Raw genomic sequence first — 111969 nt, 5'->3', positions numbered from 1 at the left:
AGCCGGGCCGTGCCGACGCCGAAGCACAGCTCGCCGGTCTCCGACAGGCCGATCATGCGTTCCCGCCAGCCGTCTGCGGTCCGGACATACTGATGGATCGGCAGGGCATCGAAGAATTCATTGGCGACGAGGATCAGCGGTCCGTCGGGAACATCGGCGAAGCGATCAAGGAACGCGGGCGCGAGCGGCGCCTTTTCCAGCGTCTTTGCCTGTATCTTGCGGAGCGTCGGGCTGGTTTCCACGAGAGACAGGCTGGCCGCCTCGACGAACTCCGGGCGGAGCGACGCCATGCGCAGGAGATCCGCCATCAGGGTGCCCCGCCCGGGACCAAGTTCGACAAGCTGGAAGCTGTCGGGTGCGCCCAGGTCCTTGAACGCCTGCAGACAGAAGGCGCCGATCAGCTCGCCGAACATCTGGCTGACCTCGGGGGCCGTGGTGAAATCGCCTTTTTTCCCGAACGGGTCCCGGGTGATGTAATAGCCGGCATCCGGGTCGGCGAGGCAGGCTGCCATGTAGTCGGCGACCGTGACCGGTCCGTGGGCGCGGATCCCGGCCGTCAGCTTGTCCTTCAGGGCTGCCCCGCTCATGCGGAGCCCTTGTGCCGGCGGGCGGCCCAGATCATGGCGATCAGGCCGGCGAGCATCATCGGCACCGACAGCAGGATGCCCATGGTCACGAAGCCGCTGAGATAGCCGATCTGGGCGTCGGGAACCCGGTAAAGCTCACCGAAGGAACGAACCAGACCGTAGCCGAAGGCGAAGGCGCCGGCGATGAAGCCGGGCCTCTGCAGCATCTTGAACCGGTGGCTCAGGAGGCGCATGACCAGAAAGAGGGCGATGCCTTCCAGGGCGGCCTCGTAGAGCTGGCTCGGATGGCGTGGCTCCGGGCCGCCGGTCGGAAACACCATCGCCCAGGGCACATCGGTCACCCGGCCCCAGAGTTCCCCGTTGATGAAATTGGCGATCCGCCCGAAGAAGAGGCCGATGGGAGCCGCGCAGCCGGCAAGATCGAACAGCGTCCAGATCGACAGGCCTCTTTTCCAGGCAAACAGGATCATGGCGATCACGGTGCCGGTAAAACCGCCGTGAAACGACATGCCGCCGGTCCACACGGCGAAGATCTCCGCCGGATGGGAGAGATAATAGGCGGGATTGTAGACGAGCACATAACCGATCCGGCCACCGAGGATGATGCCGATGGTGCCCCAGAGCACGAAGTCGTCCATGTCGAGCGGGGTGGGCCGCTTGAGGCCGTTCCACAGATTGTCGTTCAGCACCAGGCGGCGCATGTAGCGCCAGGCGAGCAGGATGCCGACGATATAGGCAAGCGCATACCAGCGGAGGGCAAAGGGGCCCACCTGGATCAGCACCGGGTCGATGGCGGGAAAGGGGATGACGAAAAGCGGCATCGGCGCAGCGACTCCTGCTGGCAGGGAAGGGGTGCCGGTCCCGGAGCCGGTCCGGCGCGGCCAGACGCTGGCCCATTCGGCCCCGCCGCGTCAAGAGCACGGCGCGTAACCGGCCGTCTTTTGCTGTTGGCGGCAATACGCCGTCTTGAAGTTGCCGTCAAAGCCTCATAGGTGTGTACTGACATTTTGACGGGACTGACAGGAGTTCGCCATGACCCAGGGCCCAAACCGCATGTTCGATGAATTTGCAAAGCTCATGACCGATGCCGCGGGCGTCGCCCAGGGCGCCCGGCGCGAGGTGGAAACCGCCTTCAGGGCGCAGGCCGAACGTTTCCTGTCCGACATGGACTTCGTTTCGCGCGAAGAACACGAAGCGGTCAAGGAAATGGCCGTGAGGGCGCTGGACCGGGTTGAGGAACTGGAAGCGCGCCTCGAGGCGCTTGAGAAAAAACCGGCGGCCAAACCCAAAACGGCAACAAAATCGTCTGCCAAGACGGCTCAGGACTAAACGCCTGAATTCGCTTTGATGTTTCAGCAGGGGCCGCGGTGGATAACCCGCGGCCCTTCCTGTTCAAACAAAATCGTCCACATTTTTCGGGCCATAAAAGCGCCACGTTATGTATCGCTTTATTCCTGACTGCTTATATACTGAATCTTAACAGGGATTCGTGGGGCATGATCGAACCGCCCAAACGGTCAGGATGCTCCGAACGCTTGGGACATACCCGGCGGCACCGGCCTGATACGTCATCCGGCCCCGTTGCCCCGGCTCGAAAGGGGAGTAGGCTCATGAGCCTCATCGAATTTGACTTCGAGCGACCTGACAATCCCGTCGACACCATCGAAACCGTCGCAGCGCTGAACGACTGGTCGTTCGAAAGATCGGCCGAGGACGAGATCACCATTTCCGTCGCCGGCAGCTGGTGCGACTACCACGTTTCCTTTTCCTGGATGGAAGAGGTGGAAGCCCTGCATCTGGCCTGCGCCTTCGACCTGAAGGTGTCCGATGCCCGCAAGACGGAAGTCGTCCGTCTGCTGGCGCTGGTCAACGAGCAGCTCTGGATGGGGCATTTCGACCTGTGGAACCAGGAAGGCGTCGTCATGTTCAGGCAGTCCCTTCTGCTGGCCGGCGGGTCGGAGGCAACCTCCACCCAGATCGAGGCCATGCTCGCCAATGCGCTTGAAAACTGCGAGCGCTACTACCAGGCCTTCCAGTTCGTCGTCTGGGCCGGCAGGCCCGCAAGCGAAGCCATTGCAACGGCCATGTTCGAGACCGTGGGAGAAGCATGATTTTTTCAAAAGACCGTCCGTTCCTTCTTGTCGGTGCAGGAAAGATGGGCGGGGCGATGTTATCCGGCTGGATGGCGGAGGGGCTGGATCCCTCCGCCATTGTCGTTTCCGATCCGAAACCCGGCGCCGAGATACGGGACATTCTGAACACCCACGGCATTCGCCATGTCACCGAGGTTCCCGCCGACCTGGCACCGTCGATTGTTCTCATTGCGGTCAAGCCGCAGATGATGGACGTGGTTCTGCCGGCGATCGCGCCGGCGATCCGCCCTGACACGCTGATCCTGTCGGTTGCGGCCGGCACGCCGATTTCCAGGTTCCAGACCGCCTTCGGCCCGGTTCCGGTCGCTCGCGCCATGCCGAATACCCCGGCAATGGTGGCGCGCGGCATCACTGCGGTTTTCCCGAACGAGGGCGTGACGGAGGCCCAGAAGGACACCGTCGGCACGCTGCTATCCGCCGTCGGAAAGGTCGTGTGGCTGGACAACGAGGACCAGATCGACATGGTCACCGGCGTCAGCGGGTCAGGACCGGCCTATGTCTTCTGGCTGGCGGAATGTCTGGCGGAGGCCGGCAAGGCGGCCGGACTGCCCGAAGCCCTCGCCAGGGAACTGGCCGAGGCGACCGTGTCCGGCGCGGGCGAGCTGATGCATCAGTCGCCGGAGACGCCGACCGTCCTTCGCCAGAACGTTACGTCTCCCAACGGCACGACGGCGGCGGCGCTTGAGGTCCTGATGGCCGAAGACGGCCTGAAGCCTCTGATGACGAAGGCGGTGGCGGCGGCGGTCAAGCGGGCGCGCGAACTCGCAGGCTGAATTTTCCTTAAGCTTGGGAAAGTGCTCTTTCAGGTCGAAGACTTTACTCCTATCTTTCAGTGAGCAAGGGAGTTTGAGTATGGCGACCGCGAAGACCCGGCAGAAGATCCTGAAAACCTTCCTCGATCTGCTGTCGCAGCATCCTTACGACGACGTCAGCCTGCCGCTGCTGGCGAAGACGGCCGACGTCAAGTTGTCCGCACTTCGCGAGTGCTATTCCTCCAAACGGGCACTCCTTGAAGCCTTCGCGGAGATGATCGATGCCGCGGTGCTCGATGACCGCGACGAGGAGATGGACGACCAGCCGGCCCATGACCGCCTGTTCGATGTCCTGATGACCCGGCTCGATCACCTGGCGCCCTACAAGGACGCGGTGCGCACCCTTGCCGAGGCCGTGCGCCGCGACCCGGCGCTGGCCCTGGAATTCAATTCGATTGCCGTGCGGTCCCAGCGCTGGATGCTGATTGCCGCCGGGATCGACCTGACCGGCATCAAGGGCCGGATCGTCACGCAGGGGCTGGCAATGGCGTTCGGGCGGGTGGTGGAAACCTGGCTCGACGAAACTGACGAAGGCTTGCCGAAAACCATGGCAAGGCTCGACGAGGAGCTCAACCGGGGCGAGGCCTGGATGAAGCGGCTCGACAGCGCCGAGAAATTCGCACGTCCGTTCTGGGAAGCAGGCAAACGGGCGCGGTCTCGTCGCAGCGGCGGTGAGGGAGCGGAAGAGGCTGCCGCCGAGAGTGCTGAGTCCTAAAAGCCACAACGGCTCATAAACGGCCGCGGATGTCTTGTCTCGGAGCAGTCGTTCGGGACATGGTCGCCGGGTTTGAACGTCCTGTCAGCGAGTGAAGCCCGTGAGCGATACGATTTCCTTTGACGATTTCCTGAAGGTGGACATCCGGGTCGGCAAGGTGATTGCCGCGGAAGAATTTCCCGAGGCCCGCAAACCGGCCTACAAGATGCAGATCGATTTTGGTCCGGACATCGGCATCAAGAAGACCTCCGCCCAGATCACGAAACACTATACGCCGGAAACCCTGGTCGGACGGCGCGTCATGGCTGTGGTCAACTTCCCGCCGCGCCAGATCGGGCCGGTGATGTCGGAAGTCCTGACGCTCGGGGTGCCGGACGAGGACGGCGAGGTGGTGCTGCTCAGGCCCGATCTGGACGTGCCCATCGGCGGCCGGCTCTACTGATCTGATCAGCCCGGTATCCGCAGCCGCGCCCGAAGACCGCCGAGCGGGCTGTCCTCCAGGTAGAGGTCGCCGCCGTGGCTGCGGGCGACGTCGCGGGCAATCGCAAGGCCCAGGCCGCTGCCCGGCTGATCCTGGTTGCGCGCCTCGTCCAGCCGGTGAAAGGCCCTGAATGCCAGGTCACGGTCCTCTTCGGCGATCCCCGGCCCGTCGTCGTCCACCGTGATCGTCAGCCAGCCCTTGTCGTATGAGCCCCTCAGTTCCGCCCGCGTGCCGTATTTCGTGGCGTTGGTCACAAGGTTAGACAGGCAGCGCTTCATGGCGAGGCGCCGGAGCTGCAATTCCGACGGTCCCTCAAAGGATGCGGTCACGTTGGCTCCGGAGATTTCGGCCTCTTCCTCCAGTTCTTCCAGCATCAGGGCCATGTCGGTCAGTTGAACCGATTCATCGCCGTCGCCGCGGGCAAAGGCGAGATAGTCCTCCAGCATGCCGCTCATTTCGTTCAGGTCCTTACGCATGCCGTCGCTTTCCGGCGTGTCGCCGAGCAGGGCCAACTGCAGGCGCATCCGGGTCAGGATCGTTCTCAGATCGTGGCTGACGCCTGCGAGCATCGTCGTGCGCTGTTCGATCTGGCGCTCGATCCGGCGGCGCATTTCCAGGAAGGCTTGGGCCGCCTGGCGGACCTCGCGCGCGCCGCTGGCGCGGAACTTGCCGATCGGCCGGCCCTTGCCGAAGCTTTCCGCGGCATTGGCCAGGCGCACGATCGGGCGAATCTGGTTGCGCAGGAACAGCATGGCGATGGTGATCAGGACCAGCGATGTGGAGACCATCCAGACCACGAAGAAATGGGAATTGGTGGCATAGGTCTGGCTGCGTCTTGAAAAGACGCGCAGGACCGCGTTGTCCAGCTGAATGCGGATCTCCACGAAACTGGAGCGTCCGACCGTGTCGATCCAGAACGGCTTGCCGACCTTCTGGCTGATCGCCCGGCTCAGACCGCGGTCGACAATGTCGAAAAACGGTTTCGGTGCGGGAGGCGGAAGCGGCTCGGGCGGCAGGAGGGTGATGGACAGGCCGAGGGCATTGGTTGCCATGGCTTCGATCTTGGCGTGTTCGGGATCCTGCGGATAGTTCTCCAGCACGTAGACGATGGAAGCGATTTCCCGCGCCACAGCCTCGGACAGGCGTTCGGAGACAAGCTCGTAATGCCGCTCCATGAAGACGTAAAGCAGCACGGCCTGCAGCAGCACGATCGGCGTGATGATGATCAGGAGGGCTCGTGAATAAAGCCCCTTGGGCATGGCCCGATAGGCGGCACGGGCCATGCGCCGGTAACCGCGCAGCAGATAGCGGAACGGGGGCGGAAGCTCGATGCCTGCCAGAAACTGGTTCAGATTGGCCATGCGCGGCTCGCCCTACGTGATCTAGTCGCAGGCCAGACGATAGCCGATGCCGCGCACCGTCTGCAGATAAATCGGATTGCCGGGATCCTTTTCGATCTTGCGCCGGAGACGGTTGATCTGAACGTCGACGGTCCGTTCGCCAAGGCCGCTGTCGTCGCCGACGATCTTGTGGCGGGGGACGGTTGCGCCCGGCTGTTCGGCAAATATCCCCAGGATCTGCTTTTCCCGGTCGGTCAGGCGCACCGTCTCGTCGCCGTTCTTCAATTCGCCGCGCCTGGTGTTGAAGATAAACGGGCCGAAGTGAATTTCCCGCGTGGTTTCAGCCGGCTTCGGTCCGCCCCGGCGCAGGATCGCGGACATGCGCAGCATGAGTTCGCGCGGCTCGAAGGGTTTGGCCAGATAATCGTCCGCGCCGACTTCAAGCCCGGCGATGCGGTCGGACGCATCGGATCGTGCCGTCAGCATCAGGATCGGCACGCTGGAGTTTTCCCTGAGCCATGCGGCGAGTTCCAGTCCCGTCTCGCCGGGCATCATCACATCGAGAATGATCAGGTCGAACACAAGACCGGACAGGCAATGGCGCGCTTCGGCAGCATTGGCGGCGGCGGTGACCCTGTAGCCGGCGTCGACGAGGATGCGGCTCAAGAGCTCGCGAATGCGGTTGTCGTCATCGACCAGAAGAATGTGATGCGCATTGTCGTTCGGCGGGAACGGGGTGGTCACGAAGGTCTCCTGTGTACCGTGGCCTGAAGCTGCTCCAGGGCTGCCTTAAGGTTGACTGGGCAGGCGCACGAGCTTCGCCACATCGGGCCGGGCATCCGGGTCGATCATCTGAAACAGAAACTGCCGCACAGCGTCGGCGGCGCCATCTGGCAGGTCCATTGTGGCACGCTCAAGGCGTTTGGTCTGCAAGCGGGACAGGCGCACCGCGAGGTCATGGCCTTTCCCGGTGGTGAACAGAAGCCGCTGGCGCCGGTCGAGAGGGCCCGGGCGCTGCTCGATGAAATCCTGATCGACCAGTTGTTTGAGGACGCGGCCGAGGCTCTGCTTGGTGATGCGCAGTATATTGAGAAGGTCGGTGACCTTGATGCCGGGATTGCGGTCGACGAAGTGGAGGACCCGGTGGTGGGCACGTCCGAAATCAAATTGCGCGAGCACGTCGTCCGGGTCGGAGGTGAAGTCGCGATAGGCAAAAAACAGCAGTTCAATCAGATCGTAAGGCAGCTCGTCCGGCTCTTGCGCCGGACCGCCAAAGCGGGCCTTCTCATCCGGAGATGGGATCCGGTCCGACTGGTTTTTGAAATTTACGTCAGTCATATTGACTTATTTCTGGTCGATTGTTACTTAAGATGCGCCCTGAACGAAATGATCGAACGATTTGATGCGTTTTTTCGGCATTTCCGTATTAAAACGAATCCGTTCGACGATTTCTTCACGGCAGGATACCGGGAGTTTCGGCGGCGTGCAAAGCACGGTTGAGCGGTCTGCGCAAGTCCGGGCTTAACGGTTCGTTGCATGACGTATACGGTTTAAAGATTGAACGCGCCCAGTGAGAGGCGGTCGGGAGCAAGAAAATGGCAGGTGTGCCTTTTGATCAGCGCGAAGGCGAAATCTGGTATGACGGCACGTTCGTGCCCTGGAGCGATGCGAAGCTGCATGTGCTCAGCCACGGTCTGCACTATGCCAGCGCTGTCTTCGAAGGTGAACGCGCTTATGGCGGCCGGATCTTCAAGTCTGCGGAGCATACCGAACGCCTGCACGCCTCGGCCAATGTTCTCGGCTTCGAGATCCCCTGGACGAAGGAACAGATCACCGCTGCCAAGGAAGAAGTCCTGGCGCGGATGAACCTTGTCGACGCCTATATCCGGCCGATCGCGTGGCGGGGCAGCGAGATGATGGGCGTGTCGGCGCAGCACAACACCATCCACCTGGCGATTGCCGCCTGGGAATGGCCGAGCTATTTCGCGCCGGAAGAGCGGCTGAAGGGCATTCGCCTCGATCTGGCGACCTACCGCCGGCCGGATCCGGCGACGGCGCCTTACAAGTCCAAGGCGGCCGGCCTCTACATGATCTGCACGCTGTCCAAGCACGAGGCGGAGCGCAAGGGCTATGCCGATGCGATGATGCTCGACTGGCGCGGCCAGGTCGCAGAGGCGACCGGTGCCAATGTCTTCTTCGTCAAGGACGGCAAGATTCACACGCCGAAGCCGGACTGCTTCCTGGACGGCATCACCCGCCGCACGGTGATCGGCCTTGCAAAGGCTCGTGGCATCGAAGTTGTCGAACGGGTCATCATGCCGGAAGAAATGGCCGGTTTCGAGCAGTGCTTCCTGACCGGTACGGCCGCCGAAGTGACGCCGGTTTCGGAGATCGGCCCCTATAATTTCGAGGTCGGCGAGATCACGAAGGCCCTGATGACCGATTACGATGCCGAAGTCCGCCCGGACACGCCGGCCCTGAAATCCGCTGTCGGCTGATCGGACAAGTCCGAGTTCCTATCGGAAAAGGCGGGCTTTGCCTGCCTTTTTTCATTCCGGCTTCGGCTACCGGTCGGATGCGGGACCCTGATGATGGGCATGAAACATCCGGCCCTTTTCGGCATAGACGATGCAGGCGAGCGCGCACAGGCCGTAGACCGCAAAGGCGAAGCCGAGAGGCTGGGTCGTGCCGTTGAACAGCTGGCCCATGATGTAGCCGAGAATGGCCCCGCCGAGCGTGGTGACGAAACCGATGACCGAGGATGCGGTCCCGGCGATGTCGCCGAGCGGTTCCATGGCCATGGTGTTGAAGTTCGCGCCGATGAAGCCGAAGCAGGCCATGAGTGCGCCGGAAATCAGGGTGAAGGCCCAGAAATTTTCGATGCCGGCAGTTGCCAGAGCGAACAGCAGCACGCCGAGCGCCATGAACACCAGGGTTGCCGCATGGGACAGGCGCCGCATGCCGATGGCTTCCACCAGACGCGAGTTCATGTAGGAGGAGATCGACATGGCAATCGCGATTGCGGAGAAGACGATCGGAAACCAGACGCCCAGATCGAAGATCTCGACGAAGATTTGCTGCGACATGGTGATGAAGGCGAACAGCCCGCCGAACACGAAGGCGAGGGCGAGCGTGTAGCCGATGCTCTCTCTCGTGCGCAATGTGGTCCAGTAGGCCTTGGCGATCGCGGTCACGTTCAGCACCTGGCGGTATTCGCGCGGCAGGGTCTCGCGCAGCCGGATCGAGCACCACACCAGCATGACGACACCGGCGAACAGCAGCATGGTGAAGATCCAGCGCCATCCGGAAACGAGCAGGATCGCCTGACCGATGGTCGGCGCGACGATCGGAACGGCCATGAAGATCATCATGACCAGAGACATGACCTTGCCCATCTGGCGTCCCGTGTAGCAGTCGCGAACGACGGAGACGGCGATCACGCGGGTTGCGGCGCAGCCGACCCCCTGAAGGACGCGTGCCAGAAGCAACTGGTCGAGGGTTTGCGACATCAGCGAGACCACGCTTGCCGCCGCATACAGCGCGAGACCGCCGAGCAGGACCGTTCGCCGGCCGAAGGCGTCGGTAATCGGGCCGTAAAAGATCTGGGCACCGCCAAAGCCGACCAGATAGGCGACAAGAACCTGTTGCCGGTCGTTTTCGTGGACGATGTTCAATGCGTCGCCGATTTCCGGCAGGGCGGGCAGCATTACGTCCATGGCGAGCGCGTTCAACGCCATGAGCGCGGCGATCATGATCACGAATTCAATAAATGGCATTCCCGGCTGGGCGCGGGTACCCGTTTGGGAGGAAGGTTTTTGCATATTTATCCAACTGTCTCATAGCCGGGAGGCCTGAGGAAGGCGGTTCACAGCAGGCAGAGTGGAACCGCCTCATCCCTGCCGGTAATCAACGGGCAATTTGCGGTAGGGTCAAGCGTTTTCGCACCGTAAAGTAAGCAACAGGCCTCTTCCCGGCACAGTAGAATTAACGAGGGATTACGACCACCGCTCCGCTGCGGCATCGTCAATTTCCGTGGCTTTTACCCAGGTGTCTGCAGTCCCCGACGCCAAGTGTTCTTTTTTCCAGAAAGGCGCCCTGGTCTTCAGAAAATCCATGAGAAAATCAGCCGCTTCGAAAGCCGCGCGCCGGTGGGACGATGCTGCAATGACGAGAACGATATTGTCACCGGCCGGGATCTTGCCGAAGCGATGGATAACCGTCAGCCCGGTCAGCGGCCAACGGCCGCAGGCCTGGGTGGCGATCCTCCCGATTTCGGTTTCAGCCATTCCCGGATAGTGCTCAAGCTCCAGCGCCGCAAGCTTGCCGCCGTCGTCACGGCAAAGCCCGATGAAGGAAACCAGCGCGCCGACATCCTTCCGTCCGGCGGTCAGCCGGTCCGCCTCGGCGGCGGGATCGAAGTCCTCCGCCTGAACCCGGATCAACGGTTTGCAGGACATCGCCTATCCTCCTGTCATGGGCGGGAAAAAGGCGACTTCGCGCGCAGCCCCCAGTTCGGCGTCCGCCTCGACATGCATCTGATCCAGGGCGACGCGGATGGCGTCTTCCTCCTCGAAGGCCGCGGCGTGATTGTCGTCGACGGTCTTCAGGTAGGCAATCAGATCGGCAACGGTGGTGATGTTGCCGGGGAGGTCCAGAGTTTCCTCTTCAATCCCCACTTTCTCACGCACCCATGCGAAGTAGCGAATTTGCACGTTGTCCCGTCCCTTCTGCTCGTTCCGACCGGACGTATCCGGGCGCAGGCCTATTCGTCAATGAGATGACCGATGCCGGCGCGGAAGTAGTCATAGCCGGTATATATGGTCAAAATCGCCGCGAGCCAGAGCGCCGTGAGCCCTGCCAGGGTGGTGCCGGGCAGGATGCTTTCGCCGGCCGGGCCCGCCAGGAGCAGGGCGATCGCGAAGAGCTGCACAGCCGTTTTCCACTTGGCAAGCCGGGTGACGGGCACGCTGACCTGCAGTTCGGCCAGAAATTCCCTGAGGCCCGAAACAAGGATTTCACGGCACAGGATGATGATGGCGGCAATGAGAGACCAGTCGTCGATGGTTCCGTCGGCCGCCAGCATGAGAAGCGAGACGGACACGAGCAATTTGTCGGCGATCGGATCGAGCATCCGGCCGAGAGCTGATTGCTGCTGCCAGGCGCGGGCCAGGTAGCCGTCGAAGAAATCGGTTATGGCCGCCAGGATGAACAATGCAAGCGCAATCCAGCGTAGCGTGTGGCCTTCAAAATAAAGACATGCCGCAAGGGCCGGTACCGCCGCGATGCGCCCGTAGGTCAGGATATTCGGCAGGCTCAGGGCAACGTTCTTTTTCATGAGGCTTTAATTGGATCATCTGACGTTGAAAGCCGGTCAACCCGGCACGGCGGGCCCGGCTTTTGGCGGACACAAGCATGCCAGTGAAAGCCTGTCAACGACGGGCCGCCCCCGTTTCTTTCACATTTGCCGCCTGCCGCGTCGATCAACATATCGGGGTGCCGATCTAATCGAAGATCCTGTCGCCCTGCTGGTCGATCATGAGCTTAGCCTTGCGCACGGTCTGGCTGACCGCTTCCTCCTCGCCCGGCAACATGTCGGCGCGGATGAAGATATGGACCTTGCGCTGGCCGTCGATCTCCTTCTCGATCCGTCCGGAGATCTGCCATTGACCGTTCGTGAACTGCGGTTCGCTGATGATCTCGAAATCGTTATAGAAAACCGGCGGATGGTCGTTTGAGTGCGATTGCTCGCCACCGCCGCCAAACAGTTTGCTGAAGAACTTTCCGATCATGTCTATTTCCCCGGGATCAGGTGCGGAAGCGCAAGACCTGCTTTCGTCGTGCCGGTTTACCGTTTATCCGGCCTGTCCTTCAAGCGGCAAACCTGTTTCTAGTTAGGGTCAGGACCCATTAATCAGGTTGAAATGGCGCCGGAAACGGCAAAGAGCTGCAAGGAGAGACGCGAAAAGCGGGCTCCCTGCCCGGTTGAGCGGTTCGACGCAGCAGATCGAAGCCGTTTACGCGTCCCTTCGGGATATGGCCGATTTGCCCGGCTACAGCGTTGCAAGTTCTGGAAAACCGGACGGTTTCCTGCGAACTTGCGCCTCGTATCCGAACAAATCGGCTTATACCATTCCAATCTGATTAACGGGTCATGACCCTAATTTGCGGGTTTGTCCTTCCTGCCGCCGGGCAGGACGATATCCGCCATAAGCGGCAGATGGTCCGAGCCGATATCGGGCCCGAGCCGGACCTGGGCAAACCGCAATCCGGGCGTGACCGCGACATGATCGACGACAGCGCCCAGGACCCAGTGCAGGCGATAGTCGAAGAAAAACCGTGTCGTTTGCGGGTACCCTCCGGAGAAGGCGGTGTGGAGGTTCAGCCCGCCGAACAGGTTTGAAAAGTACGCGGACCAGGGCGACAGGTTCCAGTCGCCGATGACAATGGTCTCCGTATCCGATTGCGACTGCAGGTCCTTCAGGACCGCTTCCAGCCGTTCTAGATAGGTCTGCCTGCGGATCCATTGAACCTCGCTCCGGGGGCTTGACGGGTGCACGGCGACCAGATTGACCGGCCTGCCCTCGACGTCGAGCTTCAGGACAAGGATCTCGCGGATGTCCTGTCTTGGCTGGCCGGGCTTTTCTTCGACGATGATGGATTTGCTCTCCAGGATCGGGAACCTGGAATAAACGCTGATATCGCCGAGCGGGCCGACAAAAAGATGTTCCGGAAAGGGCGGTTCTCCGACTGCGCCGATCGGCCGGCCAAGGTTTTTCCAGTGACGTTTCTGCAGCCACCAGCTTGTTTCCTCGAAGACCATCACATCGGCTTCGCTCTTCGTCAGGAAGTCGGTGAGGGTCCGGGTTTCCAGAAACAGGGATTCCAGATTGGTGGCAACGATCCGCAGGCTCGTTTCGCCCGGGCGGGCCGCCGCGACAGGCCGGGTATGCTCGACGGTCCGCCATACTGTCGCGCCGGCCAGTACGGCGAAAAGGAGGGCATAGAGCCTCAGAAAGCTCTTGTAGAGCACCGGCCGGCGGTGGGGCACTGTCAGGCCCAGGAGCCCGCCGAGGAGGCCTGCCAGTCCTGCTGCCAGAAACTGGCGCAGGAAAAAGCTCATGTTGTCCGCCGCCCAGGACCCGGGGGCCGCAAACGCGGCAAGCCCGAGCAGACAGACGAGGACGCCTCCGGTAAGGCCCAACCAGCCGATCAGGGAACGCAGCCGCCGGAAACGGGTGTGGTGCATGGACGGCTTCGCTTGTCCTGTTGATGACTGATTGTCAGGAGGGCGGCCGGCCTCGATGAGGCCGTTTTTTTTTATTGTTTCGGTGCGTATTTCCCAAGCGCCTTGAGGAGCGGCTGGATATAGGGTTCGTACTTCCGCCATTGTCCGATCGAAGACGAATAGATCGGCTGACGGACTTGCTGGCTACTGAGAGTGAGGACCTGCCGGTCGCCCGACTGGAAGTCGAGACAGACCGGATCCCAAGGCAATTCGACATAGTCGAGCAACGCGCGGGTCTCGGCCTCCTGATCCGCAATCATGGCTTCGTAGGACAGCTGATGGATATTTATGGGAAGGACTTCCTTCCAGTGTTCCATCAAATCGGCGTAGAGCCCGTAGTAGGCGCCAAGGCTCTCCTGATCGAAATTATAGCTGTGGAAGGGGCTGAGCGGCGACTTGTAGATCGAGCAGCAATTGTCCGCCGGTTCGCGGTGGACGTGGACGACTTTCGCGTTCGGGAATACCAGCGCGATCATCCAGAGCATTTCGAAATTGTGCGGCATCTTGTCGACGATGCGCAGGGCTCGCTTGTCGTACTTGTCCAGTTCGGCAAGATATTTCCGGGCGACGCGTTTTGCGTGCTTTTCGTCAAGAGAAATGGCGGCCTCGAAGAACATGGGGCTGATGCCCTGTCCTTGTTGCATCTGCTTTTGCAGCTCCGTGAAGAAGTGCTGCTCGCCGACCCCGGTGGCTTGCGGATGCCTGCCGATGATCTGCTCGACCAGAGTGGTACCGGAGCGGGGCATGCCGACCACGAAAACCGGCCGGTCCGTCTCAAGGCCGAAGCCTTTTCTGTGTGCGAAAAATTCCTTGCTGAACAGCCCCTTCATGGCGTCCAGCTGCCATTTCCTGGGAGCGAGATTGAAATCGCGGTACATGCCGTCCCGGTGCTTGGCGTAATTCGCAAACGCCTGTTCCAGATCCGAGTTCTTCTCGCAGATGTTTCCGGCCGCCAGGCTCAGGTTTGCGAGCGTGTCGGGCGCGACCAGTGTATCCGGATCGTCGATGATCTTGAGAATGTTCTGAAGCACTTCCGGCTTCTTCCGGAATTCGGCGGTTTCCGCAGCGCCCATGAGCACCAGGGGATTGTTCGGCTCCAGTTCATAAGCCTTCGCCAGATGCTTTTTGGCCTCTTCGAAATTGCCGAGCGAAACCTCAAGACGGTACAGGCTTATGTGTCCGAACGGCGAATTCGGTGCGATGTCGACCGCCCGGATGTAAGACTGACGCGCCATTTCCGGCTTTTGCAGGTAATAGTAGGAGTTGCCCAGATATATGTGGGCCAGTTCCGAGCTGTTCTCCAGAGCGACGGCATGCCTTGCCGATTTCAGGGCCCCTTCGTAGTCGTTCAGGTTGTTCTGGACTTCCGCCAGTTTGCAGAAGACTTCCGACCTTTTGGTCGCCACTTTCGAAGCGGCCAGAAGATGGGTCAATGCGGGGCGCAATTCACCGAAGTGGTCATAGACGATACCGAGAGAAAAATTGATTCTCGCATCCTGCGGGAAGGCGGTGTGCAATCCCTGCAACAGGGGAGCCGCTTCCTTGTAACGTTCCTCCGTCACAAGACGAAGTGCTTGATCATACTGGGTATCGTTCATAATCGGTGACTGCTTCTTTGAAGACTGAAACTTGGATCTAGGGCCTTATATCGCCGCTGCCGTTCAAAAGTAAGGCTGTCTCTTGAATTGGCCGCGAAGGGCGCCGTTGTTCGTTTCCATCGGCTTTACTCATGAAAATGATCATAAACAAGCTTTGCGGTCGCCTCCGAGATGCCGGGAACGGCGATCAGGTCGTCCAGGCCGGCCTTTGAAACCGCTTTCGCCGTGCCGAAATGGCGCAGCAACGCGCGTTTCCTCGTCGGACCGATGCCGGCGATGTCGTCCAGCGGATTGCGGGCGATGTCCTTCTTGCGCCGGGCCCGGTGCGAGCCGATGGCGAAGCGGTGGGCCTCGTCGCGCAGGCGCTGGACGAAATAGAGCACCGGATCGCGTTCGGGCAGCATGAAGGACTGTCTGCCGGGGATGAAGAATTTTTCCCGGCCGGCATCCCGGTCCGGTCCCTTGGCGATGCCGACCAGAGGCACATCGGTGATCCCGAGGCTTTCCAGCGTTTCCCGTGCGGCGGTCAACTGGCCCTGGCCGCCGTCGATCAGCACCAGGTCGGGCCAGGCGGGTATTTCCATCGCAGGTGCATCCGGCAAGCCGCCGTCCTCGTCCTCCCGTGCGGTATCCGTATCCGGTTCGATCCCGGCTGCGGGGGACGTGCGTTCGTGTTCCTTCAAAAGCCGGGAGAACCGGCGTGTCAGGACTTCGCGCATCATGCCGTAGTCATCGCCGGGGACCAGGTCTTCCGACTTGATGTTGAACTTGCGGTAGTGGGCTTTTGCAAAGCCTTCCGGGCCTGCGACGATCATGCCGCCGACCGCATTCGTGCCCATGATGTGCGAGTTGTCGTAGACCTCGATCCGCCGCGGCGGGAAGGCCAGGTCGAAGGCTTCGGCCACGCCCTTCAGGAGGCGTGCCTGGCTGGAGGTTTCCGCAAGGCGCCGTCCCAGCGCTTCGCGGGCGTTGGTCAGCGCGTGGTCGACCAGATCCCTCTTTTCGCCGCGCTTTGGAACCGTCACCTCGACCTTCCGGTTCATGCGTTCGCTCAAGGCTTCGGCGAGAAGGTCGCGTTCGGCAAGATCGTGGGAAAGCAGGATCTGCCTGGGAGCCGGTTTGTCGTCGTAGAACTGGGCAAGGAAGCTTTCCAGGACCGCTGACTCGTCCAGCGACTTGTCGGCCTTGGGGAAATAGGCCCGGTTGCCCCAGTTCTGGCCGGTCCTGAAGAAGAATACCTGCACGCAGGTCTGTCCGCCTTCCTGATGGACGGCAAAGACGTCCGCCTCCTCCACATTCTGGGGGTTGATGCCCTGGTGGGACTGCACGTGGGACAGGGCCGCCAGCCGGTCCCGATAGATAGCCGCCCGCTCGAAATCCAGCGCTTCGGACGCGGTTTCCATCTGCTCGGCAAGTTCCTGTTTCACCAGCTGGCTGCGGCCGGAGAGGAAGGCCTTGGCTTCGGCGACAAGGCCGGCATAGTCCTCCGGCGCGATCTCGCCGGTGCACGGGCCGGCGCAGCGCTTGATCTGGTAAAGCAGGCAGGGACGCGAGCGGTTTTCGTAGTAGCTGTCGGAACAGTTGCGGATCAGGAAAGCCTTTTGCAGGGCGTTGATCGTGCGGTCCACCGCGCCGGCGGAGGCGAAGGGGCCGAAATAGTCGCCCTTGCGCTTGCGTGCGCCGCGATGCTTGATGATTGCCGGCGCCTCGTGGTCGCCGGTGATCAGGATATACGGAAACGACTTGTCGTCCCGCAAAAGCACGTTGAACCGCGGACGCAGCCGTTTGATCAGGTTGGCTTCCAGAAGCAGCGCTTCGGCTTCGGTCCGCGTGACCACGAATTCCATCGCCGCTGTCGCCATGATCATGCGCATGATCCGGTTCGACTGGCCCTGCAGGCGGGTGTAGCTGGTGACCCGCTTTTTCAGGCTGCGCGCCTTGCCGACGTAAAGCACGTCGCCATGCTCGTCGATCATCCGGTAGACGCCCGGCCCCATGGGCAGGCGTTTGACGATGCCGGAGATCACCTCGACGCCCTTGCGCGGTGTCTGCGGCTTCCCGCTGTCATCTGCCGTCGTGTTCGCCTCCGGTTCGGCCGGAGGCTGAGTGTTATCCTGCATGGCGTTTATGTAAGACGATTGCCCGGTTCGGAAAAGCCATTAGCGATATTCTGCAGACATATCTTGGCAGCACTATTCGCCGACACCGATCACATCGGCGGTTTCCCAGGCCAGATGCTGGCCGCCGTCGATTGCGATCATCTGGCCGGTGACCGGTTCGCAGTCCCATAAGAAACGAACCGTTCGGCCGAAATCGTCCGGCGAGGGCCCCTTGCCGAGCGGCACGGAATTCCACTGCCTGTCGAATTCTTCCCGTGTCTGGCGTGCATTCCTAAAGCTCGGACCGGGGCCGATGGCATTGACCCTGATCCTCGGCGCCAGCGCCTGGGCAAGCGTTCGGGTCGCGGCCCACAGCGCCGACTTCGACAAGGTGTAGGAAAAGGCCTGGGGTGTGAGTTTCCAGACCCGCTGATCGATCACATTGACGATCAGGCCCTTGCGGTGTTCCGGCAATTGCCCGGCAAAGCCCTCCGCCAGGAACACCGGCGCCCGCGTATGGATGTGGAAATGCGCGTCATAGCGCGCCGGATCGAGATCGCCGACGGCATCGTCTTCGAAAATGGAGGCGTTGTTGATCAGGACCGACGGCGGTCCGAACGGGGTCGCGGCCCTGGCCGTGAAATTCCGCAATTCGGCGATATCGGTCAGGTCTGCGGCCAAAATCTCGGCCCTGCCGCCGCGGGAGCGTATGTCCCTTGCCAGTTCCTCGGCTTTTTCGGGCCGGGTATGGGCATGAAGAACGAGGCTCCAGCCATGTCCGGCAAGGTCTTCGGCCAGGACCTTGCCGATACGGCTCGAGCCGCCGGTAATGACTGCAATCGGGGCATCTTCCATGCTGAAAACCCTGCCTGTCATTTCTCAAAAAGGGAAGGCGCTCAGGTCACGACACCGAAAGTGTAGACCACGAAAATGTAGGCGATATAGGCAAGCGTCAGCGCAAGGCCCGCCAGCCTGTTGAGATTGACCCGGTAAATGGCAAGGCCCAGCAGGAGGACGGCGCAGGCCAGCATGACCCAGATATCGAGCCGCATGATTTCGGCCGGCACATCGAGCGGAACCGCGACGGTGGTGATGCCGATGATGGCGAGAAGGTTGAAGATATTGGAGCCGATGACATTGCCGATGGCAACGGCGCCGTGCTGGCGGATGGCGGCCATCACCGTGGTTGCCAGCTCGGGAAGCGAGGTCCCGAGCGCAATGACGGTCAGAGCGATCACGGCATCGCTCACGCCCCAGGCCTGGGCGATTGCGGTCGCGCCGTTGATGGTGAAATGAGCGCCGAGGGGCAGGCCGATGAGGCCCAGAACGATATAGACCCCGGCAAGGCCTACGGATTCGGGAACCCCTTCGACGTCTTCCAGTTCGTCTTCGGCTTCGTCTGCCTCCTCTTCAGCTTCCGCGTCTTTGGTTGCGGGGCTGCCGGAAGCGGCGTCCTTGAGTGTTTTCCGGTGGCGAAAGGTGGAGAGGGCGGAGTCCCCGAGGAACAGGGCCAGCAGAACGAGAAGAATCGCGCCGCTCAGGATGGTGAGCGGCGAAAAGAAACACAGAATGACGAAAACGGCCGAAACCGCGACCATGAAGATCGCATTCCGGACAGCGCCTTCCTCGCCGCAGGGGGTCGCCGCGATCAAGGCCGGCATGCCGAGCACAAGCAGCACATTGGCAATATTGGAGCCGACCACGTTCCCGAGAGCGATGCCGTCGGCTCCTTCGAGAGCTGCCTTGAGCGAGATGACCAGTTCCGGCGCCGACGTGCCGAAGGCGACAATGGTCAGGCCGATGATCAGGTTTGGAATCCCGAGACGCTGGGCAACCCCGACGGAGCCTCTGACGAGAACGTCACCTGCGATGATCAACGCAACAAGACCACCAGCAAGGCTCACATAGTCAAAAAGCATTTAGGGTTCCGGTCGGGAGCAGGGTTAACGGGGCGGGGCACGTATTCATGAATTACCAAATTCCGGCGCATCATGCAGATGCGCTTCGGATACGCAATAGATTGGTTCGCTGCAAGCGAAGACAAGATTTGAGGACTGCGGATCTTTTCAAGCGGTCAGGATCAGAATCCTGGTTTTAACGCTTTGTTCACCAAACAGAATCCCGTCGCGCTTTCGTCACGAAATTTCCCTGAATTCTTTTTTCTGCCGCCACAAACGAACGCCATACCGGTAGACGGGTGAGGTTGGGGACAGTCCAGTGGACCTGTCCGAACTTCGTTTGGGGCACGTACAGTTGGAGTATTGACACATGAAAGGTTTTGCATCCCTGGCGGCCGCCTTTGCGGTTCTCACCGCTTTTTCGGCGCAGACCTTTGCCGCAGATCTGCCTCAGCCGGCAGATCCTGCTCCGTCCTACCCGGTCAGTCCTGACACGATTGCCGGATTTGACTGGACCGGTCCTTATGCCGGCGCGCAGCTCGGCTGGGGCTGGGGGAATTTCACGACGCGGTCCACGCCGACCGGCAAGTTCGACAACAACGCAAGCGGAGTTCTGGGCGGCTTTTACGGCGGCTATAACTTCATGTTCACGCCGAACATTGTGGCCGGCCTGGAAGGTACGTTCGATTTCACCAATCTGAATGACAGCTCGACCGTTGGCGGCGTCAACGTCAAGACGGGATCCGATTGGAATTCCACCCTCCGCGGACGTCTCGGCTATGCCTTCGACACCTTCCTGCTCTACGGAACCGGCGGTCTCGCGCTTGCCGATCTGGATGTCAACGCAAACGGGGCCAAGGACAGCAAGACAGCTTTCGGCTGGACCCTTGGCGCGGGCGTGGAAACCGCACTGTCGAAAAACGTCACCATGCGTCTCGACTATGCGTATGAAAACTTCGGCAAGGAAAGCTTCAATCTGGGCGGTACGACCTACAAGACCGACCTGGACAACAATGTGGTTCGGGCCGGTGTAGCCTATAAATTCTGACCAGGATCATCTGGAAGGAATAACGGCTGACCCAATTCAGACCCCCGGGGCAATCGCTCCGGGGGTCTGTTTCATTCTGCCATACCCTATCGCAGCGGTTCGGGAATCTCGGCAACCGGCTGTGCCGGTAGCCTGGTCTTGGCAAAGATCGGGACAGCCTGTTCGACGCCGTCGATCCACCCGGTGAGCCTGGGACAGGACGCACGCCAGTCCCCGTTGAAGCGCAGGTCCAGATAGCCGAGGGCGCAGGCGATGGCGATGGTGCCGACATCGAGATCTGCCGGAGCGCCGACGGGGGCGGGAGGCGTATCCTCAAGCACTTTCAGAGCGCGTTCGACCTTCTGTGCCTGGTAGGCCTGCCAGTCCGGAAACCGGTATTCGGCAGGGCGGAAGCGCTTTTCATAAACCTGCAGGATGCCCGCATCCATCATGCCATCCGCCATCGCCTGATTGCGGAGCGCGGCAAATCGGGCCTCGCCTTCCGGAAAGATCCTGTTTCCACCCGCAAGATGGTCGAGATATTCGATGATCACCCGGCTGTCGTACAAGGTGGCGCCGTCATCGAGGATCAGCGCCGGAATCTTGCCGAGCGGATTTTGCCTGCGCAGGCTGTCTTCCGGGTTGGTCGTGCTGGTGTTTTCAACCTTGATATCGTCAAGCAGCCCGAGAACGGAGGCTGCGATTTTAACTTTTCGACCGAAAGGGGATGCCGGCGAGGAAAGAAGGACAAGCATTCAGGGCTCCTGTGAAAGATCTGTCAAATGTGCATGGCCTTCTCGCCCAAACAAGTCCTTTTCCGACTATTATTTTCCCTGGCTCTTGTCGGAAATCGGAGGAATTCCGCGATTTCCGGAATTTCGTGAAAATTGAAGATATTTCCACTATGGGTTGTTAAAAGGGGCTTTGTATTTTCGACCGGGTCAGAGGCAGCGCAGGCAGGAAGAGTGTTTTCTACGCAGGCGAACAGGAGGCTGTTTTCACGCGGGGTTGCGGAAACCCTGCTGATGGCCCTTTTCTTCCATGGTTATGGAGCGCCGATTTTCGACGGCTTGCGCCCGGAGTTCCTCGACAAACCTCTTTCCGAATACCGCCTGGCGGTGCAGACCGTCAGCAGCGGTCATGAGATCGGCCTGGAACAGCCGCTGCTCGATGCGCTCGGTCCGATCAAGCAGATTGTGCGGGATGCGTTTTCGCCGGCCTGATCCTAGTAACGCCTCAATGGCGGATCCACAGTCAGCCGGTTGGACCTGCAGCCCGACCGGTCGACGGCCCGGCAGGGCCGGAAACTCAGATCCTTGTTCAGGCAGATTTGAACTTCCTTGAGGCGGCCGCCGGTGCAGGTGACGGCCATGGCGGCATCATGCAGGCCCGGGTTCGCCAGACGAAATGCCTTCTCCACCGCATCGGGGGCGATTTTTCCCGGCCGGTTGATGGTGTTGAACGCCGCGGGAATTCTGATCTTTTCAAACGCCTGACGGGTCAGGTCGAAATAGTCTTCGGGACTTAAGCCGGAGCAGGTTCCATGCTTGCGCCACTGATGTCTTGCCAGACCGCGGCTCGGCATGATGTCCAGAATGCCGGTAAGGGTCCGGCGGCTCGGTTCCCCGGCCCTGCTGCGGCAGAAATCCGGCCAGCCGCGTTCGAACTGCGGCCAGAGCCCGTGAACGACGAAGCGGTGGGGCCTGGACGCATTGCATTGCAGGGGATCCGCATTGCGCCCGGCCGACCGGCAATAGGTCGGCGACCAGGAAAGGCTCAGAACGTAATAGTCGAAATCGCCCGGCGTTCCCCCGGCCCGGGACGGCAAGGTGCTGCCAAGCGTCAGCAGAAAGGCCAGGGCAAATGCCCGCAGGAACCGGGCGGGGAAAGGCGCCATGGATCAGCGTGGGCGGGTCGTGCTGCAATACGCGCCGTAGACACGCCATTTGTCGAGAGGCCCAAGACAGGCTTCGACATTCCAACTGACCCCGACGAAGCCGGCGTTTTCCTCAACCATGTAATGGACAGCGCGCAGGCTGCCGTCGCTCAGGCTTGCCGTTCCACGGCAATAGCGGCGGGCGAGCGGGCTGACACCGTTCGCCTGGTAACGCATCTCCCGGATCTTGGTAATGCCTGTGATCGTCCGGCCGCCGGCATAGTCCACTTGTGCCCGCGCCAAAGTGCCCGCGACCGCGCTCTGCACCGAAGCGGCGCTGCACTCCGGCAGTCTCGGATCCTTGTGGAAGGAGAAATAGGCACGATTCTCGGCAGAGGCTCCGCTTGCATAACATGCGGCGGCCATTGCAAGGGCGAGACTAAATTTCCGGAGCAAAAACACAGCAAACCTCCAGGGGGGCAAATCACAAGGACTGACGATGGTGGACACGGCCCGCGAGGTCAAGCCGTTCGGGCCAATCTCCGGTCATAGCCTAGACCCTATTCCTCAATCAGCTGTTCCACCTGCCAGCCCGAGCCGGGCCCCTGATGCAGGACATGGCTCAGCCAGGGCAGGATGTCGCTCATTTCACCGGCAAGCGTAAAGGGTGGATTGATGATGGTCATGCCGGAGCCCAGCATGACCGTATCCGGACCGCTTTTGCCGACATTCAGCTCCAGCGTCAGAACATCGCGGATACCGGTTTCGGCCAGAGCATCGTGGAACCGTTTCAGGCCCTTGCGGTCTTTCAGCGGATACCAGACAGCGAAGATCCCGGTCTGCCATTTCTTCCAGGCCTTGCAGACGGCCCGGGCCATGCGGTCGAATTCGTCGGTGACTTCGAAAGCCGGATCGATGATGGCCAGGCCTCGCTTTTCCTTCGGCGGCAGAAAGCTTCCAAGCGCAAGCCAGCCGTCGAGGTGGATCGTCTTGACCTGATGATCGCCTGCAAACAGTGCGGCCAGGGCCTTGAAATCTTCCGGATGGAGTTCCGTCAGGGTCAGCCGGTCCACCGGCCGCATCAGCGCGCGGGCAAGCGCGGGCGATCCGGGGTAGGTCACAAGCGCTGCATCCGGGTTTTGCGCGGCGATCACGTCGAGCCAGGGCGCAAGCAGGTCCCGGACACGGTCCGGAATATCGGCCGCCAGAACCTTGCCGATCCCCTGCTGCCATTCGCCGGTCTTCCTGGTCTCTTCGGAGGTCAGGTCGTAGCGGCCGATGCCGGCGTGGGTGTCGAGGATCCGGAACGGCTTGTCCTTGCGCTGCAGGTAAACGATGAGCCGGGTCAGGACGATGTGCTTCAGCACGTCGCCGATATTGCCGGCGTGATAGGCATGGCGGTAGTTCATAATTGCCGCTCGATCGCAGACATATGTCTAGCCATTGGTCCGCTCCAGATAGACGACGGCCTTGTCGCCATGGTCCCGGCGGCCGATCTCCCGAAAGCCGAGCCTGCCATGGAATTTCATCGAGCCCGGATTGGGCGGCCGCTCGTTCACCTCGCACAGGAAGGTGCGGTCACCGTCCTGCTCGAAGTCGAACAGGGCCCTATAGAGGGCTTCACCGATCCCCTTGCCGCGGGCGTTCTCATCGACGCAGATCCGGTCCGTGTAGGCAAAGCGCTTCCGGTTGCGGGAGACCCAGGCATAGTTCGGGCTGTCGTAGTCCTGCCCTTCGGCCAGGCACAGAAGGAAACCGGCGGGCCGGCCATCCACTTCCGCAACGAGACAGACAAGGGCGCTTGCAATCAAAGCGGCAAATTTGGTTTCCGTCAGTTCGCTCACGGCGGGAACGGCGGCATTGTTCATCGGCAAAAGCGTCGCAAGATCGCTTTCCCGGTAGGGTCTGATGGCTACTGGGCCGGAATTCGTCATGGAAAGGGGCTCGAATTTGTCGGGGGCAAAAAAACAGACGACGGCCCGAAAAGGCCGCCGTCCCTGTCGCGTTTCCGGCACCGGTTCTCCGGCGCGGAAGTTCTATTCGTTCATGTCGTCCGCGCTGTCGTCTTCGCCAGCCGGAGCGTCGCCTTCGGCAAGCTCCTGGAGATTGACAGCTTTCGGTCCCTTGCCGCGCCGGTCCGGTTCGGTTTCAAAGGAAATCCGCTGACCGCTGTCCAGCGTGGTCATGCCCGACCGTTCGACCGCGGAGATATGGACGAAGACATCCGCATCACCCTCATCCGGAGTGATGAAGCCGAAGCCCTTGTCGGTCTTGAAGAACTTCACGGTTCCCGACTGACGGGGCCCGCGTTCCACGGGTCCTTCGTCGGGACGGGGGCGCCGCTGGCGGAAACCTTCGCCGCCGCCGCCGCCACCGCCGTAGCCGCCGCCTTCGCGGCCACCACCACCGTAACCGCCGCGTCCGCCGCCGCCGTAGCCGCCGCCTTCACGGCCGCCGCCACCATAGCCGCCGCCTTCGCGACCGCCGCCGTAGCCGCCACCTTCACGGCCGCCGCCATAGCCGCCACCGCGTCCACCGCCGTAGCCGCCGTCTCGACCGCCGCCGCCGCCCCGGCCGCCGCCGTAGCCGCCGCCGTCTCTGTCTCCGCCGTAACCGCTTTCACGTCCGCCGCGTCCGCCGCCATAACCGCCATCGTCGCGACCGCCATAGCCGCCGCCACCATAACCGCCGCCGTAGTCACCACCGCCGCCAAAATCGCTGCCGAAGTCCTGCGGACCGCCGAATTCGCGCTTGCCGCCGCGCCTTCCACGCGAGCGACGGTCCGAATCGCCATCGTGCATTACTGAATCACCCTAGTCTTGTGCCCACCCGCTCGAGGCACCTAATCCATTGAATTTGCTCGCAAAAAATTTGCGAGCTGCTCCATGAAGCGCACAAAAGATGATGCCCTTCAACATAAGAGGATTGGGCTGAAACAAGGAAGCCGCATCCCGATCCATTCCGCTGCGATTTCATCATAATGGTGTGTCGGCAAAAATCGCAAGCGAATCCTTGGGGGAACGCTATTGACTTGACGTAGGGGCAGGCCAGGTGGTGGGCCATTCGGACAGCGGAGTTTCTTTGCCGTCACACGTTTGCCGGGACGCTTCTTCGATCATGACGAAGCCGGATCCGGTCCATTCCCACCGGTTCCAGGTGCCGCATTCACCAAGCCCGGATCCCTTGAACAACCCTTCCAGATAGAGGCGCGCCGGGTTCCATTTGGCGTTGTAGATGAGGTCGGTGGTCACCGGCCCTTTCTCCGCCATGCGGGCGAGATGGAGCTGGCTTGCCATGCCTTCCGCCTTGGCCTGGATGGCAATATAGGGCGTGTTGTAGGCGCTGGGCACGCCGCAGGGCAGGATATAGAGGGCGGAACTTTCGCCCAGTGGAACGGAAACCGCGTCCAGGCTGGCGAAGATCGTCGGATCGATGTCCGAACAGGACCGGCTTGCATCCCAGACGGACCGGACTGCGGGCGGAAGCTGGTCCGGATTGCTGATCGCATCCGCGTGAGGCGCGTCCTTGTTTTCTCCCGGTCCAGGCGACGAGATCGAGGACGCCGTTCCGATCCGGTTCTGGCGGGCGTCGATCCAGGCAAGGGCATGGGAAAGACCGCCGAGTTCGACCGTCACCTCGGTTTTTTCCGGCGCCACCGGCAGTTCGATGGCCAGTTTCGACGCCTTGCCGATCTTTTCAAGCAGGCTCCGGGTGGCCTGGCCGGTGGGATACCAGAAGCCTTCGCCGCCGATCGGGCGGAAACCTTCGGGCGAAACCACCGACGCCTGGATGTCGCGCAATTCGGCGACCGACAGGGTATCTTCCAGCTTGCCGTCGACGACGAACCGGATCTCGCCATCACCGGCCAGCGGTGTATTCGTGGTAATCCGCAGGAGCGGATCCGCATTGGCGGGCCAGTCGCGAATGACGCGGACATCGACCCAGGTCGACTGGCCGCGTACGAACGTGGATGTGAAGCAGAGCCCGGTGTTGCCGCAGCCGACGGACCAGGTGTCCCAGGTCGGCGGGGTGCGGTCGCTGCCGGCATGCGCGCTCACGGCCTCCAGCAGAAGGCCTGCGGCTATTACAAAAATCCTGAACAACGTGCGCGTCATGGGCCCGGATATCTGCTTTCAGGTTTCGCCTGTTCAAATTCGGCTTCTTCTTGTACGAAAAGCGGAACCGAAGGTGAAGCACGAAAGACAAGAAACATGTGCGCGCAAGGTCTTATCGAAATCAAGACCAGGGCGAACCTTCAGCCTCACGATCCAAAATCATGACACAGGAAACGGAGACACCCTTGCCGGACAACGAACAGCCGCCCATCCAGATCATGGTGATCCCGGTGACCGCCTTTCAGCAGAACTGCGCGCTGGTCTGGGATTCGAAAACGAAAGCAGGCGCCGTGATCGATCCGGGCGGCGATGTGCCGACGATCCTGAAGGCCATTGAGGAACAAGGGGTTAAGGTCGAAAAGATCGTTCTCACCCATGGCCATATCGATCATGTCGGCGGCGCGGCCGACCTGGCGGCCGAACTTGGCGTGCCGGTGGAAGGACCGCATGAGGCCGACCGGATGCTGATCGAACGGGTTGCCGACCAGGCCCGGCAATTCGGGGTGTCGGAGGCCAAGCCGGTGGAACCGGACCGGTGGCTTGTCGACGGCGATACCATGGATATGGCGGGGCGGACGTTCCAGGTTCTGCATTGTCCGGGCCATGCCCCGGGCCATGTGGTCTTTTTCGAGCCGGAACTCAGGTTCGCCTTTTCCGGGGACGTGCTGTTCGCCGGTTCCATCGGGCGGACGGACCTGCCGGGCGCCGATCACGCCACGCTGATTGCTTCCATCAAGGAGAAGCTTCTGCCGCTCGGCGACGATATTTCGTTCCTGCCCGGCCACGGTCCGGCATCGACCTTCGGTCATGAAAGGGAAACCAATCCGTTCCTGCGCTGAGTCCGAATGGCCCGCGCCAGTGACGGCGGGAAGGGAACCGCCGGTGCTTCAGAGCAGGGCGCGCAGCTCTTCTTCCTTGTCGTTGACCAGCCAGCCGTAATAGTTCTCGCGCGGCCAGGCCGCGCCGCTTCTGCGGAAGGCGGCCGCCCGTGACCACGGATCGCCGAGGTTATAGAGGGTGGCCGTCAATCCCGGGTTCTTCGAAATGTCCACCTTGCCGACCGACTTGTAGGCCTCGATCGCGTCCTGGATGACCGCCGCCATGTAATGCAGGGAGATGTCCGGGTCCATCGTGGCCCTGTAGACCTCCTTGGCATCGGATGCGCTGAGCGCCCGGTAGCGGCTCTGGCGGGCAACCCGGTCGGTCATCTTCAGGACCGTCAGCGGGCTGAGCTGGCCGAGGCCGAAGCTTTGCCCGGCAAACAGCGGCTGGAAGAAGGTCTCGTTGAAATTCGTGCCGGGATAGCGGGTGCCGTCGACCCTCCGGTTCCGGAACTGGCCGTTCCAGATGCGTTCGTAACAGGACCACAGACGGTCGCTGTCGGTTGCGGTCTTGCCTTTCCGGCAGCGGTCGAACTGGGGCCTCTGGACGAAATCCACCACGTTTTCGTCGTTGTATTCGAAGCTGATATCGATGCCGGCATAGGCGAGCGCCTTGATGTAGTAGGACTGGGCGCTGTCGAGTGTGTCGTAGTTGTAGGTGTGTTCGCCGACAATGGCGCCGATCATGTGGATCGGGTCGATGCCATAGACCTTCGCGACGCGCTTGATGGAGGAAATCAGCCGGCGGTCGCGCTTGAGGACATCGAGCACCTTTTCGAATTTCGCGTCATAGGTGGATTTGGAGGCCTTGGTACGGCGCGCCGAGGCGAAGGGAATACTGGGCTGGTTCCGGTACCGGTTTCCCTCGGGAACGACACGCACCTGTGCCGCGGCAGCCGGCGTATGCGCGGCAAGGTAACCGGTTCCGGCCAACGGCAAGGCAACGGCCATCGCGGCTGCGGTATGAACAAGACGCTTGTATATATTTCTTCCGAACATTGCCGGTGCTCCAGGACCTGGCTCAAAATATTTAAACGCGGCCTGCCGGTATCGCGGGACTTCATGCCTTGCCGGCGTTGGACGGGTTAAGCCGGGGGATGGCCTATCACCGAATCCTCCGAATCCCGTAAACGCAGGCGACAAGAAATCATCCCGCAACGTTACTTGCAAGCTGGCACATTGGCTTCATTGACCGGTTTTTGCGCTAGCATTGATGCGAGTAGGTGAAAACGAGTGTGTCCGTCGTATACCGGCCCGTTGGACGGCAGTGATCGTAAACTTCCCGGGTTCCGCGGACGGTCACCTGAAGCTGGTCGGAGCGGACGGGGCCCTCAACCGCATATTCCAGCGGCGTGCCGGGGCAGTATTTGGAAAACACCCGGGCCGTCCCGCGGTACCAGTTGCCCTGCTTGACGCCGTTGAACAGCAAGGTGCCGCGTTGGACACCGCCTGCCCGCAGCTGCGGCCTCGGAACTTCATAGCTGAGCCAGCGCTGGTTGCCCTGTGCCTGAAGGCGCATCAGGGATCCGTTATGGGTCCAGCAGCTGTCGGCGCTGGCCGCGGTCGAAAAGACGGTCGCCGCCGCAAGGGCGAGTGCCGCTGCTTTCCATCGGCCGCCGGCCGTCTTGCCGCCCTGTGATCCTGAGTGTCTGTATTTCCGCATGGAACGAAACCCCCTTCGTTTGTCTTTCAAGACCTTACAAGGTTCGGCGAAAGCGTCTGTGACGTATAGCACGGTTTGGCCGCAATTCTTCCATGCGGGCCCGCGCGGACGGCTCGCTCACGGATCCTGGCGCTTCCTGCCGAGAACAGGGCCCATGCGCAGGCGGACGGCGCGCGGCACCTTCATGTGGTCGAAAAATTCCTTGTGCCGGGTCAGCCCGCAGAGTTCGCGCTGGATCGTGACGTTCCAGAGCGCTTCGCCGGCTTCGGCCAGCAGCCGGTCCCGCATTTCCATGGCGACGTCGTCGGCGTCCGGATCGGGTTCTGGCAGGCGCGCAAGGGCTTCTTCCAGTTTCCGGTTCAACCGGGCGAGGGTGCCGGCCTTCTCGTTGAAGATTTCCTGCTCCAGGGCCGCCGAGAGCGGATCCTGCAGGTCCTTCGAATAGGCTTTGGGTGGTCGAACAGTCATGAAATCCGGCGCCGTCTATGGAGCGAGAGTCGCCCGTTCCCGCCCGGAATGCAACTCCTCATGAAAAAGCCCGGAGCTTGCGCTCCGGGCCCTGTTGCTTCGATCGGGCGACGTGACCGCGTCAGTCGCGCAGCTTGACCACGACGTCGTCGTCGCCGTCCTTTTTCTTGCCGCCGCCTTCGCCGTCTTCGGTGAGGCCGAGTTCCTCGGCCGGACCCCGGCCTTCCATGGCCATCTGGTAATTGGCGATGACGGACTTGAGCTGGGCGATCTGGTCGTTCGCGGTATCGACCTGGATCTTGTACTTCTGGAGCTTCTTGTTCTCTTCCACCAGATCTTCCAGATTTTCGGCGTATTTCTGGTTCTGCTTGCGCTCGTGGTTGAGATCGGTCAGGGCCGAATTGTAACGCAGGTTGACCTCACGCAGCTTCGCGCTGGTCGAGATCAGCTCGTTGCGGTCCTTCTCGTGGTTCTTCTGCGCGCTGTCCAGCAGGAGCTCGATTTCCTGCATGCGCTTCATCAGGGAACGGTTGCGCTCCTTGATGGAGGAGTTTTCGCGGGTCGTTTCCTGCAGCGACTGGGCGCCGATGCGGCGCTGGGACGAAAGGTTCTAGATCTCCGCGTTCAGCGCATAGACCTCGTTGTCGTGCTTGCGCTGTTCTTCCTCCAGCCGGGACTTGGAATAGGCCAGTTCCTGGCGGGCGACATCCATGTGCGACTTCAGGTCGATGTTGTCGTTGCGCAGATCGATGATCTCGCGCTTGGCGGCTTCAAGCTCGTTGGTGGCGCGGCTGTTCTTCTTGACTTCCTCTTCCAGGAGCGTCGCGCTTTCGGAGAGGTTCTGCTGCAGTTCCTTTTCGCGCCGGGCGATGGCATCGAGTTCGGACTTCAGGCTTTCGGCATGGTCCTCGAGGGAGTCGTATTTCGCCTTGAGGTCGTTCAGTTCGCCGGTGAGTTCGGCGATCTGGGAATTGGCTTCTACGAGCTGGGCGCTCTGATGGCGGTATTCCTCGTTCACGCGTTTGTTGTTGTCGCGGATGGTGACGATGTCGTTGCGGGCGGTTTCCAGGGCGGTGCGGGTTTCGGTGGAGCGCTTGCGCAGCGAATGCACCTCGGCCTGGGCCTCTTCCAGCTGGGTGGACAGCGACTTGACCTGATGCTGAACGTCCAGCAGGTCGGTCGACAGCTTGGCGTTTTCCGATTTCAGCCGGACTTCCGTCTCGACGTGCTGACGGGAGGCTTCGACGAATTCGGACAGCAGGTGAATGCTGTTCTGGGATTCCATCGCCAGGGCGTTCATCTGCTCGAAGGTCTTGCTCAGGCCGCCGATGCGCGTCTTCAGGCCGTCGAGCGTGTGCATTTTTTCCTGCATCCGCAGCGCAAAGGGGGAAATCTGCGCAACGTTCGATGCTGTGTCTTCCGCTTCCATGTGCGTTGCACCGGCGGTACCGGCGTCCTCTGGCCGTTGCCGCGCGTCTTCGCCAGACCGCGAGCTCTTGGAAAAAATGCCCATAACCGACTCCTGTCTTACGCGAACGGCCGACGGCCGACGCGACTCTGCATTCCATTAACTCATTTTTAACCGATCTTGCCGGTCGCTTTCAACGATCAGCCAGAATTAGCCTTAAAACGGGGTATGGGGAAGGCTTTCGGCCAAATTTTATAGTCCTGTTGCATCAGAGTCTCTGCCGAAATCCCTGTTGTGGATTCGCGCTTGAGATCCTGTGCGAAACCGCTGTAGATGCGCCTCCGGAATGACCGGCAGACAGACTGATTCGCTTCCTGGATGACGCAGGTGGACCTCGCGGCGTTGCAGTGCGATAATGATTGACCGGTCAAGACAGATTTTTTTGACGGACGTTTCCAGATGAGCGACACGAACCTGAAACCGCGGACCAAGCCGCGGATCAAGGCCGAGCGGCCGAAGCTTTACCGCGTTGTGCTCCTGAACGACGACTTCACGCCACGGGAATTCGTCGTAATGGTCCTCAAGGGCGAATTCCGGCTGGATTCCTCCCAGGCCGAGATCGTCATGCTGACGGCACACCAGAAGGGCGCCTGCGTGGTTTCCGTCTATCCGAAGGACGTTGCCGAGACCAAGGCAGACCGCGCCGTCGCCGCCGCCCAGAAACACGGCTACCCCCTCCAGTTCACCGTGGAACCGGAGGAGTGAGAAACGTCCCGCGAAGCGGGCAAAAAGCCAACGATTTGGCTTTTTGAGTTTCGAACGCGCGGAGCCATAGCGAAGCGCAAGGGCCGCAAACGATTTGGCTTTTTGAGTTTCGAACGCCCGAAGCCCTAGCGGAGGGCAAGGGGGGGCGCAGCAAATGAAACGCCAACGATTTGGCGTTTCAAGCGACGAACGCCCGGAGCCCTAGCGGAGGGCAAGGGCGGCAGAAGCAAGACGAATTTCAAAATGTTATCCCGATGAAGACCGTGGCTCGCCGGTCCCGGATCTTCGCTGCGCTGCGTCCGGGATGACGAAATCGGGGTTTATTATCAGCCTCAAGCCAACGATCCGACGCCCGTCTCCCACCCCTCAAACGAACTGAAAATCGTCTGCGTGCAGGCTTGCGAGGGCGACGCCGTCGAGGGTGACGGTGGCGGCCGAGCTGACGGTGATGACCGTGTCGGAGCCGGAGGTGGAGGCGGCGGCCAGGACGCCGGCGTAGTCGTGGAAGACGGCCTGGGAGAAGGCGATCGTGTCTTCGGTGGCCGCGCCCGCGGTGAAATCCGTGATGTGGTCGAAGCCGAAATTCTTGCCCTGGAAATAGAACGTATCGTCGCCGGTGCTGCCGGTCAGGGTGTCGTTGCCGTCGGAGCTTGAGGACAAGAGCAGGAAGTTGTCGCCTTCATGGGAGTCGGCGGCAAACGTGTCTGTCGTGCCGTCGCCGTTGTAATCGCCGACAAGGACGTGTTCCGCGGGCAGGATCCAGTCCGGATCGATGTAGTTCTTGATCTGGACGAACGAGTTGCCGATGCAGGTGAAATACTTGACCTGGTTGGAGTCCTGCCAGGTCAGGATCAGGTCGTCGCGGCCGTCGCTGTTGTAGTCGCCGACCAGGACGCGGTCGGGATTGTTGTTGAGCGCGCTTGGAACATTGTAGCTGGACGAATAGTCGAAGCCGCCACCGGCCGTGCCGAAGAACATGCGCTTGTCGCCGTTTTGCGACCAGGTGAAGATCAGGTCGTCGCGGCCGTCGCCGTTGAAATCGCCGACCAGGACCTTGTCGGGGCTGCTGTTGATGGCCGACGGGTCGATCTGGGCTCCGACATAGTTGAAGCCGCCGGCCGCGGTGCCGAGGAACAGGCGGTTCTCGCCGTAACGGGCCCAGGAGAAGAACATGTCGTCACGGCCGTCGCCGTTGAAGTCGCCGACAAGCGTCTGGTCCGGGAAGCTGTTGATGGCCGACGGTGTCATCGGAAAACTGACGTAGTCGAAGCCGCCGCTGGCATTGCCGAGGAACAGCCGGTTCTCGCCGTAATGCTCCCAGGTGAAGATCAGGTCGCTGCGGCCATCGCCGTTGAAGTCGCCGACCAGGGTGTGATCCGGGTATCCGTTGATCGATGTCGGCGTAATCTGGAAGCCCATGTAATCGAAGCCGCCGCCGGCATTGCCGAGGAACAGGCGGTTCTCGCCGTAATGTTCCCAGGTGAAGATCAGGTCGTCGCGTCCGTCGCCGTTGAAGTCGCCGACCAGGGTGTGATCCGGGTAGCCGTTGATGGCGTGGGTCGCGAGCGGGCTGCCGCCGTCGGTGAAGCTGCCGTCGGCGTTGCCTAGAAACATGCGGTTTTCGCCGTAATGCTCCCAGGTGAAGATCAGGTCGCTGCGGCCGTCACCGTTGAAGTCGCCGACCAGGGCGTGGTCGTGGTGGCCGTTGATGGCATAGCGATTGACGTTCTCCACCGCGGCGAAAGCATAGGTGTAGCTGCCATTGAGGGCGTCGTTGCCGCTGCCGCCGTTGAGGGTGTCGCCACCGCTTCCGCCGTAGAGCGTATCGTTGCCCGCGTCGCCGGTCAGGCTGTCGTTGCCGCCGTTGCCGGTCAGCACGTTGTTTGCGGTGTTGCCGATCAGGCTGTCGTTGCCGGACCCGCCAATGGCGTTTTCGATCACCGTGCCGCGGGCGATCGTCACGTTGCCGTACAGGCCGGCCGCGTTGGAATAATGTTCGGGGCGCAGGTCCAGCGTCTGGTCGAAGGCAAAGCCGGAGTAATTCAGCGTATCCGTGCCGCCGTTGTCGATGATGGTGTAGGAGACCGGATAAAGCGACGTGAACTGGTCGTAGTAGCCGCCGGCGTTGGAGCCGATGCCGTAGACGGTGTCGCCGGTGCGCAGGGTCGATGCGGCGCCGTAGAGGGTCTGCATCGCGAGAATGTCGGCGACCATCGGCGTGATCACGAAAGCGGTGCTGGCGTTGATGTAGGTGTTCTCGCCCTGCGAGAAATACGACATCACCGTCGCTTGCCAGGAGTCGTTCGCATAGAGATTGTCGACGCCGTAGGTGGCCGAGCCGTTGTAGTTGCCGGCATGGCCAAGGCCGAGCGCATGGCCGATCTCGTGGATGTAGGTCTGGAACGAATAGGTGTTCAGGCCCGTGCCGTAGGCGCCCAGCCAGGCGGTCGAGACGTTGACGATGGACTGGGATATCGTGTTGCCGGAGCCGTAGGACTGGCTGAAGGCGCCGCTGTAATCGTCATAGAAGTAGATACTTGCCGAACTGGACGTCGTTGCGCTGAAATTCAGTCCGGTGACGAAGGACCACGCCTGCAGCCCCGTCTTGGCAAGGTTCTGTCCGGCGGCGGTCAGCCCGGTGATGTTATAGCTCAGTGTCGCCCCTGTGGAGACGCCGAAGGAGCGCCAGCTGCCGCCGTTTGCATTCCAGTAGCCGTTGACCAGCTGGTCGGCGATCTGGTTGTTTGAGTAGACGGTTGCAATTGATGGGTCCGCGGAATCCGTACCTGGTTATATGGGCCTGATTAATCTGGGCCTGAATAATTTGCCTTCGACTCTTGTTAAGAATCTTAAAGAAAGTGCTAATTCGTTGTCCAGTGGCAATTGTGCGGAATGTCTCCCAAAACGTGTGGCATGCAGGGAAATTGGAGCGTGCTTCGGCATCGGCCGGGCGGCAGGATTGCCGGGTTTCGAGGGCCGGTCATTCGTGAACGGCGCAGGGGCCGGGCGCTGCGTATTCCCGCTCAGCCGCCGTTCAGCCACATCATTCCTGCGACGATAAGCACCACCACGACGCCGGTTGCGATCAGGGTCTGGGTGTCCGGGCCGGTATTCGTCCCCGGCGGAGGCCGCAACAGGGCCTCGTCGGGGTCTTCCGTTGAGTCCGGTTCCGCGGCCGGTTGCGGTCGTTTCGGCCGGGTCAGCCGCAGGATCAGAAGCATGAACACGAGCGCGGTGATCACGGCCATTGCCGGACCGAGGGTCACCGCGACGCCGATGGCGATGCCGCCGTCCCGGTCGGGGCCGTCCAAGGCGACGATGATCGGGTAACCGACCACGAAGGCGCCGATATAGCCGATCACCGCCCCGGCGATCGCCCCCAGAATTGCCCCCAATGCGCGCATCGCTGTTTCCCCCAGGCCGAAAGGAGGGCTAATTTACCCGGAACGGCGGTATCGGCCAATCGGGGCCGGATACGGAGAAAGGGGGGAAGCGGTGAGCGGTCCCTATCTGATTTTCATCACCTTCATGGCGCTGGCCCTGCTGTTGCTGGTGGCCGCCTGGGCGCGGACGCTGGTGTTCTTTCGGCACCAGTCGCCGGAAGGCGCGCTCGGCTTCGATCTTGTCGAGGGGGCGAAGCTCTGGCTGAAGCTCCTGCGCCGCAACGGCTTCGGGCCGGACGCCGAACCGCTGCGCCGCCGGGTGATCCGGCTCTATGTGCTGGCTATCGCGGTGTTTGCGTTTGCTGTGGTGCTGTTCACCGTCCTGCCGGCGGTGCCGGGGTGAGAGCCAGGCCAGCTTTGAAATCTTGGCAAGTTAAAAATAATTCATTTTATTTCAGCATGTTAGCTGGTTCCTACCTGTTGAAATAACCGCTGCAGGTGCCCATGTAAAGATCTTCCGAAGCAACAAAATTCGGGAGAATTCACGATGAAAACGTTACCCAGGATCGCGCTCCTCGGCGGGCTTCTGGCCGTCACCTCGGCAGGCCTCGCCTATGCGCAGGGAGAACAGACCGGCTGGTTCGTGCTGCGCCAGGATCACGCCGGTACCTGCTCCACCCGGAAACTGACCGACGCGGACGGCGGCTACCACCACAGCGGCAACTGGCAGATCGCCGGCGGTCCGTATGACACGCAGAAACAGGCCCTCGACCGCAAGCAGGCGCTCCAGCTTACCGGCACCTGCGCGTCAGATTCCTGAGAAACCACCTCCTGACGAGTACCCCTTCGGAGACGCCGAGGCCGGCCCCGGCACCGGGAGGTCCGCCGCTTACCGCGCCGTCCGGCCCGCTCTCCGGCCGTCATGCCATGGCTTCGGCCGTGGCATGACGTGTTTTGGGGTGCCTAATTGCCAAACTCTCCATCGTCATTCCAGACAAGCGCAGCAAGGCTGCGTGCCGATCTGGAATCCAGAAATCATTCGCACCGCAGGTGCGGCTATTTTCCAATCATGAGCGGTGCTCGCTTGCGCTCGCGCTGATGTCTGGATTCCAGATCTGCGCTCGGCTGCGCCTCACTTGTCTGGAATGACGGGATGGGGATTGCAGGCGCATACGATGCACGTAAAGATCGTGCCATGTCCGCATATGTTTACATCCTGGCTTCAGATCGGAACGGCACGCTTTACATCGGTGTGTCCAGTGATCTGCCGCGCCTGATATATGAACACAAGAATGGTCTCCTGGACGGCTTCACCAAGACCTATGACGTTACCCGGCTGGTCTATGCGGAACAACACGACCGAATAGACGAGGCCATTGCACGCGAAAAACAGCTAAAAAGCTGGAAACGGGCATGGAAGATCGACTTGATCGAAAGAAGTAATCCGGAGTGGCGGGACCTGACGGAGGATGGGTTGTTCTGAATTCGGGTCAATTCTCCACCGTCATTCCAGACAAGCGCAGCAAGGCTGCGTGCTGATCTGGAATCCAGAAATCATTCGCACCGCAGGTGCGGCCTATTCTCCATGAAAAACAGTGTTCGCTTGCGCTTGTGTTGAGGCGTGAATTCCGGATCAGCGTTCAGCATACACCTCAAAGGTTCGACAAATCCGCCTGGATCGCGGCGACCTCGGCGGCGAACATGTCGAATTGCTGCCGGGAAAAGTGCGCATACTGATAGTTGCCGGCTGACTTCAACGCGAGAACCACGAAATAGCTTCCGTCGCCCGTTTCCTGTTTCAGGCTGAGCGTTACGTTCGTCGTGCCGTTATTTGCCTTCGTCTCGAAATCGCGGATGAGACGTCCGGCGATTATCTGATACAGCGTCCGGAAAAACCACATGGTTCCATCCCCCTAAGCGTCGCGCAAAGCCGGGATTACCGCCCCGGCCGCCCACTCTTCTTCGGCCGGCCGCGCCTCTGACGCTCCTCTGCCGGATCCTCATAAGACCCTGCACCGATCTTGCCACGCACGACCGGTCTGACGTCGTCCTCCGGCTTCGTCGGCAGAGGTTTCCTGGACAGGGGCACTTCGGTCCGACCCACCGTCATCTCGTCGAGGGTGTTCTTTCGGACCTTTGACGACGGGCTTAGCTGGTCTTCGCTCGGGTTTTGGGTTGCGCTCACGGCTGAGCGCGAGCCGTGCTCGCTAGCCTGCGCGGGCGCGCCCTGACCGGGCGACGGGCGCTTGCCCTTGCCGGCTGCGCCGGAACCTATTTCCCCTGCTTGGCCCGAACTCTTTTCCCTTGCCGCCCTGGCACGGTCCTTCGCCGTTTCCCGCTTCTTTCCCGATGCCCCGGCCTTGGTGCCCCCGGCGCCGAACTTGCGGTCGCCGCGGTAGCCGCCGCTGTTGTCGTCGATGGCTTCCTGGCGGGCCATGGGGTCGTCGGCCACCGCCAGTTCGGTGGCCTGCAGGCGCTTGATTTCGTCGCGGAGGCGGGCGGCGGTTTCGAAGTCGAGGTCGGCGGCCGCCTCGCGCATCTGCCGTTCCAGGTCCTCGATGTGGGCCTTGAGGTTGTGGCCGACCAGCGCGCCACTGTCCTCGGCGAAGCCGGAGTCGACGGTGACGTGGTCCTGTTCGTAGACGCTGTCGAGAATGTCGGCGATGTTGCGCTTGACCGATTCCGGGGTGATGCCGTGCTCTTCGTTGTAGGCGAGCTGCTTTTCCCGGCGGCGCTCGGTCTCGGCCATGGCGCGTTCCATGGAGCCGGTCATGTTGTCGGCGTAGAGGATCACCTTGCCGTCCACGTTACGGGCCGCGCGGCCGATGGTCTGGATCAGCGAGGTTTCGGAGCGCAGGAAGCCTTCCTTGTCGGCGTCGAGAATGGCGACCAGCGCGCATTCGGGAATGTCCAGGCCCTCGCGCAGCAGGTTGATGCCGACCAGCACGTCGAAAGCCCCCAGACGAAGATCGCGGATAATCTCGATCCGCTCCAGCGTGTCGATGTCGGAGTGCATGTAGCGCACGCGCACGCCGTTCTCGTGCAGGTATTCGGTCAGGTCCTCGGCCATGCGCTTGGTGAGCGTGGTCACCAGCGTTCGGTAGCCCTTCGCCGCCACCTCGCGGACCTCGCCGAGCAGGTCGTCGACCTGGGACGAGGCCGGGCGGACATCGATCACCGGGTCCACGAGGCCGGTCGGGCGGATCACCTGTTCGGCGAAGACGCCGCCGGACTGGTCCAGCTCCCACGAGCCGGGCGTGGCGGAGACGCAGACGGTCTGCGGCCGCATGGCGTTCCATTCCTCGAAGCGTAAGGGTCGGTTGTCCATGCAGGACGGCAGGCGGAAGCCGTATTCGGCCAGCGTCGCCTTGCGCCGAAAGTCGCCCCGGTACATGCCGCCGATCTGGGGAATGGTGACGTGGCTTTCGTCGGCGAAGACCAGCGCGTTGTCGGGCAGGTATTCGAACAGGGTCGGGGGCGGCTCGCCCGGCGCGCGGCCGGTCAGATAACGCGAATAGTTCTCGATGCCGGCGCAGGAGCCGGTCGCCTCCAGCATTTCCAGGTCGAACCGGGTGCGCTGCTCCAGCCGCTGGGCCTCCAGCAGGCGGCCGTGGGCGTTCAGCTCCTCCAGCCGCTCCTTCATCTCCTGCTTGATCGACTTGATCGCCTGGTTCAGCGTCGGCTTCGGCGTCACGTAGTGCGAGTTGGCGTAGACCTTGACCTGCTTCAGCTCGCCGGACTTCCTGCCGGTCAGCGGGTCGAACTCGGTGATCGACTCGATCTCGTCGCCGAACAGGGAGATGCGCCAGGCCCGGTCCTCGTAGTGGGCCGGGAACATCTCGATGGTGTCGCCGCGCACCCGGAACGTGCCGCGCTGGAAGGCGGCGTCGTTGCGCTTGTACTGCAGGGCGACCAGATCGGCGATCAGCTGGCGCTGGTCGATGCGCTCGCCGACCTCCAGCGCGAAGGTCATGGCGGTGTAGGTTTCCACCGAGCCGATACCGTAGATGCACGACACGGAGGCGACGATGATGACGTCGTCGCGCTCCAGCAGCGAGCGGGTGGCCGAGTGGCGCATGCGGTCGATCTGCTCGTTGATCGAGCTTTCCTTCTCGATATAGGTGTCCGTGCGCGGGACGTAGGCCTCCGGCTGGTAGTAGTCGTAGTAGGAGACGAAATATTCCACCGCGTTGTCGGGGAAAAAGCTCTTGAACTCGCCGTAGAGCTGGGCCGCCAGGGTCTTGTTCGGCGCCAGGATCAGGGCCGGGCGCTGGGTGCGCTCGATCACCTGGGCCATGGTGTAGGTCTTGCCTGAGCCGGTGACGCCGAGCAGCACCTGGGTCTGCTCGTCCGCCTGGATGCCTTCCACCAGTTCGGCGATCGCCGTCGGCTGGTCGCCGGCGGGCTCATAGTCGGACTTCAGGACGATCTGCACGCCGCCTTCCGACTTGGCGGGTTTTTCCGGCCGATGCGGGGTCCAGATCTCGCCGTTCTTGTGCAGCGGATTGCCGCTCTCGATCAGCGCCGACAGGGCCTCGACGGTCGCCGTCGCGCCCTGATTGCCGGTCAGCTCGCCGAACTTGGATTCTTTCTTTTTCTTCTTGTTGTCCTTGAGGTGTTTTGTCAGCTCTTCGCTCACGGACGAGCGTTCGCCCTGCTCACTGTCCTCCGCGGGGGCGGCCTGACCGGCCGGCGCGCGGTCGCGCTTGCCGGCTGCGCCGGAGCCTTTTCTCTTGCTTGCCTGTTTCTGCTTGGCGAAGAGCGCTTCCGCGTCTTCCAGCGAGATATCCAGCCCGGCAATCGGGTTCAGCCCGCCGGCGGCGCGCTCGCGCGGGTTGCTGGTCGCGCCCATGGAAGTGCCTCGCGCAGAGCGGACCGGAGACTGGGTTTTGGAAGATTTTTTAGGTGCGGGCTTTGCCTTTGCGCTCACGGATGAGCGTTCGCTGCGCTCACTATCCTCCGCGGGGGCGGGCTGACCGGAGCTATCTTTTGCGGACTTGCCAGAGGCAAGGTCCATGGGCGCGCGGTCGCGCTTGCCTTCGCTTCGCTCGGTTGTTCTTGTGCCCTTGCTAGTGTCCGTCGCCTTCGCCGCTTCTTCCTCGATCTCCTTGGCCCAGTCGGAGATGCCGCCGCTCAGGGGGGCGCCTTCGAAGGCGGCCTGGGGGGCTTCGCCGAAGCCTTCGGTTTTCGGCTCGTCGGCGGTGGTCTTTTTCGAACGGGAAGGGGACGTCTTGCTCATCCCCGCAATATGGTCCACCCGCGCGCGGGAATAAAGGGGCGGGCGGCCCTTTGCCGCCCCTTCCGTCCCGGCTCCTGACACAAGGGTGTCAGGAGGATGGCAGGAGCGGGCCCTGAACGCGCTCGGATCAGCGTTTCGGCGCGACCAGGGAGAATTTGGCGCCTTGTGGGTCGAAGCAGTTGACGACCCACAGGCCGCCGGGCACCTCCATCGGGCCGTTGACCACCTGTCCGCCGGCGGCTTTCACCCGATCGGCGGCGGCGTCGATGGCCTCCACGTTGACATAGTAGCTCCAGAACGGAACGGGCATGTCGGGCTTTCGGGTCATCATGCCGCCGATGAGGGGACCGTCGAGCCTGAAGGTCTGGTAGCTGCCCATGGGCCCCATATCGACGGCCATGTCCGGCTGCCAGCCGAACCGTTTCGAATAGAAGGCGAAGGCCTCCTTGCCGTCGTCGGCATAGAGCTCGTTCCAGCCGAAGGTGCCCGGCGTGCCGGCCTCCGGCATGGGCGGCAGCGGGCCTTCGGGCATCACCGGTTTGAACAGGCTGATTGCCGCGCCGTGGAGATCCGACACCACCGCAAAGCGGCCGATACTGGGAATATCCGCCGGCCCGGCAAGGATCTTGCCGCCGTTTTCGGCGAACTCCCGGGCCTTGGCGTCGACGTCATCCACGGCCACATAGCCGGACCAGTGCGGGGATATGTGGCCGTCGCAGGCTTCCTGCGTCAGCGCCATCATCCCGGCCACGCCCATGTCGAAGCCAGGGACCTGGAACAGGGTGTAGTCGACGCCGGGCACGCCGGAGTCCTTCGCCTGCCAGCCGATCACCTCGGTGTAGAATTTTGCCGCCGCCGCGGGATCGCTGGTCGTCAGCTCGTGCCAGATGAAATTGCCTTGCATCATTGGTTCGTGGTCCCGCTTCAGGAGTGACAGCTGCGGCGTTCTTCCGCGTCGGCGTATTCGTCGTGACGGCGGACGAAGTCCATGTTCGGCTCCTCGTTGCGGCCGAACGGCGCGCGGTCGAGGATCATCAGCGTCCCGATCAGTTCTTCCGGGCCGCGGGCATAGCTGGAATAGGTGTGGAAGACCTCGCCCTTCGGGTTCCGGTAGAAGGAGGACAACCCCGGGAGTTCACCGCAGGCGTTTTGAGCCGGTATCTGCGTGAAGTTGTAAGCGACCGATCCCGACGCCAGCTCTTCCGGGCTGAAGGTCACGTGAAAGTCGCTGTTGAACCCGGAGCCATGTGAGGACACCCAGGGCACCGTCCAGCCCATGCGGCGCTTGTAGGCCTCGATCTTCGCCAGCGGCGCGCGGGAGACGCAGACCAGCGTGACATCGTGATTGTTCAGGTGAGGAAGGGCGCCGTCCAGATGGTCGGTCAGGAAGGAGCAGCCGGTGCAGCCGGCCTCCCAGTCCGGGTCGAACATGAAATGGTAGACGATCAGCTGGCTGCGCCCGTCGAACAGGTCGGTCAGCGATTTCTGCCCTTCCGGTGTGTCGAAGCGGTAGTCGGTCTCGACCCGGACCCAGGGCAGGGCCATGCGCTGCGCATTCACCCGGTCGCGCTGCCGGGTCGCCTCTTTTTCGGCGATGAGCAAATTGCGGCGGGCTTCGAGCCACTCCTGCCGCGATACGACTTGATGTTCCATTGCTTTCCCCTCCTGGGTTCTTTGCCGAGTTCGCTGACTTGACTAAATAGGTTGATATCAACATATATAGGCCATGTCAAACGAATCGGACGTTCCCTTTTCGGCCACGGCCCATGTCCGTGACACCTGCCTGTGCCTTCATGCCCAGCGGGCCGCGCGCACACTTGCCCGCCGCTTCGACGAGGCGCTGAGGCCGCTGGGGCTGACGAACCGGCAGTTTTCCCTGATGATGTCGCTCAACCGGCCGGAGCCGCCGTCCATGAGGCCGGTCGCCCAGTTGCTGGCCATGGACCGGACGACGCTGACGGCCGCGCTGAAGCCGCTGGAAAAGCGGGGATGGGTGTCCGTGGAGCCGGATCCGCAGGACCGGCGCGGCAGGCGCCTGCGCCTGACGGCCGAAGGCAGGACGGCCTTGGCGTCGGCGCTGCCGGTCTGGACGCGGCTGCATGCGGATATCGAAGCCGAACTGGAGACCGATGCCGATATGCTGCGAAAAGGCCTGGTCGAATTGAGCGGATAGCATGGGCAGGCCGGAGGCTTTGCTTTCCCTCTTATCTGGGCGCCTTTGCCCGATGCCGGATAGTCAGATTTGGGGTGGCGTCGGGCTGCCTCCGAACGCCTGGGCCAAGAGCGCGTAATAATCGCGCCCTTTTACGCCGTTGGCGTCCTGTCCGTCCTGCCCTTTCAGCATTTTCCGCGCGCCGCCAGCGCCAAGCAGATGCGCCGTCGCCAGAAGGCCGGCGAGGGCGGCCTTGTTGGCGGTGTTGATGATCGTTTCCAGAACTTTCTTCGAGTCCCTGTTGTTCAGGAGACTTCGGTAATTGCGCCGCGTGAAAGCGATTATTTCGGTGTCCTGGCAGGCGTTGGTGTTTGCGAGCCAGGCGTCGCGGGAGGTCACGCCGTTCTTGCCCGTCCACCAACGGTCCTGCGCCAGCAGACGCGTCTCCGCACCGTTCTTCACATAACCGCCATCGATCAGGGCCAGCGCACCGAACTGCCAGCGACCGCTGTACCCCAGACGGTTCACGGCCCCGTAATTATTGGTCGACTCCCGGTGGCCCAGGACATCGATATATTTGGCCCAGTCCGCTTTCGTGAAGGGGCCGAGCGTACCGGCATCGAAGTTCGGATCTTCCGTGCCCGGGCCATTGCTTTGTGCAGGATCCGCATCGAAACCCTTCAGCATCCGGATCGCCACGACCTGACGCCTGTCGAACTCCGTTTCCTTGACGCTGTCGCTTTGGTTGCCACCGAGCAGCTTGATCTTTTTCGCGTTCTGCTCGACGAAAAAACCCACATGGCCGGAGGAATCCGTTGTTCCGCTCCTCGGCCTGAGGACAACGACCGCGCCGACGGGCACGGCGGATTTTTCGTAGGCGCCGATCGGCACCTCCACATCGCCCCATGTCTTCCAGCTTGCGGCGCGCGCCGCTGTTGCCTTGTTGACAGACTTTACAGCGATTTCCGCATTTGACTGCTGGAGACACCACGCCACGAAGGCGCCGCACCAGGGGTCTTCCCTGTTCGTTTTATAATCGGTTGCCTTGAAATACTTGAGGACCTCCGGATTTGGAGGCGTGCCCGTTTCCTTCACCCCTTTGACGAACTCCTCCTGCGCGACCCTGTACCAGGGCAGCTTGTCGTTGACGACATAGATCAGATCTTCCGGAGTGAGTTCCCGAACCAATGTGAAGGACCGTTTCAGGGCCGCATCGAAGGCGGTGTAAATCTTGTCGTCGACATCCTTGATCGACAGGTCCCCGTTTCCGAAGAACCGTTTGTAACGCTCAAGAAGCGCAGCGGCCGTATCTGCGCCGGCCTTCTCTGTCAAAAGGGCGGTGAATTTCGTATCCGGCGTGCTCTTCAGTTTGTCGATGTAAGCCGCGGTAAAATCCTTGCCGCAGGCGAGACACAGGAAGAGTTCGATGGTGGTCGGCATCCACGGGCCGCTGGCCTTCGTCGTATCGGCGGTTGAAAAATGTTCGCTCAGAGACTTGGTCGCCTCAAACACCAGGTACGCGAAGCCGTAACACTGGAACACCGGCACATCTATATCTCGGTCCCGGTAGCCAGATTCATTGAAATCACTGGCCAGAAATTTGCCCCAATCCGCCACCGTCAGAGCAAACGGACCATGTCGTTCTTCCGCACCCGAACCGGTCACGCGGTTCTGCGGTACGGAGTCCGTGTCCGTGCCGGTGTGCACCAGGGCATAGGCGATCATGAAATCGCGGTTGATGCCGTAACCGGTCTGCTCATTCGCCTTGTTGATCACGCGCGCGGCAAGCGTGCAGTTCTTGACGAAGGGCCAAGGGTCGAGATCCTCAGGCTTCGGCGGGTCGGCAGGGTCGACATCGATCGCCCTTACCCAGCCTTCCTCATCGCCGCCGGGGAAGAGGGCCGTGATCTTGAACCAGGTCTTGGTTTCGTCTTCCGACAGGGATTTCAGATCCAGGTCCGGAGACAGATCGATGCGGTTCAGCTTGTCTTCGATCGTTAGCGGATCGGAGGGCAGATCCCGGTACAAAAAAACAGCGGTACCCGTTTTGGCTCGGTAGTACATCGCATTTCCTCCACAGCCGGATCTTTCCTTATGGTGTCGCGGTACCTGTTACGGGCTTACCAGGCTGAAGAATTTAGGCGTCACTTCGTCCTTGGCAACTCCGGACATCGAGAAGTCGATTGTCTTGAACTTGTCGGAATCTTTCAGAGCCGTGATCACATCCCGGACTTCGGAGATACTGGTCTTGTTGGTGTCCGGGGAGCCGGCAGCTGTCAGCAGTTCGCCGACGAATTTCTTTTCCAGGTCCGGGTCTTTGGCGAAGCGGAACTTTTCATAATAGTTCTTGTATTTCGATGTGGGGCAGGCAGCATCCTTTTCATTGGCCATCTTGAGGATAGTGGCGCCTTTCCTGTCACTGAGTTTTGAGTCTATTTCTCCGCCACGGTATGAAGTCTGAGTCCAGAGCAGGATGCCTGCGCGCGTCTTGTCGCCGAAATTCTTTGCCGTATTCGCGATGCAAAGGAATTTCTGGATTTTCTCGAGATCATCCGGCTGCAGCTGTTTTTCCCATTTGGTTTCAGCGCCAGGTATTTGTTTGTCTTCACCGATTGTCGGGCCGGGTTTCAGCGGCTCATTCGGTTTAAAATTATATTCCACGCCGCCGGCTGCGGCTCCAATCGTCAGTCCGCTTCGGGGCGACCAGTTGATCGAATTTTCACTGGTCGGTGCAATCCCGCTCGATGCAAGCGTCGAATAATTGTTGATGTTTGCCTCGATCGCGAAGGGCAGGCAGAGACGAAGATAGGATCTGAGGATGTACTCCGCCTGTGGCCGATCCGTTACCGCAATTTGCTGCTGCCGGAAATCCGCCCTGAACTTGCGGCGCAGGTTGAGAACGACTGAGTTGACGGTCGAGGATTCGATCTCGAGCAACAGCCGGCTGTGATAATTCTCGACACTCTGCGAAATCAGGTCGAAGGCCAGTCCGGCAACCGTCAACGCCTTGGTCGAAGCTTCCGCAACGCCCATGATACCTGTCGTCGCCGCACGGACAGAACCGATCTGGCTGATAACCGGTCCTTTCGAGCGCTTCTTGTTGTCGAGCCATTGCAGATAGGCATCGCAGCGCCGGTCGATGTCGTTCATTCCCTGGGCGACGACGAGGAGCCATTTCCTGTCGTTGATGGGATTGAGAGCGCATGAGTTTGGAGCGTAGGACGAGGTCCACCCACCAATCCCTGCCTGCTGGCACAAATAACTGAAGTACTTGTTCTGCAGGTTGGTCGCACGAATGATATCGGCTTCAGGGGCCGGTAATTCGGAGCCGATGCCGTTGGAGAGATAGTCGTTTCCGGCAGGGCTACAGCTCGCCAAAGTCAGAGCGCAGAACAGGCCAAGAAAAATGCGCGCAAAATTCCTTTGTCCGCGGGCAGGCGAACTCAAACAGGCCGGCATGCGACCACTCCATCTGACTTAAGACATCTCCCTGACTCAAGGCGAGCCAATGTTTGCAAAGACTATCCGGATCGCGCCCGCCGGCTGTCAACCAATCGTTAACCATTTGGACTTGCCCGGACTTCGCGATTTGCCGGCAGCGGAGATGGTTACGCCTGGAACCGGTTGTGCAGCCGTTTGGAAACAACTGAATCGAAAGGCGAAAAGCTGCTTCGTTCCATGCAGCTTTTGCGGATGGTCCGGCTTGGCCGGGTCCGGAAAGAACAGGGGAAATTCCCTCCTCAAAACGGCCCGGGGGTCTGCGCGATCACGTTCAGCGCTCCTGAACCGCAGTTATAGGGATTCGATTCGCCCGCAGGCCTGCGCAGGTCGGGAAGGACCGTTTCTCCGTTCTCAGGCCGACTTGCGTTTGCCCTTGCCGGTCTCTGCGGCTTCCTTCTCGCGGGCGGCCATGTCTTCGCGGAACAGATCCTCGACGAAGACGGCCATGTTCCGGCCGTTGGCCTTGGCGTGATAGAGCGACTGGTCGGCGAGACACAGAACCAGTGAGGCGGTGTCGCCGTTTTTCGGGGCGATCGCCCAGCCGATGCTGACGCCGATATGGGCCATGCCTCCGGCGACCGGGATCGGCTTGGAAGCCTCCTCGATGATCGTGTCGCACAGCCAGCGCAGATGGCTTTCGTCCACATTGCCGGTGATCAGCGCCAGGAATTCGTCGCCGCCGGTGCGCGCGACGATCCCCGATCCGGCGATCGCCTCCTTCAGGCGGCGGGCGACGTTGCGGATCACCATGTCGCCGGCATCGTGGCCGTAGGTGTCGTTGACCTGCTTGAAGCGGTCGAGGTCGATGGCGAGCACCGCGCAAGGAGCGGTCTCGCACTTGTCCATGGCCGCATCCAGCGCATCGCCGAAATAGGTGCGGTTGCCGAGCCCGGTCAGCGTGTCGTGCAGGGCGAGGTAGCGGTTGCGCGCCTCGCTGTCTTCCAGCGCCCTGGACTTTTCCGCCAGCTTGCGGGCAGAGACATAGCCGATCAGGAGGAAGGCGAGAATGATGGCGGCTGCAATTGGACCGATGGCGTAACGGATCGCCGTGCCGGGGGCCGCGCTGATCCACTCGAAGAAGCCGATCGGCGCATCGTCGTTGACGGTCACCGGCACATTGGCCGCCGTGGAAACATGGCTGGACGTATAGCGGAAGTCGTCGAGCAGGAAGGTCTGGCTGACGCTGGAGAGCAGCCTGGTTTCGATCAGCCGCACCGACAGCAGGACGCCGGGCGCACCGTCCGGCAGGGTCAGGGCATCGGTTTCGGGAACGATGGCCATGGCGCTGACCAGCGCCGGCTTTCCTGCGACTTCCCGCACGTCCGTGGCATAGATCGGGGCCAGTTCGCCCTTTTCCACATAGCGGACGCGGTAACCGTTCGCGGCCGGCCGGCGGACGGAAAAATAGCCCTCCCGCGCCCGGGAAACCAGGTCGCGGGCCGCCAGCAGCACTTCGCGACCGCCTGCGGCCGGTACGACCTCGTCTTCGGCGGCGACCATCATCAGGTCGTTGTCCGGTCCGATCACCAGCGTCCAGTCATGGTCGAAGTCGAGCCAGGTCTGTGCGGCGATCGTGTCGGCCAGGGTTTTGCCGATGTGTCCGCTCTCGACCTCTTTCACGGTGCGGTCGTTCACCGCAAGGAAAGTCTGGTCGCGGGCGAGCAGGTCGAGCTGGTGCTTCAGGGCCTCGTTGACCAGCGCCTTTTCATGGGTCAGCGCCAGATCGTCGGCGCTTCGGGTCGTGGTCGCCAGCAGGTAACCCATGGCGACAATGCCGCCGGCAAGCAGGACGGAGACGGCCAGATAGACGAAATGGCGCAGCCGGAAACGGGACGGCTTCCCGCCCGGATCGAACGGTTCCATGTCTTCCGGTTTGGTCAGCCGGGTCTGGCGGTACATCTGCGGGCGCTCCCCTCGCGATAGTCAACGGAGCACATCGCCTTGCCACTTCCCAGGCCGCCCCCGCGGCGCTTAAAGCAGAACCCGTGCCCATCTCTTGGCCGGCATTCTGGCGGAAGGGAGTGAAACAATCCTGAGCAAACGGGGGAAAGCCACGGATTTCAGCGGTTTCGGTTAATGAAGGGTAAGAAAAGGGGACTCGTTTTTAAACGATCAGGGAACGAACGACCGTTACTGCTTAAAGACGTTTTCGCGGTGCCAAGCCAGATAGTGCGGATGTGGGCGTAATCGCGATTCTGAAGGCACGTTCGCCTTCATATCCTTGTTGAGAAGATGTGATACGTCGTAGTTCAGATGTCGGGATGGTAGAATGGAATAGTCATCTCCAAGAGAGAGGAGACCGCGATCGAACATCCAGTGGACGGTTCCGGATAATGCGATCCCATTCTGAACAGAATCATTTCCGCCTTTTTCGACTGGGATTATGTGCGCGGCTTCGACTTCAGGGCGGCCTTGCCCATTAATCAGGCGGAGCCCGGTGAATGCGCAGGTGCGATCGTAAATTCGGCGAATATGTTGCCTGAACTTTGCATCCCGAAATGGTCGGTTGACGATTTGGCTCACGATCGTTCGTTCGCCTGGTATGTCGATTAATGGCGATTGTGGACCATCTTCGAAACGATCGCTTTCGTTTTGATTTCCGTTCGTCGGCAAATCATATCGATCTGGCCATTCGTCAGGGCTAGAAAGACCGGCATTTACGATTGCCACATACTCATCGCGGTCAAGAATTCGGACAGCTTGAACACTAACCCCACCGTTCACTGTCCCATCGGGACGGACCAGCTTTTTCTCGTATCCATCGTTCTCGGTGTAATCGAGCGGACGATCGAAATCCAAGTACTGGCTCAAGAACGCATAATAGTGCCCCTCTTTCGAAGGGTCTTTTTCAATGGCATCGACCTTGGCTATTCCGGAGTAGTAACGGCCTTTTAGCGGCGGAAGGGGACCGTAGTACACGATCCAATCACCAAGCGTTTTCTCGACACGAGACAAATACGTTTTGGGAAAATGATACTGTTTGCCTGTGACGTCGTCATACTCGCTGTCTGGCTTATGATAGAAAATTGCTTGGGCCATGTTTGCGCATAAGTGACTGACTTTAATTCAACTTAGACGAGATGGACGTGCCATTGCAATAAATTCAGGGGGCATTCTCCCATCGCGTCTCTTCCAGCACTATTTTGATGATGTTCACCCTCGGAAAGGAGTTCCCCCATGCGTCTCGAAAGCGACAGTCTCGGCGAGATCGAAGTTCCGCACGACCGGTACTGGGGTGCGCAGACGCAGCGGTCGCTGAAGTATTTCTCCATCGGCACGGAGCTGATGCCCCTAGAGATCATCCACGCCTACGGCTTGTTGAAGCGGGCGGCCGCGGAGGTGAATGCGGAGCTGGGCCTTTTGCCGGACGACAAGTGCGAGCTGATCGTGGCGGCGGCGGAGGAAGTGGACCGGGGCGAGCTGGACGCGCATTTTCCGCTCCATGTGTGGATGACCGGCAGCGGCACCCAGACCAACATGAACGTCAACGAGGTGATCGCCAACCGGGCGATCGAGATGGCCGGCGGGGTTATGGGCTCCAAGGACCCGATCCATCCGAACGATCACGTCAACATGTCCCAGTCGTCCAACGACACGTTCCCGAGCGTGATGAACATGGCGGCGGCGATCAATACGACCGGCCGGCTGCTGCCGGGGGTGCGCGAGCTGCGCGACGCTCTGGACGTCAAGGCGAAGGCGTGGGAGCGGATCATCAAGATCGGCCGCACCCATATGCAGGACGCGACACCGCTGACCCTCGGCCAGGAATTTTCCGGCTATGTGCGGATGCTCGACGAGGGGATCGCGCGCATCGAACATGCGTTGAAGGACGTTTACTTTCTGGCGCTGGGCGGGACGGCGGTCGGCACCGGCATCAACGCGCCTGCGGGTTTCGCCGAACAGGCGGCGGAGCGGATTGCCGTTTTGACCGGGCTGCCGTTTGAAACGGCGCCGAACAAGTTCGCCGTCCAGGGCGCCCATGACGCGCTGGTGATGCTACATGGAGCGTTCAAGGCCCTGGCCGGGTCGCTCTACAAGATCGCCAATGACATCCGGCTTCTGTCCTGCGGGCCGCGCTGCGGTTTCAACGAACTCGTGATCCCGGCCAACGAGCCAGGCTCGTCGATCATGCCGGGCAAGGTCAACCCGACCCAGTGCGAGGCGCTGGCGATGATCGCCGTGCAGGTGATGGGCAACGACGTTACGGTGGGCTTGAGCGGTGCGGGCGGCCTGCTGGAGATGAATGTCTACAAGCCGGTGATGATCAACGCGGTGCTGCAGTCGATCCGGATCCTCGGCGACGGCGCGGCGAATTTTGCGGCGTTCCTGGTCGAGGGCACGGAGCCGAACGAGAAGCAGATCGCGCGCTTCGTCGAAAACTCCCTGATGCTGGTGACCGCGCTCAGTCCGGTGATCGGCTACGACAAGGCAAGCCACGCCGCCCATCATGCCTATGAGCACGACCTCAGCCTCCGACAGGCCTGCCTCGACCTGGGCTATGTGAACGAAGTGGAGTTCGACCGGATCGTCGACCCGGCGAAGATGGTGCACCCGGGGCTTTGACAAGGCGAGACCCGGCCCCTTTGGAGGGACCGGGCGATGCGTGTCAGTTGGTGACGGAAAGTGCGGTCACGACCAGGGTGCCGCTGTCGGATTCGCTATAGGTGATCTGCACCACGTCGCCGATATTCAATCCTTCCGGATCGATGGTGTCCGGCAGGACGTAGACGGTGTCGTCGTCCAGAACGATGGATTTCGCGTCCGGGTCGATCTCCACAATGGTGCCTGTGGTCTCGTCGGCAAAGGCGTGCGAGAGCGGCAGGACGACCATCACGGCCAGGACGGCCACCAGGCGTTTGAACATGCGCATTCCAGGATCTCCAGAGAGAGCCCCGAAGGTGAGGACGGGCCGGCCTCAAGGCGCGGGGAGCCGTATCCTCGGATCCTGCCGGGGGGTATCGGGGTTTGGTTTTTAATAAAGGTGCGGAGCTGTCGCGGCCTGTCTTTTCCCGGACGTTCTGTCCGGGGAAGCAGGCGGCTTGGGTCCTTTGGGGATCCGGATTCCGGTTTCCCCAGAAGGGCTTACGCAGGGCGCGTGTCATTCCGCGATCGAGATATGAGCGCCCGCATTGCGGCGGATTTTAGGCTGGAAAAGAGGCTTGAAAAATAATTTTTCCCGGAGACGGGAACGTGTCCCGCGCCTCCGGGAAATTCTTATTTTTCAGAACGTATCCCGAGATCTTTCAATCTCGGGATACGTTCTGAACTTTTTCCTTGTCGTGTTTCCGAACCGCAAAACCGGTATCCACTTTTGCTGGAAACACTCTAAGCGGCCGCCACGTCCTTGAGGAAGGTTTCTATCCGCTGGGTCAGGGCACCGAGCTGTCTTGTGGCCTCGTCGGTCACCTGTTCGACCTGCTGGGCCGACTGGCTGGTTTCGCCAGATCCCTGCGACACGATCCGGATGTTGTCCGTAACGTGGGAGGTGCGTTCAGCGGCGATGCTGATGCTGGTGGAAATTTCCTCGGTCGCGGACGACTGCTGTTCCACCGAAGCCGCCATGGCGGCGGCCGTCTCGTTGACGGCTTCCATCATGTCCATGATGCCGGTGATCGCCTGAACCGCCGTATTGGTGGACTGCTGGATATCCGAAATATGGCTGGAGATTTCATCCGTCGCCTTTGCGGTCTGGCCGGCCAGCGACTTGACCTCGGAGGCGACGACGGCAAAGCCCTTGCCGGCTTCCCCGGCGCGCGCCGCCTCGATGGTGGCATTGAGCGCGAGCAGGTTCGTCTGTTCGGCGATTTCCTGGATGAGCGACACCACATCGCCGATGCGCTCTGCGGCCCGGGACAGGCCGCGCACCTGTTCGGTCGAGGTTCTGGTTGCGCCGGTCGCGTCTTCCACCCGTCCGAGCGTGTCATGCACCTGACGGCCGACCTCCTGCACGGAGGCGGTCAGTTCCTCCGTGGCGGCGGCCACGGTCTGTACGTTGTCTGTTGCGTCTCGGGAGGCCTGCGAAACTTCCTCGCTCTTGCCGCTGGTGTTGCTGGCGATGCCGGTGAGGAGTTCCGCGGTGGCTTCGAGCTGCTGCATGTTTTCCGTGACGGCCGACAGGGCGGTTTCGATGTCCTGGCGGAACTCGGCAACCAGCCGGTCCACCTTCTGCTGGCGATGGTGGGTCGCTTCGGCGTTTACACGCTGCTCTTCCTCCAGACGGAACCGTTCGCGTTCCCGGTCGCTGAAGGTGCCGATGGCGCGGGCCATGTCGCCGATCTCGTCGCGCCGGTGTTCCGCCGGGATGTCGAGATCGGTTTTCCCGTCCTGAAGATGCCGCATGGCGGCGGTCAGGAGGCGGAGCGGCGTCATGATCGTGCGCGACAGCATGACCGCGAGCAGGGCGCTGATCGCCAGCGCCAGGCCGAGAGCGACCACGATCTCGATTTTCGCGCCCTGTCCGGCAGCAACGGCCTGTGAACCGGACTGTTCGCTGATCCCGCGCGCGGCATCGGCCAGGTTGGCGACCGTGTTCGAAAAGACGTTGTCCGCAGAATTCAGCGTCTCCGTTGCCGACATGACCCCGGCGAAGGTATCGGGCACCTTGGCCGTTGCCGCCCGGGTTTCCTCGATCAGGGCCGCAACAGAACCGTTCAGAACCGCCAGAACGTCCTTGTCGCCGGTTTCCGATATGGTCCTGGTCAGGGTATCGGCCATGTTGCCGGAGACCCTCGTCATTTCGTCGAGGATGCCCTGGAGAACCGTTGCCGCTTCGGCGGAGGGCTGCTTCAGGTAATCGGCATAGGTGCTCCTGATGCTGACGGCGCCGCGGGCAAGGGTCTGGGTGTTGGTCGACAGGCGGGCGATGGCCGCGTTCACCGTCTCGAAGGCGCGCAGCTCCGTCTTCATGTCCGAAATCGGTGTCTTGACCGCGGCCTGCAGGTCGCCGATCAGGCTGGAAAGGGACGCCACGGCCGGTGCGAAGTCGCCCGGTTCGGCGGAGCCGACCTTCTTTGCGAGATCCTTGGTCTGCGCAAGAAAGGTCTTCGCCAGATTCTTGACCGTATCAAGCTTGACCGCCCTGCGGACGGCTTTGGCGTCTTTCTCAAGATCCTTGATCTGTTTCACGACGTTCTTGGCCAGCTTCTTGTCCGCCTGCTGCGTTATCTCGGCGGTGTCCTTGCCGATCATGACGATGGCAACGCGCATGTCGCTGATGCGAGACTCCACGCCCGACAGCTTCTGCAGCTTGCCTTCATTGACTAGGGTCGCCGCGACGCGCTGGCTTGCCAGTGCCTCGATCTGTTCGAAGGCCGTGCCGGTTGTCGCCAGCAGGCTGGAGGTCATGTCGTTCAGCACCTGAACCGCATCGTCCCGGTTCTGCCGCGCGCCGGCAAGGGTATCGAACGCGCCGTCCAGTTCACGAGTGATCGCTGCCAGTTCGTTCGCTTCGTCAGGCCGCTCCGCAGCAAGCCGGTCGGCCCGGCCGGTGATGGCGGCGATTTCGGCGCGGACCGCATCCGAGGCTTCGTCCGTTCCCGACTGGCCGAAATCGCCCAGATGGCGCAGGAGGCCGGGAACATTGCCCAGAATTCCGCTGGCCTGATTGGCGATGGAAACGGTTTGCTGCACCTGTCCGGCGGCAAGAAGGCCGCTGGCGCCGACTCCGACCGCGCACAGCAGCATGACGCCGAGACCGCCCATGAACTGGGTCTTGACCGAAAACTGCGGAAGCCGGATGCGCTTTTTTCCGGAAAGGTTCGAAGAACCGGCAATTGCCGGCTCCTTGTGCCCGATCGATCGTTTGAACAGCAATGTCACACCCCACTCAACAGGCCCATGAGAAAACTCCTCGCAAATTTTATCGCGGCAAAACTCTAAGGAAGTGCAAAGGAACGCGTAGGTCGGGCCATTACAACCGCTAAATAGTGCTTCTTTTTTATGCGGAAGCACGCATCGCGGCTGATCTTTTAATCAGTAAGCGAAAGTGCCGCCAAGGCATGCGCTTAAGCGCTTGGTCGCGCTCGGGTCCAACTCACTCGCCCCGCGGGAACCGCTGGCCTTCTTCGACCTCGTTCAGGTCCATGTGATTGCGCATGTAGCGCTCGGATGCCTTCTGCAGGGGCTGGTAGTCCCACGGGAAATAGGCGCCGTTTCTCAGCGCCTCGTAGACGATCCAGCGCCGGGCCTGGGACTGGCGGATATCCGCGTCGAAGGCGGCCATGTCCCAGGTGTCGCGAACTTCGGCGGCGAGCTCTGCGGCAATGTCGGTGAATGCGGTGTCCTCAGCGAGGTTGTTCAGTTCCAGCGGGTCTTTTTCCAGATCGAAAAGCTGAGGCGGGTCGAGTTCGCAATGGACGTATTTGTAAGGGCCCCGGCGGAGGCCGACCAGCGGCGCGTAGGACGCTTCCGCGGCATATTCCATGCGTACCGGCGACAGGCGCTTCACGCCGTTCGCCAGCGGCACGAGGCTTTCGCCGTCGGTCCAGGGCATGATTTCGTCCATGTCGATGCCGGCGAGTTCGGCCAGCGTGGGCAGCACGTCCAGCGTGCTCACCGGGGTTTCGTAGAGGCCGGATGGCATGTCCGGGTCCGCGACCATCAGCGGCACGCGGGAGGAGCCCTCGAAGAAGGTCATCTTGAACCACAGTCCCCGCTCGCCGAGCATGTCGCCGTGGTCGGACACGAAGACGATGGTCGTGTCGTCGGTCATGCGCATGGCATCGAGCGCCGTCAGGATCTCGCCGATCTTGTCGTCCAGATAGGAGAGGTTGGCGAAATATGCCCGGCGCGAACGGCGGATGTCCTCCCCGGTGATGGCGAAGCTGCGCCAGTCGTTGGCATCGAAGATGCGTTTGGAATGGGCGTCCTGGTCTTCATAGGGGATGGCGGGAACTTCCGGCAGCAGGTGCTCGCAGTCCTCGTAAAGGTCCCAGTACTTCTTGCGCGCCACGTAAGGGTCGTGCGGATGGGTGAAGCTGACGGTCAGCATCCACGGCCGGTCGTACTTGCCGCGGCCGTAATCGTAGATCTTGCGCACCGCCTGGAACGCGACGTCGTCGTCATATTCCATCTGGTTGGTGATTTCCGCGACGCCGGCGCCGGTGACCGAGCCCATGTTGTGGTACCACCAGTCGATCCGCTCGCCGGGCCTGCGGTAGTCCGGCGTCCAGCCGAAATCGGCCGGATAGATATCCGTGGTCAGCCGTTCCTCGAAACCGTGCAACTGGTCCGGGCCGACGAAATGCATCTTGCCCGAGAGGCAGGTGGTATAGCCGGCGCGGCGCAGGTGATGGGCGTAGGTCGGAATATCGGACGCAAATTCCGCGGCATTGTCATAGACCCGGGTCCGCTGCGGCAGTTGCCCGGACATGAAACTTGCCCGGCCGGGGGCGCAGAGCGGCGAGGCCGTATAGGCGTTGCGGAAGCGGGCGGAGCGGGCGGCGAGCTTCTTCAGGTTCGGTGCATGGAGAAACCCGGCAGGCCCGTCCGGAAACAGCGTTCCGTTCAACTGATCCACCATCAGGACGAGAATGTTCTTGGCGTGGCTCATCGGGGATCTCCGTCTGAAGAAATTTCTGGCCTCGCGGTTTTTCTAGCGTTTTTTTGAATGGTGGATCAATAAAAACCGTCGCTTTGTGGATGAGAGGCGTCTTGCGGCCATCTTTGGAGCGAAAAAAGCGAAAACCGGTTCTTGACCTGGAGTGCACTCCAGCACCTAGGGTCTTTCAAATCGTCCTGTTCGGAGAATGTCCATGCTGATCGGTGATCTTGCGGAAAAGTCGGGGCTCAGCGTCGATACGCTGCGTTATTACGAAAAGATCGGCCTGATCCCCAAAGCGCCGCGCGATGGCGGTGGCCGGCGGGTCTATGATGCAGCGATGCTGCGGTGGATCGATTTTCTCGACCGGCTGAAGGCGACCGGCATGGGGATCAAGGACCGGCTGCGGTATGCGGATCTGCGCGGCAAGGGGGCCGCTTCGCTCGGTCTGCGCCGGCAGATGCTGGAACGTCACCGGGGAAAGGTGGCGGAAGACATTGCCCGACTCACCGAGGTGCTGAGCGTTCTGGACGACAAGATCGACCTCTACCGGAAGATGGAAGCGGGTGGACCCGTCGATCCGTCTTTCGAAAACTGCGCGCGAACCGGACACGGCGCGCAGTGACCTTCAAAGGACTGATGAATGAGCACTGCACTGGAACGTGGCCGTGAGCTGACGAAGAAGCTGAACCCGGATCTGGAACAGATCCTCGATGACCGATACGGCGCGCTGCTGCCGGATTTCGCCGAAAGCCTGATCGAGTGGGCCTATGGCCGGCACTATGCCCGCCCGGGACTGGATTTGAAGACCCGGCAACTTTGCACGATTGCGGCGCTGACCGCGCTGGGCGGCCAGACCGGCCCGCAATGAAAATCAACATCGAACACACACTGGCGGCGGGGGTGAGCCGGACCGAGATCGTCGAGGCGATCTGGCAGATGGCGGTCTATGGCGGCCTGCCGGCGGCAATCAACGGGCTGAATGCTGCCATGGACGTGTTTGCCGAGGAAGATCGGGCTGCCGCCTGACGGAATCGCGGCATTGAAACAGCCGGACGAAGGCGGAGGGACCGTCCTGGTCCGGCTGTTTTAAGTGTTAATCTGCAATGGCATTGGCGATGATCGGTCCGGCGGCTTCGTGGAACAGCTCGATCAGGTCTTCATCCATGTAGCGATAGTCATCGGGAATATCGAGCACGTGAAGCGCCTTGTGACGAACTTCCTGGCGGAAGTCCGCCCGGATCCGGGACGCGTGCTTCTCCTCCATGACCAGGATCAGATCGGCCCAGCGGATGTCGGAAAGGGACAGCTTGCGGCGGGCGTTTCGGCTGGTGCCCGCGGACCGGGTGGCGACGCCCGCCATTTTCCTGAACACGGCTTCCCCGGTCGGGCTGCGCCACTGGTTGCGGCTGCACACGAACAGGACATTCAGGGGCTTAACGTCGGTCAAGAGCTTTTCCCATTTGCGAGCGGACCGGCAACTGCCGGATTTTGCCGCCGGTTCACTTTCATCGCTCTGCAGTAACACCTTTCGCGCTGCGGTGGTGATCGAAGAATAAAAATGCTCAGGAATTTTAAATATACCTGAAAAATTTTGTTCACCTTCCGGAGGTTATCGCCTCGATCAGAAATACGATAAATGACGCTGTGTTAAGAGATTTAGGTTGTATAAATATATTTACTTCATCTTTTCCGGTGGAGCGGGAGGATGTGAAATGCTTCGAAATATTTTTCGGCTGTTCGCAGCCTTGTTCATTTTGACCCCTTTTCTGTCACATGCTTCGGAATACGGGACGAAGCAAGAGGCGGTCGACATGGTGAAACGTGTCGTCGAGCGGTTTGACCGCGACGGCGGGGAGAAGACCTTTGCGGCCGTTACCGACCAGTCGACCCCGGAGTTCCATGACCGGGATCTCTATCCTTTCATTTATGACCTGAACGGCGTCAATGTCGCCCACGGAGCGCGGCCGGCGCTGGTCGGCAAGAACCTGCTGAAGCTCAAGGACCAGGACGGCAAGTATCTGATCCAGGAGATGATCGACATTGCCAAGGGCGAGCCCGGCCACGGCTGGGTCGACTACAAGTGGCCCAATCCGCTCAACAACAGGATCGAAGACAAGTCGAGCTACATCGAGCGCATGGGCGATTACTTCGTAGGAGTCGGGGTCTACCGCTTCTGATCGTATAATTAAGACACGCCTGGGGCGCTGGCGATGGCATTTCTGCTGCGTAACATTTCCATTCGAACCAAGATGCTGGCCGCCTATGCCCTGCTCGTGGTCTGCCTCGTCATTCTCGGTGCGAATGCGTATTTCACGATCACGAACATGGACGTCGGGCTCAACCGGCTGTCAACGGCCACATTGCCCAAACAGCTCCTGGTTTCCCGGCTCAAGGACAAGGCGGTCGCGGCCCATGTGGGTATCTTCCGTTATGTCTCCTGGGCCAGCAACGGCGTCGATTCCGCCTTGCTGGAGGGCGTCAATGAAGACGTCTTCAAGGATATCGATGCCTCCTTTGCACTTCTGTCGGAACTGGCCGAGCCAAAGGATCTCGTTGCCGCGGAGCGCGACCGGATCCAGATGCTCCAGGGCAAGTGGAAAGAATATGAGCATGTCGCCAGGGACACGATAGACGTCGGCAGCGTCGATGCGCCGATGGCAACGATGATGCTGGGTATGGTCGATGACGAGTTCAAGGTCGTTGCCGAGAACCTGGATTCCTTCTTCCTCCATGTGGCCGACGAAACGCGCTCCTTCACCGGAGATCTGGCGAGCGAGGCCAGCGCCAGGAAACGCCTGCTGATCATTGGTGGCCTGTTGGCCGTTCTCGTCAGTCTTTTCGTGGCCCTGGTCCTGTCGAGATCGATTGTCGGTCCGATACAGGCGATCACGAATCTCATGCAGGATGTGTCCTCGGGCAAACTGGACGTCGAGATTGACGATAACGGCCGGAAGGACGAAATCGGAAAGATGGTGCGGGCTGTCGCCGCCTTCCGGGAAACAATCGAACGGGACAACCGGCTTCTCAAGAGCCGGGAGGAAGAACTGCGCCTGCGCAACATGCATTTCAACGCCGCGTTGAAGAACATGTCGCAGGGCCTGAACATGTGGGACGCGAATTCGCGCCTGGTGCTGTCCAACCAGCGTTATTTCGACATGTACAGGATTCCGCCGGATGCGATCCGTGCCGGAATGTCTTTTGAAGAGGTCATCGAATTTCGAAAATGGATGGGGGTCGACTACGGCGACGTGAAGGCGTTCACGGCAAAAGTCATGGCGGCCCTGGAAAAGGGCGAGGCGATTTCCCATATCATCGAGACCGATGACGGACGGGTTATCAATGTCATCAATCGTCCGATGCCGGGCGGCGGATGGGTGGCGACGCATGACGACGTCACCGAGCGTCATCGCGCCGAAGAAAAGATTGCGCTCATGGCGCGGCAGGACGCCCTGACGTCCTTGGCGAACCGCCTGACATTCCTCGAGGAAGTCGAAGGCGCGTTTGCCAGGCTGAAAGACAGGGCAGAGACCTTCGCGGTCTTTGTTCTTGATCTCGACCAGTTCAAGGCCGTGAACGATACGCTCGGGCATCCTGTCGGCGATGCCCTCCTGATCGAAATAGGCAAACGCCTGCGAGACTGCGCCGGCGCGCGCGATACGGTGGCGCGGTTTGGCGGTGACGAGTTTGCGATCCTTCAGGCAACCGATGGCGGCCGGCAGCGGGAAACGGCGGCCCGTCTCGCAAGAGATATCCTGAATGCCGTGAACGGGCCCTACCTGATCGACGGCAATGAAGTCGTCGTTACAACGAGCATCGGCATTGCCATCGCGCCCGAAGACGGCGCGACGCCCGACCATATCCTGAAAAAAGCCGACCTCGCGCTCTACAAGACAAAATCGGAAGGGCGGAAGGGATACCGGTTTTTCGATCCCGTGATGGCCGCCGAAACCCGGTCGCGGCGGAGCCTGGCCGCCGATCTCGGGGAAGCGCTATCCCTTGAACAGATCGATTTGCACTATCAGGCGATTACCGACCTGGGCACCTGCAGTACGTGTGGTGTCGAAGCCCTGGCGCGGTGGACCCATCCCGTGCGCGGCCCGATTTCTCCAGGCACGTTTATTGCACTTGCCGAGGAAACCGGAATGATCCTCGAACTCGGCGGATGGCTGTTGCGAAAGGCGTGCGCCGACGCGATGACCCTGCCTGCGCATATCAAGGTCGCGGTGAACCTGTCCCCGGTTCAGTTCCGGGATCCGAAACTGTTCCAGGTGATCGAAGCCACGCTTGCCCAGACCGGTCTGGCGCCGGAACGGCTGGAAGTGGAGGTCACGGAATCGGTCCTGCTGCAGCAGAACGAAGAAAACCTGGCAACGCTTCACGCCTTGCGGGAACTCGGTGCGTCCGTGGTTCTCGACGATTTCGGAACAGGCTATTCCTCCTTGACCTATCTGCAGGAGTTTCCCTTTGACAAGATCAAGATCGACCGGTCTTTCGTGTCAAAGGTTCAAAGCAATGCCGATTGTGCCGCAATCGTGAAGGCCGTGACCGGGCTGGCGCGTTCGCTCCAGGTCACCACCGTCGCCGAAGGGGTTGAAGCGCCCGAACAGCTGGATTTTCTCCGGGCGGTCGGATGTCATCAGGTTCAAGGCTATCTTTTCAGTCATCCGGTGCCGTTGTCCAAACTGGATCTAATGCTTCCAGGCAGAGGGCGTCGATGGACTATTCGCGCCAAGACGGCCTGAACAGGGAGAGGCGCGCCCGCCGGAAAGAAGCTCCGTCCGGCGAGCGCCAGGCCATTATTCCGTTACAGTGACTTCGGAGGCGTGGAGCGTGCCGTCGGCCGCCGAGCTGAATTTGATCTGGACGTTGTCGCCGACATCCACGCTGTTCATGTGGACGCCGTCATCGACGATGAAGGTCGTTGTTTCTTCCAGAACGATGGTCCGGGTCTGTGTATCGACTTCGGTGACCTGGCCGCTGGCGTCTTCCGCGTAGGCGGCGGAAACGGACAGGGGAAGCAGAACGGCAAGGGCTGCGAGAAGAGACAGGCGCATTGAAGTTACTCCATTCAGAGCAGGCATGTTTGATAGGACCGCCGCCGGGCGGATTGCCGGCTGCCACGGGATTGAGAACAGGTCGAAACTGTTTTGCTCGTGCGGTGCTGTCGCGGCGGGGCCCGGCCCGGTTCCCCCGGGTGGCTCCAGCGGCTTGGGTCCTCTGACGGAGCTGGAATACGGCTGGCCGGAGAAGGGCTTACGCGGGGCGCGTGTCATTCCGCAGTCGTGAGATTGGCGCCCGGATTGCGGCGGAATTTCGACCGAAATCACCTGCCTCAAGAATATTTTTTGATGGCCGGCGGCGCCCCGCTTGCCGGGGGAGCGCAAGGCCGTCATCCGGATCCACGAGGCGGTGAAGACGGAAGCGGCTGAAGCGACTGAAGCTACCGGCCCTTAACGGTCCGAATGGCCGAGATCCATTTCCGGCCAGACCAGATCGCGGACCCGCTGCTTCAGCACCTTGGCTTCGGGAAAGCCGCCGTCGATTGTCCGGTCCCAGACCGTCTTGCCGTCACAGGCGATGACGAAGGTTCCGCCGGTTCCCGGGATCAGGGTCAGGGACCCGACCTCCTCGGAAAAGGACGACAGGATTTCCTGCGCCATCCAGGCGGAGCGCAACAGCCAGCCGCATTGGCGGCAGTAGGTTATGGTGATATGCGGGGAAGGCAGGTCTTGCATGGGATCTGTCCGGATGAAGGGGCGCGTTTGAGAGCCTGAAAAAAGTTGAGTAATAAGTGCCACAAATGACATCTCATCCGCCAGCGCCAGATTCGAATTTTCCGATCTCGCAAGATGCAGACCGAGAGTCCGTGGACAAGGCTCTTGAAGCCAACCCGGACCTGCAGGAGATCCTCGATCCCGTTCTGTCCGTTTTCCGGCTGAACGGCCTGACGAACCGGGTCTATCGTGTCACCACGCCTGGCGGCGATTTTGCGCTTCGTCTTCCAAGGCCGGAAAATGCCGGGCTGATCGACCGGCAGGCGGAAGCCCACAATCTGGCCCTTGCCGGCGAACAAGGCATCGCACCGCCGGCGCTCGTTCTCGATCCCCGCACCGGCATATTGCTCACCCGGGCGATCGGGCAAGGCGGTGCGCCTGGATCAGTGGAACCGGCAGCGCTCGGCCGGCTTGTCGGCAGGCTGCATTCGGCGCCGCTGCGGTTCCGGGGGATGATCGACCCGGACGGACTGATTGCCCACCAGCGCGCAAGCCTTTCCGGCCGGCCGGACCTGCTGTCGGTCTTCGATCCCCTGGCGGACGCGCTTGCGCGACTGGGACCGGTCGCGGATGCCCATGGTTCCGTTCCAAGCCACGGTGACCTGTCGCCGGGCAACGTTCTGGCCGGGAGCGATGGCCCGGTTCTGATCGACTGGGAATATTCGGCCATGGCCAGTCCGGCTTGGGATCTCGCCTATGCGATCCTGGAGCATGAATTTGACCCGGGCGAGGAGCGGGCGTTTCTGGAGGCCTATGCAGCGCACCGGCCCGGGATGGCAGATCCGGTCCCGGAGATCCTCAGGATGAAGGTGCGCTGCGATGCGGTTTCCGTGCTCTGGGCACTCGATCAGGCGAGGAAGGGGAACGCTTCCGCCGACTTCGACGCCTTTGCCCGGACCCGGCTGGAGCGGGCGCTCGGCACCTTTGCGAGGCTTAGCGGTTAGGCGTTTCGGTGTTCTCGGGGGGAAAACTGCAGGCGGAATAGTGGTTGTTCATGTCCTGCAAAAGTTCCGGATCTTCCGGATTTGTCAGCAAAGGCTCCCACAGGCCGTCTTCCTTCAGCGTGTTCAGGGTGCAGGCGCAGATCTTCGAACATTGCGCGTCCGTGCCGCGGGCCAGAACGCAGGAATTGATGCAGTTCTCCTGAAAATCGAGCGCGGCCCGGTCGGGGGCAAGTCCCGCGGCGGCCAGCGACCACACCAGCCCGTAAAGGATCGGCTGATGCAGCAGATAGATCGTCAACGACCTGCGGCCGCATAACCGGATCATGCGGCCGGGCCACGAGGCGAGGCGCATGGGACGCAGCGCATCGAGAACAGCCGGTATGCCCGGGGTCTTGAAGACCGCGACACCAAGCAGCACGGCGGCGAGCCAGGGAGCGAGCGGAACATAGTCGACAGAGCCGGATGCCGGCGTGCCCAGGCCCGTCCATGAGAACAGATCGCCGTCGAAGACCGGGGTGCTTGCCCAGCGGGGCAGGGTGACCACCACGATCGCTGCCATATAGGATACCACGGCCGGCAGACGCACGAAGGGAAGGGCGATCAGGCTGCCGGCGGCGATCGAATGGAGAATGCCGAAGCGAACGAAAATATTGGAGAAGGCCAGGAAAGTGCCCGCGGAAACGAAAAGTGCCGCCGCGACAATAACCGCCTCCCTTTTCCAGAAGGCCTTCCAGCGGATCCCGTCCCGGTGGGCAAGAACCAGGCCGGCGCCGGCAAGAAACAGAAAGGAACCGGCGATCGCGCCGGAGAAGATCCGCCAGCCCGGTCCCTCCGAGACCGGCCAGTCGACGAAGCCGAACCAGGAAAGATCCCAGGACAGGTGATAGGCGATCATCGCCAGGATGGCGACGCCTCGCAGGGCGTCAATCGCCGGTATGCGGGGCGTTTTCATGGACGATGCCGGGGCGTGCGGAAGGAACGGAGGCTAGTTCCCGAATGCGAGCAGCAATGTGCAGACCACCGCAGCCAAGGCGAGAATGCCGCCGACAAGGGGCCACGGAGACGGTTTGTGAACGGTGAAGGTGTCACTTTCCGAGTGATCCTGGAACATTGCCTGAAAGCTCCTTGCTCCCGTTTGTCGCTGATTGACAGCCTGCAGGAGGGCAGGAGTTTCGTGAAGTTGGTAAATGAACAATTAACCGGGTTTTCCAAAAGAACATTCCGGTGAAACGCTCTGCCGGTGGAAAACCGCCGGTCAGAGATCAAGAGCGTCGAGGCCGTTTTCCAGATAATCCGGCAGAAGCGGCATGCCGATCAGGTAGTCGGCAGTCGGGCCGACGGCACGTTCACGGGCCTCTTCCACGGCCTGTTCGAAGTCTTCCGCGTCGAAATCGCCGCGGCCGATCCAGGCAACCGCAACCAGTTCCGCTGCTTCATCGACATTGAGATCCTCGATCAGCTCCCGAAGCTCCTCGTCGGACATGTCGTCGTTTTCTTCTTCCGCCAGGCCGTCATGGCTATGGGTGTCGGTCAGGGTTTCCTCATCGAATTCGACGTCACCCTCGTGGCCATCTTCGAACGTGTCTTCGAGGTGGGACGAGACGGCACGGGCCTTCTGGGCGAGAAGGCGGATTGTTTCCGCGGACAGGGTCAAATCGACGTCCATGGCAGGCTCCCAATTGCTATTGATTTCTTTATGGTTCGGGTCTCGCCGCTTAGCAACGATTTTGTACATCGATCGCATTGGCCTGCCCCTGAGACGGGCAGGTCCCGGGCACAGGATCTGCTTTTTCGGCTGGTGGATCTGTGCGGACCAAATGCTCCGATCCGGGGATGGTCGGTTAAAAATCGGAATCAAGTGAAAGCTAGAGTTATCCCCGAAATTCAGTCGATGGGTCCGGGAAATCACGGATATGGTCCTTTCCCGGCGAAATATCTTGCCCGGGCGGAGGGGTGCCGATTAGCATTTATTTCAAGAAAGACGATCCGGAAGAAAAGATGTTGCCGTCGGAATTTTCCCGCACCGGGCATAAGCGGGGTACGGCAAAGGCAGGGCCGGATCGAAAAAGGGCTGAAAAGTCTGATTACCGGGGGCGGACCGGGCACTCGGGGGCCAACGACAGCAATCTGGTGGTTGTCGTTGGCTCCCAGCTTGGTTTTACCGGGGCCGGCCCTGAATCATTTCCGAAAACTAGTCGCGGAATTCCTGTGCGTTCGGGCGTCATATCGAACCGGAAGTTTCCGTTGTCTGCGTCGGGACGGGATGATCGGGGCGCCAGGCCGCGGCAACGGTCAGTGTCAGGGCAAGGACAAGTCCGATCGTAATGGCAACCAGCAACGGCCGCGCCTCATGCAGGACCGGATTGGCCGATGCCTTTTTGAGCTTCGTCAGGATCACTGTTTGTAACTCCCGGTGGAGGAAACCCGGATCCGTGTCAGGGCGGGATCAAGCTCGTCTCCGTCACCGTTTATCCCGGCCAGTTCTGCGCCGAGGCGTCCGGCAAGGCAAAGCGTTGCGGCGAACATGGCGATGAAGGCTGCGCACAGGAGAAGCAGCAGGTTGTTTTGCGGAAACGCGATGCCGGCCACCATCGCCAACAGCGCCAGTGTCGACAGGGCCATGACCTTCAGCAGCGCACGATTGTCGTGAGTCTCGACCTGGAAATCGGTTTCACGGTATTGTCTCGACACCATCGCTTTGTCCTCCGTTGGTTGCGACAGGAAAACAATGGCGGTCGATTTGGCCGGGTTGCCGACCGATTTGGGGCACTTCCGGTGTCATTTCGTGACCGGATTGTGGTCGCAATTCGCGACGACGAAAGGCGAAGAAACAAGAACCGTCAGATGTTTGGGATTGTCTGAATCGTCTTCATAACTTTTTTGCTTTTAAGCCTGATCATACTTTTCAACCCATGTATTGCCGAACAGATCGGCCAGGCACGCGAATGAGTACACAAGTAGCGCAACGTCGGGAAACGGAGGAGACTGCGGTCTCTGACGTCGAGAAGTCTCCCGAAGCTGATAAGGACACGCTGGGTCCGGCACTTCATCTGGCCGGGCTGCAGTTTTTCATCGCCGACATCAGCCGCAAGAGCATCCTGTGGAACGAGAGCGGGTCGCAAAGCTTCAACAGCGAGATCAAGGATCTTCAGGAAGCGCAATCCGCCCAGGCCTTGCGTCTGCTCACGCCGGAAGACCGCAAGACAATCCTGCGCCTGGTTCAAGGGGCGATCAAGGATGGCAAGGCCGGACCCTATGACGTCGGCGGCGGCGCGGACCACCGCATTCCGGGCGTTCCGCTCATGGCCTACCGCTATGAGCTGGAAGGCGGCCGGCTGCTGGCCATCTGCTTTCCCTCGCTTGGCGAGGACGATGCCAATCCGGGTAATATCGTCCTGGGCCTTGCGCCGATCCTGCAGCACTTCGTTGCGAGCTCGAACCGGATCGTGCTTCTGGTGGACAATTTCGGCTATGTCCGCTTCGCCAGTGCCGGGTTCCTGCAAAGCTTCCAGATCTCCGACGCCAAGCTGATCCTGGGCCGCAACATCGCCCATATCCAGAAAAGGGTGGGCCGGTCCATCGTCTCGCTGGCGCTGACCTCGCTGGCACGCAGGCAGAGCGCAACCGGCCGGGCCAAATTCCTGCTCGCATCGTCGGACAACGTGGAACTGACCTACGAGGCCATGTATTTCCGGTTCGGCGGCAGTGTGGGCGGGGTTCTGTTTTCGGCCGGCCATGCCGCCGGCGACGTCGACTATGCACAGGTCTTCGACATCTGCGGCGCGCCGATCATCGTGGTCAATACCAAGAACCGCATGATCGTTGCGGCGAACAAGTCCGCGCACAAGGCCTATCACCTGACGCAGGAATCGATCGATCAGCAGCCGATCACGGAAACGCTTCTGCATCCCAAGAGCTATGTCACGCTCCTGGAGGCGGCGCAGAAAAACGTCGACGTGCCCCAGTCGGTGGTGGTCAACAGCCTGAACGGCCAGTCCAAGAAGAAGCGTCTTAAAGCGTCCCTGATTGATGCGGACCGCACGCCGAAGCTGATTCTCGAAGCCCGTTCCTGATACAGTCTCAATACCAGCGTCTTTTTTACGCTGAAGCGCCGCTTTGTCTTGCGTGTTGCGACGTACGAGACTAGGGTCCGCCGCGCTTGAAACTTCCCGTTTCCCATGGAGGGCATTATGGGCTTTATCGCCGACGCGCTGGCGCGAGTTAAACCATCCGCGACCATTGCAGTCACCAACAAGGCAGCTGAACTGAAAGCAGCGGGTATGGACGTCATCGGCCTGGGTGCCGGTGAGCCGGACTTCGATACCCCGGACAACATCAAGGCGGCCGCGATCAAGGCGATTAACGAGGGCAAGACCAAGTACACCAAGGTGGACGGTATCCCCGAACTGAAGGCCGCGATCTGCGCCAAGTTCAAGCGGGAAAACGGCCTGACCTACACGCCGGACCAGATCACGGTCGGCACCGGCGGCAAGCAGGTGCTGTACAATGCCCTGATGGCGACTCTGAACCCGGGCGACGAGGTCATTATCCCGACGCCCTACTGGGTGAGCTACCCGGACATGGTTCTTCTGGCCGGCGGCACTCCGGTGATCGTCGACGCCGACAAGTCGACCTTCAAGATCACGCCGGAGGCGCTCGAAGCGGCAATTACCCCGCGCACCAAGTGGATCATCTTCAACTCGCCGTCCAACCCGTCGGGCGCCGCCTACACGGAAGCGGAGCTCAAGGGGATCACGGATGTGCTGATGAAGCACCCGCATGTCTGGATGATGACCGACGACATGTACGAGCATCTGGTCTACGACGACTTCAAGTTCACCACGCCGGCCCAGATCGAGCCCGCGCTTTACGAGCGCACGCTGACGGTCAACGGGGTGTCCAAGGCGTATGCCATGACCGGCTGGCGCATCGGGTATGCCGGCGGTCCGGCCGAGCTGATCAAGGCCATCGCCAAGATCCAGTCCCAGTCGACCTCCAACCCCTGCTCGATCTCCCAGTGGGCGGCGGTGGAAGCTCTGAACGGCACGCAGGATTTCCTTCCGGTCAACAACGAGATCTTCAAGGGCCGGCGCGATCTGGTCGTCTCGATGCTGAACCAGGCGCAGGGCATTCACTGCCCGGTTCCCGAAGGCGCCTTCTACGTGTTCCCGTCCTGTGCGGGTACGATCGGCAAGACGGCACCGTCCGGCAAGGTGATCGAAACGGACGAGGACTTCGTCACCGAGCTGCTGGAAGCCGAGGGCGTTGCTGTCGTTCACGGATCGGCTTTCGGCCTCGGCCCGAACTTCCGCATCTCCTATGCGACCTCGAACGAGGCCCTGACGGAAGCTTGCACGCGCATCCAGCGCTTCTGCGGAAACCTGAAGTAACACCGGTTTCATACGGATAAGAAAAGGGCGGAGCGATCCGCCCTTTTTTGTTGCCTGACGGGATGACCGCTCCGGTCAGAAACCGTTTTTTTTTAAACAACACAATTGGGCCATATGGGTGGTGTGTGTGTCGTGCAGGTCCTCACAGGGCAAGTCCCGTGGGCCGGGGCTGGGAACCAAAGGCCGTCCGTCCGCGTTACGGTCAGGTAGCATAGGAGTTAAGAATGAAACGTTTGGCACCGATTGCACTTTCCCTCATTGCCACCGTCGCTTCGGCGACGCCCCTTCTGGCAAAGGATGCACCTGGTCTCCAGGTCGGCAAACTGACCTGCAATGTCGAGCAGAAAACCAATTTCATCATCGGATCCACGGCGACGCTCGGCTGCAACTACAAGCCGGCCACCGGCGGTCCGGTCGAATATTACACCGGTACGGTCGGCGATTTCGGGATCGATATCGGATCCGTCGATCAGGCCACGCTTATCTGGGGCGTGGTTGCGCCGAGCGCGGACATGCAGCCCGGGGCGCTCGCCGGCAACTATGGCGGCGTGACCGCAGGGGCAAGCCTCGGCGCAGGCCTCAAGGCAAATGCGCTGATCGGCGGGCTCGACAAGTCGATCGCCTTGAACCCGCTCAGCATCGAAGGCCAGACAGGCACCAATATCACCGTCGGCGTGAGCAAGCTGACGCTCAAGCCGATCGACTGATCCGTCACGAAGGACCGTTTCAGGAAGGGCCGGCATTTGCCGGCCCTTTTTGGTTTTGCCGGGCCGGCGCATGAAGTCGGCACGGAAACCTCTATTTCGCGGGAGGAGGCAGGCAGTCCGTGCCGGTGGACGATGTGCAGCCCCTGTTATTTTCGTTCATCCGGTCCACATTCTGCCGCCGCTCGCTTTGTTCGATGGACTGCCGGGTGGAAAAGGTGCCGATCTGCTGGTCCTGCTGCCTCTGGAGCATGCCCTTGACCGACGGCAGGTTCGACCTGGGGTCGTCGGGGATCCCGCGCAACTGCTGCGTCTGGGCATATCCGCCAAGGGTCAGGCCAAGGAGAATTGGGCCGGTCAGAAGAGCGGATTTCAATATCCCGAGCGGTGCGGTCCTGGTGACGGATATTCGATCGGCATTTCGGCTGAATATGTCGGGACTTGACGGCATTGTTCAGTCCTTCGGGGATAGGGCTTCTTATAATGTGGGGTGAGAGCGGAGCGCTGTCCATGTTGCGCTGCCGCATATGTTTCCCTTGCGTTATTGGTTCAATCGGCGCGACGATGAAGAACCGCCCCCATGGCGGGGCGAGGCGCGGCGGGCCGCGTCCAGCCTGAATGAGCTGAGTTCATGTGTGGCCTTGTCGGCGCTGGTAAGGGTTTCAACCCCAGTACCAACGGGAGGCACTTCATGGCGGAAGGCAGTAAGGGCGGGCAGAACGGCGGGGCCCGCGACACGGCAGACAATTCCGGTTCCACATCAGGATCAGGCACGCGATGCATCGCGCTGGTCGGGCCGTTCGGCAGTGGCAAGACCAGTCTCATGGAGGCGCTTCTGGCGCGCACGGGAGCGGTGGCGCGCCAGGGAACGGTCGCCGGCGGGAACACGGTAGGGGACGGGTCTCCGGAAGCGCGCGCCCATGGCATGAGCGTGGAAGCGAACTTCGCGGAGACCGAATATCTCGGTGATCGCTACAGTTTCATCGATTGCCCGGGCTCGGTCGAATTCCTGTCGGAAATGGAAGGGGTTCTCGACGGCGTGGATCTGGCGGTGGTCGTCGCGGAGGACGACGAGCGCAAGGTACCCGCCTTGCAGCTGATCCTGAAAAGCCTGGAAGCCCGCGCCGTCCCGCGGGTTTTGTTTTTGAACAAGATCGACAAGAGCAGCCGGCGCGTGCGCGATGTCCTGCAGGTATTGCAGCCGGCGTCCTCCGTTCCTCTGGTTCTAAGGCAGATCCCGATCTGGGAAGGCGGTGAAGCCAAGGGCTTTATCGACCTGGCGCTGGAACGGGCCCATGTCTACCACGAACAGGAAGAAAGCACCCTTGTCGACATGTCCGATGCGGACAAGGCCCGGGAGCTGGAAGCCCGCTACACCATGCTCGAGACGCTTGCCGATCATGACGACGATCTGATGGAGGCGTTGCTGGAGGACATCGCACCCGATCCGGATCTTGTATTCGCCGATCTGGTGCGTGAACTCCGGGACGGTCTGATCTGTCCGGTCTTTTTCGGGTCGGCGGAACACGGCAACGGTGTCGGGCGTCTCCTGAAGGCGCTTCGCCACGAGACGCCGGATGTGACGGTCACCCGCGACCGTCTTTCGGTGGATGGCAGTGGCGCTGCGGTTCAGGTGGTCAAGACGCTGCATACGCTCCATGGCGGCAAGCTTTCCATCGCCCGGGTCCTGGGCGGACAGGTGAGCGACGGCGACACGCTCTACCGGGCCGACGGCAGCGAAGTGAAGGTGTCCGGGGTGTTCACGATATTCGGTCAGCAGGCAGTCAAGCGGGCGACGGCTGCAACCGGCGACCTGGTCGGCCTTGGCCGGCTCGAGGATGTGCAAACCGGCGAACGGCTGCAGATATCGGCGCATGAGGCGGCCAACGGAGCCGGCCCGTCCGCGCTCAGCCTGCCCCAGCCGGTGCTGTCGATTTCCGTGGCTGCATCCAAGCGCCAGGACGAAGTGCGTCTGTCCTCGGCTCTCGGCAAGCTGATCGAGGAGGACCCGTCGCTTCGCCTGCACCAGAGCCAGGCGAGCAGCGAAACCATGCTCGGCGGTCAGGGCGAGATGCATCTCAGGGTGGCTAAGGAACGGCTTTCGGGCAAATACGGGCTCAGCATCGATACATCCGTGCCTCATGTGCCCTATCAGGAAACGATCCGGGTGGGCACGAAAGTCCGCGGCCGGCACAAGAAACAATCGGGTGGACACGGCCAGTTCGGCGATGTGGTGCTGGACATCAGGCCGTTGCCGCGCGGTGAAGGCGTCCAGTTCACCGATACGATCACCGGCGGCGTTGTGCCGAAGCAGTACATTCCTTCGGTGAAGGACGGTGTTGCCGAAGCCCTTCAGGCCGGGCCGCTCGGTTTTCCAGTGGTGGATGTTGCCGTGTGCCTCACCGACGGATCCTATCATTCGGTCGACAGTTCCGATCAGGCGTTCAAGATGGCGGGGATCCTTGCGATCCGCGAAGGGTTGCAGGAGTGCAAGCCGGTGCTGCTGGAGCCGGTCATGAAGGTCGTCGTCGTCTGTCCGAGCGAGGCCACGGCCAAGATCAATGCGATCGTGTCCGCGCGCCGCGGTCAGCTGCTCGGGTTCGACGGCCGTCCGGGCTGGGACGGCTGGGACGAGGTCAACGCGCTGATGCCGCAGGCCGAAATCGGCGATCTGATCGTCGAGCTCAGATCGGCAACCGCAGGGGTGGCAAGCTACACGGCCGAATTCGACCACATGGCGGAGCTCACCGGCAAGGCTGCCGAGGATGCGCTGCGCCGGGCCGGGCAACAGGCCGCTTGAAACCCCTTCGATGATACCTTGCGCCGGTTCGCTCCGGCGCAGGGGCTTTTGAACGGGCCGCCCTTGCCGATAGACAGAACGGTCACGGGTTTTCAGCGAAAAGTAACTTGGGCGTTATTTGCCTTTGAACTCCGATTTGCCGATCTTTCAGGGCAGCACAAGGAGTGAGACGCCATGAACATCATTCACAAACGGTCCTGGGAATTGCCGGAAAGCGCGGCAACGCCGGAGGACGTCTTCTGGAACCGGCGGCGGTTTCTCGCCGGCATGGCCGGGGGAAGCCTGGCGCTGGGAGCCGGAATGTTCACACGGCCTGCCTTTGCCGAGGACGATCCAAGCGCGAAGCTCTATCCGGTTCCGCGCAACGAGGCCTACACGCTGGGCCGGGACGTGACGCCCGAATCCGTCACGTCGGTCTACAATAATTTCTATGAATTCGGGTCGCACAAGCAGATCGCACGCGCCGCCCAGGCCCTGCCGATCCGGCCCTGGAGCGTGGTGCTCGACGGCATGATCGACAACCCGCAGACGATTGGTATCGATGACCTCCTGGCCAAGATGCCGCTGGAGGAACGGCTTTACCGGCACCGATGCGTCGAGGCCTGGTCGATGGCCGTGCCCTGGTCCGGTTTCCAGCTTTCCGAGCTGGTCAAGCTGGCCGGGCCGAAATCGGGGGCCAAGTATCTCCGCTTCGAGACGTTCAAGAACCCCGATGTCGCCTCCGGCCAGAAACAGAGCTGGTATCCCTGGCCCTATGTGGAGGGGCTGACCATGGAAGAGGCGACCAACGAGCTGACCTTCATGGTCACCGGGGTCTACGGCAAGCCGCTCGCCAAACAGTTCGGCGCCCCGCTGCGGCTGGCCCTGCCCTGGAAATACGGGTTCAAGTCGATCAAGTCGATCGTGCGCATTTCCTTCACCGACAAGCGTCCGGTGAGTTTCTGGGAGGAAATCCAGGCATCGGAATACGGCTTCTGGGCGAACGTGAACCCCAAGGTGCCGCATCCGCGCTGGAGCCAGGCGAGCGAAAGGCTGCTCGGGACCGACGAACGCCGCGATACCCTGCTTTACAACGGCTATGAAGAGCAGGTCGCCTATCTCTACAAGGACATGAAGAACGAAAAGCTGTTCATGTAGGCCGGACAGGCGATACGGCCACCGACTTGATCTGAAAAGAAAACAGGGCCGGCGCTTTTGGCGTCCGGCCCTAAGTTTATGAAGATCCGCCGGGGGAGAGCGGATCTCGGGGAGGGGACGACGGACCGTTTCTGTCCGTCTTCCTTGATATGGGGATGCGTGCGGCCTTGCACCAGAGGCTGCGACAAGCTGTCAATTGAAAATTGCTTTTGCGAAATGGCGCCCGGGCTTCGATCTTGCAGCGCAAAAAAAATGCCGGGTCAAGGACCCGGCAGTTTAGATTTTGATTTCACTGCATTTTGCAGTGGAATCACCTTCCAGAGGGGAACAGCTGGCAGATAAGGCGCTGCTGGGAGGAACGAGCTGCGCCAACTGACCAACAGTGATGCTTATATGCAGTGCACAAGCTGGTGAAACAAGAGGCAGGCGTGCAGATCTGGTATGCAAAAACCGAATGGCTTTTATAATACGCTGATTTAAAAGGGTTTATTGCAAAAATCAGGCGTGAAAAAGTGCAACTCTTGATGTTATTTTCGCAGATTTCAATGAGCGCCCGGTCCGGATCTCAGGAATCTGCATAATTTGCAGTCAGATTGGGCATGTCTATCAAATGGGCAGACGATTGCCTCAGTAAACCCAGGTTTCGGCATTGGCGACGAGGAAGTCGCGGAACACTTTCACCCGTGCGGTGTTCTTGAGTTCCGACGGATAAACGAAATAGGTGTCGAACGAAGGCACCTTGTCCTCCAGTTCGGTCAGGACCTGCACCAGGCCGCTGTCCTTCTCGATGATATAGTCGGGCAGTATGGCAATGCCGACGCCGGTCTGGACGGCGCGCTTGATGGCCACCAGGTTGTTCACCTGCAACACCGAGCGACGTGGATCCGCCGGTGTCCGCCCGGCCGTGTCGAGCCAGTTCATGTCGCGCAGATAGGCCGGGGCCTGTTCGCCGAAGGTGACGATCCGGTGCTTGTCCAGATCGTCGATGCTGCGCGGGGTGCCGAAGCGTTTCAAATAGCTCGGTGCCGCGTACACGTGGAAATGCACGGTGAAGAGCTTGCGCTGAATGAGGTCCGGCTGGGTCGGCAGGCGCAGCCGGATCGCGACATCGGCCTCGCGCATGCCCAGGTCCAGTTCGTCGTCGTCGAAAATCAGCTGCAGCTGTACATCCGGATAGAGGTTGATGAAGTCGTTGATCCTGGAGGTCAGCCATGTGGAACCGAGGCCGACGGTGGTCGTCACCTTCAGCACGCCGGACGGTTTGTCCTTGCTGTCGGAAAGGCGACTCTGGACCGATTCCAGCTTCATCAGGACATCGGCGGCGGTCCGGTAAAGCAGTTCACCCTGTTCGGTGAGCAAAAGACCGCGGGCGTGCCGGTGAAACAGCGGCACGCCCAGATCCTGTTCCAGGGAACTGACCTGACGGCTCACTGCCGACTGGCTCAGGTTGAGCACATCGCCGGCGTGGGTGAAACTGCCGGCCTGGGCGGCGGCATGGAAGATGCGCAGTTTGTCCCAATCCATGTCACACGCCCCCGCTTGCTGTTTATTTGCCAGGTTGCCGTCTTATTCCGCCGGTTCGGGTGCGGAGGCTTCATGTTCCGCCAGAAACCGTTCCGCTTCAAGCGCTGCCATGCAGCCCATGCCGGCCGCGGTGACGGCCTGGCGATAGATGTCATCGGTCACGTCGCCGGCGGCAAAGACGCCCGGGATGGCCGTCTTCGTGCTGTCGGGTGCCGTTTCCAGATACCCGTTGGGCTTGAGCGGAAGCTGTCCCTTGAACAGCTCCACCGACGGCGCGTGGCCGATGGCGATGAAGACGCCGTCGGTCGGAATTTCCTGCGTTTCGCCGGTTTTGGTATTTTTCAGGCGGACCCCGTTGACCGCCTTGGGAATGCCGCCGCCCAGAATTTCATCGACCGCGTGGTCCCAGATCACCTCGATCTTTGGGTGCTTGAGCAGGCGATCCTGCAGGATGCGTTCCGCGCGCAGGCTGTCGCGGCGGTGAACGAGGGTGACCTTGGAGGCAAGGTTGGCCAGATAAAGGGCTTCCTCGACCGCCGTGTTGCCGCCACCGACAACCACCACTTCCTTGTTGCGGTAGAAAAATCCGTCACAGGTGGCGCAGGCGGAGACGCCGGCGCCCATGAAGTCCTCTTCCGACGGCAGGCCGAGCCAGCGGGCCTGGGCGCCGGTGGCGATGACCAGCGCATCGGCGGTATAGGTCGTGCCACTGTCGCCTTCCATGCGGAAAGGGCGCTTCGACAGATCGACCTTGAGGATCGTGTCGTAGACGATCTTCGTACCGACGTTTTCAGCCTGCTTTTGCATCTGTTCCATCAGCCACGGGCCCTGGATAGGGTCGGCAAAGCCCGGATAGTTTTCCACATCGGTGGTGATGGTAAGCTGGCCGCCCGGCTGGATGCCGGCGACAAGCGTCGGCTCCATCATGGCGCGGGCGCCGTAGATTGCCGCGGTATAGCCGGCAGGTCCCGAGCCGATGATGAAAAGCTTGGAATGCTCGGTGGTCATGGGTGATGCGCCTCGTCTCGTTCGCCTTGCCTGTCGCGGGCGGCCGCCGTCGGGACGGCCGGATCCGGTATTCTTTTGTCAGCCCGCCCGATGTCTTGCGAATCTCTGCAGGATTTCGCTGGCGATCATCGGCGTACTGTCCAGCGGCTCGTAGGTAGTGTTTTTTAGCGGCCCCGGAAAGGGGTGAATGATCCCAAGTGAGGTCAAAGTCCCCAGAAAGCGGTCAATTTTCGGGTGATTGCCCTGGGGCGTGAACACGTGAACCGGTTTTCCGGTGGCTGCCGCCTCGCCGATCATGTTGGTCGAATCGGCCGTCGCGACAACGGCATCCGCCTTGGCGAGATAGGCGGAGAGGGGATTTTCGCCGCTGCCGTCCCACAAGAGACAGCTTCCGGATGCGGCAAGTTGTTCCAGCCGCCTCTTGAGCGATTCCGGCGTCCTGCGGGATGCGGTGATCATCAAGGAGGCGCCGTCTTGCTCCTGAAGCCGTGCCAGACCAGCCATCAGGCTTTCGATATCGTCTTGGGTAAAGGTATGATGCCGGCTGTCGCCGCCGATCAGGACGGCCACGCGCGGATGGGACAGGGGATCGATGTCCGGGTGCGGCCTAGTCCGAAGATCCGCCAGGACCTGACGGGAAAACCGGTGCGGGGCGGTGGGTGTCACGAGGACGTTCGTGCCGCGCAGGCTGTCGTGCTCGGGCACCCAGATCAGGTCGGCGGTCTTCGGGCCGGTGCGCGGGTCCTTCAGGAACACGGTAAAGGTCCGTCCATCAGAGGCCTTCTTGACTCGCCTCAGATAGGGAACCGCGCGCCGTCCCGATGCGATGACGATATCCGGAAAGGGTGGGGCGATCGGGCTGCCGGGCCGGCTTTCGCTTTCGCGCGGGTCGACGGGGCCCCACGGCATCATCCAGGAAAAGGGCGGGCGGGGCGCGACACGGCGGATCCCGTAAGCGGTCCCGAGCGCCTCGGCGACGCCGATGCATTGGGTTTCGTCCCCCGCCTTGCCGTCTGTCAGCACCCAACAACTTTCTGGCAGTGGCGGTGTATGCACGGGATTCCTGTTGTGATGTTTCTGAATCATGCGCGATTTTGTTATAGTCTTGCACAAATGCGCAAAAAATCATAATTCGGCTGAGGTGAACCGTCCGGCCGGATTTGCGGCAGAACGGTATTCGATTTTCCAGATCAAGGCCGTATCCGGGCTGGCCGGACAACGCAATACGGCCCGGGAGACCAAGAGTGAAAGCGCGGCTTGATGCAATCGACTGGCACATCCTGAAAGAGCTGCAGGAAGACGGGCGGATGACGAATGTCGAACTCGCCCGCAGGGTCGGAATATCCGCCCCTCCCTGCCTGCGCCGTGTCCGCGCACTGGAAGAGGCCGGGCTGATCCGCGGCTACCGGACGCTTCTGGATGAAAAGCAACTGGGTTTTGACGTGACCGCATTCGCCATGGTCGGGCTGCACAGCCAGAAAGAGGCCGATCTGATCGCCTTTGAGAAAACGGTCCAGGCCTGGGATGTCGTGCGCGAGAGTTACATGCTGTCCGGAGAAGTCGATTTTCTTCTGAAATGCGTGGCTCCGGATCTGCAGAGTTTCCAGAATTTCGTCATCAGCGAATTGACGGCTGCGCCAAACGTGGCGAGCGTGCGCACTGCCCTGACCATTCGTCGAACCAAAGATGAACCGATTGTTCCAATTGAAGACTGATGATCAATGTTGAGTAACGCAACGTAAGCTATATTTGTGATATTATATATGTATTATATTAATTCTTGATTATGGGCGGATTTAGACGATTTTTTGGCATTCTCCGCCAAAATCGTTTCGAGTTTACTGCACATTAACACTGCGCTCTACATGCTTGCCTACGTAGATCAACTTACTCGCAAAAGACGAGGTTTGATATCGGGCGGCGAGACGGGCCCCGGTCTCAAAGGCTTTTGCAGGGGGGCGGAGTGGGGACGACGCTGCAGATTTCCATTGATGATATTCCCGATGGGGTCCTTATCTGCGACCGCACCGGCACCATTCAGGCGTTTAACGGCGCGCTGGAGCAGATTTTCGGATACGCGCGCGAAGACCTGATTGGCCGGAAAATCGAAATCCTTGTCCCCGATCGGTTTGCAGGTCATGCGAAGCTGCGTGAAACCTATGCGTTGAATCCGGTTTCCAGGCCCATGGGGTCGGTGCAGCGGATCTTCGGCAGGCGCAAGGATGGATCGGAAATCCCGCTCGATATCTCCTTGAGCAAGCTGAACGCGAACGGCGATATAATCTGTTTTGCCCGGGATGTCTCGGAGCACGTGAGGCTGGCGGAAGAAATCAGGAAATCAGCCTATTTCGATCCGGTTACGGGCGCCTTGAACCGGCGGGCCTTCAATGAGGACCTGGCGGAAGCCATGTCCGGGATCGATGCCCGTGCGAATGGCGTCTGTATCGGCCTGTTCGATCTCGACCATTTCAAGGATGTCAACGACACGCTGGGTCATTCCGTCGGTGACAAGTTGCTCGTGGCTTTTTGCGATCGGCTGCGCGAGGTCATGCATGAAAAAATGCGCCTTTACCGGATCGGGGGAGACGAGTTCGCCCTGATCCTGCCGACCTGCGCCGACCCGCAGAATGCCTTCGCCTTCGTCGAAACGGCGATCTGGAATGTGCGCAAGCCTGTTTTCATCGGTGCCCATGAAATCACGATCGGGTGCAGCGCGGGCGTCGTGCATGCACCTGAGAACGGGATTACTCCCGACGAGCTGATGAGCAATGCCGACCTGGCGCTTTACGAAGCCAAGATCATCCGCGGGCGGGTTTCCAGGTTTACCCCCGATCTGCGGGAGGCGGTCGAAGAGCGTTTCGCACTCATGCCGGAATTGAAGGCGGCGTTGGAAAAGGATCAGTTCGAACTTCACTTCCAGCCGCAGATCGATATCCGCAGCGGCCGGACCGTCGGCGCGGAGGCGCTGCTGCGGTGGAACCACCCGAAAAGAGGCCTGCTGGCACCGGACTGCTTTATCGATCTGATCACGGGCAGCGAGATGTCTGTCAGCATCGGCCGCTGGGTTCTGTTTCAGGCATGCGCCCAGGCGCAAAAGTGGCGCGCGCTTGCCGGACGACCGCTGAAAATCGCGGTCAATCTGTTTCCGAGACAGACCTATTCCAAGTCCCTCGTCAACGATGTGACCTGGGCGCTGGCCGATACCGGTCTGGACGCCGGATCGCTGGAGCTGGAACTGACCGAAAACACGATCCTGGATTCGTCTGACAATTTCATCGAGGTCCTGGGTTATCTCAGGGGCCTGGGGGTAACGATCGGACTGGACGATTTCGGAACCGGATATGCCTCCTTGAACAGCCTGACCAGATACCCGGTCGATACGATCAAGGTGGACCGCAGCTTCGTCTCAGGGTCGGCCGGCAAACCGGAAAACCAGGCGGTTCTGCGGACGATGGTCATGCTTGCCCGCGAATTCGGACTGGTATCGGTCGCCGAAGGGGTGGAAACCGCGGAGGAGGCGCAGATCATTCAGCAGATTGGCTTCAATCTCGGTCAAGGCTACAACTGGAGCCGTCCGATCAGCGGCCCCGAATTCGAAAAGCTCCTGAAATCCGGTGGGCGCAAACCGCCGGCGGCGGCCACAGGTCAGGCCGAGGCGTCCGACGACAGGGAAATCCAGGCTGTCGGCATGCCTGACATTCATGGTCGGTCCCGGCAGGTATCCGTCTGACCGCTCGTGCATGCAGGAGGAAATTCAATGACCGTCAAACGCGTCGTCACCAATATCGCCTCCCCGGACACGGGGGCGGCCGCCCGTTTCTACGGCGAAGTTCTGGGCATGGCCATCGTTATGGACCATGGATGGCTCGTGACATATGCCGATTCCGGATCGGCAATGCCTCAGCTCAGCATTGCCAGCGAAGGCGGATCGGGAACCGAAGTCCCCGACCTCTCTGTGGAGGTCGATAATCTGGATGAGGTCCTGGAGCGGGCCCGGGACCGGGGCTTCCCGATCCTCTACGGACCGGTGGACGAACCGTGGGGCGTCAGGCGTTTTTTCGTTCGCGACCCTTTTGACCGCGTCGTCAACATCCTCCAGCACCAATAACCGTCAGGCACCCGCGCGGCTGCCGTTGCAGCGCGCCACGCGGTGCCGTCTATGCGGATTACGGGAGGATCTGATCCGGCCGCAGGACCGGGTCCGGATCAGATGAATTGAACGTCAACGATCTCGTAGGACCGTGCCCCGCCGGGAGCGGACACTTCGACGCTGTCGCCGATGGTCTTGCCGATAAGGGCGCGGGCGATCGGCGAAGATATGGAGATCTTGTTCTGTTTCACGTCGGATTCCACGTCGCCGACGATCATGTATTTCTTCTCTTCCTCGGTGTCCTCGTCGATGAGGGACACCGTGGCGCCGAACTTGACCACATCGCCGGACAGTTTGGTCACGTCGATCACTTCTGCGCGCGAGAGCTTGTCCTCCAGCTCGGTGATCCGGCCTTCATTGTGGCTCTGGGCTTCCTTGGCGGCGTGATACTCGGCGTTTTCCGACAGATCGCCATGCGCGCGGGCTTCGGCGATCGCATCCACGATACGCGGGCGCTCGACCGACATGCGCTGCTTCAATTCCTGTTCCAGCATCGCGTAACCGGCGGAGGTCATCGGAACTTTTTCCATTGGTCACAGACCTTCAGCTTACCGGGCCCTCTTTCCAGGACCTCGCATCATAAAAAGAAACCCAGCCGGGAAAGGATTTCTTTCCCGGCCGGGGGGCTAGCCCACATTTCTCACACTCCCTTTGCCCTGTTGTCTGTTTCCGTGATGCAGGGCAAAGGGAGTGTGAGAAAGGCGGGCCGGATAATAGCCTCAAGCGAAGTAAGATTGCAAAGGTCTCACTTCGAGGTTGCCTTTCTTGTGAGCGACGATGCCCTTGGCGGCGGCAACCGAGCCGGCAAGGGTGGTGTAATACGGAACCTTGTTCATCAGCGCGGCCTGGCGCATCGAGCGGCTGTCGAGCAGCGCCTGGGCGCCTTCGGTGGTGTTGAAGACAAGCTGGACTTCGCCGTTCTTGATGGCGTCGACAATGTGCGGCCGGCCTTCCAGAACCTTGTTGATTTTCTTGCAGGAAATTCCCTTGTCCTGCAGGAAGCTCTGGGTTCCGCCGGTGGCGATGATGTTGAAGCCCGCCTGTTCCAGCATGCGCACGGCCTCGACCACGCCTGCCTTGTCCGGATCGCGCATGGAGACGAAAACCGTCCCCTTTTCCGGCACGCCGGTCCCGCAGGCGATCTGCGACTTGGCGAATGCGGTGGAAAAGGCGCCGTTGAGGCCCATGACCTCACCCGTTGAACGCATTTCCGGGCCGAGAACCGTGTCGACGCCGGGGAAGCGGGTGAAGGGAAAGACGGCTTCCTTGACGGCGACGTGCTTCAGGTTCTTTTCCACAAGTCCGAAGGAGGCGAGGCTTTCGCCCGCCATGATGCGGCTTGCGATCTTGGCGACCGGGTCGCCGATGGTCTTGGCGACGAAAGGCACGGTGCGCGAAGCGCGCGGGTTGACTTCCAGGACATAGATGTCGCCGTCCTTGATGGCATATTGCACGTTCATCAGCCCGCCGACCTCGAGGGCCAGGGCAAGGGCGGTGGTCTGGCGCTTCAGTTCCTCGATGATGTCCTTCGACAGATTGTAGGGCGGCAGGGAACAGGCGCTATCGCCGGAGTGGATGCCGGCTTCCTCGATATGTTCCATGATGCCGCAGACGAAGACGTCCTTGCCGTCGCACAGCGCATCCACGTCCACCTCTACCGCCCCGTCCAGATAGCGGTCGAACAGCAGCGGGTTGGTGCCGAGCAGGGTGTTGATCTGGCCGGTCTTGTCGTTCGGATACTTCGCCCGGATGTCGCCGGGGACGAGTTCGGGCAGGGTTCCGAGCAGGTAGGAATTGAGCGCTTCCTCGTCGCGGATGATCTGCATGGCCCGGCCGCCGAGCACATAGGACGGGCGCACGACCAGCGGCAGGCCGAGCTTGCCCGCGATCAGCCGGCCCTGTTCGACGGAATAGGCAATGCCGTTTTCCGGCTGCTTCAGGCCGAGCTTGACCAGAAGTTTCTGGAACCGGTCACGGTCCTCCGCCAGGTCGATCATGTCGGGCGAGGTACCGAGGATCGGCACGCCGGCCTTCATCAGCGCCTGGGCGAGCTTCAGCGGCGTCTGGCCGCCGAACTGGACGATGACGCCGTGCAGCGTGCCGTTTTCCTGCTCCTTGCGGATAATCTCCAGAACGTCCTCTGCAGTCAGCGGCTCGAAGTAGAGCCGGTCGGAGGTGTCGTAGTCGGTGGAGACCGTTTCCGGGTTGCAGTTGATCATGATGGTTTCATAACCGACCTCGTCCAGGGCGAAGGCTGCATGACAGCAGCAGTAATCGAACTCGATCCCCTGGCCGATCCGGTTCGGTCCGCCACCCAGGATGACGACCTTCTTGCGGTCGGTCGGGGCCGCTTCACAGGCGGGCTTGCCCATGAAGGGAGCCTCGTAGGTGGAATACATGTAAGCGGTGGGGGAGGCGAATTCCGCCGCGCAGGTGTCGATGCGCTTGTAGACCGGGTGCACGTCAAGCTCCGCGCGCAGCTTCGCGATGTCGGCCTCGTCCTTGCCGGCAAGAGAGGCCAGCCGGGCATCGGAAAAGCCCATGGACTTCAGCTTGCGCAGCATCTGGGTGTTCTGCGGCAGACCGTGCGTGCGCACCTTGTCTTCCATTTCAACGATATCGGCGATCTGTTCCAGGAACCAGGGATCGATGGAACAGGCCTGATGGATTTCCTCAAGGCTCATGCCAAGCCGCATGGCCTGGGCGACATTGAGGAGCCGGGTCGGCGTCGGGACGGAGATCGCGGCGCGGATCGCGTTCTTGTCGTCGCCCTGATCGAGGCCCGCAATCTCGGTCTCGTCCAGTCCGGTCAGACCCGTTTCAAGGCCGCGCAGCGCCTTCTGCAGACTTTCGGCAAAGTTGCGGCCGATCGCCATCACTTCGCCGACGGATTTCATCGCCGTGGTCAGGACCGGTTCGGAGCCGGGGAACTTTTCGAAGGCAAAGCGCGGGATCTTCGTCACCACATAGTCGATGGAGGGTTCGAAGGAGGCCGGGGTCGCGCCGCCGGTGATGTCGTTTTCCAGCTCGTCCAGGGTGTAGCCGACGGCAAGCTTGGCCGCGATCTTGGCGATCGGGAAGCCTGTCGCCTTGGACGCAAGTGCGGAGGAGCGCGACACGCGCGGGTTCATTTCGATGACGACAAGGCGGCCGTTGTCCGGATTGACGGCGAACTGCACGTTCGAGCCGCCGGTTTCCACGCCGATCTCGCGCAGCACCGCAATCGAGGCGTCGCGCATGATCTGGTATTCCTTGTCGGTGAGCGTCAGCGCGGGCGCAACGGTGATCGAGTCGCCGGTGTGAACGCCCATCGGATCGACGTTTTCAATGGAACAGATAATGATGCAGTTGTCCGCCTTGTCGCGGACCACTTCCATCTCGTACTCCTTCCAGCCGAGCAGGCTTTCGTCGATCAGCACCTGGCCGACCGGTGACGCGTCGATCCCCGAGCGGACGATGGTTTCGAATTCCTCGCGATTGTAGGCAACCCCGCCGCCGGTGCCGCCGAGGGTGAAGGCCGGGCGGATGATGGCGGGCAAGCCGATGTCGTCGAGCGCCTTCATGGCCTCCAGGACGCCGGTGGCACGGTCGTAGCCGATGATCTTGCCCTTCTCGTTCCGGATTTCCGGAGACGAGGCGATGGCGGCGCGCGGGTTCTCCAGGCCGATGACATCCATGGCGGCGCGGAATTTCTCGCGGTCTTCCGCCTTTTCGATGACGTCGGCCCGGGCGCCGATCATCTCGACGCCGAATTCTTCAAGGACGCCCATCCTTTCCAGATCGAGCGCGCAGTTGAGCGCCGTCTGGCCGCCCATGGTCGGCAGCAGGACGTCGGGGCGTTCCTTCTCGATGATCTTGGCGACGATCTCCGGCGTGATCGGCTCGATGTAGGTGGCATCGGCCAGGTCCGGATCGGTCATGATCGTCGCCGGGTTCGAATTCACCAGGATGATGCGGTAGCCCTCTTCTCGAAGTGCCTTGCAGGCCTGCGTACCGGAATAGTCGAATTCGCAGGCCTGGCCGATCACGATCGGACCGGCGCCTATGATGAGAATTGAGGAGATGTCAGTACGTTTTGGCATCGGGGCTCGCATCGGCCGTTTCCGTGCAGGCATGGCTGCCCGCCGGTTCGGCTCGTTCCATTATGAGTGTCAATGTTGGCTGAGCGCGTCTTATAGGGAAAACTGTGAGGCGTGGAAACCCCGCGCGGGGGCTAAATTCCTTTTTCACAGCGCGTTGGCGCGCAAAACGTTAATTCTTGGCCGGAGCTTCGTCGGGCGGCAGGACATTATTGCCGTCAAAATCGCCGATTCCTTCCGACAGGGCATAGCAGGCGAGACGAATCGACTTCGGAATTTCGACCGGCCGGCCATCCCGGTTGCCTTTTTCGTAATACTGGATCATCCGCTTCTTGAGACCCAGCTGTTCGGCGGCTTCCTTCTGCTTCAGCCCGAGCGACCGACGCCATTCACGGAACTGGTCGGGGCTCATTACAGGGGCGCCATTTGAATTTTTTGTATCGGCCATGTCTTCTATCGTGCTTGCCGGTCGAGCAAATATCCGCGCATTTGCGGGCAAGATGTCCGAAGTCTCTCGTGTTCGGCGGTTCAATCGATTCCGGCGCCGGCGGTCCTTCCCGGGTGCAAAGCCGGAGCCGGGAACTCCTTAACCGACAAAATAGTGAAGCGCCACATAAGCTTCATCCGGAAACAGAAAAATCTCGAACCGGCCGGACTGTCAATGCGCAAGTGCACTATGTGCCACAATTGCCGAAGAGGGCGGTTGCCCGGACAAATCGTCTCATGCGTGAAAGTATTTGGCTTCTAGTGTTGTTTTCCTGCATTTTTTTCGAAGGGGGCGTTGACCTTCGTGTCGGTTGCATTTCAAACTGTTCAAGCTGAGACTATTCGAGCCGGAATTGTTAACAAATAAAACAAAGCCGAATAGATCACTCTGGAATATTGACGTTTCTACAGAGGTCGTTGTTTATCTTTTCGCCGGCGAAGAGGATGGAAGCTCGTTTTTTATCTGGACATTTGTTTATACGCTGGCTTTATTTTCAAACGTATATTTCATGTAAATATTATCGATAATTAATATAATAAAGCGACTTCGAAGCTGTGCTTCTCTGCAAAATTTGCATAAAAATCATAAGTTGCAGTTTATGTGTTGTGAAAACATCTCTCTTATTAAAAAAATGCTATTTTTTGGCAATTCGCGCCAAATTTTTGAAAACGACGTGGATTAGCTGTTCGAAAATAGTGTAAGAGAGTTATGTGAAAGCTTTCGCGGTATGGGGTCGGCCGCTGTTGTGCCTGTCAGTCATGTGTAGCGATAGGGGTTGCAGCGATCCTGAGTATCCGGCGTGTGGGATTCGATGAATACGGAGGTGGGCCGTGTCGTTGAATGCCGGATAGTCGCCTGACCGTGCAAAATAACGAGAAACTATCGGGCAAGTTTGATGAACAACATAGCTATGAACATAGTCGCCGTTCCGGATATCGCGGGGCCGGTTGAAGATGCCGCAACCGAAAACGAGGTTCTTGCGATTTCCGAGATGTCGGAACTGTTCGGCGTCACACTCCGAACACTCCGGTTTTATGAGGAAAAAGGCCTCCTTCATCCTGTAAGGCGGGGTGCGCGCCGCTTTTACGGCTCAAGGGATGTCGGGCGGATGCGGGTTATCCTGCAGGCCAAGAAGATCGGTTTGACGCTGGCGGAAATCCGCCGCGTGATCAAGCTGGTGGAAAGCGATACGCCGAAAGGCGACCAGTATCGCGAACTTCAGGGCATCTGCCAGGCGCAGCAGGAAATGCTGCACGAGCAGAAGGCGCTTCTGGACGAGCAGGTTACCGAAGTCGACACCGTCCTGACGGCGTTGAACAAACTGGTGGCCGCCAACTAACGGCATTCGTACTGCGTCTGCTTTCTCCGGCGCAGGGACGAATCGGCACGCTTTGTCGACAAAAAAAGGCCCGGATGCTTCCGGGCCATTTTTTGTTTTCGCGCCAATTTGTTTTGAGTGCCGGCCGGTCAGGCCGCCTTTTTCGTTTCCCGCATGAAATCGGTGAAGCGCTTGAACAGATAATGGCTGTCGCGGGGACCCGGCGAGGCCTCCGGGTGATACTGAACGGAGAACACCGGCTTGCCCTTCAGGCGGATACCGCAGTTGGACCCGTCGAAAAGGGACACGTGGGTTTCTTCCACGCTGTCCGGCAGGCTCTTGGCATCGACCGCGAAGCCATGGTTCATGGAGGTGATTTCCACCTTGCCCGTGGTGTGATCGTGCACCGGGTGATTGGCGCCGTGGTGGCCCTGATGCATCTTCACAGTCCTGCCGCCAAGGGCCAGGGCCAGCATCTGGTGACCGAGGCAGATCCCGAAGACGGGAATGCCGCGCTCGATGAGCGCCTTGATCGTTGCCGTCGCGTATTCGCCGGTTGCAGCCGGATCGCCCGGTCCGTTGGACAGGAAAACACCGTCCGGCTGATGCGCCAGGACTTCTTCAGCCGTCGCCGTTGCCGGCAGCACGGTGACATCGCAGCCGGCTTCCGTCAGCAGGCGCAGGATATTGCGCTTGATGCCGAAGTCGAGCGCGACCACCTTGAATTCGGCCGCGCCGGCCTTGCCGTAGCCTGCGTCCCACTTCCAGGTGGTTTCGTCCCAGTGGTGGGTCTGCGTCGTGGAGACGTCCTTGGCAAGGTCCATGCCTTCAAGGCCGGGCCACTCCGCGGCCTTCTTCTTCAGGGCATCCAGATCGAACTTGCCGTCCGGCGAATAGGCGATCACCGCGTTCGGCACGCCTTTTTCACGGATCAGGGCGGTCAGGGCCCGGGTGTCGATACCGCTGATGCCGATGATGCCGCGGGACTTGAGCCACTGGTCCAGGCGCCGGGAGGCGCGATAGTTGGACGGATCGGTCACGCTGGCGTTCACCACACAGCCGCGAATACCGCTGTCGGCGGCCATGTTGACCGTTTCGATGTCTTCTTCGTTGGTGCCGACGTTGCCGATATGGGGAAAGGTGAAGGTGATGATCTGGCCGGCGTAGGAAGGGTCGGTCAGGATCTCTTCGTAGCCGGTCATTGCGGTGTTGAAACAGATTTCGCCAACCGCGTCGCCGGTTGCGCCAAGGCCTTCACCCTCGATCACGCTGCCGTCGGCAAGTACGAGTAGGGCTGTCGCCGGCTTTATGGACCATGCGTCTGCAGTCGTCATGTCTTGCGTTCCAGGTGTTGTTGGTGACATCATGCGCTGCAGGAAGGGCGTGAGCGCGCGGGCCGGGGCCCGTCAGATTGCCATCTGCATTAAGCGCGGGACTCTATGGGAAGCTATCTCGATCGTCAACAGAGTTCCTGTGAAAAAAAGGCTATATCTTTCAATAACTTGCTTTGATATGGGTTGAAGGCGGACTTGGGGCGCACTAAAGTTTGCCGCAGCCGCGGGGGCAGTGAAAAAGCATGCGCGAAAAAATAACGATCGCACTCAAGCAGGCACAGGAGGCGGGCGAAAAGCGCCGTATCGCCACCTTGCGCCTGATTCAGACGGCCCTGAAGGACCGGGATGTCGCGGCGCGCGAAAGCGGCCGGGACGGCGTGACGGAAGACGACGTCATCGATATCCTGGAAAAAATGGTCCGCCAGCGCGAGGTGTCCGCGCAGGAATTCGAGGAAAGCGGACAGCTGGATCTGGCCGAGCAGGAACGCGCGGAAGGCGAGATCATCCGGGAATTCCTGCCGCAGAAGCTGGACGAAGCAGAGATCCGGTCGATCTGCGAGGAAACCGTGCGCGACATCAATGCCCATGGCCTGAGGGATATCGGCCGGTGCATGTCGGAACTGAAGGCCCGCTATCCGGGGAAGATGGATTTCGTTCAGGCCTCCTGCGTGGTCAAGGACCTGCTGCGCTCCGACGGGCCGAAAAACGTGGATACGCCGCCCAAGAAGGCCGGTGAAGGCGGGTGACGGGCTGCTCCAGCGTTCCAGGCCCCGGAGTTATGCCCAGGTTAGCCACAGGGATCCGTATGCGGGCGGAGTGACTCGCTCTGGCCGCAATTTATTCTTATCTTCGCTCTTTGCTGTCCGGATATCGCCGGACTATCTGATAATGTGTGCGTCTGGTGTAAAGTCAGGCTCGGTTCGGCAGAATTCATGCGCTTCGACAATCGGCTACTCGATGAAATAAGGGCCCGGATCACCCTGTCCGATCTGGTCGGCCGTCGGGTGACCTGGGACAGGCGCAAGACCCAGCCGGGCAAGGGCGATTACTGGGCCTGCTGTCCGTTCCATCAGGAAAAATCCCCGAGTTTCCACGTGGACGACCGGCGCAACCGCTACAAATGCTTCGGCTGCGGTGCGTCAGGAGATCATTTCCGCTTTCTGACGGAAACGGAAGGGCTGAGCTTTCCCGAAGCCGTGGAGCGGCTTGCCGAACAGGCCGGCGTGGCCTTGCCCGCGCCCGATCCGCAGGCTGCGCGCCGGGAAAAGCAACGCGCCAGCCTTGCGGACGTTTGCGAAATGGCCGCGCAGTTCTTCCAGGCGGAATTTGCCACCTCGAGGGGTGAAACGGCACGGGGCTACGCTCTGAAGCGCGGCTTCACGCAGGAAACCTTAAGGGAATTCCGCTTCGGTTATGCGCCGGACAGCAGGGACTCGCTCAAGCGCTATCTGACCGGCAAGGGCGTGCCGGAAGAGATGATGGTCGAGGCCGGCCTGATCATCCGGCCCGATGACGGCCGTCCTACCTATGACCGGTTCCGCGGCCGGCTGATGATCCCGATCCAGGACGAGCGGGGCCGGGTCGTCGCCTTCGGCGGCCGGACGCTCGATCCGGACGGCCAGCCGAAATACCTGAACTCGCCGGAGACGCCGCTGTTCCACAAGGGCGTCATGCTGTTCAACGCCCACCGGGCGCGCGAGCCGGCCTTCAAGTCCGGCCAGGCGGTCGTGGTGGAAGGCTATCTCGATGCCATTGCGCTGTGGCAGGCCGGTGTGAAGCATGTGGTTGCCACGCTCGGCACGGCCTTCACCGAAGACCAGGTGATGCGGCTGTGGAAATTCGCGGCCGAGCCGGTTGTCTGCTTCGACGGCGATGTCGCCGGTGTCGCGGCCGCGCACCGGGCAATCGACCGGATCCTGCCCGTTCTGAGAAGCGGCTACTCGTTCCAGTTCTCGTTCCTGCCGGACGGCATGGACCCGGACGACCTGATCAGGGAGCGCGGCCTTGCAGGTTTCGAGGCCGAGATCGAACGGGCGCAGCCCCTGTTCGATGCCGTCTGGGAGCGGGAGATTTCCCTTGCCAGGCTGGATACGCCGGAACGCAAGGCAGCCCTTGAAAAGCGCTTCGACGATCTGATCGAGACCATCCGCGACCAGAGGGTCCGGCGGCGCTATCAGCTCGACATCAAGCTCAAGCTGTCCAATCTGTTTTTCGAACTGTCCCGGCAACGGCGCGGAGACAGGAACAAGGACGGTTTCGCAAGCTATACCGGAGCCGCCCCGGCCCGGGTCGATGCCCCCGATACGCCGCTTTTCGGAACCGAGCGCCTGGTTTGCGGGCTGTGCGTGCGCTATCCGCAGTTGCTCGACCGCCATCTGGAGCGGATCGCAAGCCTCTGGTTCTCCGACGATCTCCACCGGCGTTTTCGCGATGCCCTGTGCCGGATCGCCGATGACCGGGACGGTGCGCCGGTGACGGAGCTCGCTGCCTCTGCCGATGAGCCCCTGCAACAGCTTCTGGCGGAAATGATCGCCGATCGTTCGGCCGGCCTGCAGGAACGAAAGGGCGGGGCCTTTTCCGCGCTCATCCAGCGCTTCCCGCTCCTGCGTAACCATCCGCCGGAGGATTTTGTCGAGGCCGTCTTCCTGCATTTTCTGGATGTGCTCGAACTGCGCACCCTGGAAAACGAACTCGAGATGGAGATGGCCTCAAGCGAAAACGAGCTGGATGAAGATGCCTGGAACCGCATCCGCGCCGTGACCCAGGATCTGAGCCGCCGGCGCGAGGAATGCGTGCGCGAAGAGGCCGAACTCGCCGAGAGGGCAAAGAAGATCAAGGCGACGCCGATGTCCGTTCCGGAGCCCGTTTCCGTCGCCGTCGGCGCCGGGTAGGGGCTAAATCTTCACAAAAGCGCATTTTTTTAGCTGAATTTGATTGACCTGCAGCGAATCACACTTGCGAATCGGAAACACCGAGCTAAATACAACATCTGCAGCAAAAAACGCCGCGGTATGGCACGAAGCCCCGGGCAATCATTCTCGAAAAGGCTGCAACAACCCGTATCGGACGCCTTGTGGCAAGTGCGACGTCATTTGCCCGAGCGTTACGCTCGTGGTTTCGCGACAGGTTTTTTTAGCCCCGTTCGACGCCACGGTTAATTGGGACTTAAGGGACACGGTTTACAACCCGATTCGATAAACCAATGCAATGGGCTGCGCAGTCTTGACGCTGGCGCGCCGGTTGTCGGGTCGGAGTAAACAGATTTTGGGCGCGGCGCGGCCTTTCTCAACGGGCCGCGGTTCTGGAGCAAAATATGGTAGCTAAGGCGACACAAGCAGACGACACGCAGGAAACCAGCGCAGAAGGCCCGGACGGCCCCTTGCTCGACCTGTCGGATGCCGCAGTCAAGAAGATGATCAAGGCCGCGAAAAAGCGCGGCTATGTTACCTATGACGAGCTGAACGAAGTCCTGCCCTCCGAACAGGTTTCTTCCGAAAAGATCGAAGACACCATGTCGATGTTGTCCGACATGGGCATCAACGTGATCGATTCGGACGAAGTCGACGACGCGGCCGCTGAAGACATCGACGGCGGCGGCGATCTGGTTGCTGCAAGCTCCGGCGCGGTCGCCAAGACGACCACGACCAAGGAGCCCGCCGACCGGACCGACGACCCCGTGCGCATGTATCTGCGCGAGATGGGATCGGTGGAGCTTCTTTCGCGCGAGGGCGAAATCGCGATTGCCAAGCGCATCGAGGCCGGCCGCGAGGCGATGATCGCAGGCCTGTGCGAAAGCCCGCTGACCTTCCAGGCGATCATCATCTGGCGCGACGAACTGAACGAAGGCAAGGTGCTCCTGCGCGACATCATCGACCTGGAAGCGACCTATGCCGGTCCGGACGCCAAGGCGGGCCCCGCCAGCGCGAACGACGACGAAGAGCCCGGCGAGGATGAAGAGTCTCCCTCCGTCAAGGCCGCTCCCGAATCCAAGGGCGGCGCCGACGAGGAAACGGAATCCGAAGGCGAGGGCGAGGGTGATGACGGCGAGGACGATGACGAGTTCGAAGCCAACGTGTCGCTTTCCGCGATGGAAGCGGAACTGAAGCCCGCCGTTCTGGAAACCTTCGACCGGGTTGCCGACAGCTACAAGAAGCTGCGCCGCCTGCAGGACCAGCTGGTTGAAAACAAGCTGGCCAACCGGACGCTGTCTCCGTCCCAGGAGCGGCGCTACAAGAAGCTGAAGGAAGAAATCGTCATCGACGTGAAGAGCCTGTCGCTCAACCAGAACCGTATCGACGCCCTGGTTGCCCAGCTCTACGACATCAACAAGCGGCTGATGGGCTACGAAGGCCGCCTGCTGCGCCTGGCCGACAGCTACAACGTCGACCGGACGGACTTCCTGAAACAGTACCAGGGCGCGGAACTCGACCCGAACTGGCTGCGCAAGGTGGCGAACCTGTCCACCCGCGGGTGGAAGAACTTCATCGCCAAGGAAAAGGAAACCATTCGCGAGCTGCGTCAGGAGATCCAGACGCTGGCGACCGAAACCGGTCTCGAAATCACCGAATTCCGCCGCATCGTCGCCATGGTGCAGAAGGGCGAGCGCGAAGCGCGCATCGCCAAGAAGGAAATGGTCGAGGCGAACCTGCGTCTCGTGATTTCCATCGCCAAGAAATACACCAACCGCGGCCTGCAGTTCCTGGACCTGATCCAGGAAGGCAACATCGGCCTGATGAAGGCGGTCGACAAGTTCGAGTACCGCCGCGGCTACAAGTTCTCCACCTACGCCACGTGGTGGATCCGGCAGGCGATTACCCGCTCGATCGCCGATCAGGCCCGCACGATCCGTATTCCGGTGCACATGATCGAGACGATCAACAAGATCGTTCGGACCTCGCGCCAGATGCTGCACGAGATCGGCCGCGAGCCCACCCCGGAAGAACTGGCCGAAAAGCTCCAGATGCCGCTGGAAAAGGTGCGCAAGGTCCTGAAGATCGCCAAGGAGCCGATCTCGCTCGAAACCCCGATCGGGGACGAGGAAGATTCGCACCTGGGCGATTTCATCGAGGACAAGAACGCGGTCCTGCCGATCGATGCGGCGATCCAGTCGAACCTGCGCGAGACCACGACCCGCGTGCTGGCGTCGCTGACGCCGCGCGAGGAACGCGTGCTCAGAATGCGCTTCGGTATCGGCATGAACACCGACCACACGCTGGAAGAAGTCGGCCAGCAGTTCTCGGTGACCCGCGAGCGTATCCGCCAGATCGAGGCAAAGGCACTGCGCAAGCTGAAGCACCCGAGCCGGTCGCGGAAACTCAGGAGCTTCCTGGACAGCTAAGGGACAGGTTCGCTTGGCGGAAGAGCGGCTGGATCAGCGATTTGAAAAGCCCATAGCCTTCCTTGTGCTTGTCGTCTTTTTAGGAGGGGGAGGGATCCCGATATTTTCTCAAATATTCGGATACCCCTTCTCACCTTCAGTCGAATACTATGAAGCCTCGTCCCCATTGCGAATACTATTCGGTCTGGGTGCCGGGGCTTACATATTTTATTTGACGCTTGCCACGGATTTTTTTGAAAGGCGGAAAAACAGCGGGCTGGATCGCAGCAAGCATCCATTGAAATGGATGCTTTTTTTGATATTTGGGCCAGTTCTGTTTGGCACGACTGCAAACATGTTTGTCGTTTTTACAATCCCGATGACCCTGGCTGTCGTTGCCGGAGGCCATATTGAGTTGACCTATGAGGTGCGCGATCCAACCGCATCCAACAGTCGATATTGCCAGTCCAAGGTGACGCTCAAGTCCATGCCATGGTATGGGGGAGATGTGTGCGGTGTCGGGGAAAGTTTCCGTTCTCGACTGCGCCCCGGGATGAAAGTTGCTCTTGGGGGATGGGGAACGGCGCAGGGCCTATTCTACAACGAAATTTCGATTGTCGACGAAACTGACGACCATTAAGTCCCGCCCGGCGATCGCATTCGGCAATTCGCGGTCCTTGTCCCGGAAAATCGGACCCTGCCTTGGTAACGCCGGGTTTTTTGTTTGTATCTATTGAAAGGGGCGACTCAAGCTACCTAGGTTCGGAATTGACGGTCGATGCCGGAACGCTTCCCGATTGCACTGCAGATAACAAAAGGTGACCGGACCTTGGCATCCGATGCCCCCGCCCTGACGATGATACCGGCCGATGAAGGGCCGATGGACAGGACACGGCGCACGAACCGTTGGTTTTTCAGCGGGGAACTTGCCGTCTCCCTGCTGCTGCACACCCTTGTCGCAGCAGCCCTGATCGGCGGTGTGGTCCGGCAATTCGACACACCTCATGTGGATCCGATCGACGTGGAACTGGTGGCGCCGCCGGAATTGAAAAAGCCGGAGCCGGACGACAAGAAGCCGGACGAAAAGCAGCAGGATGCGCCCAAGGCCGAGGCTCCTCCGCCACCGCCGCCGCCACCGCCGCAGTTGGAAGAAAAGCCGGTCGAGCCGCAGGTGACGCCGAAGGTGATGCAGCCGGTCGTCGAGTTCGGAGACACCGACAGCGGACCGCGCAAGGCCCTGGATGGAACGGCGGCGGAAGACGCGGTCAAGTCCGACCAGCCAGAGGAAAAGCCGGCAGATCCGGCCCCGACGGCGGAAGATGCCGGAAAGCCCGAAGACCCCCAGAACGCGGACACCCAGGATTCGCAGGCCCCGCCGGACGAAACGGCTGATGTGCAGGAGCCACCAAAGCCGGAGCAAGAACAACCGGAAGAAACCCAGCCGGAGCAGAAGCAGGCGGAGCAACCGAAACCGGATGAGCAGCCACCCGAGCAAGTCCAGCCGGATCAGCCGCCCGAAGCTGCTGTAGCGGAAGCGCCGGCCCCGGAAGCAATCGCCGAAACCGAGGCGCCGACAGAGGATTTCGGTACGGTCGGGCCGATCGTGACTGCGGCTCTGCCCGCACCGAAGCCCGCGCAACGGCCGGCGGCACGAAACGCTTCCAATGCCGCTGCAAATCCCGCAAGCGGCAGCGGGAATTCAGGACGCCAGTCTCCCAGGTTGGCGGAGGCAAGGCAGCTGTTTTCCGATTCGATCCTGGGCGGTACCCGGGCACGGACGGCTATGGCCGGCATGCCTCCCGGGCAGAGGCTGAATCTCCTGTGCATGACCGAATTGCGTGCCCAGTTAACCGATTGGGATCCGGCTCGCCCGCCGGAAATGCTGCCCTCGTTCCGGCCACGGGGAGGCAATGTGCTGGAACCAGGGCAGGCCGCCTATGGGTCGCGTGGCGATTGGTACGACCTTAATTTCCGTTGCGAGACGGACAAGGAAGTCACGCGGGTTGTGAAATTCTCGTTCCGGATCGGCCCGCCGATCCCGCCGACCAAGTGGCAGGCGCGCGGGCTTCCGAGCTTTTAACCAGCCAAAGAAAACGGCGCGAGGAGTAGTCCCCGCGCCGCTGGTGTTGTCAGGCCTTATGCCGCGTCCCCGTCGCGCAGGCGGACGAGGTCGTGCATCAGGCCGCCGGTGCCGTTGTGGACCGTCAGGCGGTCCACCTTGCCGGCGATGGCTTCGAGCGCTTCCAGCTCCTTCAGCCGCAGCATGACCGGGTTTTCGGCCATGACCTTGGCGGTGTTCAGAAGCGAACGGGTGGCGTTCGTTTCCTCGCGGCGCCGGATCACGTTGGCTTCGGCTTCCTTTTCAGCCTGCACCACCATGTTGAGGATCTCGCGCATTTCGCCCGGCAGGATCACGTCCTTCAGGGTGATGTCGGAGACCTCAAGCCCGATCTTCGCCATGTCGGCGCGGACCTTGTCGGCGGCTTCCGCGTTGACCTCGCCCTTGCGTTCCAGGATCTGGTCAAGCTTCATGGCGCCGAGGGTCCGGCGGTAGGCGACCTGCAGCGCCCGGTAGAGCGCGTCGGAGAAGTCCTTCACATCGTGGGCGGCCTTCACCGGATCGACCACGCGGTAATCCGCGGTGATGTTGATCCGGATAGTCACCCGGTCGAGGGTCAGGACTTCCTGGCCGGTCACGTCCAGGCTCTGGCGCTTCAGGTCGATCACCTTCTGGGTGACCGTCCGCCCCGCCTTCCAGTAGGCGTGGACACCCGGCTCCTGCACGGCGGTCATCACACCGTCGATATAGACGAGCGCGATCTGACCGTCGGCGACCGGCACGATGACGAACTGGGCCGTCTGCCTGGCATCGCCCAGACGACGCATCAGGGCGGCCGGGACGACCGGTTCCGCCTGCGTGTCGATCACGGTCGACGTCCACGGACCTGCGACGGTCCACAGGACCAGCCGCTGGTCCGGGCCCAGGACGGAGTGGATGCGGCCGTCGCGTTCCACGACCGCCACTTCGCCCGGCTTGGTCCGGACGACCGTCAGGTGCTCAGCTGCAACCTCGGGGAGCTTGTCGAAGAGCGCCTTTTCATAGGGCGAGCGGAATTCGGGCACTGCCAGGTTCTGCCGCTCGATTACAAGCGAACCTTGGCCATTCGCCAGCGAGTATTCCCCCGGCGTCAGAATGGTCCGCAGTTCGCCCTTCACAAGGTGCAGGGCCCGTTCGTTTTCCTGGATCAGCACGCGGGTGCGGCCCAGGATCCTTTCGAGAATTCGCATCATCTTCGTTACTCCTTCCATCGCGCTAAGGCACTTTGGTCGTCCTTTCTGTTTGTCTGTTTCGTTTCATTCCCGGGGCCGCAGACACAGGAGATCCGAAGGGAGCACCGGGGCCCGCGCCGGGCCGGAAGCAAGGGGACGTTGCGGCGGACAGGCGGAGCGCGCCCGTTCGAAAACAGGCGGTTTCGGCAAGTCCGCGGTGCGGTCGTTGCAACAGGCCGGACGGGAGCGCCGGGCATCGGCAAGGCTTTCCCGGCCGCGCGAACGCAGCGGGTCAGGCTTGCCTCCGCAAGCTCCCTTCAAATCCCGCAATTGAGACAGCACCTAAAGCTGTTGGCGTGACAGGCCAATTCGGGAGTTGAACCCGACACCCGAAGGGTTACCTCTTGGAGCGGGAGTTGAACCCGCGACCGTCGGATTAAAAGTCCGATGCTCTACCAACTGAGCTATCCGTGTTCACACGACAGGAGTCGAACCTGCTTTCTCCGGGCGGTAACCCGGCGCTATACCGATTAGCATCATGTGACAGCATCCGATCCCGGAGCAGTGTCCGTACATGAAAGGGCAGGGCCCGATCACGCGGGAGGCCGTAAAATGGCCGAAACCGTTGACATCCGCACCGGTGCGGCGACCGGGAGGCGTGACATAAGGGAAGTTGGGCGGCATCCGCAAGAGGGATATTGTGAAATTTCGCAGGTGTGCATCTTTGTGTTGCGTTTGAGCAACTGAAGGTGGCGGGTCCAGAACCCGTCGGAAAGGGGGGCTGAGGGTCCGCCCGGCGGCCGATTCCCGTCTTGCCACTGCCGCGAAGGACAGGCACACTCCCCTTCCGTTTTCTTTATCTCCGGTCCATTCAGGTCCCTCATCATGCCCAAGTCTCAGACCCGCTTTCTGCTGGATACCTATTTTGCCGCCTTCAATGCCGGGGACACCGGCAAGATGGAGGATCTGGTCGCCGAGGATCTGATCCACGACGTGAACCAGGGCGAACGGCGGGTCGGCAAGGACAAGTTCTGGGCCTTCAATGTGCATATGAGCCGCTGCTACAAGGAACGGCTGTCGGATATTTGCCTGCTGATTTCCGAGGACGGTTCGCGGGCGTCGGCCGAATTCATCGTCTCCGGCACCTATCTGGAAAACGATGAAGGCCTGCCTGAAGCCAGGGGGCAGACCTACAAGCTTCCTGCCGGCAGCTTTTTCGAGATCCGCGACGGCAAGATCGCCCGCATTACCACCTACTACAATCTCACCGACTGGATCGCGCAGGTCGAGAAGGCGGGATAGGCGGCGCGCCGCGCAGTTTCCGGACGACCTTCATTTTGCGCCGTTAACGCGGACCGCATTCCACGATGCTCCCGGGCGCCGGATTGGCGGGCGCGCCGGGGCACCAGTCTCCGAAATTCCGGACATAGGCGGTTCGCCCCACGGCCTGGCTTATGCCGTCGGCAGCGGAATCCGCATTTGCCCGGTCCGGGAACAGGACGATTGAACGGAGCCATCCGTCCCGCTCCGCCAGGAACGCGCCGGGATAGTCCGGTTTGACGCGCGCGATTTCGTGCAGGGCACTGGTTTTGTCCTTGTCCGCGCCGAAGACGACGGCCCATTGGGTAATTGCCGCGCCTTGTGACGGGGTGACTGTCACCGTCTGCTCGCTTTGCCGGATGGCGGTGTTGATCTGGTTCGCGACGTTGTCGGCGCTTTCCCGGTTGCTTGCCTGCATGTCCGGCGGAATCAGCTTCTGCAACCTTTCGATTTCCGCTTTGGCGATGGCGAGATCGTCCACGTTGCTCTGAATGACCTTGTCCCGCTCGATCACTTCCAGTTTCCAGCCCGCAATGGCCAGTTCCTTGACCTTCAGCCCGGCCCGTTCCAGCCGGTCGAAAACGGTTGCCGAGAGCTTTTCGGGAAAGAAGAAAACACCGGTGAGGAAGGCGACCAGCAGGACCAGCAGCAAGGTCGTTGCCACCGAGGAGATCGCTTCCGAATAGTCCTTGATGCGCATTTTCGCATCCTCCTCTCAGCACGTTTACGTGCACATGCGCATCATGCACCAAAACCGTGTGCGGAAAAATCCTTGCCTCCGTCCGGTGTTCGTTATAACTATAAAACTAGAAATATAGTTATTTTGAGATGAGGTGACTGGACATGGATCTGGAAGAAGCTGCGCAAGGCTTTGCCGCCCTTGGATCGGAATCCCGCCTGCAGGTGGTGCTGACCCTGGTGAAAGCAGGGCGAAGCGGATTGACGGTCGGGGACATCCTGGAGCGCACCGGGATGGCCGCGTCGACGCTCGCCCATCATCTGAAGTTCCTGACATCCGCCGGTCTGATCCTTCAGGAAAAGGCCGGCCGTTCCGTGATCAACCGGGCCGCCTTCGACCACCTTGAAGGTCTCGCCAGCTACATCCTGCAGGAATGCTGCGCGGACGAAAGCGCCTGTGCCGCCTTGTGCGCGGCTCGAGAGGAGACAGTGGAATGACCGATCTTTCGCCGGCTAAATCCGCCTGCTGCGCGACGCCTTCGGGCGATGCCTGTTGTGCACCCGAACCCTCTTCGGTCCCGTGGAGGCAGGTCTTGCTGACGCCATGGACGCTTGTTGTTGCGGTACCGCTTCTGGTGCTGGCACTCGATCCGGGCGAGGCGGGGCCTGTGACGCTGTTCGCGTTCAAGGCTTTTATGGGAACACTGCCCTATATCGTGGCCGCCGTCCTGCTGATTGCCTGGCTGAAGGCGGCAGGAGCCGAGAGCACGATTGGGCGGGTGTTCGAGGGACGCGAGGTCCAGGCGATCGTTCTCGCCGCCCTGTTCGGCGGCCTGGCGCCGTTTTGCTCCTGCCAGGTCATCCCGTTCATCGCCGGTCTGCTGGCGCTCGGCGCGCCGCTGCCGGCGATCATGGCCTTCTGGCTGTCTTCCCCGCTGATCGACCCGCCGACGCTGCTGATCACCGCCGCGGCTCTCGGCTGGCCGTTCGCCATCGGCAAGGCGGTCTTTGCCGTCGGTCTCGGCCTGTTCGGCGGCTTCACCGTCAAGGCGCTGGTGAGCGGGGGGCTTTTTTCAAACCCGCTCAAGCCGATCACGTCGGGCGGCTGCGGCTGCGGGCCGTCGCCGTTCAAGGGCAAGCCGGTGTGGCGGTTCTGGCGGGAAGAAGACCGCAAGGCGGTGTTCGGCACGGAACTGAGGATCAACGCCTTGTTTCTCGCCAAGTGGCTGGCGCTCGCCTACGCTCTGGAGGCGTTGCTGGTCACCTATGTGCCCGCGGACCTGATCGCGCGGGCCGTTGGCGGTGACGGAGTTGTGCCGATCGCGATTGCGGCCCTGGTCGGCATGCCCGCCTATCTCAACAGCTACGTGGCGCCGCCGCTTCTTTCCGGCCTGGTGGACCAGGGCATGAGCCCGGGGGCGGCCATGGCCTTCATGATGGCCGGCGCCGTCAGCTCGATCCCCGCGATGGCGGCGGTGTGGTCGCTCGTCAGGCCCGGGGTCTTTGCAAGCTATCTCGGCCTCGGCGTCACCGGTGCGATTGCTTCCGGTCTGATCTTCCAACTGTTCATGTAAGAGGTGAAGCGATGCTGACCCATGTCACCGTCACCGTTGCACCGGATGAAACCGGCGGCCGGCACTTGCTCGCGCCCGTCGGCCTGCCGACGCCCCATCAGGTGCCGGTCCGCTTTGCGGTGGAAGGGGCGGATTTCGAGCTGACCGGCGAGGCGACGACCGGACAGATGGCGGCGCTCGTTTCCCCAGATCCGGCTACTCAGATTACATTCAGTTACACCTTCGCCGATGGCGGCCCCGGCTATCCGGATATCTTGTTCCGGTCGCAGGAAAACCGTTTCACGAAGGCAGCCGATGCCCTGGTCCGGGATGCGCGTCGTCTGGCAGAAAGCACGCGCGACGGCCATGCCGCGATCGAGGCGATCGTCAACGACGTGGCGGAAAAATTCGTCTACGGGCATCCGGAGGTCCGCTTCAACGACGGACTGGAGGAGATCCCTTATCTCGCCTGCGGAGTGACCGAAGGCTCCTGCGTCGACATCAACACCTACCTGATCGCCTGCCTGCGCGCGGCCGGTTTCGAGGCCGGATATGTGACCGGCTATTTCTTCCCCGAAGAAAAGAACGGTTGCTGCGACGACATGCATTGCTGGGTCGTGACCCGGCATGACGGCGTCACCCTGGAGTGGGATATCGCCCATCACCTGAAAATGGGCAAAGGTCCAATTTGCTGCGGTCTCAATCCCAAGGCAGGCAGCCGGGTTGCCATGGCCCATTCCATGGGACTGGATTTTCCGCAGCTGGGCATCGTGGGCGCCAAGCTGATCGCCGAGCCGGCCTGGATCAATGCCGACGGAACTCTGACGCGAACTACGCTTGATATCCGCATGCAGAAAACGCAGCCGGATGCGGCCGAAGCAGCCGCCTAACCTGCCTTGTTCGACCGCTGTCGGCTGAACACCATTTTCTGCTTCGCAAGCCGTTCCGCGGGGCCGATCCAGGCATAGGCCAGAAGCGCCGGCTCCAGATTGGAAACCGTGATCCGGTGGGTGTGCTCCGGCGGATTGAAGATCATCGAGCCGGGCGCATAGACGCCCTGATGGTTTTCCGAAACCGCCCCGGACAGGCAGATATAGCTTTCCGATATCCCGTCATGAGCGTGGGAGGGATAGGTACAGCCGGGGGCGAACAGAACGAAGCCCAGAATGACCTGATCGGTGAGGATCGGTCCGTTGGGGCCGCAGATTTCCGCATAGGCGTAGGTTTTTTCCAGGCCGCGCGGAACCTTTTCGTAGCCGTATTGCCAGATGAGGTGCTGCTGGATGGATTCTATGGAGCGGATGAAGGGAGCGGTGCGTTCCAGCTTGCCTTCGTCGAGCGCGCGCTTCAGGTGAACGTTGACCGGCTTTTCGGCCGGGCTGTTGAACTCCAGGGGAGGGTTGGCCTTCAGGACCCGGCTGATGGCCTCTCGAACGGCCCGCTGGTGGGCCCGGATCCGGTCGCTGCCGCCGGACGACAGAAACCGGTAAAGCTCGTAATATTCCCTGAGAAGGTATCCCCAGTCCGGCAGATCGGCCAAGCGTCGTTCCAACATCGCACCTCCCGGGCTTGCGCTCACATCGGAAATCGGAAGGCTTCCTGCGTCAAAGAAATTCGCCTTCCGGTCTTGATCCGTATCACATGTGGATCGGAACAAACGGAATAACATTGCGACCTAATGTTGCTTGCGCCCGACAAGCGGGCGGCTAGTGTTGAACTGAAACTCTCCAGAACCGGATTTCACATGAAAATCATCGTTGTCGGCGCCGGCATTTCCGGCCTGTCCACCGCCTGGGCGCTGGCCCGGCAGGATGCGGACGTCACGCTCATCGAACAGGGGCCGATCCCCAATCCTTTGTCGGCGTCCGGCGACCAGCACCGGATCATCCGCCGGGCCTATGGCGGACAGGGCGGCTATCAGCGGCGCATCAGCGCGGCCTATGACGCCTGGGACCAGATGTGGGAAGATCTCGGCCGTAAGCACCTGGTCGATACCGGCTTCCTGCTTCTGTCGCAGGAACCGGGCGACGAAGGCGAGGAATACCGGGACGGCCTGATTGCCGGCGGTTATCCGTTTGATGAGATGAGCCCGGCGGAAACCGGCGAGCGCTTTCCCTTCATCGACGGCAGCACGATCCGCTTCGGCGCCTACAGCGAGGAAGGCGGGGTGCTGCTGTGCCAGAGGATCGCGTCGGACATGCGCGACTGGCTGATCGCCATCGGGGTGGATGTGCGCGAGAACACGCGGGTGGTCTCCCTCGACGAGACATCGGGCAGCGTGCGGCTTGAGAACGGCGACGAGCTGACGGCCGACCGGGTTGTTGTAACCGCCGGGGCCTGGGTCCTGGGTCTTCTTCCGGATCTTGCTGCGTCCCTGACCACCTATCGCACGGCGGTTGCCTATCTGACGCCGCCGGCGGATCTCAAACCGCACTGGGAAAAGGGGCCGGTCATTCTGGACGTGGGCGGCAAGGTCGACGGCTACGTGCTGCCGCCGGTGGCCGGTACGGGGCTGAAGGTCGGCGCGGGCTGCCATAAATATGTGACCACGCCGGATGCCGATCGGGTCGCGGCGGCGGGCGAGGGCGAAACCATTCGCGATTACTTCTCGCCGCCGTTTGCGCGGATCGGGGAATACGGCGTCGCCGATGTGGTCACCTGCGCCTATACCTTCACCGCTGACGAGCATTTCTTCCTGAGCGAGCGGGGCAAGGTGGTCGCCGTCTCCGCGTGCTCCGGACACGGCTACAAGTTCGGCGCGGTCGTCGGACAGAAGGTCGCCTCCGGCGTGCTCTCCGGCGACGTGGATCAGGCGCGGATCTGGCTTGAGGCGCGGGACTGAACCCGCGTTATGCGCTGGAGGAAACCATCCGCTGCATTGTGGCGTCCTTGAGCACAAACTTGTGCCACAGGGCACCGACGATGTGCAGCGCGATCAGCACGATGAACACCGGCTTCATCCATTCATGGACCTCGCCGGCGGGTCTGATCTTCAAATACCAGGCGGCAAGGCCGGTCAGCGGTGCTGCGATCAGGAGCAGGTAAAACAGCCCGTGGATCGCCTTGGCGACCATGACCTGCAGCTTCGGGCCGGAAATGGGCGCGGGCGCACCGTGGGAGAGGCGCAGGGCAATGCGCGCGAGCATCAGGACAAGGATCGCAACCCCGGACCAGATATGCGCATTGGCCATGATGACGAGGCCGGAATCGGGCGTTGTGCCTTCGCGTAGCACGTGGCCGTATTCGGCAATCGATTCGCCGAAGATCAGCTGGAAAAAGACGATGAGGGCAATGACCCAGTGCAGGATGATCTGGGCACGACTGTAGGATGCGGGCTGGCTGACAGACATGGTTCACCTTCAGACAAAAATATTGTTCGCCGCGGGAGGAGGCGGCAAAACCGAGATTAGCGGTTAATCATTTCATTGTTTTGAATTTTTTGTCGCAGACTGTAACAGGAGAAAGTCAGCGCACCATTGTTGCCGGGCAGCTTTCCTTCTGCGAGCGGCGCTCGTGCCGGTCATACTCGGGCAGGAATTTGTAACCGGTCCGGTCTTCGATATTGAGCACCGACACCCGCCAGATCTTCAGGTATTCTTCGGACGTCATGCCCCGCTCGCGCCGGGAGGGATGATCGATGTTGGGCAGGAGATAGGCGTTGACCCGGCCGATGCCCGGATCGACGATGATCTTGAACAGACCTGCGGGAATGGCGACGCCTTCTTCTTCGGAACAGGCGAGGTTCGGGCCCTTGCCGGTTTTTCCGCCGCAGACCGCCTTGCGTTTCAGGGCCGGCAGCACGATTTCCCGGCCGCAGGGGTTCTGGCTCTCTGGAATGACGATATCTTTGCCTTGCGGGTCCTGGTAGACCGGGCCGGTGATGACGATGATTTCGCCGCGGCTGACGGCGAGGTCGCGGACCATGTCCTCGAACTGGCTCCAGATCGAGGAGTTGAAGCCGGGGCCTTCCTGGGGCACCGCATTGGAGAAAACGAAGGTCTGTTTCATCCAGTCCAGATTGGACTTGAAATCGGCCGATGCGGCCTGATGGCCCCTGGCATAGAGAGACCGGGCATAGTCGTCGTCCTTGGCCGATTTGTCCTCAGGCACGGCCGGATCCGGCTTGAACTTGACCTTCGGACGCTTGTTCGTGCCGGTGACGATGTCCTTCGTCAGCCGCTCCATGACCCAGTCGGGCGTCCTGGTGGCGAAATTGTAACGGGTCAGGAATTCCGGCTTGCAGATTTCGGCGTAGTCGCAGGGATCATCCTTTCTGGAAACAGGCTCTCCGACGTCTTTCCAGAGGAAGGCACAGGCCGATATGTCGGCTTGAGGCGGGCAGTCTTCGGCTGCCTGCGCTATGCCGGAAAAGGCGGTCATTGTCAGGCCCGCGGCAAATGCCACGGCGAACTGCCGGAATAGGTTCGGCCGGTCGTCTTTCCGGGGCTTTCGTGACCGGGTGTTGCTGGGCATCTTCATCCGCCGCCTGCTCCTTTCTGGCCCTTGCCGGCATCGGCGCTTCAGGACTGACCACCTCCCTGGTCGCCGCCCTGACCGCCTGCACCCTGACCGCCGGCACCCTGGCCGCCTGCGTTGGACTGGTTATCCTGCTTCGGCAGGCCAACCGCCTTGGAGACGATGAAGCCGCCGCCGCTGATGCCCAGAAGGCCAAGCACGTTCGGCGGGATTTCGACAAAGCCGCCGGTCTCGATGCACAGCATCAGGAACAGCCCGGCGATGACGAAGGTGAAGATCAGGAACTGGAACCGGGACAGGCTGGCCTTGCCATAGGGCCCGCTCTCGCCCGGCTGGAGCGGTTCGGAAATCAGGCCGCCGAGCTTGATCGTGCCGGTCGCAAGCTGCCACAGCACCGCCGCGGCAAACGCCAGGATGATGATGGAAAAGGCGATGAAGCCCAGGACGGCGATGTCCTTCGGCTTGACCTGGTAGTGAAAGGCCGCCGCGCTGATCGCGACAATGGCGAACACGAATGCGAAGGTGAACAATATCGCGTCGCCCCTCAGACCGGTCGGGTTGCGATTTGGTTGCGAACCGTTGCTCATGACCTGGTGTCCCCTTGTGTCTTGCGCATGATCTTGCCGCCGAGATAAACCCCGTTGCTGCCGGTCAGGACGACCAGAAGCGCGTCCGGTATGTCGGGCATCTGATAGGAATGGGTGGCTTCGACATAAACCGCGCCCTGATGCAGGGCGGATACGAGATAGGCGCCGGCGGCGAACAGGGTCGTGCCCAGGATCGCCACCCGTTCCGGATCGATGTCCCGGTTTCCGGACCGGGTGCGGAGCAGCCCCCTGGTGTTGATGTCACCGCGCAGGATCTGGATCGCGATCACCGCGAAGAACAGCAGCAGCCACGGCAGAACGGCATATTGAATCAGAAATCCGATATCGCCCAGAGACACCACACCCTCCAGCCCGGGTTTCCACGCTATATGCGGGAAGCATATCACGCCTGAACAACCTTTGGTAGATTTCGCGAGGGCCGGGACGCGGACGGTCCGCAGTCCTCAGCAGGCAGGAACGGACCGGGCATGAAAAAAGCGGGCCCGAGGCCCGCTTCTTAGGTGATCGCAGATCCTGTCGAGGTCAGGCCTTGGCCCGGCCTTCCTCGACCGCGTCCAGGATGAAGCGCGGCAGGGCGAAGGCGGCGGCGTGGACTTCGGGCGTGTAGTAGCGCGTCTTGAATTCTGCGGCCTTGAAGCGGTCTTCCAGAACCGCGACCGGGGTTTTGCGCAGCTCCGCATTGTCGCTGGCCCAGCCGAGGGCCATGTGGCCGCCGAAATAGGTCGGGATCGCCGCGATATAGGCGGCGGCATCCGCGTAGGTCTTCGAAAACCGTTCGATGCTGGTGACCAGTTCCTGGCGCTGCAGGAAGGGCACGCCGTTCTGGGTGACGAGCACGCCGCCCGGCGTCAGGCAGCGGTGGACGCTGTCGTAGAAGTCTTGCGAGAACAGGATCGCGCCCGGCCCTTGCGGGTCGGTGGAATCGACGATGACCACGTCGAAGCGGCGGTCCGTCTCGGCGACGAATTTCATGCCGTCGGCAATCACCAGGTCGAACCGCGGATCGTCGAGGACACCGGTGTTGAACTCGCCGAAGTGCTCCCTGGAGAATTCGACGACGGAGGCGTCGATTTCCACCTGGGTGAGCTTTTCGACCGAAGCGTGCTTCAGCACTTCCTCGGCGAGGCCGCAATCGCCGCCGCCGACGATCAGCACGTTGCGCGCCGCCCCGTGGGCCAGGATCGGCACATGGGACATCATCTCGTGATAGATGAATTCGTCGGCCGTCGTCACCTGGGTGATGCCGTCCAGCATCAGGACCTTGCCGAACACCGGATTGGTGAACAGCACCAGATCCTGATGTTCGGTCCGGTCCTGATAGAGGATGTCCTCGCAGCTGTAGCTGACCTCGACGCCCGGATGGAGCGTCTCGTTGAACTTCAGTCCGCTGCTCATGCCACTTCCTTGCCGCGCAGCAGTTCGGAGACGGCGGTGCGTCCCGGCCTGAAGGCTTCGCGCAGCACGTCGACGCAGCGTTCCGGCTTGGCATCGCCGCACATGAACACGTCGAAGGCCGCATAGCCGGCTTCCGGCCACGTGTGCACCGAGATATGGCTTTCGGCCAGCACCGCGACACCGCTCACGCCGGTCGGCTCGAACGGATGCAGGTGAATGTGCAGCAGGGTTGCCCCGGCTTCATCGACACAGGACCTGAGCGTCTCCTCGATATACGGGAGATCGTCCAGACGCTCCGCGTCATAGAGATCGATAATCAGATGCGCACCAGCGCAGCGGACCCCTTGTCTTTCGATGAAGTGGTCCAGACGGTCATCGGTTTTCACCGCAGCGACCGCGTTCGAATTTACGTCTTCCTTCTGGGTGGTGCTTCTTGGCTCGGCAGCGTCCATGACGCCTTCTTCAACCTGAGCCTCCAAGTCCATCCCCAGTTGGAAGAGGGCGACGTTTTCCATTACGCTCTCCCCAACCAGCAGATGAGACCGGATTTAAAAACCGGAGCCGCGTACATACGAATTTTCGATCCGGGATTCAATGGGTGTTTTTTATGAAATGAGAGCGATAGGCGTAAGCTTTGATGCCTATCGCTCTTACTAAGCCGGCTAATGATTTGACGATATCGGGAGCGATTCGTGGCAATTGAAATCAGAACGCTGAAGGGCGACAGCCTGAAAGCGGCGCTGCCGGCGCTGGCCGGTTTGCGTATTTCCGTGTTCCGGAAATGGCCCTACCTCTATGACGGTTCGCTCGACTATGAGGAGAAATATCTGGCGCGCTATGCGGACACGGACGGTGCCGTGATTGTCGGCGCCTTTGATGGCGAGCGTCTTGTCGGGGCCGCGACCGGTCAGCCGCTGATCCATGAGGTCGCCGCGATCCGCCGTCCGTTCGAGGAGGCAGGACTGGATCCGGCGGAGGTGTTCTATTTCGCTGAATCCGTTCTCGATCCGGGCTACCGGGGGCGGGGCATCGGCCACAGGTTCTTCGATGAACGCGAGGCTCATGCCCGCTCGCTTGGCTGTTCGACGGCCGCGTTTTGCGCCGTCATCCGGCCCGACGATCACTCCTTGAGACCGAAGGATTATTCGCCGCTCGATCCTTTCTGGACCAAACGCGGTTACCGCAAGCTGGAAGGGGGCATCGTCTACTTTCCGTGGCAGGACGTGGGCGAACCGCACGAGACGGAAAAGCCGATGCAGATCTGGATCGGCGACCTCTGACCGCCGATCCGGGGTCGCCGACCCATCCTATTCCGCGATTTCCCAGACGATGCTGACGGTCGCCGAAAGGGTTTCCTCGCCGGCTTCGACGGGCACGGGGGCGGCCGCCATCGCCATCATCTTTTCCGAGCGCACCGCGTAGGGGCGCGGCATGGCCACGCTGCCCTCGGAGATTGACAGGATACGTCCGAGTTTTACCCCAGCGGCATCCGCGTAGATCTCGGCCTTGCGCCGGGCGTCGGCGACCGCTTCCTTGCGGGCCTCGTCCAGTTTCTCGCTGGTGTCGCTGACGGCAAAGCTGATGCCGTCGACCGAATTGGCGCCGGAGGCGACGACCGCGTTCAAGATGGCGCCGAGCTTCTCAAGGGCGCGGACGCGGACCGTAACCCCGTTGGAGACCTCGTAGCCGACGATCTTCGGAGGTTCGTTGTTGCCGTCCTTGCGGTTCTCGTAGCGCGGGTAGATTGAAAAGCCGCTGGTCTGAATATCCTTCGCCTCGATGCCGGCCGCCTTGATATCGGCGATCACCTTGGCAATGGCAGCAGTGTTGGCCTGAAGCGCTTCGGGCGCCGAGGCGCCCACATTGACGACCCGTGTGGTCACCACGGCCATGTCCGGGGCAACGGAGATCTCGCCGCGGCCTTCCAGACTGATGGTGGCGGGCTTTTCCGCAGCCTTTGCTGCCGGGGACGGGCTGACGATGGCGATCGTCATGGCAAGGAGCATGGCAGACAGAACGCGGGAACGTTCCGGAGCCCGGCGGGGCATGGTCGAAAGCCGGATTATTTGCGACATGGAACCTCTCAAAGGGTTTGAATAAAGCAATTTTCAGAAGCTGCAGACCGATTGGGGCACAGTGATGGCCCGACGGTTCATCTGATATTCATCGGGGGATGTTCATCGGTCGCTTCCCGATCAGCCGTTGTCATGGTGGTGAAGCCCGGCCTTCTCATGTCCGGGCGGATCGGCGATCGCGCCATTGGCCGACAGCAGGACGGCGACCGGCCGGGAGGCCTCGAATTTCGAGCAGACAATCATGATCAACACGGTCAGCGGTACACAGAGCACCATGCCGACGGCCCCCCAGATGGATCCCCAGAAGGCGAGCGACAGCATGATCACCAGGCCGGACAGGTTGAGGCTCGATCCCATCAGTCTGGGCTCGATCAGATTGCCGATCGAAAACTGGATCGAGCCGAGACCGGTGGCGATGATGAAGAAGGGCACCAGGGTGTCGTAATAGACGACGGCCAGAAGGCTCGGAAAGATCACGCTGACCAGCGAGCCGATCGTCGGGATGTAGTTCAGGAGAAACGCGATGAACCCGAACAGCGGCGCATAGGGGAGATCCATCACGGTCAGAACCAGGCTCGTGAGCACGCCGGTGGCGATGCTGACGGCGGTCTTGATGCTGAAATAATGCAGGATGCTCTGGTTGATTTCCGCCCGGACGGCAAAGGCCGCCTTCGCCTTTTCCGGATCGGCGAACAGCCGTTCCAGCTTGAGGTCGAAGGTCGACTGTTCCAGGAGCAGGAACAGGGTGTAGATGAAAACCAGCGAGGCAGAGCCGGCGACGGTGGTCACGAACCCGGCCCCTGCGGTGACCAGTTTGGGCACGAAGGCGTCTGGCAGAAGATCCTCCAGCTTGATCGGATCGCTCAGATGGACAAGCCCTGCGAGCTGATCGAACACCTCCTCCAGACGGCCCTGATAGACCGGGGCATCCCGCGCCAGCTGCGCCAGGTTCGCGGCCACCATGTCGAACACGAAGGTGCCGGCGATGAAGATGGTCGCAAGCGCTAAGGGGAAGGCGATCCAGCCGGGCAGATGCCGGCCGCCCAGGCGGACGAGCTGAAACCCGTGGGACAGGGCGTTGATCAGGTACCAGACGATCAGGGCGATGACGAAGGGCAGGAGCAGGGCCCGGCCCGCCACCAGCAGCCAGCCGACCAGGACGACCAGGATGATACTCAGAGTCACGTTGAGCAGGGACGACTGCATGATGGCTCCGCAAATGAGGCTCTCTTTCCTGTGGTACAGAACCCGAACGGCGGTGCAAAGCGGGTTTTTCGGCAAACCGGTGCGCAAAGGACGGCCGGAATGCCGCGGATCGCCTCAAGAGGCTTGCTCGTGCCGATTGCAATGGTGTAGGTAGCTGAAAGCACCGCTCGGGCAGGGCTCCCGCCCTGCTTTCCGCCGGTCAGGGCCTGTAGCTCAATTGGTTAGAGCCGTCCGCTCATAACGGATTGGTTGGGGGTTCGAGTCCCTCCGGGCCCACCACTCCACTTTTGGGGTGTTGATTTTCCAGCATTTTTTCCTCTTTTTGTCCCACTCGGTTTGCTGTGACGAGAAAGTGGGACATTTTTCCGTTCTGTTGAAACTTCAAGATGTTCGAACGCCGACTTGGCGAGACGTTTTTGCTCGGCCTTCTTGGTGTAGATCCGAGCAGTTTTTGAATCGCTCCAGCCGAAGACCGCCATGAGCTGATATTCCGTGGCACCGGCTTCGGCCAGCACGGTCGCAGCGGATTTTCTCAGGCCGTGAGAAGAGCACTGTTTCAGGCCCGCTGTATCGCACCAGTCGCGCATTTTGTTACCGAAACCGTTCGAGCTAAATGGCTTACCGAACTCGGTCGTCAAGAATGTTTCCTGGCCTTCTGGGGCGTGCCTGAGCGCGGCCATGAGGGCTCTCGTGATCGGCAGGACGAGCAGCTCATTCTTGCTGCCTTTCTGCGGGACCAGTTTGAATGTGTCACCATCGAGGTTGCCTGGACCGAGTTGAACAAGATCCGACCTGCGAATGCCCAGATTATAAAGCAGTTCAAACGCCAAGCGAGCTGTAGTGCCAAGCGGATAATGTTCTCGGAAAGTGGAAATTTCGATTGCGGACCAGGTATGAAAACCGTCGGAGCGGCTGATCTTCGAGATCCCTTCAGCCGGATTTCTGGGCACTGGAAACCGGGCCATAAGATCAAGGTCGCTCAACGCCCAATTGAAAAGGGCTTTCAGATATTTCACGAGCTTGTCAGCCGCCGCAGGCGTTTCGCGACGTTTCATCTGGCTGGCTTCGACATCAGACTTCCTGAGCATCTGGAACGGCAGATGACCAACAGTTGCGCAATAGCGCCCTAAAACGCTATGCTTGTCCCGTTGGGTCGCCTGATCCTGCTCCTGAAAAGTCTTCGATCGCTGATATTGAGCAAACAGCCAACCAATTGAGCCTGGTTTCCACTCGTCGGGTTTTGTGTTCAATACCTGATCGACGTTGCCTGCCATAACGCGATGATATTCCGCGGCAAATGCCTCGGTAATATTGCCGTTATCATCCAAGTAGGACGACTGCATCCGGTATTTAGGCAGACCCGGCCGACGCAGATAAATCCGGACGTTGCCGTGCCGGTCAACATCTGCCGAACAATATTTGAACGGAATCTTCTTTCGATTAGCCGACGGCATAGTCGAACGGATTTTCAGCGTCTTCATCTTCTACGGTTGAGTTCGCCTCTGTCAGATCGTGAAGGCTCGACCGGAGGTCATCGACAAACCATCGTCTAAGCCCTCCAATCTTGTAACCTTTGGGCATCCAGCCGCGGCCGACCCATGTGTCGAATGTGGTTGGTGAAATGTCGAGCATGTCGGCGGCAGTAGAGCGGCTGACAGCTAGCTTCGCTGACCGAGCGTGTTTCTGCGAATGGGGCATTGCAGTCATGGATAAGGTCAAGCCCTTGAAGGGGAACGAGTGGGCGTTTCAACAATCGGCGCAATCGTATTGTTCTTGATGAATTCCTCAATCGCGCCATTTGGAATGAAAATTCCGCCACCGATCCTCACGTGTCGCAGTTCCCGATTTTCGACGAGCTTGCGAATGCGGCTTTTAGGCCAACCGGTCCGGTCGGCCAGTTCTTTGATCGTTTCCAATCCCAGAGCCATTGTATCGAATTTTCTCCACTGGTATGAAAAACTTAGCTTTAGCGTCGTAGGAAGTTAGTATTTCCTACTTAGTACAAAATTATGTACCAAGGTCAACCCAGAAGTGTCTGATATCGGTAAACGATTAGCGGTTGTTCGTGAGAATGCTGGATATTCGCAGATCCCGTTTGCGGAAAAACTCGGTGTATCGCAGAGCTCTTACAAGAACTACGAGCGAGGAGCTTCGCCCGTTCCGGTCGGCTTGATTGCTAGGATTTGCGAGGAATACGGCGTATCGCCTGCTTGGCTTATTCTGGGGGAAGGGCAAATAAAAAGCGACATGAATGGTGAATTGGTTGAGGCTGCCGTTCTTGCTGTGGAAAAATTTGCAAAAATGAATGATTTGGAGCCGCCTCTTGAGAGGAAGGCCAAGTTAATTCGATTTGTATATGAAGAGGTAATTTCTGGAAGAGATTTCGGGGATAAAGAGCTCAAGAGAATATTTAATACGGTCATGTGAGAGCTGCATGAAAAGCGAAAAGGCGGAAGCGATTTCTGAAGCACTTCTTTCATTGCTGAATAAGAAGTTTTCTGAAACGTCTGATCTAGAAGGCGGTGATAGCTTATTTAGCGGGCTCTCCTTCTATCGGAAGAAGCGCCGAATTTTGAGTGAAGAGGAAATTCTCCAATTCTGGAAGCGGAATGCTCTCCGAAGCAAAGCCATTTCCTTGTGCGCGCTAGCCCTACCAATGTTTGCTGCTTTTCTGCTGTTTCGCGGCGTGCTGGAAACAACCACCGTCTGTTGGATTGGGCTTGGAGGTTTGACGATTTACGCGTTTTATCAGCTCTTTTTGATTGATCGGCTCGAAAGACTCCTGGGAGCTTGGAAAGCCACCTCTCTCAGAGAAGCCCGGAAGTCCGGCGAAAAGGGATGGAAGTTTGTTGATGCATCTGATCGGAAGTTCCCGGCCAATTCACGTTTCGATACGGCAGATGGTTCATCGAACTAACCTTTCAATGTTGGTGCGCTGACGCTTAATTAGTTGGGTTGGTCTTAAACTTGAAATGTGCGTCTAGTTGACGTACATTAAGCAAAGAGTTTACCCTTCGAGCCACGCAAACAAAGGAGGCGTCAATGTTGGGAGCAGCGGATCTCGTATCTTCTCTGCCTGAGAAGAGCGATGCCAGGCTGAACATCCGTACGAAAGCCTCGATAAAAGCGGCCATTGAAAAGGCCGCTGAACTCTCCGGCATGGATCTCAGCACATTTACGACCAATGCAGCATTGCTGCGTGCGCAGGATGTGATTGCGGCGCACGAACGAACGATGCTGGCGCCCGTCGATCATGCTGCGTTCTTTGACGCTCTTGAGCGCCCGGCCGCTCCAACGGAAAAGCTGTTGGCCGCTGCAAAGCTGCATAAGGAGATGGTTGCCGGCAGTGAGTAATATTTCGCGGCCCCTCAAATTCGAGCCGTTCGATCCGGATAAACACGATCGGACGGCTTTTTCATGCGGCGTAGACCAAGTCGATAACTATTTTAGGAAAACCGCGAATAAGCTTCAAAAAGCCGGGAATGTGCGAGTATCTGTTCTAATCGACGCGGGAGACCAATTGTTGGGCTTCTATGCTGTCAACGCGCACACAATTGCTTATGGGGATCTTCCAAAAAAGTATGCTCGGGCAAGGCCTAGCCACGGGTCAATCCCTGCCGCCTATATTTCGATGATTGGCGTTGATCAAAGATTTCAGGGCAACGGAATAGGCGGCGTTCTGCTCGTTGAGGCTCTTAAGAACCTCGCCCGTGCTTCCGAGACACTCGGTATCTCTGTGGTCCTGATGGATGTACTTGATTGCGGAAATGAAGAGGCCACAAAGCGAAGACTTACCTTATATTCCGGATATGGTTTCACGCCTTTGCAGAATTCTCAGCTTCGGTTGTTCATGCCAGTCCAGGATGCAATAGCACTTTTGAACGTTTAGTATTTTAGACTTTGGAGCCATTGTTATCTTTTGATGCTCCGTAAGTTTTTGATGATTTTAATTTAGTATAGCTCGTGTAAGCTGTGGGTGGAGAAATTGGAACTTTTAGTTATCCATGTTTTATGCCCATTCAGGTTCCGCTGAAGATCAAAGCGATTGGCAGGCCTTGCAGGACCACCTCCGGGCGACGGCGGCATTGGCCATGACCTGAGACCCGATCCTCGTCCGGTTTAGCGCGGAGTCCTTCGGTTGATTTTTGACCTCATGCGGCCTGTGTTTGCAATGTCATTTTCAATGCGAATTCGTAGGGCGTGAGATTGCCCAGGGATGAGTGGGGTCTGTTTCGGTTGTAGTCGTCCTTCCATGATGTGATTTTGGACCTGGCTTCGGCGAGCGACGAAAACAGTGTTTCGTTGAGGCATTCATCCCTGAAACTACCGTTGAAGCTCTCGACGAAACCGTTCTGCATCGGCTTTCCCGGTTGGATGTAGTGCCAGTCGACGCCAGTCTCCTGACACCATTTGAGAACGGCCATGCTGGTCAGTT

The 111969-nt window shown here is 60.7% G+C and carries 114 protein-coding genes, 3 tRNA genes and 1 pseudogene (1 of these 118 only partly in view); 46 read left to right on the top strand and 72 right to left on the bottom strand.

Going from position 1 to position 111969, the window contains the following annotated elements; translation table 11 throughout:
• Together HK439_RS13145 and lgt are read right to left on the bottom strand one after the other, a co-directional pair.
• Window positions 1–587, bottom strand: partial view of a class I SAM-dependent methyltransferase gene (locus HK439_RS13145; protein WP_190291963.1) — the 5' portion only. 553 nt of this gene lie to the left of the window's left edge; the window shows 587 of its 1140 coding nt (coding positions 1–587); the start codon lies at window positions 585–587; its stop codon lies beyond the left edge, outside the window.
• Window positions 584–1408, bottom strand: coding sequence for a prolipoprotein diacylglyceryl transferase (gene lgt, locus HK439_RS13140; protein ID WP_190291962.1), 825 nt, complete (start codon window positions 1406–1408; stop codon window positions 584–586). The genes HK439_RS13145 and lgt overlap by 4 nt, the downstream gene beginning before the upstream one ends.
• A 211-nt stretch (window positions 1409–1619) precedes the next feature.
• Between lgt and HK439_RS13135 the strand changes: the two genes are divergently transcribed.
• From HK439_RS13135 to HK439_RS13115, 5 genes are all read left to right on the top strand, one after another.
• Window positions 1620–1916, top strand: coding sequence for an accessory factor UbiK family protein (locus tag HK439_RS13135; RefSeq protein ID WP_190291961.1), 297 nt, complete (start codon window positions 1620–1622; stop codon window positions 1914–1916).
• A gap of 281 nt (window positions 1917–2197) precedes the next feature.
• A complete protein-coding gene (locus HK439_RS13130) occupies window positions 2198–2698 on the top strand; it encodes a YbjN domain-containing protein (protein ID WP_190291960.1) in 501 nt (166 codons plus the stop codon).
• A complete protein-coding gene (proC, locus tag HK439_RS13125; RefSeq protein WP_190291959.1) occupies window positions 2695–3513 on the top strand; it encodes a pyrroline-5-carboxylate reductase in 819 nt (272 codons plus the stop codon). Before HK439_RS13130 ends, proC begins: the two co-directional genes overlap by 4 nt.
• A gap of 79 nt (window positions 3514–3592) precedes the next feature.
• Window positions 3593–4267: a TetR family transcriptional regulator gene (locus tag HK439_RS13120; protein WP_190291958.1), complete on the top strand. Its 675-nt coding sequence runs from the start codon at window positions 3593–3595 to the stop codon at window positions 4265–4267.
• A gap of 100 nt (window positions 4268–4367) precedes the next feature.
• Complete coding sequence (locus HK439_RS13115) at window positions 4368–4709, top strand: tRNA-binding protein (RefSeq protein ID WP_190291957.1); 342 nt, start codon at window positions 4368–4370, stop codon at window positions 4707–4709.
• Window positions 4710–4714: 5 nt separating this feature from the next.
• Here the strand turns inward: HK439_RS13115 and HK439_RS13110 are convergent, their stop codons facing one another.
• Genes HK439_RS13110 through HK439_RS13100 form a run of 3 tightly spaced genes read right to left on the bottom strand, consistent with a single transcriptional unit; the run spans window position 4715 to window position 7426 of the window.
• Window positions 4715–6109, bottom strand: coding sequence for an ATP-binding protein (locus tag HK439_RS13110; protein ID WP_190291956.1), 1395 nt, complete (start codon window positions 6107–6109; stop codon window positions 4715–4717).
• A 21-nt stretch (window positions 6110–6130) separates the two neighbouring features.
• A complete protein-coding gene (locus HK439_RS13105; protein WP_190291955.1) occupies window positions 6131–6832 on the bottom strand; it encodes a response regulator in 702 nt (233 codons plus the stop codon).
• A gap of 45 nt (window positions 6833–6877) precedes the next feature.
• A complete protein-coding gene (locus HK439_RS13100; protein ID WP_190291954.1) occupies window positions 6878–7426 on the bottom strand; it encodes a MarR family winged helix-turn-helix transcriptional regulator in 549 nt (182 codons plus the stop codon).
• 257 nt (window positions 7427–7683) lie between these two features.
• Here HK439_RS13100 and HK439_RS13095 point away from each other — a divergent pair, with 257 nt between their 5' ends.
• Window positions 7684–8586, top strand: coding sequence for a branched-chain amino acid aminotransferase (locus HK439_RS13095; protein ID WP_190291953.1), 903 nt, complete (start codon window positions 7684–7686; stop codon window positions 8584–8586).
• A gap of 66 nt (window positions 8587–8652) precedes the next feature.
• On the opposite strand, the gene HK439_RS13090 is transcribed toward HK439_RS13095, so the two are convergent.
• From HK439_RS13090 to HK439_RS13045, 10 genes are all read right to left on the bottom strand, one after another.
• Window positions 8653–9864 (bottom strand): multidrug effflux MFS transporter, encoded by a 1212-nt coding sequence (locus tag HK439_RS13090; RefSeq protein WP_190291952.1) that lies wholly within the window; start codon window positions 9862–9864, stop codon window positions 8653–8655.
• Between the two features lie 219 nt (window positions 9865–10083).
• Complete coding sequence (locus tag HK439_RS13085; RefSeq protein ID WP_190291951.1) at window positions 10084–10545, bottom strand: molybdenum cofactor biosynthesis protein MoaE; 462 nt, start codon at window positions 10543–10545, stop codon at window positions 10084–10086.
• Window positions 10546–10548: 3 nt separating this feature from the next.
• Window positions 10549–10800, bottom strand: coding sequence for a molybdopterin converting factor subunit 1 (moaD, locus tag HK439_RS13080; protein ID WP_190291950.1), 252 nt, complete (start codon window positions 10798–10800; stop codon window positions 10549–10551).
• Between the two features lie 50 nt (window positions 10801–10850).
• Window positions 10851–11423 (bottom strand): CDP-diacylglycerol--glycerol-3-phosphate 3-phosphatidyltransferase, encoded by a 573-nt coding sequence (gene pgsA, locus HK439_RS13075; RefSeq protein ID WP_190291949.1) that lies wholly within the window; start codon window positions 11421–11423, stop codon window positions 10851–10853.
• 166 nt (window positions 11424–11589) lie between these two features.
• Window positions 11590–11877 carry an HlyU family transcriptional regulator gene (locus HK439_RS13070; RefSeq protein WP_190291948.1) on the bottom strand — a complete coding sequence of 96 codons (288 nt, stop codon included), beginning with the start codon at window positions 11875–11877 and terminating at the stop codon, window positions 11590–11592.
• 368 nt (window positions 11878–12245) lie between these two features.
• Complete coding sequence (locus HK439_RS13065) at window positions 12246–13334, bottom strand: endonuclease/exonuclease/phosphatase family protein (RefSeq protein WP_190291947.1); 1089 nt, start codon at window positions 13332–13334, stop codon at window positions 12246–12248.
• 71 nt (window positions 13335–13405) lie between these two features.
• Window positions 13406–14971: a tetratricopeptide repeat-containing sulfotransferase family protein gene (locus tag HK439_RS13060; protein ID WP_190291946.1), complete on the bottom strand. Its 1566-nt coding sequence runs from the start codon at window positions 14969–14971 to the stop codon at window positions 13406–13408.
• 125 nt (window positions 14972–15096) lie between these two features.
• On the bottom strand, window positions 15097–17091 hold the full coding sequence (gene uvrC / locus HK439_RS13055) for an excinuclease ABC subunit UvrC (protein WP_190291945.1): 1995 nt from the start codon (window positions 17089–17091) through the stop codon (window positions 15097–15099).
• A 72-nt stretch (window positions 17092–17163) separates the two neighbouring features.
• Window positions 17164–17925 (bottom strand): SDR family oxidoreductase, encoded by a 762-nt coding sequence (locus tag HK439_RS13050; RefSeq protein ID WP_190291944.1) that lies wholly within the window; start codon window positions 17923–17925, stop codon window positions 17164–17166.
• A 41-nt stretch (window positions 17926–17966) separates the two neighbouring features.
• Window positions 17967–18989, bottom strand: coding sequence for a calcium/sodium antiporter (locus HK439_RS13045; protein WP_190291943.1), 1023 nt, complete (start codon window positions 18987–18989; stop codon window positions 17967–17969).
• Between the two features lie 349 nt (window positions 18990–19338).
• Here HK439_RS13045 and HK439_RS13040 point away from each other — a divergent pair, with 349 nt between their 5' ends.
• Complete coding sequence (locus tag HK439_RS13040; protein WP_190291942.1) at window positions 19339–20016, top strand: outer membrane protein; 678 nt, start codon at window positions 19339–19341, stop codon at window positions 20014–20016.
• Window positions 20017–20102: 86 nt separating this feature from the next.
• Here HK439_RS13040 and HK439_RS13035 read toward each other — a convergent pair whose 3' ends face one another.
• Window positions 20103–20750: a glutathione S-transferase family protein gene (locus HK439_RS13035; protein ID WP_190291941.1), complete on the bottom strand. Its 648-nt coding sequence runs from the start codon at window positions 20748–20750 to the stop codon at window positions 20103–20105.
• Window positions 20751–20882: 132 nt separating this feature from the next.
• On the opposite strand from HK439_RS13035, the gene HK439_RS13030 reads away from it, so the two are divergent.
• Complete coding sequence (locus HK439_RS13030; RefSeq protein WP_190291940.1) at window positions 20883–21218, top strand: hypothetical protein; 336 nt, start codon at window positions 20883–20885, stop codon at window positions 21216–21218.
• Window positions 21219–21220: 2 nt separating this feature from the next.
• On the opposite strand, the gene HK439_RS13025 is transcribed toward HK439_RS13030, so the two are convergent.
• From HK439_RS13025 to HK439_RS13000, 6 genes are all read right to left on the bottom strand, one after another.
• Window positions 21221–21892 (bottom strand): ribonuclease T2 family protein, encoded by a 672-nt coding sequence (locus HK439_RS13025; protein ID WP_190291939.1) that lies wholly within the window; start codon window positions 21890–21892, stop codon window positions 21221–21223.
• Between the two features lie 3 nt (window positions 21893–21895).
• The gene (locus HK439_RS13020; RefSeq protein ID WP_209011783.1) at window positions 21896–22198 is read right to left on the bottom strand and encodes a hypothetical protein; all 303 of its coding nucleotides are present in this window, start codon (window positions 22196–22198) and stop codon (window positions 21896–21898) included.
• A gap of 233 nt (window positions 22199–22431) precedes the next feature.
• Window positions 22432–23280 (bottom strand): 23S rRNA (adenine(2030)-N(6))-methyltransferase RlmJ, encoded by an 849-nt coding sequence (locus HK439_RS13015; RefSeq protein WP_190291938.1) that lies wholly within the window; start codon window positions 23278–23280, stop codon window positions 22432–22434.
• Window positions 23281–23307: 27 nt separating this feature from the next.
• Window positions 23308–23805: a GNAT family N-acetyltransferase gene (locus HK439_RS13010; RefSeq protein ID WP_190291937.1), complete on the bottom strand. Its 498-nt coding sequence runs from the start codon at window positions 23803–23805 to the stop codon at window positions 23308–23310.
• A 102-nt stretch (window positions 23806–23907) separates the two neighbouring features.
• Complete coding sequence (locus HK439_RS27250; RefSeq protein ID WP_328804154.1) at window positions 23908–24672, bottom strand: cold-shock protein; 765 nt, start codon at window positions 24670–24672, stop codon at window positions 23908–23910.
• A 222-nt stretch (window positions 24673–24894) separates the two neighbouring features.
• Window positions 24895–25986, bottom strand: coding sequence for a DUF1176 domain-containing protein (locus HK439_RS13000; RefSeq protein ID WP_190291936.1), 1092 nt, complete (start codon window positions 25984–25986; stop codon window positions 24895–24897).
• 161 nt (window positions 25987–26147) lie between these two features.
• On the opposite strand from HK439_RS13000, the gene HK439_RS12995 reads away from it, so the two are divergent.
• A complete protein-coding gene (locus tag HK439_RS12995) occupies window positions 26148–26825 on the top strand; it encodes an MBL fold metallo-hydrolase (RefSeq protein WP_209011782.1) in 678 nt (225 codons plus the stop codon).
• A gap of 48 nt (window positions 26826–26873) precedes the next feature.
• On the opposite strand, the gene HK439_RS12990 is transcribed toward HK439_RS12995, so the two are convergent.
• The 5 genes from HK439_RS12990 to HK439_RS12975 form a co-directional block, all read right to left on the bottom strand.
• Window positions 26874–27866 carry a DUF1402 family protein gene (locus tag HK439_RS12990; protein ID WP_190291935.1) on the bottom strand — a complete coding sequence of 331 codons (993 nt, stop codon included), beginning with the start codon at window positions 27864–27866 and terminating at the stop codon, window positions 26874–26876.
• A 205-nt stretch (window positions 27867–28071) separates the two neighbouring features.
• Entirely contained in the window at window positions 28072–28530 is a 459-nt protein-coding gene (locus tag HK439_RS12985; RefSeq protein ID WP_209011781.1) for a hypothetical protein, read from the bottom strand.
• Between the two features lie 117 nt (window positions 28531–28647).
• Window positions 28648–28998, bottom strand: coding sequence for a DUF6665 family protein (locus tag HK439_RS12980; protein WP_190291934.1), 351 nt, complete (start codon window positions 28996–28998; stop codon window positions 28648–28650).
• 121 nt (window positions 28999–29119) lie between these two features.
• Entirely contained in the window at window positions 29120–29518 is a 399-nt protein-coding gene (locus HK439_RS26700) for a hypothetical protein (protein ID WP_209011780.1), read from the bottom strand.
• Between the two features lie 90 nt (window positions 29519–29608).
• The gene (locus HK439_RS12975; protein ID WP_209011779.1) at window positions 29609–30511 is read right to left on the bottom strand and encodes a hypothetical protein; all 903 of its coding nucleotides are present in this window, start codon (window positions 30509–30511) and stop codon (window positions 29609–29611) included.
• Between the two features lie 354 nt (window positions 30512–30865).
• Between HK439_RS12975 and clpS the strand changes: the two genes are divergently transcribed.
• Window positions 30866–31171 carry an ATP-dependent Clp protease adapter ClpS gene (gene clpS / locus HK439_RS12970; protein ID WP_190291933.1) on the top strand — a complete coding sequence of 102 codons (306 nt, stop codon included), beginning with the start codon at window positions 30866–30868 and terminating at the stop codon, window positions 31169–31171.
• A gap of 366 nt (window positions 31172–31537) precedes the next feature.
• Here clpS and HK439_RS12965 read toward each other — a convergent pair whose 3' ends face one another.
• The gene (locus HK439_RS12965) at window positions 31538–33610 is read right to left on the bottom strand and encodes an FG-GAP-like repeat-containing protein (RefSeq protein ID WP_268956904.1); all 2073 of its coding nucleotides are present in this window, start codon (window positions 33608–33610) and stop codon (window positions 31538–31540) included.
• Window positions 33611–34194: 584 nt separating this feature from the next.
• The gene (locus HK439_RS12960; protein WP_190291931.1) at window positions 34195–34575 is read right to left on the bottom strand and encodes a hypothetical protein; all 381 of its coding nucleotides are present in this window, start codon (window positions 34573–34575) and stop codon (window positions 34195–34197) included.
• A 91-nt stretch (window positions 34576–34666) separates the two neighbouring features.
• Here HK439_RS12960 and HK439_RS12955 point away from each other — a divergent pair, with 91 nt between their 5' ends.
• The 3 genes from HK439_RS12955 to HK439_RS12945 all read left to right on the top strand — a co-directional run bounded on the left by HK439_RS12955 (window position 34667) and on the right by HK439_RS12945 (window position 36037).
• Window positions 34667–34957, top strand: coding sequence for a hypothetical protein (locus HK439_RS12955; protein ID WP_190291930.1), 291 nt, complete (start codon window positions 34667–34669; stop codon window positions 34955–34957).
• 144 nt (window positions 34958–35101) lie between these two features.
• Window positions 35102–35374: a hypothetical protein gene (locus tag HK439_RS12950; RefSeq protein ID WP_190291929.1), complete on the top strand. Its 273-nt coding sequence runs from the start codon at window positions 35102–35104 to the stop codon at window positions 35372–35374.
• A gap of 375 nt (window positions 35375–35749) precedes the next feature.
• Window positions 35750–36037 (top strand): GIY-YIG nuclease family protein, encoded by a 288-nt coding sequence (locus tag HK439_RS12945; RefSeq protein WP_190291928.1) that lies wholly within the window; start codon window positions 35750–35752, stop codon window positions 36035–36037.
• Between the two features lie 169 nt (window positions 36038–36206).
• Here HK439_RS12945 and HK439_RS12940 read toward each other — a convergent pair whose 3' ends face one another.
• The 4 genes from HK439_RS12940 to HK439_RS12925 all read right to left on the bottom strand — a co-directional run bounded on the left by HK439_RS12940 (window position 36207) and on the right by HK439_RS12925 (window position 41446).
• Window positions 36207–36455 (bottom strand): hypothetical protein, encoded by a 249-nt coding sequence (locus tag HK439_RS12940; protein ID WP_190291927.1) that lies wholly within the window; start codon window positions 36453–36455, stop codon window positions 36207–36209.
• Window positions 36456–36490: 35 nt separating this feature from the next.
• Complete coding sequence (uvrB, locus tag HK439_RS12935) at window positions 36491–39793, bottom strand: excinuclease ABC subunit UvrB (RefSeq protein ID WP_190291926.1); 3303 nt, start codon at window positions 39791–39793, stop codon at window positions 36491–36493.
• Between the two features lie 127 nt (window positions 39794–39920).
• The gene (locus HK439_RS12930; RefSeq protein WP_190292014.1) at window positions 39921–40697 is read right to left on the bottom strand and encodes a VOC family protein; all 777 of its coding nucleotides are present in this window, start codon (window positions 40695–40697) and stop codon (window positions 39921–39923) included.
• A 20-nt stretch (window positions 40698–40717) separates the two neighbouring features.
• Window positions 40718–41446 (bottom strand): DUF899 domain-containing protein, encoded by a 729-nt coding sequence (locus HK439_RS12925; protein WP_190291925.1) that lies wholly within the window; start codon window positions 41444–41446, stop codon window positions 40718–40720.
• Between the two features lie 73 nt (window positions 41447–41519).
• On the opposite strand from HK439_RS12925, the gene HK439_RS12920 reads away from it, so the two are divergent.
• Window positions 41520–41966: a MarR family winged helix-turn-helix transcriptional regulator gene (locus HK439_RS12920; protein WP_190291924.1), complete on the top strand. Its 447-nt coding sequence runs from the start codon at window positions 41520–41522 to the stop codon at window positions 41964–41966.
• Window positions 41967–42029: 63 nt separating this feature from the next.
• Here the strand turns inward: HK439_RS12920 and HK439_RS12915 are convergent, their stop codons facing one another.
• From HK439_RS12915 to HK439_RS12900, 4 genes are all read right to left on the bottom strand, one after another.
• Window positions 42030–44009 (bottom strand): TIGR02594 family protein, encoded by a 1980-nt coding sequence (locus tag HK439_RS12915; protein WP_190291923.1) that lies wholly within the window; start codon window positions 44007–44009, stop codon window positions 42030–42032.
• 48 nt (window positions 44010–44057) lie between these two features.
• Window positions 44058–45404 carry a hypothetical protein gene (locus tag HK439_RS12910; protein WP_190291922.1) on the bottom strand — a complete coding sequence of 449 codons (1347 nt, stop codon included), beginning with the start codon at window positions 45402–45404 and terminating at the stop codon, window positions 44058–44060.
• A gap of 393 nt (window positions 45405–45797) precedes the next feature.
• The gene (locus HK439_RS12905; protein WP_190291921.1) at window positions 45798–47345 is read right to left on the bottom strand and encodes a diguanylate cyclase domain-containing protein; all 1548 of its coding nucleotides are present in this window, start codon (window positions 47343–47345) and stop codon (window positions 45798–45800) included.
• Window positions 47346–47576: 231 nt separating this feature from the next.
• Window positions 47577–48485 carry an HNH endonuclease gene (locus HK439_RS12900; protein ID WP_190291920.1) on the bottom strand — a complete coding sequence of 303 codons (909 nt, stop codon included), beginning with the start codon at window positions 48483–48485 and terminating at the stop codon, window positions 47577–47579.
• A 138-nt stretch (window positions 48486–48623) separates the two neighbouring features.
• Between HK439_RS12900 and fumC the strand changes: the two genes are divergently transcribed.
• Complete coding sequence (gene fumC, locus HK439_RS12895) at window positions 48624–50009, top strand: class II fumarate hydratase (protein ID WP_190291919.1); 1386 nt, start codon at window positions 48624–48626, stop codon at window positions 50007–50009.
• Window positions 50010–50052: 43 nt separating this feature from the next.
• On the opposite strand, the gene HK439_RS12890 is transcribed toward fumC, so the two are convergent.
• From HK439_RS12890 to betC, 3 genes are all read right to left on the bottom strand, one after another.
• Window positions 50053–50316 carry a DUF1344 domain-containing protein gene (locus HK439_RS12890; protein WP_190291918.1) on the bottom strand — a complete coding sequence of 88 codons (264 nt, stop codon included), beginning with the start codon at window positions 50314–50316 and terminating at the stop codon, window positions 50053–50055.
• 455 nt (window positions 50317–50771) lie between these two features.
• The gene (locus HK439_RS12885; RefSeq protein WP_190291917.1) at window positions 50772–53264 is read right to left on the bottom strand and encodes a methyl-accepting chemotaxis protein; all 2493 of its coding nucleotides are present in this window, start codon (window positions 53262–53264) and stop codon (window positions 50772–50774) included.
• 214 nt (window positions 53265–53478) lie between these two features.
• Entirely contained in the window at window positions 53479–54996 is a 1518-nt protein-coding gene (gene betC / locus HK439_RS12880) for a choline-sulfatase (RefSeq protein ID WP_190291916.1), read from the bottom strand.
• A gap of 202 nt (window positions 54997–55198) precedes the next feature.
• On the opposite strand from betC, the gene HK439_RS12875 reads away from it, so the two are divergent.
• From HK439_RS12875 to HK439_RS27125, 3 genes are read left to right on the top strand one after another with little or no spacing between them, the layout of a single operon-like run.
• Entirely contained in the window at window positions 55199–55609 is a 411-nt protein-coding gene (locus HK439_RS12875; protein WP_190291915.1) for a MerR family transcriptional regulator, read from the top strand.
• A gap of 18 nt (window positions 55610–55627) precedes the next feature.
• The gene (locus HK439_RS27130; protein ID WP_268956900.1) at window positions 55628–55855 is read left to right on the top strand and encodes a carboxymuconolactone decarboxylase family protein; all 228 of its coding nucleotides are present in this window, start codon (window positions 55628–55630) and stop codon (window positions 55853–55855) included.
• Complete coding sequence (locus tag HK439_RS27125; RefSeq protein ID WP_268956899.1) at window positions 55852–56013, top strand: carboxymuconolactone decarboxylase family protein; 162 nt, start codon at window positions 55852–55854, stop codon at window positions 56011–56013. The genes HK439_RS27130 and HK439_RS27125 overlap by 4 nt, the downstream gene beginning before the upstream one ends.
• 67 nt (window positions 56014–56080) lie before the next feature.
• On the opposite strand, the gene HK439_RS12865 is transcribed toward HK439_RS27125, so the two are convergent.
• Window positions 56081–56434, bottom strand: a complete 354-nt coding sequence (locus tag HK439_RS12865; RefSeq protein ID WP_209011778.1) for a low molecular weight protein tyrosine phosphatase family protein — start codon at window positions 56432–56434, stop codon at window positions 56081–56083.
• Window positions 56435–56699: 265 nt separating this feature from the next.
• Here HK439_RS12865 and HK439_RS12860 point away from each other — a divergent pair, with 265 nt between their 5' ends.
• Window positions 56700–57164, top strand: coding sequence for a cache domain-containing protein (locus HK439_RS12860; RefSeq protein ID WP_268956898.1), 465 nt, complete (start codon window positions 56700–56702; stop codon window positions 57162–57164).
• A gap of 33 nt (window positions 57165–57197) precedes the next feature.
• The gene (locus tag HK439_RS12855) at window positions 57198–59729 is read left to right on the top strand and encodes an EAL domain-containing protein (RefSeq protein ID WP_190291914.1); all 2532 of its coding nucleotides are present in this window, start codon (window positions 57198–57200) and stop codon (window positions 59727–59729) included.
• Between the two features lie 54 nt (window positions 59730–59783).
• On the opposite strand, the gene HK439_RS12850 is transcribed toward HK439_RS12855, so the two are convergent.
• Entirely contained in the window at window positions 59784–60041 is a 258-nt protein-coding gene (locus tag HK439_RS12850; protein WP_190291913.1) for a DUF1344 domain-containing protein, read from the bottom strand.
• 396 nt (window positions 60042–60437) lie between these two features.
• Window positions 60438–60722, bottom strand: coding sequence for a SelT/SelW/SelH family protein (locus HK439_RS12845; RefSeq protein ID WP_190291912.1), 285 nt, complete (start codon window positions 60720–60722; stop codon window positions 60438–60440).
• Between the two features lie 131 nt (window positions 60723–60853).
• On the opposite strand from HK439_RS12845, the gene HK439_RS12840 reads away from it, so the two are divergent.
• Entirely contained in the window at window positions 60854–61705 is an 852-nt protein-coding gene (locus HK439_RS12840; RefSeq protein ID WP_190291911.1) for a choline kinase family protein, read from the top strand.
• On the opposite strand, the gene HK439_RS12835 is transcribed toward HK439_RS12840, so the two are convergent.
• From HK439_RS12835 to HK439_RS12820, 5 genes are all read right to left on the bottom strand, one after another.
• Window positions 61695–62657, bottom strand: coding sequence for a DUF1624 domain-containing protein (locus HK439_RS12835; RefSeq protein ID WP_190291910.1), 963 nt, complete (start codon window positions 62655–62657; stop codon window positions 61695–61697). The genes HK439_RS12840 and HK439_RS12835 overlap by 11 nt on opposite strands.
• 33 nt (window positions 62658–62690) lie before the next feature.
• Window positions 62691–62816: a hypothetical protein gene (locus HK439_RS27120; protein ID WP_268956897.1), complete on the bottom strand. Its 126-nt coding sequence runs from the start codon at window positions 62814–62816 to the stop codon at window positions 62691–62693.
• A gap of 144 nt (window positions 62817–62960) precedes the next feature.
• Window positions 62961–63371, bottom strand: a complete 411-nt coding sequence (locus HK439_RS12830) for a DUF3775 domain-containing protein (RefSeq protein WP_190291909.1) — start codon at window positions 63369–63371, stop codon at window positions 62961–62963.
• A gap of 555 nt (window positions 63372–63926) precedes the next feature.
• On the bottom strand, window positions 63927–64103 hold the full coding sequence (locus HK439_RS12825; RefSeq protein ID WP_190291908.1) for a hypothetical protein: 177 nt from the start codon (window positions 64101–64103) through the stop codon (window positions 63927–63929).
• Window positions 64100–64399 (bottom strand): hypothetical protein, encoded by a 300-nt coding sequence (locus HK439_RS12820; protein ID WP_190291907.1) that lies wholly within the window; start codon window positions 64397–64399, stop codon window positions 64100–64102. The genes HK439_RS12825 and HK439_RS12820 overlap by 4 nt, the downstream gene beginning before the upstream one ends.
• 251 nt (window positions 64400–64650) lie before the next feature.
• Between HK439_RS12820 and HK439_RS12815 the strand changes: the two genes are divergently transcribed.
• The 3 genes from HK439_RS12815 (at window position 64651) to HK439_RS12805 (ending at window position 67802) form a co-directional block, all read left to right on the top strand.
• Window positions 64651–65778 carry a hypothetical protein gene (locus tag HK439_RS12815; protein WP_190291906.1) on the top strand — a complete coding sequence of 376 codons (1128 nt, stop codon included), beginning with the start codon at window positions 64651–64653 and terminating at the stop codon, window positions 65776–65778.
• 117 nt (window positions 65779–65895) lie between these two features.
• Window positions 65896–67095 (top strand): pyridoxal phosphate-dependent aminotransferase, encoded by a 1200-nt coding sequence (locus HK439_RS12810; RefSeq protein ID WP_190291905.1) that lies wholly within the window; start codon window positions 65896–65898, stop codon window positions 67093–67095.
• 224 nt (window positions 67096–67319) lie between these two features.
• Window positions 67320–67802, top strand: coding sequence for a DUF992 domain-containing protein (locus HK439_RS12805; RefSeq protein WP_190291904.1), 483 nt, complete (start codon window positions 67320–67322; stop codon window positions 67800–67802).
• Window positions 67803–67893: 91 nt separating this feature from the next.
• Here HK439_RS12805 and HK439_RS12800 read toward each other — a convergent pair whose 3' ends face one another.
• A complete protein-coding gene (locus HK439_RS12800) occupies window positions 67894–68175 on the bottom strand; it encodes a hypothetical protein (RefSeq protein ID WP_190291903.1) in 282 nt (93 codons plus the stop codon).
• A 447-nt stretch (window positions 68176–68622) separates the two neighbouring features.
• On the opposite strand from HK439_RS12800, the gene HK439_RS12795 reads away from it, so the two are divergent.
• Both HK439_RS12795 and msrP read left to right on the top strand, forming a co-directional pair.
• Window positions 68623–70599, top strand: a complete 1977-nt coding sequence (locus tag HK439_RS12795; RefSeq protein WP_419247588.1) for an elongation factor G — start codon at window positions 68623–68625, stop codon at window positions 70597–70599.
• Window positions 70600–70773: 174 nt separating this feature from the next.
• Entirely contained in the window at window positions 70774–71736 is a 963-nt protein-coding gene (gene msrP, locus HK439_RS12790; protein ID WP_190291901.1) for a protein-methionine-sulfoxide reductase catalytic subunit MsrP, read from the top strand.
• Window positions 71737–72363: 627 nt separating this feature from the next.
• Here the strand turns inward: msrP and HK439_RS12785 are convergent.
• From HK439_RS12785 to HK439_RS12775, 3 genes are all read right to left on the bottom strand, one after another.
• A complete protein-coding gene (locus tag HK439_RS12785) occupies window positions 72364–73260 on the bottom strand; it encodes a LysR family transcriptional regulator (protein ID WP_190291900.1) in 897 nt (298 codons plus the stop codon).
• A gap of 42 nt (window positions 73261–73302) precedes the next feature.
• Window positions 73303–74268 (bottom strand): thioredoxin-disulfide reductase, encoded by a 966-nt coding sequence (gene trxB / locus HK439_RS12780; RefSeq protein ID WP_190291899.1) that lies wholly within the window; start codon window positions 74266–74268, stop codon window positions 73303–73305.
• Window positions 74269–74346: 78 nt separating this feature from the next.
• Window positions 74347–75291, bottom strand: a complete 945-nt coding sequence (locus HK439_RS12775; RefSeq protein WP_328804153.1) for a mitochondrial fission ELM1 family protein — start codon at window positions 75289–75291, stop codon at window positions 74347–74349.
• 221 nt (window positions 75292–75512) lie between these two features.
• Between HK439_RS12775 and HK439_RS12770 the strand changes: the two genes are divergently transcribed.
• The 3 genes from HK439_RS12770 to HK439_RS12760 all read left to right on the top strand — a co-directional run bounded on the left by HK439_RS12770 (window position 75513) and on the right by HK439_RS12760 (window position 78376).
• A complete protein-coding gene (locus tag HK439_RS12770) occupies window positions 75513–75983 on the top strand; it encodes an Lrp/AsnC family transcriptional regulator (RefSeq protein ID WP_190291897.1) in 471 nt (156 codons plus the stop codon).
• Between the two features lie 248 nt (window positions 75984–76231).
• Complete coding sequence (locus HK439_RS12765; protein ID WP_190291896.1) at window positions 76232–77998, top strand: putative bifunctional diguanylate cyclase/phosphodiesterase; 1767 nt, start codon at window positions 76232–76234, stop codon at window positions 77996–77998.
• A 27-nt stretch (window positions 77999–78025) separates the two neighbouring features.
• Complete coding sequence (locus tag HK439_RS12760; protein WP_190291895.1) at window positions 78026–78376, top strand: VOC family protein; 351 nt, start codon at window positions 78026–78028, stop codon at window positions 78374–78376.
• Window positions 78377–78474: 98 nt separating this feature from the next.
• On the opposite strand, the gene greA is transcribed toward HK439_RS12760, so the two are convergent.
• The 3 genes from greA to HK439_RS12745 form a co-directional block, all read right to left on the bottom strand.
• Window positions 78475–78948, bottom strand: a complete 474-nt coding sequence (gene greA, locus HK439_RS12755; RefSeq protein ID WP_190291894.1) for a transcription elongation factor GreA — start codon at window positions 78946–78948, stop codon at window positions 78475–78477.
• A 189-nt stretch (window positions 78949–79137) separates the two neighbouring features.
• Window positions 79138–82500 carry a carbamoyl-phosphate synthase large subunit gene (gene carB / locus HK439_RS12750; protein WP_190291893.1) on the bottom strand — a complete coding sequence of 1121 codons (3363 nt, stop codon included), beginning with the start codon at window positions 82498–82500 and terminating at the stop codon, window positions 79138–79140.
• Between the two features lie 169 nt (window positions 82501–82669).
• Complete coding sequence (locus HK439_RS12745) at window positions 82670–82909, bottom strand: helix-turn-helix domain-containing protein (RefSeq protein ID WP_235987854.1); 240 nt, start codon at window positions 82907–82909, stop codon at window positions 82670–82672.
• A 970-nt stretch (window positions 82910–83879) separates the two neighbouring features.
• Here HK439_RS12745 and HK439_RS12740 point away from each other — a divergent pair.
• Window positions 83880–84323: a MerR family transcriptional regulator gene (locus HK439_RS12740; protein ID WP_190291891.1), complete on the top strand. Its 444-nt coding sequence runs from the start codon at window positions 83880–83882 to the stop codon at window positions 84321–84323.
• Window positions 84324–84451: 128 nt separating this feature from the next.
• Here HK439_RS12740 and carA read toward each other — a convergent pair whose 3' ends face one another.
• The gene (gene carA / locus HK439_RS12735) at window positions 84452–85636 is read right to left on the bottom strand and encodes a glutamine-hydrolyzing carbamoyl-phosphate synthase small subunit (protein ID WP_190291890.1); all 1185 of its coding nucleotides are present in this window, start codon (window positions 85634–85636) and stop codon (window positions 84452–84454) included.
• Window positions 85637–85878: 242 nt separating this feature from the next.
• On the opposite strand from carA, the gene HK439_RS12730 reads away from it, so the two are divergent.
• The 5 genes from HK439_RS12730 to HK439_RS12710 all read left to right on the top strand — a co-directional run bounded on the left by HK439_RS12730 (window position 85879) and on the right by HK439_RS12710 (window position 93033).
• A complete protein-coding gene (locus HK439_RS12730) occupies window positions 85879–86382 on the top strand; it encodes a GatB/YqeY domain-containing protein (RefSeq protein ID WP_190291889.1) in 504 nt (167 codons plus the stop codon).
• A 186-nt stretch (window positions 86383–86568) separates the two neighbouring features.
• Window positions 86569–88527: a DNA primase gene (gene dnaG, locus HK439_RS12725; protein WP_190291888.1), complete on the top strand. Its 1959-nt coding sequence runs from the start codon at window positions 86569–86571 to the stop codon at window positions 88525–88527.
• Window positions 88528–88949: 422 nt separating this feature from the next.
• On the top strand, window positions 88950–90974 hold the full coding sequence (gene rpoD / locus HK439_RS12720) for an RNA polymerase sigma factor RpoD (RefSeq protein ID WP_190291887.1): 2025 nt from the start codon (window positions 88950–88952) through the stop codon (window positions 90972–90974).
• Window positions 90975–90987: 13 nt separating this feature from the next.
• The gene (locus HK439_RS12715) at window positions 90988–91593 is read left to right on the top strand and encodes a hypothetical protein (protein WP_190291886.1); all 606 of its coding nucleotides are present in this window, start codon (window positions 90988–90990) and stop codon (window positions 91591–91593) included.
• Window positions 91594–91782: 189 nt separating this feature from the next.
• On the top strand, window positions 91783–93033 hold the full coding sequence (locus tag HK439_RS12710; RefSeq protein ID WP_190291885.1) for a DUF930 domain-containing protein: 1251 nt from the start codon (window positions 91783–91785) through the stop codon (window positions 93031–93033).
• A 56-nt stretch (window positions 93034–93089) separates the two neighbouring features.
• Here the strand turns inward: HK439_RS12710 and HK439_RS12705 are convergent, their stop codons facing one another.
• From HK439_RS12705 to HK439_RS12695, 3 genes are all read right to left on the bottom strand, one after another.
• Window positions 93090–94241, bottom strand: coding sequence for a slipin family protein (locus HK439_RS12705; RefSeq protein WP_190292011.1), 1152 nt, complete (start codon window positions 94239–94241; stop codon window positions 93090–93092).
• A 387-nt stretch (window positions 94242–94628) separates the two neighbouring features.
• A tRNA-Lys gene (locus HK439_RS12700) sits at window positions 94629–94693 on the bottom strand.
• 3 nt (window positions 94694–94696) lie between these two features.
• Window positions 94697–94767 (bottom strand) — tRNA-OTHER (locus tag HK439_RS12695).
• 341 nt (window positions 94768–95108) lie between these two features.
• Between HK439_RS12695 and HK439_RS12690 the strand changes: the two genes are divergently transcribed.
• Window positions 95109–95525, top strand: coding sequence for a ketosteroid isomerase-related protein (locus tag HK439_RS12690; protein ID WP_190291884.1), 417 nt, complete (start codon window positions 95109–95111; stop codon window positions 95523–95525).
• Window positions 95526–95568: 43 nt separating this feature from the next.
• Here the strand turns inward: HK439_RS12690 and HK439_RS12685 are convergent, their stop codons facing one another.
• Complete coding sequence (locus HK439_RS12685) at window positions 95569–96243, bottom strand: hypothetical protein (RefSeq protein WP_190291883.1); 675 nt, start codon at window positions 96241–96243, stop codon at window positions 95569–95571.
• Window positions 96244–96386: 143 nt separating this feature from the next.
• On the opposite strand from HK439_RS12685, the gene HK439_RS12680 reads away from it, so the two are divergent.
• The 3 genes from HK439_RS12680 to HK439_RS12670 all read left to right on the top strand — a co-directional run bounded on the left by HK439_RS12680 (window position 96387) and on the right by HK439_RS12670 (window position 98664).
• On the top strand, window positions 96387–96719 hold the full coding sequence (locus HK439_RS12680; protein WP_190291882.1) for an ArsR/SmtB family transcription factor: 333 nt from the start codon (window positions 96387–96389) through the stop codon (window positions 96717–96719).
• 95 nt (window positions 96720–96814) lie between these two features.
• A complete protein-coding gene (locus tag HK439_RS12675) occupies window positions 96815–97795 on the top strand; it encodes a permease (RefSeq protein ID WP_235987852.1) in 981 nt (326 codons plus the stop codon).
• Window positions 97796–97806: 11 nt separating this feature from the next.
• Window positions 97807–98664 (top strand): transglutaminase-like domain-containing protein, encoded by an 858-nt coding sequence (locus HK439_RS12670; RefSeq protein ID WP_190291880.1) that lies wholly within the window; start codon window positions 97807–97809, stop codon window positions 98662–98664.
• Here HK439_RS12670 and HK439_RS12665 read toward each other — a convergent pair.
• Complete coding sequence (locus HK439_RS12665) at window positions 98661–99329, bottom strand: dimethylsulfonioproprionate lyase family protein (RefSeq protein WP_190291879.1); 669 nt, start codon at window positions 99327–99329, stop codon at window positions 98661–98663. The genes HK439_RS12670 and HK439_RS12665 overlap by 4 nt on opposite strands.
• A gap of 189 nt (window positions 99330–99518) precedes the next feature.
• Here HK439_RS12665 and HK439_RS12660 point away from each other — a divergent pair, with 189 nt between their 5' ends.
• Entirely contained in the window at window positions 99519–100616 is a 1098-nt protein-coding gene (locus HK439_RS12660) for an NAD(P)/FAD-dependent oxidoreductase (RefSeq protein WP_190291878.1), read from the top strand.
• 7 nt (window positions 100617–100623) lie between these two features.
• On the opposite strand, the gene HK439_RS12655 is transcribed toward HK439_RS12660, so the two are convergent.
• The 6 genes from HK439_RS12655 to speD form a co-directional block, all read right to left on the bottom strand.
• Window positions 100624–101124, bottom strand: coding sequence for a cytochrome b (locus tag HK439_RS12655; RefSeq protein WP_190291877.1), 501 nt, complete (start codon window positions 101122–101124; stop codon window positions 100624–100626).
• A 115-nt stretch (window positions 101125–101239) separates the two neighbouring features.
• A complete protein-coding gene (locus HK439_RS12650; RefSeq protein ID WP_190291876.1) occupies window positions 101240–102253 on the bottom strand; it encodes a DNA/RNA non-specific endonuclease in 1014 nt (337 codons plus the stop codon).
• A gap of 41 nt (window positions 102254–102294) precedes the next feature.
• Window positions 102295–102837 carry a hypothetical protein gene (locus tag HK439_RS12645; RefSeq protein WP_190291875.1) on the bottom strand — a complete coding sequence of 181 codons (543 nt, stop codon included), beginning with the start codon at window positions 102835–102837 and terminating at the stop codon, window positions 102295–102297.
• Window positions 102834–103196: a hypothetical protein gene (locus HK439_RS12640; RefSeq protein WP_190291874.1), complete on the bottom strand. Its 363-nt coding sequence runs from the start codon at window positions 103194–103196 to the stop codon at window positions 102834–102836. Before HK439_RS12640 ends, HK439_RS12645 begins: the two co-directional genes overlap by 4 nt.
• A gap of 184 nt (window positions 103197–103380) precedes the next feature.
• Window positions 103381–104253 carry a polyamine aminopropyltransferase gene (gene speE / locus HK439_RS12635; protein ID WP_190291873.1) on the bottom strand — a complete coding sequence of 291 codons (873 nt, stop codon included), beginning with the start codon at window positions 104251–104253 and terminating at the stop codon, window positions 103381–103383.
• The gene (speD, locus tag HK439_RS12630) at window positions 104250–104768 is read right to left on the bottom strand and encodes an adenosylmethionine decarboxylase (RefSeq protein WP_190291872.1); all 519 of its coding nucleotides are present in this window, start codon (window positions 104766–104768) and stop codon (window positions 104250–104252) included. The genes speE and speD overlap by 4 nt, the downstream gene beginning before the upstream one ends.
• A 177-nt stretch (window positions 104769–104945) precedes the next feature.
• Between speD and HK439_RS12625 the strand changes: the two genes are divergently transcribed.
• Window positions 104946–105533, top strand: a complete 588-nt coding sequence (locus HK439_RS12625; RefSeq protein ID WP_190291871.1) for a GNAT family N-acetyltransferase — start codon at window positions 104946–104948, stop codon at window positions 105531–105533.
• A 27-nt stretch (window positions 105534–105560) separates the two neighbouring features.
• Here HK439_RS12625 and HK439_RS12620 read toward each other — a convergent pair whose 3' ends face one another.
• Both HK439_RS12620 and HK439_RS12615 read right to left on the bottom strand, forming a co-directional pair.
• A complete protein-coding gene (locus HK439_RS12620; RefSeq protein ID WP_209011776.1) occupies window positions 105561–106328 on the bottom strand; it encodes an SIMPL domain-containing protein in 768 nt (255 codons plus the stop codon).
• Window positions 106329–106448: 120 nt separating this feature from the next.
• A complete protein-coding gene (locus tag HK439_RS12615) occupies window positions 106449–107534 on the bottom strand; it encodes an AI-2E family transporter (protein WP_190291870.1) in 1086 nt (361 codons plus the stop codon).
• A gap of 202 nt (window positions 107535–107736) precedes the next feature.
• Between HK439_RS12615 and HK439_RS12610 the strand changes: the two genes are divergently transcribed.
• A tRNA-Ile gene (locus tag HK439_RS12610) sits at window positions 107737–107813 on the top strand.
• 197 nt (window positions 107814–108010) lie between these two features.
• Here the strand turns inward: HK439_RS12610 and HK439_RS27360 are convergent.
• Window positions 108011–108499, bottom strand: a pseudogene (locus tag HK439_RS27360) (site-specific integrase); the annotation flags it as partial.
• 750 nt (window positions 108500–109249) lie between these two features.
• A complete protein-coding gene (locus HK439_RS12600; protein ID WP_209011775.1) occupies window positions 109250–109462 on the bottom strand; it encodes an excisionase family DNA-binding protein in 213 nt (70 codons plus the stop codon).
• Between the two features lie 103 nt (window positions 109463–109565).
• Between HK439_RS12600 and HK439_RS12595 the strand changes: the two genes are divergently transcribed.
• The 4 genes from HK439_RS12595 (at window position 109566) to HK439_RS12580 (ending at window position 111423) form a co-directional block, all read left to right on the top strand.
• The gene (locus tag HK439_RS12595; protein ID WP_190291869.1) at window positions 109566–109961 is read left to right on the top strand and encodes a helix-turn-helix domain-containing protein; all 396 of its coding nucleotides are present in this window, start codon (window positions 109566–109568) and stop codon (window positions 109959–109961) included.
• A 7-nt stretch (window positions 109962–109968) separates the two neighbouring features.
• Window positions 109969–110451 carry a hypothetical protein gene (locus HK439_RS12590; RefSeq protein ID WP_190291868.1) on the top strand — a complete coding sequence of 161 codons (483 nt, stop codon included), beginning with the start codon at window positions 109969–109971 and terminating at the stop codon, window positions 110449–110451.
• Between the two features lie 125 nt (window positions 110452–110576).
• Window positions 110577–110888, top strand: a complete 312-nt coding sequence (locus HK439_RS12585) for a DUF1778 domain-containing protein (protein WP_190291867.1) — start codon at window positions 110577–110579, stop codon at window positions 110886–110888.
• Window positions 110881–111423 carry a GNAT family N-acetyltransferase gene (locus HK439_RS12580; protein ID WP_190291866.1) on the top strand — a complete coding sequence of 181 codons (543 nt, stop codon included), beginning with the start codon at window positions 110881–110883 and terminating at the stop codon, window positions 111421–111423. The genes HK439_RS12585 and HK439_RS12580 overlap by 8 nt, the downstream gene beginning before the upstream one ends.
• A gap of 262 nt (window positions 111424–111685) precedes the next feature.
• Here HK439_RS12580 and HK439_RS12575 read toward each other — a convergent pair.
• Window positions 111686–111969, bottom strand: a 284-nt coding sequence (locus tag HK439_RS12575) for an integrase core domain-containing protein (RefSeq protein WP_190291865.1), incomplete at its 5' end; no start/stop codon positions are given.

The sequence above is a fragment of the Roseibium aggregatum genome, assembly GCF_014692675.1.
GTDB classification, from domain to species: domain Bacteria; phylum Pseudomonadota; class Alphaproteobacteria; order Rhizobiales; family Stappiaceae; genus Roseibium; species Roseibium aggregatum_C.
Note: the sequence above shows the minus strand (reverse complement) of the source record. Positions and strands in the feature narration are given on the sequence as shown.

Coding starts and splice junctions, on each gene's coding strand:
- HK439_RS12850 (WP_190291913.1), bottom strand. CDS start 60,041: ATGCGCCTGTCTCTTCTCGCAGCCCTTGCCGTTCTGCTTCCCCTGTCC.
- HK439_RS12820 (WP_190291907.1), bottom strand. CDS start 64,399: ATGGTGTCGAGACAATACCGTGAAACCGATTTCCAGGTCGAGACTCAC.
- HK439_RS12860 (WP_268956898.1), top strand. CDS start 56,700: ATGCTTCGAAATATTTTTCGGCTGTTCGCAGCCTTGTTCATTTTGACC.
- uvrB (WP_190291926.1), bottom strand. CDS start 39,793: ATGAGCAAGACGTCCCCTTCCCGTTCGAAAAAGACCACCGCCGACGAG.
- HK439_RS12670 (WP_190291880.1), top strand. CDS start 97,807: ATGCTGACCCATGTCACCGTCACCGTTGCACCGGATGAAACCGGCGGC.
- HK439_RS12645 (WP_190291875.1), bottom strand. CDS start 102,837: ATGAGCAACGGTTCGCAACCAAATCGCAACCCGACCGGTCTGAGGGGC.
- pgsA (WP_190291949.1), bottom strand. CDS start 11,423: ATGAAAAAGAACGTTGCCCTGAGCCTGCCGAATATCCTGACCTACGGG.
- HK439_RS12930 (WP_190292014.1), bottom strand. CDS start 40,697: ATGCAAGGCAATTTCATCTGGCACGAGCTGACGACCAGCGATCCCGCG.
- HK439_RS13130 (WP_190291960.1), top strand. CDS start 2,198: ATGAGCCTCATCGAATTTGACTTCGAGCGACCTGACAATCCCGTCGAC.
- HK439_RS12835 (WP_190291910.1), bottom strand. CDS start 62,657: ATGAAAACGCCCCGCATACCGGCGATTGACGCCCTGCGAGGCGTCGCC.
- HK439_RS12600 (WP_209011775.1), bottom strand. CDS start 109,462: ATGGCTCTGGGATTGGAAACGATCAAAGAACTGGCCGACCGGACCGGT.
- HK439_RS12940 (WP_190291927.1), bottom strand. CDS start 36,455: ATGTGGTTTTTCCGGACGCTGTATCAGATAATCGCCGGACGTCTCATC.
- HK439_RS12945 (WP_190291928.1), top strand. CDS start 35,750: ATGTCCGCATATGTTTACATCCTGGCTTCAGATCGGAACGGCACGCTT.
- greA (WP_190291894.1), bottom strand. CDS start 78,948: ATGGAAAAAGTTCCGATGACCTCCGCCGGTTACGCGATGCTGGAACAG.
- HK439_RS12785 (WP_190291900.1), bottom strand. CDS start 73,260: ATGGATTGGGACAAACTGCGCATCTTCCATGCCGCCGCCCAGGCCGGC.
- HK439_RS12620 (WP_209011776.1), bottom strand. CDS start 106,328: ATGTCGCAAATAATCCGGCTTTCGACCATGCCCCGCCGGGCTCCGGAA.
- HK439_RS13090 (WP_190291952.1), bottom strand. CDS start 9,864: ATGCCATTTATTGAATTCGTGATCATGATCGCCGCGCTCATGGCGTTG.
- HK439_RS12980 (WP_190291934.1), bottom strand. CDS start 28,998: ATGACTGTTCGACCACCCAAAGCCTATTCGAAGGACCTGCAGGATCCG.
- HK439_RS12950 (WP_190291929.1), top strand. CDS start 35,102: ATGAAAACGTTACCCAGGATCGCGCTCCTCGGCGGGCTTCTGGCCGTC.
- HK439_RS13010 (WP_190291937.1), bottom strand. CDS start 23,805: ATGACGAATTCCGGCCCAGTAGCCATCAGACCCTACCGGGAAAGCGAT.
- HK439_RS12905 (WP_190291921.1), bottom strand. CDS start 47,345: ATGTACCGCCAGACCCGGCTGACCAAACCGGAAGACATGGAACCGTTC.
- HK439_RS13135 (WP_190291961.1), top strand. CDS start 1,620: ATGACCCAGGGCCCAAACCGCATGTTCGATGAATTTGCAAAGCTCATG.
- rpoD (WP_190291887.1), top strand. CDS start 88,950: ATGGTAGCTAAGGCGACACAAGCAGACGACACGCAGGAAACCAGCGCA.
- HK439_RS12795 (WP_419247588.1), top strand. CDS start 68,623: ATGGAGGCGCTTCTGGCGCGCACGGGAGCGGTGGCGCGCCAGGGAACG.
- HK439_RS13065 (WP_190291947.1), bottom strand. CDS start 13,334: ATGCACCACACCCGTTTCCGGCGGCTGCGTTCCCTGATCGGCTGGTTG.
- msrP (WP_190291901.1), top strand. CDS start 70,774: ATGAACATCATTCACAAACGGTCCTGGGAATTGCCGGAAAGCGCGGCA.
- HK439_RS12760 (WP_190291895.1), top strand. CDS start 78,026: ATGACCGTCAAACGCGTCGTCACCAATATCGCCTCCCCGGACACGGGG.
- HK439_RS12660 (WP_190291878.1), top strand. CDS start 99,519: ATGAAAATCATCGTTGTCGGCGCCGGCATTTCCGGCCTGTCCACCGCC.
- HK439_RS12915 (WP_190291923.1), bottom strand. CDS start 44,009: ATGTACTACCGAGCCAAAACGGGTACCGCTGTTTTTTTGTACCGGGAT.
- HK439_RS12975 (WP_209011779.1), bottom strand. CDS start 30,511: ATGGGCATTTTTTCCAAGAGCTCGCGGTCTGGCGAAGACGCGCGGCAA.
- lgt (WP_190291962.1), bottom strand. CDS start 1,408: ATGCCGCTTTTCGTCATCCCCTTTCCCGCCATCGACCCGGTGCTGATC.
- HK439_RS12960 (WP_190291931.1), bottom strand. CDS start 34,575: ATGCGCGCATTGGGGGCAATTCTGGGGGCGATCGCCGGGGCGGTGATC.
- HK439_RS12615 (WP_190291870.1), bottom strand. CDS start 107,534: ATGCAGTCGTCCCTGCTCAACGTGACTCTGAGTATCATCCTGGTCGTC.
- HK439_RS13120 (WP_190291958.1), top strand. CDS start 3,593: ATGGCGACCGCGAAGACCCGGCAGAAGATCCTGAAAACCTTCCTCGAT.
- HK439_RS12985 (WP_209011781.1), bottom strand. CDS start 28,530: ATGCGGAAATACAGACACTCAGGATCACAGGGCGGCAAGACGGCCGGC.
- fumC (WP_190291919.1), top strand. CDS start 48,624: ATGCGTCTCGAAAGCGACAGTCTCGGCGAGATCGAAGTTCCGCACGAC.
- HK439_RS12875 (WP_190291915.1), top strand. CDS start 55,199: ATGCTGATCGGTGATCTTGCGGAAAAGTCGGGGCTCAGCGTCGATACG.
- HK439_RS12900 (WP_190291920.1), bottom strand. CDS start 48,485: ATGGCCCAAGCAATTTTCTATCATAAGCCAGACAGCGAGTATGACGAC.
- uvrC (WP_190291945.1), bottom strand. CDS start 17,091: ATGCAGGATAACACTCAGCCTCCGGCCGAACCGGAGGCGAACACGACG.
- HK439_RS13050 (WP_190291944.1), bottom strand. CDS start 17,925: ATGGAAGATGCCCCGATTGCAGTCATTACCGGCGGCTCGAGCCGTATC.
- HK439_RS13070 (WP_190291948.1), bottom strand. CDS start 11,877: ATGATCGGAAAGTTCTTCAGCAAACTGTTTGGCGGCGGTGGCGAGCAA.
- betC (WP_190291916.1), bottom strand. CDS start 54,996: ATGAGCCACGCCAAGAACATTCTCGTCCTGATGGTGGATCAGTTGAAC.
- HK439_RS12730 (WP_190291889.1), top strand. CDS start 85,879: ATGCGCGAAAAAATAACGATCGCACTCAAGCAGGCACAGGAGGCGGGC.
- carA (WP_190291890.1), bottom strand. CDS start 85,636: ATGACGACTGCAGACGCATGGTCCATAAAGCCGGCGACAGCCCTACTC.
- HK439_RS13035 (WP_190291941.1), bottom strand. CDS start 20,750: ATGCTTGTCCTTCTTTCCTCGCCGGCATCCCCTTTCGGTCGAAAAGTT.
- HK439_RS27250 (WP_328804154.1), bottom strand. CDS start 24,672: ATGCACGATGGCGATTCGGACCGTCGCTCGCGTGGAAGGCGCGGCGGC.
- HK439_RS12990 (WP_190291935.1), bottom strand. CDS start 27,866: ATGTTCGGAAGAAATATATACAAGCGTCTTGTTCATACCGCAGCCGCG.
- HK439_RS27130 (WP_268956900.1), top strand. CDS start 55,628: ATGAGCACTGCACTGGAACGTGGCCGTGAGCTGACGAAGAAGCTGAAC.
- HK439_RS27120 (WP_268956897.1), bottom strand. CDS start 62,816: ATGTTCCAGGATCACTCGGAAAGTGACACCTTCACCGTTCACAAACCG.
- HK439_RS26700 (WP_209011780.1), bottom strand. CDS start 29,518: ATGAAGCGCATGCAGGAAATCGAGCTCCTGCTGGACAGCGCGCAGAAG.
- HK439_RS13085 (WP_190291951.1), bottom strand. CDS start 10,545: ATGTCCTGCAAACCGTTGATCCGGGTTCAGGCGGAGGACTTCGATCCC.
- HK439_RS12745 (WP_235987854.1), bottom strand. CDS start 82,909: ATGAGCCCCGACCAGTTCCGTGAATGGCGTCGGTCGCTCGGGCTGAAG.
- HK439_RS12650 (WP_190291876.1), bottom strand. CDS start 102,253: ATGAAGATGCCCAGCAACACCCGGTCACGAAAGCCCCGGAAAGACGAC.
- HK439_RS12655 (WP_190291877.1), bottom strand. CDS start 101,124: ATGTCTGTCAGCCAGCCCGCATCCTACAGTCGTGCCCAGATCATCCTG.
- HK439_RS13015 (WP_190291938.1), bottom strand. CDS start 23,280: ATGAACTACCGCCATGCCTATCACGCCGGCAATATCGGCGACGTGCTG.
- HK439_RS12740 (WP_190291891.1), top strand. CDS start 83,880: ATGAACAACATAGCTATGAACATAGTCGCCGTTCCGGATATCGCGGGG.
- HK439_RS12810 (WP_190291905.1), top strand. CDS start 65,896: ATGGGCTTTATCGCCGACGCGCTGGCGCGAGTTAAACCATCCGCGACC.
- speD (WP_190291872.1), bottom strand. CDS start 104,768: ATGGAAAACGTCGCCCTCTTCCAACTGGGGATGGACTTGGAGGCTCAG.
- HK439_RS12685 (WP_190291883.1), bottom strand. CDS start 96,243: ATGCGCATCAAGGACTATTCGGAAGCGATCTCCTCGGTGGCAACGACC.
- HK439_RS13100 (WP_190291954.1), bottom strand. CDS start 7,426: ATGACTGACGTAAATTTCAAAAACCAGTCGGACCGGATCCCATCTCCG.
- proC (WP_190291959.1), top strand. CDS start 2,695: ATGATTTTTTCAAAAGACCGTCCGTTCCTTCTTGTCGGTGCAGGAAAG.
- HK439_RS13095 (WP_190291953.1), top strand. CDS start 7,684: ATGGCAGGTGTGCCTTTTGATCAGCGCGAAGGCGAAATCTGGTATGAC.
- HK439_RS13000 (WP_190291936.1), bottom strand. CDS start 25,986: ATGACGCGCACGTTGTTCAGGATTTTTGTAATAGCCGCAGGCCTTCTG.
- HK439_RS12925 (WP_190291925.1), bottom strand. CDS start 41,446: ATGGAACATCAAGTCGTATCGCGGCAGGAGTGGCTCGAAGCCCGCCGC.
- HK439_RS12590 (WP_190291868.1), top strand. CDS start 109,969: ATGAAAAGCGAAAAGGCGGAAGCGATTTCTGAAGCACTTCTTTCATTG.
- trxB (WP_190291899.1), bottom strand. CDS start 74,268: ATGACCACCGAGCATTCCAAGCTTTTCATCATCGGCTCGGGACCTGCC.
- HK439_RS12705 (WP_190292011.1), bottom strand. CDS start 94,241: ATGCGAATTCTCGAAAGGATCCTGGGCCGCACCCGCGTGCTGATCCAG.
- HK439_RS13045 (WP_190291943.1), bottom strand. CDS start 18,989: ATGCTTTTTGACTATGTGAGCCTTGCTGGTGGTCTTGTTGCGTTGATC.
- HK439_RS13040 (WP_190291942.1), top strand. CDS start 19,339: ATGAAAGGTTTTGCATCCCTGGCGGCCGCCTTTGCGGTTCTCACCGCT.
- clpS (WP_190291933.1), top strand. CDS start 30,866: ATGAGCGACACGAACCTGAAACCGCGGACCAAGCCGCGGATCAAGGCC.
- HK439_RS12815 (WP_190291906.1), top strand. CDS start 64,651: ATGAGTACACAAGTAGCGCAACGTCGGGAAACGGAGGAGACTGCGGTC.
- carB (WP_190291893.1), bottom strand. CDS start 82,500: ATGCCAAAACGTACTGACATCTCCTCAATTCTCATCATAGGCGCCGGT.
- HK439_RS12665 (WP_190291879.1), bottom strand. CDS start 99,329: ATGTTGGAACGACGCTTGGCCGATCTGCCGGACTGGGGATACCTTCTC.
- HK439_RS12690 (WP_190291884.1), top strand. CDS start 95,109: ATGCCCAAGTCTCAGACCCGCTTTCTGCTGGATACCTATTTTGCCGCC.
- HK439_RS12805 (WP_190291904.1), top strand. CDS start 67,320: ATGAAACGTTTGGCACCGATTGCACTTTCCCTCATTGCCACCGTCGCT.
- HK439_RS13110 (WP_190291956.1), bottom strand. CDS start 6,109: ATGGCCAATCTGAACCAGTTTCTGGCAGGCATCGAGCTTCCGCCCCCG.
- HK439_RS12830 (WP_190291909.1), bottom strand. CDS start 63,371: ATGGACGTCGATTTGACCCTGTCCGCGGAAACAATCCGCCTTCTCGCC.
- HK439_RS12585 (WP_190291867.1), top strand. CDS start 110,577: ATGTTGGGAGCAGCGGATCTCGTATCTTCTCTGCCTGAGAAGAGCGAT.
- HK439_RS12910 (WP_190291922.1), bottom strand. CDS start 45,404: ATGCCGGCCTGTTTGAGTTCGCCTGCCCGCGGACAAAGGAATTTTGCG.
- dnaG (WP_190291888.1), top strand. CDS start 86,569: ATGCGCTTCGACAATCGGCTACTCGATGAAATAAGGGCCCGGATCACC.
- HK439_RS27125 (WP_268956899.1), top strand. CDS start 55,852: ATGAAAATCAACATCGAACACACACTGGCGGCGGGGGTGAGCCGGACC.
- HK439_RS12845 (WP_190291912.1), bottom strand. CDS start 60,722: ATGCAAGACCTGCCTTCCCCGCATATCACCATAACCTACTGCCGCCAA.
- HK439_RS12920 (WP_190291924.1), top strand. CDS start 41,520: ATGTCAAACGAATCGGACGTTCCCTTTTCGGCCACGGCCCATGTCCGT.
- HK439_RS13060 (WP_190291946.1), bottom strand. CDS start 14,971: ATGAACGATACCCAGTATGATCAAGCACTTCGTCTTGTGACGGAGGAA.
- speE (WP_190291873.1), bottom strand. CDS start 104,253: ATGAGCAGCGGACTGAAGTTCAACGAGACGCTCCATCCGGGCGTCGAG.
- HK439_RS12890 (WP_190291918.1), bottom strand. CDS start 50,316: ATGCGCATGTTCAAACGCCTGGTGGCCGTCCTGGCCGTGATGGTCGTC.
- HK439_RS12995 (WP_209011782.1), top strand. CDS start 26,148: ATGACACAGGAAACGGAGACACCCTTGCCGGACAACGAACAGCCGCCC.
- HK439_RS13025 (WP_190291939.1), bottom strand. CDS start 21,892: ATGGCGCCTTTCCCCGCCCGGTTCCTGCGGGCATTTGCCCTGGCCTTT.
- HK439_RS12855 (WP_190291914.1), top strand. CDS start 57,198: ATGGCATTTCTGCTGCGTAACATTTCCATTCGAACCAAGATGCTGGCC.
- HK439_RS12680 (WP_190291882.1), top strand. CDS start 96,387: ATGGATCTGGAAGAAGCTGCGCAAGGCTTTGCCGCCCTTGGATCGGAA.